Annotated in this window: 99 protein-coding genes and 6 pseudogenes (1 of these 105 running past the window's edge); 65 read left to right on the plus strand and 40 right to left on the minus strand. The window is 51.3% G+C overall.

Features of this window, described 5'->3' with window-relative positions; translation table 11 throughout:
• The 4 genes and pseudogenes from ACVKSX_RS20045 to ACVKSX_RS20060 all read left to right on the plus strand — a co-directional run.
• Window positions 1-1,698 (plus strand): annotated as a pseudogene (locus ACVKSX_RS20045) (hypothetical protein); the annotation flags it as partial.
• 394 nt (window positions 1,699-2,092) lie between these two features.
• Window positions 2,093-3,307 (plus strand): TolC family protein, encoded by a 1,215-nt coding sequence (locus tag ACVKSX_RS20050; RefSeq protein ID WP_354439395.1) that lies wholly within the window; start codon window positions 2,093-2,095, stop codon window positions 3,305-3,307.
• Window positions 3,308-3,448: 141 nt separating this feature from the next.
• Complete coding sequence (locus ACVKSX_RS20055; protein ID WP_256850032.1) at window positions 3,449-5,671, plus strand: type I secretion system permease/ATPase; 2,223 nt, start codon at window positions 3,449-3,451, stop codon at window positions 5,669-5,671.
• Window positions 5,668-6,912, plus strand: a complete 1,245-nt coding sequence (locus tag ACVKSX_RS20060) for an HlyD family type I secretion periplasmic adaptor subunit (RefSeq protein WP_346556409.1) — start codon at window positions 5,668-5,670, stop codon at window positions 6,910-6,912. The genes ACVKSX_RS20055 and ACVKSX_RS20060 overlap by 4 nt, the downstream gene beginning before the upstream one ends.
• A gap of 62 nt (window positions 6,913-6,974) precedes the next feature.
• Here the strand turns inward: ACVKSX_RS20060 and ACVKSX_RS20065 are convergent, their stop codons facing one another.
• Together ACVKSX_RS20065 and ACVKSX_RS20070 are read right to left on the minus strand one after the other, a co-directional pair.
• A complete protein-coding gene (locus tag ACVKSX_RS20065) occupies window positions 6,975-7,292 on the minus strand; it encodes a NirD/YgiW/YdeI family stress tolerance protein (RefSeq protein ID WP_354439393.1) in 318 nt (105 codons plus the stop codon).
• A 40-nt stretch (window positions 7,293-7,332) separates the two neighbouring features.
• Window positions 7,333-10,230 carry an autotransporter outer membrane beta-barrel domain-containing protein gene (locus ACVKSX_RS20070; RefSeq protein WP_354439391.1) on the minus strand — a complete coding sequence of 966 codons (2,898 nt, stop codon included), beginning with the start codon at window positions 10,228-10,230 and terminating at the stop codon, window positions 7,333-7,335.
• Window positions 10,231-10,949: 719 nt separating this feature from the next.
• Here ACVKSX_RS20070 and ACVKSX_RS20075 point away from each other — a divergent pair.
• Window positions 10,950-11,099, plus strand: coding sequence for a putative hemolysin (locus tag ACVKSX_RS20075; RefSeq protein ID WP_236571055.1), 150 nt, complete (start codon window positions 10,950-10,952; stop codon window positions 11,097-11,099).
• 536 nt (window positions 11,100-11,635) lie between these two features.
• On the opposite strand, the gene ACVKSX_RS20080 is transcribed toward ACVKSX_RS20075, so the two are convergent.
• The 3 genes from ACVKSX_RS20080 to ACVKSX_RS20090 form a co-directional block, all read right to left on the minus strand.
• Window positions 11,636-11,839 carry an Hha/YmoA family nucleoid-associated regulatory protein gene (locus ACVKSX_RS20080; protein ID WP_010257166.1) on the minus strand — a complete coding sequence of 68 codons (204 nt, stop codon included), beginning with the start codon at window positions 11,837-11,839 and terminating at the stop codon, window positions 11,636-11,638.
• 234 nt (window positions 11,840-12,073) lie between these two features.
• Window positions 12,074-12,517, minus strand: coding sequence for a PACE efflux transporter (locus ACVKSX_RS20085; RefSeq protein ID WP_033744181.1), 444 nt, complete (start codon window positions 12,515-12,517; stop codon window positions 12,074-12,076).
• 602 nt (window positions 12,518-13,119) lie between these two features.
• Entirely contained in the window at window positions 13,120-14,130 is a 1,011-nt protein-coding gene (locus ACVKSX_RS20090) for a LacI family DNA-binding transcriptional regulator (protein ID WP_249655151.1), read from the minus strand.
• Between the two features lie 108 nt (window positions 14,131-14,238).
• On the opposite strand from ACVKSX_RS20090, the gene ACVKSX_RS20095 reads away from it, so the two are divergent.
• The 4 genes from ACVKSX_RS20095 (at window position 14,239) to ACVKSX_RS20110 (ending at window position 17,251) form a co-directional block, all read left to right on the plus strand.
• The gene (locus tag ACVKSX_RS20095; protein ID WP_029519694.1) at window positions 14,239-15,252 is read left to right on the plus strand and encodes a Gfo/Idh/MocA family oxidoreductase; all 1,014 of its coding nucleotides are present in this window, start codon (window positions 14,239-14,241) and stop codon (window positions 15,250-15,252) included.
• Window positions 15,253-15,395: 143 nt separating this feature from the next.
• Window positions 15,396-15,932: a tetratricopeptide repeat protein gene (locus tag ACVKSX_RS20100; RefSeq protein ID WP_010257155.1), complete on the plus strand. Its 537-nt coding sequence runs from the start codon at window positions 15,396-15,398 to the stop codon at window positions 15,930-15,932.
• An 87-nt stretch (window positions 15,933-16,019) separates the two neighbouring features.
• The gene (locus ACVKSX_RS20105) at window positions 16,020-16,469 is read left to right on the plus strand and encodes a sigma-70 family RNA polymerase sigma factor (RefSeq protein ID WP_428983919.1); all 450 of its coding nucleotides are present in this window, start codon (window positions 16,020-16,022) and stop codon (window positions 16,467-16,469) included.
• Window positions 16,466-17,251, plus strand: coding sequence for an anti-sigma factor family protein (locus ACVKSX_RS20110; protein ID WP_354439388.1), 786 nt, complete (start codon window positions 16,466-16,468; stop codon window positions 17,249-17,251). The genes ACVKSX_RS20105 and ACVKSX_RS20110 overlap by 4 nt, the downstream gene beginning before the upstream one ends.
• Window positions 17,252-17,285: 34 nt before the next feature.
• Here the strand turns inward: ACVKSX_RS20110 and ACVKSX_RS20115 are convergent, their stop codons facing one another.
• Window positions 17,286-17,855, minus strand: a complete 570-nt coding sequence (locus tag ACVKSX_RS20115) for a YceI family protein (RefSeq protein ID WP_064689851.1) — start codon at window positions 17,853-17,855, stop codon at window positions 17,286-17,288.
• Between the two features lie 699 nt (window positions 17,856-18,554).
• Here ACVKSX_RS20115 and arnB point away from each other — a divergent pair.
• The 7 genes from arnB to arnF are packed head-to-tail and all read left to right on the plus strand — an operon-like array spanning window position 18,555 to window position 25,903.
• Window positions 18,555-19,691 (plus strand): UDP-4-amino-4-deoxy-L-arabinose aminotransferase, encoded by a 1,137-nt coding sequence (gene arnB, locus ACVKSX_RS20120; protein WP_064689850.1) that lies wholly within the window; start codon window positions 18,555-18,557, stop codon window positions 19,689-19,691.
• A 1-nt stretch (window position 19,692) separates the two neighbouring features.
• Window positions 19,693-20,676, plus strand: coding sequence for an undecaprenyl-phosphate 4-deoxy-4-formamido-L-arabinose transferase (gene arnC / locus ACVKSX_RS20125; protein WP_354439386.1), 984 nt, complete (start codon window positions 19,693-19,695; stop codon window positions 20,674-20,676).
• A complete protein-coding gene (gene arnA, locus ACVKSX_RS20130; protein ID WP_354439385.1) occupies window positions 20,673-22,652 on the plus strand; it encodes a bifunctional UDP-4-amino-4-deoxy-L-arabinose formyltransferase/UDP-glucuronic acid oxidase ArnA in 1,980 nt (659 codons plus the stop codon). Before arnC ends, arnA begins: the two co-directional genes overlap by 4 nt.
• Window positions 22,652-23,554, plus strand: a complete 903-nt coding sequence (arnD, locus tag ACVKSX_RS20135; RefSeq protein WP_354439384.1) for a 4-deoxy-4-formamido-L-arabinose-phosphoundecaprenol deformylase — start codon at window positions 22,652-22,654, stop codon at window positions 23,552-23,554. Before arnA ends, arnD begins: the two co-directional genes overlap by 1 nt.
• The gene (gene arnT, locus ACVKSX_RS20140; RefSeq protein ID WP_354439382.1) at window positions 23,554-25,221 is read left to right on the plus strand and encodes a lipid IV(A) 4-amino-4-deoxy-L-arabinosyltransferase; all 1,668 of its coding nucleotides are present in this window, start codon (window positions 23,554-23,556) and stop codon (window positions 25,219-25,221) included. Before arnD ends, arnT begins: the two co-directional genes overlap by 1 nt.
• Window positions 25,221-25,541 (plus strand): 4-amino-4-deoxy-L-arabinose-phosphoundecaprenol flippase subunit ArnE, encoded by a 321-nt coding sequence (gene arnE, locus ACVKSX_RS20145; RefSeq protein ID WP_010257131.1) that lies wholly within the window; start codon window positions 25,221-25,223, stop codon window positions 25,539-25,541. The genes arnT and arnE overlap by 1 nt, the downstream gene beginning before the upstream one ends.
• Window positions 25,538-25,903, plus strand: coding sequence for a 4-amino-4-deoxy-L-arabinose-phosphoundecaprenol flippase subunit ArnF (gene arnF / locus ACVKSX_RS20150; protein WP_010257128.1), 366 nt, complete (start codon window positions 25,538-25,540; stop codon window positions 25,901-25,903). The genes arnE and arnF overlap by 4 nt, the downstream gene beginning before the upstream one ends.
• A 104-nt stretch (window positions 25,904-26,007) precedes the next feature.
• On the opposite strand, the gene ACVKSX_RS20155 is transcribed toward arnF, so the two are convergent.
• Window positions 26,008-26,193 (minus strand): HAD family hydrolase, encoded by a 186-nt coding sequence (locus tag ACVKSX_RS20155; RefSeq protein WP_320503668.1) that lies wholly within the window; start codon window positions 26,191-26,193, stop codon window positions 26,008-26,010.
• A gap of 183 nt (window positions 26,194-26,376) precedes the next feature.
• Between ACVKSX_RS20155 and ACVKSX_RS20160 the strand changes: the two are divergent.
• From ACVKSX_RS20160 to ACVKSX_RS20170, 3 genes and pseudogenes are all read left to right on the plus strand, one after another.
• Window positions 26,377-26,652: pseudogene (locus tag ACVKSX_RS20160) on the plus strand (N-6 DNA methylase); the annotation flags it as partial.
• Between the two features lie 119 nt (window positions 26,653-26,771).
• A pseudogene (locus ACVKSX_RS20165) lies at window positions 26,772-27,103 on the plus strand (type II toxin-antitoxin system RelE/ParE family toxin).
• On the plus strand, window positions 27,100-27,390 hold the full coding sequence (locus tag ACVKSX_RS20170) for a helix-turn-helix domain-containing protein (protein WP_022624282.1): 291 nt from the start codon (window positions 27,100-27,102) through the stop codon (window positions 27,388-27,390). Before ACVKSX_RS20165 ends, ACVKSX_RS20170 begins: the two are co-directional and overlap by 4 nt.
• 367 nt (window positions 27,391-27,757) lie before the next feature.
• On the opposite strand, the pseudogene ACVKSX_RS20175 reads toward ACVKSX_RS20170, so the two are convergent.
• The 4 genes and pseudogenes from ACVKSX_RS20175 to ACVKSX_RS20190 form a co-directional block, all read right to left on the minus strand.
• A pseudogene (locus ACVKSX_RS20175) lies at window positions 27,758-27,976 on the minus strand (alpha/beta hydrolase); the annotation flags it as partial.
• A gap of 132 nt (window positions 27,977-28,108) precedes the next feature.
• A complete protein-coding gene (locus ACVKSX_RS20180) occupies window positions 28,109-29,296 on the minus strand; it encodes an arabinose transporter (protein WP_132499714.1) in 1,188 nt (395 codons plus the stop codon).
• 155 nt (window positions 29,297-29,451) lie between these two features.
• Entirely contained in the window at window positions 29,452-30,765 is a 1,314-nt protein-coding gene (locus ACVKSX_RS20185; protein ID WP_132499713.1) for an LLM class flavin-dependent oxidoreductase, read from the minus strand.
• A gap of 43 nt (window positions 30,766-30,808) precedes the next feature.
• The gene (locus tag ACVKSX_RS20190) at window positions 30,809-32,344 is read right to left on the minus strand and encodes a nucleotidyltransferase family protein (RefSeq protein WP_132499712.1); all 1,536 of its coding nucleotides are present in this window, start codon (window positions 32,342-32,344) and stop codon (window positions 30,809-30,811) included.
• A gap of 435 nt (window positions 32,345-32,779) precedes the next feature.
• Between ACVKSX_RS20190 and ACVKSX_RS20195 the strand changes: the two genes are divergently transcribed.
• From ACVKSX_RS20195 to ACVKSX_RS20250, 12 genes are all read left to right on the plus strand, one after another.
• Window positions 32,780-32,989, plus strand: a complete 210-nt coding sequence (locus ACVKSX_RS20195; RefSeq protein ID WP_132499711.1) for a hypothetical protein — start codon at window positions 32,780-32,782, stop codon at window positions 32,987-32,989.
• 178 nt (window positions 32,990-33,167) lie between these two features.
• On the plus strand, window positions 33,168-34,430 hold the full coding sequence (locus ACVKSX_RS20200) for a tRNA lysidine(34) synthetase (protein WP_132499710.1): 1,263 nt from the start codon (window positions 33,168-33,170) through the stop codon (window positions 34,428-34,430).
• Between the two features lie 44 nt (window positions 34,431-34,474).
• Window positions 34,475-35,131, plus strand: coding sequence for a dTMP kinase (locus tag ACVKSX_RS20205; RefSeq protein WP_132499709.1), 657 nt, complete (start codon window positions 34,475-34,477; stop codon window positions 35,129-35,131).
• A 35-nt stretch (window positions 35,132-35,166) separates the two neighbouring features.
• A complete protein-coding gene (locus ACVKSX_RS20210) occupies window positions 35,167-36,093 on the plus strand; it encodes a putative PEP-binding protein (protein ID WP_161973544.1) in 927 nt (308 codons plus the stop codon).
• Between the two features lie 10 nt (window positions 36,094-36,103).
• On the plus strand, window positions 36,104-38,278 hold the full coding sequence (locus tag ACVKSX_RS20215; protein WP_132499707.1) for an FAD/NAD(P)-binding protein: 2,175 nt from the start codon (window positions 36,104-36,106) through the stop codon (window positions 38,276-38,278).
• Window positions 38,275-39,327 (plus strand): alkaline phosphatase family protein, encoded by a 1,053-nt coding sequence (locus ACVKSX_RS20220; protein WP_132499706.1) that lies wholly within the window; start codon window positions 38,275-38,277, stop codon window positions 39,325-39,327. Before ACVKSX_RS20215 ends, ACVKSX_RS20220 begins: the two co-directional genes overlap by 4 nt.
• On the plus strand, window positions 39,321-40,397 hold the full coding sequence (locus ACVKSX_RS20225) for an aminotransferase class I/II-fold pyridoxal phosphate-dependent enzyme (RefSeq protein ID WP_161973543.1): 1,077 nt from the start codon (window positions 39,321-39,323) through the stop codon (window positions 40,395-40,397). Before ACVKSX_RS20220 ends, ACVKSX_RS20225 begins: the two co-directional genes overlap by 7 nt.
• Complete coding sequence (locus ACVKSX_RS20230) at window positions 40,387-42,000, plus strand: DUF4910 domain-containing protein (RefSeq protein WP_163763577.1); 1,614 nt, start codon at window positions 40,387-40,389, stop codon at window positions 41,998-42,000. Before ACVKSX_RS20225 ends, ACVKSX_RS20230 begins: the two co-directional genes overlap by 11 nt.
• Window positions 41,997-42,221, plus strand: coding sequence for a hypothetical protein (locus ACVKSX_RS20235; RefSeq protein WP_161973541.1), 225 nt, complete (start codon window positions 41,997-41,999; stop codon window positions 42,219-42,221). The genes ACVKSX_RS20230 and ACVKSX_RS20235 overlap by 4 nt, the downstream gene beginning before the upstream one ends.
• Window positions 42,214-43,641, plus strand: a complete 1,428-nt coding sequence (locus tag ACVKSX_RS20240) for an amidase (protein ID WP_161973540.1) — start codon at window positions 42,214-42,216, stop codon at window positions 43,639-43,641. Before ACVKSX_RS20235 ends, ACVKSX_RS20240 begins: the two co-directional genes overlap by 8 nt.
• Before the next feature lie 74 nt (window positions 43,642-43,715).
• Window positions 43,716-44,483: a 5'/3'-nucleotidase SurE gene (gene surE, locus ACVKSX_RS20245; RefSeq protein ID WP_132499702.1), complete on the plus strand. Its 768-nt coding sequence runs from the start codon at window positions 43,716-43,718 to the stop codon at window positions 44,481-44,483.
• A 904-nt stretch (window positions 44,484-45,387) separates the two neighbouring features.
• Complete coding sequence (locus ACVKSX_RS20250; protein WP_354439373.1) at window positions 45,388-46,308, plus strand: Rpn family recombination-promoting nuclease/putative transposase; 921 nt, start codon at window positions 45,388-45,390, stop codon at window positions 46,306-46,308.
• A 59-nt stretch (window positions 46,309-46,367) separates the two neighbouring features.
• Here the strand turns inward: ACVKSX_RS20250 and ACVKSX_RS20255 are convergent, their stop codons facing one another.
• The 3 genes and pseudogenes from ACVKSX_RS20255 to ACVKSX_RS20265 all read right to left on the minus strand — a co-directional run.
• Entirely contained in the window at window positions 46,368-46,970 is a 603-nt protein-coding gene (locus tag ACVKSX_RS20255; protein ID WP_354439401.1) for a DUF2913 family protein, read from the minus strand.
• A gap of 455 nt (window positions 46,971-47,425) precedes the next feature.
• Window positions 47,426-48,066: pseudogene (locus ACVKSX_RS20260) on the minus strand (integrase core domain-containing protein); the annotation flags it as partial.
• A gap of 16 nt (window positions 48,067-48,082) precedes the next feature.
• A pseudogene (locus ACVKSX_RS20265) lies at window positions 48,083-48,313 on the minus strand (helix-turn-helix domain-containing protein); the annotation flags it as partial.
• A 258-nt stretch (window positions 48,314-48,571) separates the two neighbouring features.
• On the opposite strand from ACVKSX_RS20265, the gene ACVKSX_RS20270 reads away from it, so the two are divergent.
• Window positions 48,572-49,390, plus strand: coding sequence for a DUF4225 domain-containing protein (locus ACVKSX_RS20270; protein ID WP_354439371.1), 819 nt, complete (start codon window positions 48,572-48,574; stop codon window positions 49,388-49,390).
• Here ACVKSX_RS20270 and ACVKSX_RS20275 read toward each other — a convergent pair.
• The 4 genes from ACVKSX_RS20275 to pqiB form a co-directional block, all read right to left on the minus strand.
• The gene (locus tag ACVKSX_RS20275) at window positions 49,387-49,701 is read right to left on the minus strand and encodes a hypothetical protein (RefSeq protein WP_033759977.1); all 315 of its coding nucleotides are present in this window, start codon (window positions 49,699-49,701) and stop codon (window positions 49,387-49,389) included. The two genes, ACVKSX_RS20270 and ACVKSX_RS20275, sit on opposite strands and share 4 nt — an antisense overlap.
• A gap of 362 nt (window positions 49,702-50,063) precedes the next feature.
• Window positions 50,064-50,351: a type II toxin-antitoxin system RelE family toxin gene (locus ACVKSX_RS20280; RefSeq protein WP_010257115.1), complete on the minus strand. Its 288-nt coding sequence runs from the start codon at window positions 50,349-50,351 to the stop codon at window positions 50,064-50,066.
• Entirely contained in the window at window positions 50,348-50,599 is a 252-nt protein-coding gene (locus tag ACVKSX_RS20285) for a type II toxin-antitoxin system Phd/YefM family antitoxin (RefSeq protein ID WP_039387444.1), read from the minus strand. Before ACVKSX_RS20285 ends, ACVKSX_RS20280 begins: the two co-directional genes overlap by 4 nt.
• Window positions 50,600-50,739: 140 nt before the next feature.
• Complete coding sequence (gene pqiB, locus ACVKSX_RS20290; RefSeq protein ID WP_354439369.1) at window positions 50,740-52,392, minus strand: intermembrane transport protein PqiB; 1,653 nt, start codon at window positions 52,390-52,392, stop codon at window positions 50,740-50,742.
• Between the two features lie 594 nt (window positions 52,393-52,986).
• On the opposite strand from pqiB, the gene ACVKSX_RS20295 reads away from it, so the two are divergent.
• The 3 genes from ACVKSX_RS20295 to yahO all read left to right on the plus strand — a co-directional run bounded on the left by ACVKSX_RS20295 (window position 52,987) and on the right by yahO (window position 54,996).
• Window positions 52,987-53,313, plus strand: a complete 327-nt coding sequence (locus ACVKSX_RS20295) for a DUF3302 domain-containing protein (RefSeq protein WP_010257107.1) — start codon at window positions 52,987-52,989, stop codon at window positions 53,311-53,313.
• 1 nt (window position 53,314) lies between these two features.
• Window positions 53,315-54,451 carry an HlyD family secretion protein gene (locus tag ACVKSX_RS20300; protein ID WP_307382239.1) on the plus strand — a complete coding sequence of 379 codons (1,137 nt, stop codon included), beginning with the start codon at window positions 53,315-53,317 and terminating at the stop codon, window positions 54,449-54,451.
• Window positions 54,452-54,726: 275 nt separating this feature from the next.
• Window positions 54,727-54,996 (plus strand): DUF1471 family periplasmic protein YahO, encoded by a 270-nt coding sequence (gene yahO / locus ACVKSX_RS20305; RefSeq protein ID WP_010257103.1) that lies wholly within the window; start codon window positions 54,727-54,729, stop codon window positions 54,994-54,996.
• A gap of 314 nt (window positions 54,997-55,310) precedes the next feature.
• On the opposite strand, the gene ACVKSX_RS20310 is transcribed toward yahO, so the two are convergent.
• Window positions 55,311-56,261, minus strand: coding sequence for a sulfonate ABC transporter substrate-binding protein (locus tag ACVKSX_RS20310; protein ID WP_064689841.1), 951 nt, complete (start codon window positions 56,259-56,261; stop codon window positions 55,311-55,313).
• 95 nt (window positions 56,262-56,356) lie between these two features.
• Window positions 56,357-58,246, minus strand: a complete 1,890-nt coding sequence (locus ACVKSX_RS20315; RefSeq protein ID WP_307382235.1) for a sigma-54-dependent Fis family transcriptional regulator — start codon at window positions 58,244-58,246, stop codon at window positions 56,357-56,359.
• A gap of 274 nt (window positions 58,247-58,520) precedes the next feature.
• Between ACVKSX_RS20315 and ssuD the strand changes: the two genes are divergently transcribed.
• The 6 genes from ssuD (at window position 58,521) to ACVKSX_RS20345 (ending at window position 65,632) form a co-directional block, all read left to right on the plus strand.
• Window positions 58,521-59,693, plus strand: coding sequence for an FMNH2-dependent alkanesulfonate monooxygenase (gene ssuD / locus ACVKSX_RS20320; protein WP_129063432.1), 1,173 nt, complete (start codon window positions 58,521-58,523; stop codon window positions 59,691-59,693).
• A gap of 19 nt (window positions 59,694-59,712) precedes the next feature.
• A complete protein-coding gene (locus tag ACVKSX_RS20325; protein WP_182500968.1) occupies window positions 59,713-61,125 on the plus strand; it encodes an FAD/NAD(P)-binding protein in 1,413 nt (470 codons plus the stop codon).
• Between the two features lie 68 nt (window positions 61,126-61,193).
• Window positions 61,194-62,603, plus strand: coding sequence for an LLM class flavin-dependent oxidoreductase (locus ACVKSX_RS20330; protein WP_022624274.1), 1,410 nt, complete (start codon window positions 61,194-61,196; stop codon window positions 62,601-62,603).
• A gap of 68 nt (window positions 62,604-62,671) precedes the next feature.
• Window positions 62,672-62,809 (plus strand): hypothetical protein, encoded by a 138-nt coding sequence (locus ACVKSX_RS20335; protein WP_163641609.1) that lies wholly within the window; start codon window positions 62,672-62,674, stop codon window positions 62,807-62,809.
• Window positions 62,810-62,961: 152 nt separating this feature from the next.
• Entirely contained in the window at window positions 62,962-64,422 is a 1,461-nt protein-coding gene (locus ACVKSX_RS20340; protein WP_354439364.1) for an MFS transporter, read from the plus strand.
• On the plus strand, window positions 64,415-65,632 hold the full coding sequence (locus tag ACVKSX_RS20345; protein WP_354439363.1) for an acyl-CoA dehydrogenase family protein: 1,218 nt from the start codon (window positions 64,415-64,417) through the stop codon (window positions 65,630-65,632). The genes ACVKSX_RS20340 and ACVKSX_RS20345 overlap by 8 nt, the downstream gene beginning before the upstream one ends.
• Window positions 65,633-65,929: 297 nt before the next feature.
• On the opposite strand, the gene ACVKSX_RS20350 is transcribed toward ACVKSX_RS20345, so the two are convergent.
• Window positions 65,930-66,400, minus strand: coding sequence for an SgcJ/EcaC family oxidoreductase (locus tag ACVKSX_RS20350; RefSeq protein WP_033770116.1), 471 nt, complete (start codon window positions 66,398-66,400; stop codon window positions 65,930-65,932).
• A gap of 933 nt (window positions 66,401-67,333) precedes the next feature.
• Here ACVKSX_RS20350 and ACVKSX_RS20355 point away from each other — a divergent pair.
• Window positions 67,334-68,371, plus strand: a complete 1,038-nt coding sequence (locus ACVKSX_RS20355) for a tyrosine-type recombinase/integrase (RefSeq protein WP_089415106.1) — start codon at window positions 67,334-67,336, stop codon at window positions 68,369-68,371.
• 436 nt (window positions 68,372-68,807) lie between these two features.
• Here ACVKSX_RS20355 and feoB read toward each other — a convergent pair whose 3' ends face one another.
• From feoB to ACVKSX_RS20370, 3 genes are all read right to left on the minus strand, one after another.
• Window positions 68,808-71,135, minus strand: coding sequence for a Fe(2+) transporter permease subunit FeoB (gene feoB / locus ACVKSX_RS20360; RefSeq protein ID WP_187515748.1), 2,328 nt, complete (start codon window positions 71,133-71,135; stop codon window positions 68,808-68,810).
• On the minus strand, window positions 71,135-71,359 hold the full coding sequence (locus ACVKSX_RS20365) for a FeoA domain-containing protein (protein ID WP_187512494.1): 225 nt from the start codon (window positions 71,357-71,359) through the stop codon (window positions 71,135-71,137). Before ACVKSX_RS20365 ends, feoB begins: the two co-directional genes overlap by 1 nt.
• A gap of 482 nt (window positions 71,360-71,841) precedes the next feature.
• The gene (locus tag ACVKSX_RS20370; protein ID WP_010257071.1) at window positions 71,842-72,222 is read right to left on the minus strand and encodes a YgiW/YdeI family stress tolerance OB fold protein; all 381 of its coding nucleotides are present in this window, start codon (window positions 72,220-72,222) and stop codon (window positions 71,842-71,844) included.
• Between the two features lie 970 nt (window positions 72,223-73,192).
• Here ACVKSX_RS20370 and ACVKSX_RS20375 point away from each other — a divergent pair.
• From ACVKSX_RS20375 to ACVKSX_RS20385, 3 genes are all read left to right on the plus strand, one after another.
• Complete coding sequence (locus tag ACVKSX_RS20375; protein WP_010257065.1) at window positions 73,193-73,429, plus strand: YgdI/YgdR family lipoprotein; 237 nt, start codon at window positions 73,193-73,195, stop codon at window positions 73,427-73,429.
• Between the two features lie 63 nt (window positions 73,430-73,492).
• Window positions 73,493-74,035, plus strand: coding sequence for a YfaZ family outer membrane protein (locus tag ACVKSX_RS20380; protein WP_033770122.1), 543 nt, complete (start codon window positions 73,493-73,495; stop codon window positions 74,033-74,035).
• A gap of 105 nt (window positions 74,036-74,140) precedes the next feature.
• On the plus strand, window positions 74,141-74,443 hold the full coding sequence (locus tag ACVKSX_RS20385) for a hypothetical protein (protein ID WP_029519489.1): 303 nt from the start codon (window positions 74,141-74,143) through the stop codon (window positions 74,441-74,443).
• A 52-nt stretch (window positions 74,444-74,495) separates the two neighbouring features.
• Here the strand turns inward: ACVKSX_RS20385 and ACVKSX_RS20390 are convergent, their stop codons facing one another.
• Window positions 74,496-74,681, minus strand: coding sequence for a DUF2256 domain-containing protein (locus tag ACVKSX_RS20390; RefSeq protein ID WP_010671932.1), 186 nt, complete (start codon window positions 74,679-74,681; stop codon window positions 74,496-74,498).
• A gap of 872 nt (window positions 74,682-75,553) precedes the next feature.
• Between ACVKSX_RS20390 and ACVKSX_RS20395 the strand changes: the two genes are divergently transcribed.
• Complete coding sequence (locus tag ACVKSX_RS20395; protein ID WP_010257055.1) at window positions 75,554-75,955, plus strand: H-NS family histone-like protein; 402 nt, start codon at window positions 75,554-75,556, stop codon at window positions 75,953-75,955.
• A gap of 229 nt (window positions 75,956-76,184) precedes the next feature.
• Here the strand turns inward: ACVKSX_RS20395 and ACVKSX_RS20400 are convergent, their stop codons facing one another.
• Together ACVKSX_RS20400 and ACVKSX_RS20405 are read right to left on the minus strand one after the other, a co-directional pair.
• Complete coding sequence (locus ACVKSX_RS20400; protein ID WP_159227255.1) at window positions 76,185-76,631, minus strand: VOC family protein; 447 nt, start codon at window positions 76,629-76,631, stop codon at window positions 76,185-76,187.
• A gap of 68 nt (window positions 76,632-76,699) precedes the next feature.
• Entirely contained in the window at window positions 76,700-78,262 is a 1,563-nt protein-coding gene (locus tag ACVKSX_RS20405; RefSeq protein ID WP_191919426.1) for a sensor domain-containing diguanylate cyclase, read from the minus strand.
• A gap of 275 nt (window positions 78,263-78,537) precedes the next feature.
• Between ACVKSX_RS20405 and ACVKSX_RS20410 the strand changes: the two genes are divergently transcribed.
• Window positions 78,538-78,939 (plus strand): H-NS family histone-like protein, encoded by a 402-nt coding sequence (locus tag ACVKSX_RS20410; RefSeq protein ID WP_010257048.1) that lies wholly within the window; start codon window positions 78,538-78,540, stop codon window positions 78,937-78,939.
• Between the two features lie 91 nt (window positions 78,940-79,030).
• On the opposite strand, the gene ACVKSX_RS20415 is transcribed toward ACVKSX_RS20410, so the two are convergent.
• The 4 genes from ACVKSX_RS20415 to ACVKSX_RS20430 all read right to left on the minus strand — a co-directional run bounded on the left by ACVKSX_RS20415 (window position 79,031) and on the right by ACVKSX_RS20430 (window position 84,193).
• Complete coding sequence (locus ACVKSX_RS20415; RefSeq protein WP_122459955.1) at window positions 79,031-80,023, minus strand: GlxA family transcriptional regulator; 993 nt, start codon at window positions 80,021-80,023, stop codon at window positions 79,031-79,033.
• A 75-nt stretch (window positions 80,024-80,098) separates the two neighbouring features.
• Window positions 80,099-80,878, minus strand: a complete 780-nt coding sequence (locus tag ACVKSX_RS20420) for an MBL fold metallo-hydrolase (RefSeq protein WP_263054636.1) — start codon at window positions 80,876-80,878, stop codon at window positions 80,099-80,101.
• A gap of 220 nt (window positions 80,879-81,098) precedes the next feature.
• Window positions 81,099-82,115, minus strand: coding sequence for an NADPH-dependent aldehyde reductase Ahr (gene ahr, locus ACVKSX_RS20425; protein WP_354439357.1), 1,017 nt, complete (start codon window positions 82,113-82,115; stop codon window positions 81,099-81,101).
• Window positions 82,116-82,219: 104 nt separating this feature from the next.
• On the minus strand, window positions 82,220-84,193 hold the full coding sequence (locus ACVKSX_RS20430) for a methyl-accepting chemotaxis protein (RefSeq protein ID WP_354439355.1): 1,974 nt from the start codon (window positions 84,191-84,193) through the stop codon (window positions 82,220-82,222).
• A 359-nt stretch (window positions 84,194-84,552) separates the two neighbouring features.
• On the opposite strand from ACVKSX_RS20430, the gene ACVKSX_RS20435 reads away from it, so the two are divergent.
• The 3 genes from ACVKSX_RS20435 (at window position 84,553) to ACVKSX_RS20445 (ending at window position 85,610) form a co-directional block, all read left to right on the plus strand.
• Complete coding sequence (locus tag ACVKSX_RS20435; RefSeq protein ID WP_010257033.1) at window positions 84,553-84,792, plus strand: type II toxin-antitoxin system RelB/DinJ family antitoxin; 240 nt, start codon at window positions 84,553-84,555, stop codon at window positions 84,790-84,792.
• Window positions 84,792-85,079 carry a type II toxin-antitoxin system RelE family toxin gene (locus tag ACVKSX_RS20440; RefSeq protein WP_033759930.1) on the plus strand — a complete coding sequence of 96 codons (288 nt, stop codon included), beginning with the start codon at window positions 84,792-84,794 and terminating at the stop codon, window positions 85,077-85,079. The genes ACVKSX_RS20435 and ACVKSX_RS20440 overlap by 1 nt, the downstream gene beginning before the upstream one ends.
• A gap of 354 nt (window positions 85,080-85,433) precedes the next feature.
• Complete coding sequence (locus ACVKSX_RS20445) at window positions 85,434-85,610, plus strand: con-10 family general stress protein (protein ID WP_010257023.1); 177 nt, start codon at window positions 85,434-85,436, stop codon at window positions 85,608-85,610.
• A 63-nt stretch (window positions 85,611-85,673) separates the two neighbouring features.
• Here ACVKSX_RS20445 and ACVKSX_RS20450 read toward each other — a convergent pair whose 3' ends face one another.
• On the minus strand, window positions 85,674-86,570 hold the full coding sequence (locus ACVKSX_RS20450) for a LysR family transcriptional regulator (protein ID WP_010257019.1): 897 nt from the start codon (window positions 86,568-86,570) through the stop codon (window positions 85,674-85,676).
• A gap of 202 nt (window positions 86,571-86,772) precedes the next feature.
• On the opposite strand from ACVKSX_RS20450, the gene ACVKSX_RS20455 reads away from it, so the two are divergent.
• Both ACVKSX_RS20455 and ACVKSX_RS20460 read left to right on the plus strand, forming a co-directional pair.
• Window positions 86,773-87,897 carry an MFS transporter gene (locus tag ACVKSX_RS20455; RefSeq protein WP_354439400.1) on the plus strand — a complete coding sequence of 375 codons (1,125 nt, stop codon included), beginning with the start codon at window positions 86,773-86,775 and terminating at the stop codon, window positions 87,895-87,897.
• 68 nt (window positions 87,898-87,965) lie between these two features.
• Entirely contained in the window at window positions 87,966-88,991 is a 1,026-nt protein-coding gene (locus tag ACVKSX_RS20460; RefSeq protein WP_191917633.1) for an alpha/beta hydrolase, read from the plus strand.
• Between the two features lie 59 nt (window positions 88,992-89,050).
• On the opposite strand, the gene ACVKSX_RS20465 is transcribed toward ACVKSX_RS20460, so the two are convergent.
• A complete protein-coding gene (locus ACVKSX_RS20465) occupies window positions 89,051-92,155 on the minus strand; it encodes an efflux RND transporter permease subunit (protein ID WP_354439352.1) in 3,105 nt (1,034 codons plus the stop codon).
• A 287-nt stretch (window positions 92,156-92,442) separates the two neighbouring features.
• On the opposite strand from ACVKSX_RS20465, the gene ACVKSX_RS20470 reads away from it, so the two are divergent.
• Both ACVKSX_RS20470 and yajD read left to right on the plus strand, forming a co-directional pair.
• Entirely contained in the window at window positions 92,443-92,610 is a 168-nt protein-coding gene (locus ACVKSX_RS20470; RefSeq protein WP_009093121.1) for a hypothetical protein, read from the plus strand.
• Window positions 92,611-92,944: 334 nt separating this feature from the next.
• A complete protein-coding gene (yajD, locus tag ACVKSX_RS20475) occupies window positions 92,945-93,292 on the plus strand; it encodes an HNH nuclease YajD (protein WP_003850685.1) in 348 nt (115 codons plus the stop codon).
• A gap of 173 nt (window positions 93,293-93,465) precedes the next feature.
• Here the strand turns inward: yajD and ACVKSX_RS20480 are convergent, their stop codons facing one another.
• Window positions 93,466-93,996, minus strand: a complete 531-nt coding sequence (locus ACVKSX_RS20480) for a cyclophilin-like fold protein (RefSeq protein WP_354439349.1) — start codon at window positions 93,994-93,996, stop codon at window positions 93,466-93,468.
• A gap of 267 nt (window positions 93,997-94,263) precedes the next feature.
• Between ACVKSX_RS20480 and ACVKSX_RS20485 the strand changes: the two genes are divergently transcribed.
• From ACVKSX_RS20485 to ACVKSX_RS20495, 3 genes are all read left to right on the plus strand, one after another.
• Window positions 94,264-96,591, plus strand: coding sequence for an FdhF/YdeP family oxidoreductase (locus tag ACVKSX_RS20485; RefSeq protein ID WP_033770142.1), 2,328 nt, complete (start codon window positions 94,264-94,266; stop codon window positions 96,589-96,591).
• Window positions 96,592-96,828: 237 nt separating this feature from the next.
• Window positions 96,829-97,944, plus strand: a complete 1,116-nt coding sequence (locus ACVKSX_RS20490) for a metallophosphoesterase (protein WP_022624245.1) — start codon at window positions 96,829-96,831, stop codon at window positions 97,942-97,944.
• 77 nt (window positions 97,945-98,021) lie between these two features.
• Window positions 98,022-98,822 carry an MBL fold metallo-hydrolase gene (locus ACVKSX_RS20495; RefSeq protein ID WP_010256989.1) on the plus strand — a complete coding sequence of 267 codons (801 nt, stop codon included), beginning with the start codon at window positions 98,022-98,024 and terminating at the stop codon, window positions 98,820-98,822.
• 55 nt (window positions 98,823-98,877) lie between these two features.
• On the opposite strand, the gene ACVKSX_RS20500 is transcribed toward ACVKSX_RS20495, so the two are convergent.
• Both ACVKSX_RS20500 and ACVKSX_RS20505 read right to left on the minus strand, forming a co-directional pair.
• A complete protein-coding gene (locus ACVKSX_RS20500) occupies window positions 98,878-100,803 on the minus strand; it encodes a methyl-accepting chemotaxis protein (protein ID WP_354439346.1) in 1,926 nt (641 codons plus the stop codon).
• A 602-nt stretch (window positions 100,804-101,405) separates the two neighbouring features.
• Window positions 101,406-103,064 carry a methyl-accepting chemotaxis protein gene (locus ACVKSX_RS20505; RefSeq protein ID WP_354439344.1) on the minus strand — a complete coding sequence of 553 codons (1,659 nt, stop codon included), beginning with the start codon at window positions 103,062-103,064 and terminating at the stop codon, window positions 101,406-101,408.
• A 643-nt stretch (window positions 103,065-103,707) separates the two neighbouring features.
• Between ACVKSX_RS20505 and ACVKSX_RS20510 the strand changes: the two genes are divergently transcribed.
• Window positions 103,708-104,037: a hypothetical protein gene (locus tag ACVKSX_RS20510; RefSeq protein ID WP_010256979.1), complete on the plus strand. Its 330-nt coding sequence runs from the start codon at window positions 103,708-103,710 to the stop codon at window positions 104,035-104,037.
• Window positions 104,038-104,112: 75 nt separating this feature from the next.
• Here ACVKSX_RS20510 and ACVKSX_RS20515 read toward each other — a convergent pair whose 3' ends face one another.
• Window positions 104,113-104,346, minus strand: coding sequence for a hypothetical protein (locus ACVKSX_RS20515; protein ID WP_022624240.1), 234 nt, complete (start codon window positions 104,344-104,346; stop codon window positions 104,113-104,115).
• Window positions 104,347-105,304: 958 nt separating this feature from the next.
• Here ACVKSX_RS20515 and ACVKSX_RS20520 point away from each other — a divergent pair.
• From ACVKSX_RS20520 to ACVKSX_RS20530, 3 genes are all read left to right on the plus strand, one after another.
• Window positions 105,305-106,522 (plus strand): diguanylate phosphodiesterase, encoded by a 1,218-nt coding sequence (locus ACVKSX_RS20520; RefSeq protein WP_010256973.1) that lies wholly within the window; start codon window positions 105,305-105,307, stop codon window positions 106,520-106,522.
• Window positions 106,523-106,693: 171 nt separating this feature from the next.
• Window positions 106,694-106,903 carry a CsbD family protein gene (locus tag ACVKSX_RS20525; RefSeq protein ID WP_010256969.1) on the plus strand — a complete coding sequence of 70 codons (210 nt, stop codon included), beginning with the start codon at window positions 106,694-106,696 and terminating at the stop codon, window positions 106,901-106,903.
• A 195-nt stretch (window positions 106,904-107,098) separates the two neighbouring features.
• Window positions 107,099-107,863 (plus strand): MerR family transcriptional regulator, encoded by a 765-nt coding sequence (locus ACVKSX_RS20530; RefSeq protein WP_010256962.1) that lies wholly within the window; start codon window positions 107,099-107,101, stop codon window positions 107,861-107,863.
• 73 nt (window positions 107,864-107,936) lie between these two features.
• Here the strand turns inward: ACVKSX_RS20530 and ACVKSX_RS20535 are convergent, their stop codons facing one another.
• Both ACVKSX_RS20535 and ACVKSX_RS20540 read right to left on the minus strand, forming a co-directional pair.
• On the minus strand, window positions 107,937-108,425 hold the full coding sequence (locus ACVKSX_RS20535) for an Hsp20 family protein (RefSeq protein ID WP_187511482.1): 489 nt from the start codon (window positions 108,423-108,425) through the stop codon (window positions 107,937-107,939).
• Window positions 108,426-108,600: 175 nt separating this feature from the next.
• The gene (locus ACVKSX_RS20540; RefSeq protein ID WP_022624236.1) at window positions 108,601-108,840 is read right to left on the minus strand and encodes a hypothetical protein; all 240 of its coding nucleotides are present in this window, start codon (window positions 108,838-108,840) and stop codon (window positions 108,601-108,603) included.
• A 368-nt stretch (window positions 108,841-109,208) separates the two neighbouring features.
• Here ACVKSX_RS20540 and ACVKSX_RS20545 point away from each other — a divergent pair, with 368 nt between their 5' ends.
• The 4 genes from ACVKSX_RS20545 to ACVKSX_RS20560 all read left to right on the plus strand — a co-directional run bounded on the left by ACVKSX_RS20545 (window position 109,209) and on the right by ACVKSX_RS20560 (window position 113,586).
• Window positions 109,209-109,433: a DUF3606 domain-containing protein gene (locus ACVKSX_RS20545; protein ID WP_033770153.1), complete on the plus strand. Its 225-nt coding sequence runs from the start codon at window positions 109,209-109,211 to the stop codon at window positions 109,431-109,433.
• 520 nt (window positions 109,434-109,953) lie between these two features.
• The gene (locus ACVKSX_RS20550) at window positions 109,954-111,738 is read left to right on the plus strand and encodes a GGDEF and EAL domain-containing protein (RefSeq protein WP_354439341.1); all 1,785 of its coding nucleotides are present in this window, start codon (window positions 109,954-109,956) and stop codon (window positions 111,736-111,738) included.
• Window positions 111,739-111,937: 199 nt separating this feature from the next.
• Window positions 111,938-112,147, plus strand: a complete 210-nt coding sequence (locus tag ACVKSX_RS20555) for a YdgH/BhsA/McbA-like domain containing protein (protein WP_022624235.1) — start codon at window positions 111,938-111,940, stop codon at window positions 112,145-112,147.
• 251 nt (window positions 112,148-112,398) lie between these two features.
• The gene (locus ACVKSX_RS20560; protein ID WP_354439339.1) at window positions 112,399-113,586 is read left to right on the plus strand and encodes a diguanylate phosphodiesterase; all 1,188 of its coding nucleotides are present in this window, start codon (window positions 112,399-112,401) and stop codon (window positions 113,584-113,586) included.
• 1,274 nt (window positions 113,587-114,860) lie between these two features.
• On the opposite strand, the gene ACVKSX_RS20565 is transcribed toward ACVKSX_RS20560, so the two are convergent.
• Window positions 114,861-115,343 carry the 3' portion of a RepB family plasmid replication initiator protein gene (locus ACVKSX_RS20565; RefSeq protein WP_010256943.1) on the minus strand. The gene runs 591 nt beyond the window's last position, so only the last 483 of its 1,074 coding nucleotides appear in the window; its start codon lies off the right edge, out of view; its stop codon occupies window positions 114,861-114,863.

Here is a 115,343-nt window from a genome sequence, read left to right on the forward strand (position 1 = left end):
CAGACGGTCTCGTCGGTAGCCAGCCTGCCGGACGGCGGCGCCATCGTGGTGTGGCAGTCGGCGAGCGGAGACGGCTCCGGCAGCTGCGTCAAGGGTCAGCTGCTGGATGCGAAAGGTCAGCCGGTCGGGGCGGAGTTCACGGTGAACACCACCACAGCGGGCGACCAGATCACGCCGCAGGTTACCGTGCTGTCAGATGGCACTTTCCAGGTGGTGTGGAGCACGGATTCCGGTGCGCATATCAAGGGTCAGGGCTATACCTACAGCTACGACGGTGCGGGTAACGTGAACGGCGTCGTGACTAATGGCGCAGAGTACAATGTAGACTCCAGCACCGCCGCCAGCAAAATGCGCGTTCCGGTGATCACTTCGCTGGAAGACGGCGGTTATCTGGTGGTTTGGGAAGCGAGCCTGAACGGCAACTGGACGGTCTATGGTCGTCAGTATGACGCAAACGGCACGCCGGTCACGGCGGAGACCGTGCTGGCAACCACGACCCTGAACGCAAATGCCATCATTCCTGAATGGGAGCCGTTGCCATCTGTTACAACGCTGGAAAATGGCCAGGTTGCGATTACTTATGCGATTAAAGCCACCGGATATGATGTTGGTGTGTCAGTTTATGATCCGTCAACGCATGCTGTAACAGGCAGCTTCGTAGCGAACCAGACCCTGACTAACAATCAGGCGTCATCCGCAGTCAGTGCGCTGCAAAACGGCAACTACGTGGTGACCTGGGACTCTAACGATACCAGCGGACCGGATCAGAATGGTTACAGCGTCTGGGGCCGCATCTACGCGGCAGACGGTACGGCGCTGACCAGCGAGTTCCTGATCAACACCACGACGGCTGGCGATCAGCACATGGCGAGGGTGGTCAGTCAGGCTGACGGCAGCTTTATTGCCGTTTTCCTGTCAACAACCGACATCGCACCGGGTGCAGGTACCAGCGGTATCTACGCACAGTACTTTGATGCAGCGGGTAATAAAGTGGGCCAGCAGATCCAGATCAACCAGCTGACCTATGGTGAGCAGGTTGAAGTCGATGCGACCTTCCTGGCGGGCGGTCAGCTCTACGTGACCTGGACCGATCAGGGCGTGGGCGACGGCGATGGCTCAGCAATCAAAGGCCGCTTAGTTGATCTGAACGAGACACTGGGACTGACGTCTGAAACGGGATCGACGCATATTGAGTATCAACCTGCTCAGTACGATCTTAATGGCACTTCAGGTAATGATGTACTGGATGCACGCGGCGCGAATTCCGTCGATGCAAAAGAGGGCGATGATACTATCGTCATTAACAGTACTCATTTTAGCAGTGTGAAAGGAGGAGAAGGTCACGATACGCTGGTCTGGGATTCTAATAACGATTTAGAACTCGGAACGGTATCAGGCAAAATTAGTGGAATTGAAGCTATCCATCTGGGTAATAACACGGCGCAGACATTATTTATCAGCGCCAGCGATGTGCTCGAAATTACTAAAGATAATGGTAGTGAAGCGAACACATTACATATTACGGGAGATGTGGGAAGTTCAAACAATAGTAATGCAACTGATACCGTTAATATTGGAAAGTCAGAATGGACGGCTTCAGCCGCACAAACTGAAAATGGCGTTAATTATGACGTCTATACCAATAATGATGACACCACTGTCAAGCTGTTAATCCAGCATGGCTTAAACGTTATCTGATAGAACTGGCGATGACTTCGGTCATCGCCAGCTTTTTTTCACATCAAACTCACCTGATGGGCCTGTTTAAGGCAGGCCCATCAGGTGAGCCCCAGATCTGATTGTGCAGATGAAAAAAATAAATAAAGGCATGTGAGCAGAATGTAAAACCTAAATATTTCTTTTTTGCAGAATTAACGTTGCCATATGACATGTCGGACGGTTAAAACAGTTCCGGTCGCAGGATTGAATTAGCGACAGAGAAAATTAGCCATCCCACTTTATTTGTTATTTTGAGTTAACTATGAAAAAAAACTTGTTTACTACAAAATCCAGATGTTCGCTGCATGGTTTAATTGCGGGATTGCTATTTTTTAATCCCCTGTTAAATGCCCATGCAACGGACTTTATTGAAATGATTCGTATGACAGCCGACCATCCGTCGGTAAAGTCTGCTTTATCAAACAGCACCGGTGCTATGTATGATATCGATCAGGCAAAAGCCGCTGATGGTTTTCAGGTCAGCACGGGTATCAGCGCATCAGGATATTCAGGTCAACCCGGTTATGAGAATAACCCGGTCTCCCCGCATATCACTGTAAGTAAATCACTTTACGATCACGGACGTACTGATGCGAGCGTTGCCGGAAAGCAGGCTGCTTATTCCATGCAGCAGGCTCAGGTAAATGTCACGCGCGAAAATCTCAACGAGCAGGTGCTCTCTCTTTTTACCTCTGCAGCCACTAATGCCACAGTTGTCGCTGTGCTGGATAAAGAAATTAACGCACTGCAGGATCTGCTTAATCGGGTAAAGAATATTGCCAGTATTGATAGCGGCAGAGCTTCTGAGATCAATCAGGTTGCGACTCGCCTCAATTCCGTGATTGCCAGTCGTGAAATGAGCTACACCACCTATATACAAGCGCAGCAGCAACTCAGCTCGCTGCTGAACCACGAGATTGTTATCACCAGAGGCCTGCCCGATCTGAAAAAAGCGGGTCTGTTGCCCGCGTCACTGGCACAGGCACAACAGGTACTGAAAGAAAATCCCAACTGGGCGGTCTCACGCGAGCGTAAAGAAGAAGCGAGAGCCGCAGTGGATCTGGCCTCTAAGTGGAACAGGCCGAAATGGAGTGTGCAACTGAGTATGGACAGTCCAAAGCGCAACGGTGAAATGGAACCGTTTAAAGCGGTGACGTTACAGGTGAGCAGCGATATCAATCTTTGGGATGGTGGGGCTGGCAGGGCAAATGCTAAAGCTGAAACTCAGCGACTCATTGCCGCAGAGGCGGATCAGGATGCAACACTCCGGACATTGAAACAGCAGCTGGATCAGCTGTGGGTCTCCTTACCGCTTCGTGAACGCCAGCTCAATGCATTACAGAGACAGTCAGAAACCGCGTTGAAAACCTGGAAAGCGGGGGAAGTGCAGTTCTTCGCGGGGCAGCGCCCGTTAACGGATTTAATCTCGTTTGCTACCGACTATTACACCAGTCTCGCAAGTTATCAGGAGCAGCAGATGCAGTATCTGGCTGCGCAATGGAACATCGTTGCGGCACTGGGTAAAACCAGCCAACTGGTGCAGAAGGTTAACGCTTTACCAGCGAATACCATCGAAGCGGTGCACTAATCACGCTGACGTAAAAACGAGTATTTCTGGCCGCTGTCATGCTTTGCCGCCAGACCAGAATGAATTAGTTGTCCAGGGGACGCCATTGTGACTGATATACAATTTGAGCCTGCTGGCTCTGAACTGAATGCTGAAAACAGAGTGTTATCCAGATCGCCATCAGATACGCAGGAGACTTTGCTGGTTGCACTGCAAAGCGCACTGCGCCTGTTTGACGTCCGGCTTACGCTAAATGCTTTACGTGTGGGTATGCCTGCATTTCCACCAGACGCTGATATCAGCGCCCAGAATGACTGGGCATTGCGCACGCTGCAGAGCCGCGGCATGAGTGCTGCCTGGCAGAAGATTGACCTGACGGATGTGAAAAGCTTTGTTCTCCCCGCCATCATGCGTCTGGAAACGGGCTACTGCGTGCTGACACAGTGTAGCGAAAAGAAGTGCGCCATTATCGATCCCGCACTGGGCAGCCAGCCTGTTGAGGTCGATTTCGCTCGCCTGGCTCAGCACTATAGCGGCGAGTTGCTGCTGCTGCGACCTAAGTCTTATCTTGATCATCGTGCCGATGACATTGTCCATGTCGGTAAAGGGCACTGGTTCTGGAATACTTTGTGGGGATTCAAACGTTATATCTTTGAAGCCGCCGCATTGTCAGTCGTTATTAACCTGCTCGTTCTGGCGATGTCCGTATTCACCATGACGGTTTATAACCGGGTACTGCCTAACCAGACCTACGTAACACTCTGGACGATGGCTATCGGCGTGAGTCTGGCGTTGTTGTTTGAACTGGCTGCACGGCTGGGTCGGGCCTGGATTACCGATCGCGCCGGTAAAAAGATCGATCTGGTGTTGGGCGCACAACTTTTTCGTCACGTGCTGAACGGCAAAATGTCGGGTCGAGCCCAATCCAGCGGTGCATTTGGCAATGTCATGCAAAGCTTTGACAGCGTCCGCGAGCTTACTACGTCAGCCGCTTTAACGACGGTTGCTGACTTACCCTTTGTTTTACTCTTCCTGGTTGTAATCCATCTGGTTGCCGGGCCACTGGTCTGGTGTGTGATCCTGATATTAGTGGTCATCGTGGCGATGGTGCTGCTGATGCAGATCCCTTTGAAACGCCACGCTGAAGAGTCAATGAAAATAGGCAGTAACCGTTACGGTCTGGTTATTGAATCACTGGATAATCTTGAAACCATCAAAGTTCTGCGTGCTGAAAACCTGGTCGCCTCTAAACACGATGTTGCCAGCGTAAAACTCTCTGCAGTGAATATGAAATCGCGGTTCCTTGCCACTATGGGCTCAAGCGTTATTCAGACGACCCAGCAGTTTGGTACCGTTATTCTGCTGGTCTGGGGTGCTTATCTGGTCGGTGATGGTGATATCTCAATGGGAGGCATCATTGCCACGATGACCCTGATGGGGCGCGCCATAATGCCCATAGCAACGCTTGCCGCGCTGGGATTGCGTATTCAGCAGGCAAAAACCTCGCTGGCCATCCTCAATAAAGTGATGCAGGCCCCTGCTGAACGCGATAATGAGAAGGTTTATGTGCAGCTTCCCCAGGGCAGCCAGACCGGGATTGTCTGTCAGGGCGTTTCATTACGTTATAAAGACGATTTACCGGCCATCGTTGAGCAGCTTGATGTCCGGTTCTGTCAGGGCGAGCGGGTTGCCATACTGGGCAAAATGGGCAGCGGTAAATCTTCGCTGCTGCGCATGCTGGTTGGGCTATATCCACCCACAACAGGCACGATCACCATTGCTGGCGTAGATATAGGCCAGGTCGAGCCGGTGGAATTACGGACGCGTATCGCGCTGGTCAATCAGGAACCACGTTTTATGTATGGTTCGCTGCGTGACAACCTGGTGATGGGAGCACCCTACGCCAGCGACGAAGAACTGATGGCCGCTGCAAAAATGACCGGGGTGAGTGATATTGTCGCGGCCCATCCCATGGGCTTTGGTATGCCTGTCAGTGAGCGTGGTGAAAACTTTTCCGGCGGACAAAAGCAGGCGATAGCCCTGGCTCGCGCCATTCTGTCGAATCCGGATGTTCTGCTACTGGACGAACCTACATCGGGGATGGATATGGGGTCGGAACGCACTATCCTGCAAGCGCTCATCCCGGCAATGGAAGGCCGAACCGTGATTATCGTGACCCACCGTCCGGCAGTGCTGAAATACGTTGATCGGGTGATTGTGATGGATGAAGGCATCAAAGTAGCTGATGGGCCGCGTGAAGAGATTATCGGTTTATTAAACAGCGGGAAGATCCCGGCCGCATCGGTGCTGCGTAACGCAGCGAAACATGCTGGCGTTGAGATAAGCACAGAGCGTCAGCCACAATCTGGCGAGGTAACAGTATGAGCAGCCTGTCCCCTGATAAAAACGTTGATCAAAAGCGCCTGACCGAACATACAGCCAGTGACATAGTGAGGGCCGCCCGTCAGGATCGCTGGGAAGGCTGGCTATTTATTGCCTGGGGCAGCGTGGCGTTAATGGTGCTAATAATCGTCTGGGCCGCCAATTTCAACATCGAAGAGGTGACAACCGGGTCAGCCAAAATTGTTCCCAGTTCCCGCGAACAGGTTTTGCAAAGCCTTGAGGGCGGTATTTTGCAGGAGTTAATGGTGCATGAAGGCGATACGGTTGAAAAAGGTCAGGTTGTGGCCAAAATCGATCCCACGCGCGCCGAAGCCTCCTTCCGCGAAAGCGCTAACCGCCTGCTGGCACTGAAAGCCCAGGCCGCGCGTCTTGAAGCAGAAGCGACCGGCAGCGAGCTTGTGTTCCCGCCAGAGGTCATGAAAGTACCTGAACTGGTTACCCGTGAAACCGATGCCTGGAAACTACGTAAAAGGGCGGTAAATGAGTCAATTGAAGGCTATCTGAAGTCAAAAACATTGCTGCAGAAAGAGCTTGAAATGGCGCGACAGCTCTCAGCCAGATCGCTGCTGTCAAAAACTGAGGTTCTGAAACTTGAGCGTCAGATGAATGATGCCGAATTGCAAATTACCGAGCGAAAAAACCGCTACCGTAACGAGGCTAACGATGAACTGTCCAAAGTCGATGTTGAGATGACAAGCCTGCAGGAAACTGCCCATGGCCGCCATGATACGCTTGAGCGTACTGAAGTCCGCACGCCAGTACGAGGCATTGTTAACAGTATTAAAATCAATACGCTTGGCGGTGTGATCCAGCCTGGTGCCGCAATAATGGAGGTGACACCATTGGATGACCAGCTGCTGGTGGAAACCCGTATCCGGCCCTCTGATGTGGCTTTTCTGGCGCCCGGTCAGGAAGCTGTGGTAAAAATTTCTGCCTATGACTATTCGATTTATGGCGGCCTGACCGGACATGTTCAAAGTATCAGTTCGGGCGCGCTAAAAGATGAGGAGAGTAAAGCTGCCCGCAGGCCAGGCGTCGATGATACTTATTACCGGGTGATGGTATTAACGGAAAATAATACGCTGACGAAAAGCGGCAGTCAGGAACTACGGGTGATTCCCGGTATGACGGCCACCGTTGATATTCGTACGGGCGAGAAGAGCCTGCTGCAATATCTGTTGCGTCCTCTGTTGCGCGTACAGGAAGCGTTTCGCGAAAAGTAAAACCTGCCCTGAATGTAAAAAAGCCAGCGCTATAGCTGGCTTTTTTACACAGAAGTCCGGAATTATTTCAGAATGAAGAGCCGATCAACATCGATTTCGCTATGGCCGTCATCGCGATCTACCTCACCCGTTATCCGTACCTTTTTACCAATAAGGAAGCCGTTGTCGTCTTCGTCATCCTCGTCGACATCAATACGGATACGACCCGTTGAGTCCTGTAACCAGTAGTGGTCATCGTCAGCCCGTCCACTAATCGTACCGGTAAGGGTAACATGACGTTCGTCTCGCATGTTTTTTGCTTCTGCGATGGTGGACTCCTGCCGTGCGAAAGCGGATCCTGAGCAGATCAAGGCCTGCAGCATCCATAATGTTTTTTTCATTAACACCTCCTGTTATACGAGCGCTTGCTGCACGTTGATTCTAAAAACTAAAACGGTAGCCAGCATTAACCTGACGTTGGTTAAAACGTTTTCCGTCTACCATATCGGCCTCCAGGAAGAGCGTATGGCTGCTGATTTGGGCACTCAGGCCGACGCCGTTATTCCAGCCATTTCCTTTAAAGGAAAGACGTTCATTTGATCCGTTCAGAGCATAAGCAGCATCCCCGGCATACTCGCGCATTACACCCGTTTTGACATAGGTGTTGAGTTTGTAATTGCTCTGATTGATTTCATACCCTGCCAGCACGCTTGCCCGGCTCATCAGTGATTTGTAGCTTGAAAGTGTGATATTGAGACCATTAGACGCACCTACGGAAGCACCATCCTGATGACCTGCTGTCAGCTGTAGTTGTGGTTCAAGATAAAAACCTGCCAGCCGATCAGAGAAGCTGAACTTTTTGCCCGCCTCAAGCGATCCGCTCAGACCTGAAGAGACACCGTTACCGGATACCTGGTTATTCTGTGTATCGTGAACATTGAACTGATTCCTTAGCCGGTTGACTTTCACAACGCCATCAACATAGAAACCGGCATCATTTACCCAGGTGGTGTAGAAGCCATAATGCTCAGAACGGATGTTGCCGTTACCATTTTGGTAATGAGGCAATCCTTCAGTTACCCCCATGAACAGGCCCAGATAGATCGGAAGTTCATCGGACAAACGTTTATCGACCCCAAACTGATAACCGGTGTAGTTCAGGCTGAAACGGCTCAGCTTGCCATTATCAAAGCCGCTGAACCGTCCATCTATAGCGCGCAGCCAGACATTCCCGGCTGTCTTACCCTGACGAACATCACCCATACGCTGCATCAGCGTCTGCATTTCGGCATAGTTCATCAGATAGCCAGTGTTGAGGAAGTTAGCCCCTGCGTTGGCCGTGCTGGTAATAGGGGAAGTTGCGTTGTCTTGCCCGGCAGGCGCCGTGCCACCGTTATCGGCTGGAGTCGCGGCAGGCTCATTGGCAGGAGTCGCGGCAGGCTCATTAGCAGGAGTCGCAGCAGGCTCATCCGCAGGGATAACGGCCGGATCATCTGCTTCAGGGGTTTCTGGTGCTTTAGGTGAGGAGAGTACCCAGTTGTTGCCTTGCTTATTGACCGAGTAAACATAGCCACCAAGTTCCACGTCGGCGTTACCTTTAAAGGTGGCGATGCCATCAGTCGTTTCAACCACAGTCAGTACTTCGTTGCCAGTGGTGACGGCACTGCCGCGGTTCTGTATGGTCAGACCGTAATCACCGGAACTACTCTCTGTCACCACAACTTTATCGCCAATGTTATTCACGCCAGCACCATCGCCTGCCAGATTGGTGCGCAAGGCGAAGTCGCCGCTGCCGCTGAGGTTGGCGATAGTCAATGTTGAATAGGTTGCGTCATCCGAGGCTGCAGAGAGGTCAACCAGCGAGTTACTCAATGTCAGATTATCGACATTGGATGTTCGCGATACGTTCCAGGTGCTGTCGGTCAGATTAACGTTCAGATGGCCATTATTGACGTTATCGCTGCTGGCGCTGCCAGACCAGAGTGAACCCGATGTCAGATTGAGGTCGATGAAACCGGCCCGGGATAAAACGCTACCAACGATCTGCGCTTTTCCGTCGGTGGTGATGACACCTGCTGCATAACCATCATCATATTGCGTAGCCATGGCTATCCCATCCGGGGAGCCCATATCAATGGTCAAATCACCCGTAAGATTCGCTTTACCACCAGCCATGGCGAAGACACCTGTGGCATTCTCCGGACCGGTAATGGTCACTGCATCACCGTTAACTGTGCCACCGCTTGTGGACCAAATACCCAGGGTCATGGTATCCACATTTTTCATCATAATATCGGTGTTCTGCAGATTAATGGTTGCGCCGGTTGACTGTGCGGATACGCCATAAAAACCTGCTGAATAGACCGTATTGCGTTCTTCTTCACTACCAATGAAGTTAACGATGGCATTGTCGCCCATAGCCACAATGACGCCAGTCTGATCAGAGGAGATCACGCTACCAGCACCAATGTTTGAGAGGCTGTTGTCACGGCCTGACAGACCTGCAGAGGTCTCACCCGCAGTACTGATTGTCAGATGATCGGCCTTCAGCTCACCCCAGCTCCAGATGCCAGCAGAAAGATCCCCAGTGGTAATAATGGTCGAGTTACTGCCCAGATCAACCGAACCATTATCCTGGATATTAATACCCTGCGAATTATTGCCAAGGGTGTTGATCGTCAATGCATTTGCTTTCAACGTGGCCACGCCATTAATCGACTCACCGGTCAGGTTATCAACCTGAACGGCATTACTGTTAAGGCCATTCGTCTGTAAATTACTGTCGTCGCCCAGACTGGCGTGACTTCCGTAACCACTGACGCGCAGAGCCGTTCCGCCAGTGCCCTGGGTGCTTATTTGCAGGTTATTTGCCTGCAGCGAGGAACTATTGCTGACAACGACGCCCTCGGCGAAAGAATCACCTGATGCTACCGTGGTGACCGAGGAACCGGATCCTAAACTGGCGGTTACATTTTTTCCGCCGAACTCAATGCCGACCGCTGTTTTACCGGAAACGTTGAGGGTTAACTTATCTGCAGTAAATTCACTGTTTGCCGCTTCAATAAAAATCCCTTTTGCATAACGTTCAGCATCTGACACGCGAACTGTGCTGCCGCTGCCGATGGTAACCGTTGCGGCGGTAGCGCCATTAACCAGGATGCCATAATAACCGTCGCCAGATGACTGGTCGGCAATCAGCGTGGTGCCATCAGTTAAGATGATCTCATTGCCTGTCTGGCTTCCGATGACTGCAGCATAGCTAACCAGAGGCACAACCCCCATCCCACTTGCCAGCATTAATGCTTTTGCGATTTTATTTCGCGGGAATTTATTATTCATCTCAGTCACTCTTCCTTAAGATTTTATTGATAGTCTGATCGTTAAATGGCACCTGAATCGTGAGTTGTTATTCAGGTGTTAAGCAGCAGCGATATTTAAGCGATACCAATAAGTTGTAGGTTTTATTGATCCCATTAATGGCAGTGCGCATACAAATGTTGCGGGATTATGCAGCGGGAAAAGGATTTATGTAAAGGCATCGCAAGTGTGCCTGTTTTAAGTAAACGTTAAAGGCGATGCCCTATTTGCGAGGAATTTCCATTAAAAATTAAGATAATGCATCGATTGTAATAATGGGTTTTTTGTTAATTATCGTCACATGCATTCTAATTTTGGCTTTATTCATTTTAATCACTGCATTAAAGGTCTATCTGCTTATGTGTCGCGTAAGGTTGTTAAGCGCGGGTTTAGTGGCAGCACGCTATAATTATGTATCGCTACCCGCAGAGGTGAGTGCAGAGTGGACGGCAGAATGGAAATATGATGATTGTCACCCCTGAGGTTAACATGTGGCCGGAGAAAGGAGGATTCCTGATAAAGTCGTTGTTGTGCTATCAGACTTAATCACACCACTGGAGGGTAAATGCTTAATTCACAAAAATAAGGTTAAGAGAGGTTTTATGTTCGTCACAAACAGGTTAGCAGGAGTTTCACTGATGTTACTGGCTTCACTACTTATCGCCTGCACACCGCACAGCAAGGAACCGCAGCGTTTAACAATGCGTAATCCAGCCAGTGAATATTGCGTTAATCGCGGTGGTCAGCAGGTCCAGGAAAAATCTTCGGCAGGTATAACATCCTATTGCCTGCTACCCTCTGGAGAAAGGATTGAGCAGTGGGCTCTGTATCATCGTGACCATCTGAAATGAATTCCCGTTTTGTTCGCCTGCATGCTCCCTGTTCGGGCGAACAACATTTAAAAGTAATGGTATTGCATCATCTGAATCAGCTTAATACACCCTTGCTTAACGACTGAGCAGCTTTTTTATCACCCTGACACGATTTGCCGTTCCGGGATCGGTGCTGGTGGATCATGAGCTATATTGGCAGCATATCGCCTGAACAGATAATCATTATTGTAGTCGTGTGAGTCCGGAAGGCATTATTTGTACGAGCTTTTCTGAATACAACAGATGAAGCCAGTTTTGGCGTCATATTTAAAACGGTTTACAGTGGTCTGGCAGGTTTGTCTTACTATTTCTTACAGCGCTTTATGTCGTGCGTTTGTTGAGAATGACAGAGCATCACAGCACTAAAGGTGATGCTCTGATTTATCTGTTCACCGATTCTGCCCGACGGAGATCAAAATGCATCGCGCCAGGATTATCAGGAATTGATGATCTGCAGGGTGATCAGCCCTCAGCAGATAATGGGTTATGAGTGATCATGCCCTCCTTTTTACGCCTCAGCACACCAGTCTCCATACTTCTGAAGGAACTTCACTGTAGGTTTCATTCATTATTAGTTCGGCTTTACGATGATCGTAAGCGCCTTCAAATGAAGAGAGATCGTCACCAGGCAGTTTTTTCCGCATATAGCTTGTTACGATATCCAGAATATCGGTTGACGGGCAGTTCCTTAACTTATTCAGATAGTAGACTTTGTCCATAATATTCTTGCTGATTTAACCTGTGAAATGAGCTTATACGCAGTCTGAACTTAATTTATGCAGACGCGCCGTTATATCAATGCTGCCAGGCGAGAGTAAGCTTCTCCTGACAACAGATATACTTGTTTCCTTACGCATCGGATACATTCGGGCGCGATCACTCGCACGCGAAGTTCCATTAGCCGGCTAAGCGAAAGGTTAATTTCTGAAAGTAAATTTTAATGGCATGATACATTAATTTAATATCTTCATTGATTTTGCTGATCTTCCCCAATCCCATAACAAATTGAACAGAAAAGCATAGGTCAGAAAAAATAGCACCAGTCCGGATTCAAGTCTCAATGCTGAGAATAGCGTAATATCCAGCCACCATGCTGCAAAGGGGATTAACACTAATAACAGACCCGCCTCAAACAGAACGGCATGGAGGCATCTCACTCGCAAGTTCTTTTTAAATCCTGTTTTTAGCTGAACACTGTCAAACATCAGGTTGAAAAGGTAGTTCCATCCCATAGCCAGAGTTGATGAAACCAATGTAAGCAACAACGACTGCGATGGTGCTGCGGAGGTAAAAATAATCAGGATAAAGAAAACCAGCACATTAGCGACAACTTCGAATACCACCGCGTGCAGCACTCTCTCAGTTCTGGTACGCACCGGATATAAACACTTTTCCAAATCATACGCTCATTAATTAGTCAGGCACCGAACTGGCGCAGGAAAAATTCAGGGTGGCCGTAATATCAGTGAAACGGTTCTTCATACTGCCCTGTTTTAAACCGACGAGAACTTAGCATCAACCTGGCAGAAAGTGAAACCCAATAGGAATATGACGATAAAAACCCATTAAGTTTTGATATTGATCAACTCTGCAAAGTACGCTTTTAATGGTTAACCGTTCAGGACAGCGAGTGTTATTCCTGCTCTGTTTCCGCACCTCTGTCGTACATTAATTCACCCGTTTCACTTCGCTGTTTGTTCAGTCGGATACGATATTAACGTCATCAGCCTGCATCTGAATATTAAAACCATAAAAAATGCATATATAGATTTATATTTTAATATTTAGATGATAGTTAGATTTTTTATCTGACATAAAGTGGCGGTTTCAGCTTGTCACTGCGATCAGATTATCTGTGGCAGGCTATTTTCTATGCACTTCTGAGCCAGTGAGCCACTTTCCCGGGCACTGCTTCGCGCGGGAAATAGTGCTGAATGCAATGATCGACGGCAGGTAAAGCATATTTCTTTACCGGTGGATATGACACAACGGGCAATCTTTACAGACAGTTTTCTGCCGTATAAATGATGAAATCCACTTTTCCGTTAATGTAGATATCGGGTTTCTCTCCCTGCTCCAGATAATTCAGCATCAGCTGCAGCGCGAGCTGGGCATGCTGCCGGGTGTTTTGATCCAGTGTCAGCGCAACGCTCTGCTGCGCCATCAGCGTGCGGGTGGTGGCGTAAAGCTCATGAGTGATCCAGATGCACTGATTCAGCCGACGATGTCGTGCCAGCGCCTGCCCGATCTCGGTATTCCCCAGCCCGGTGTTATAAATGCCCTGCAGATGACCGCTCTGAACCAGCTGCTTCTCCAGCAACTTACTGAGGGTGTCGCGATTTTCCTGGGCGGCCAGAACTTCACGTAACTGAAGATGGGGAAACCGACTGGTTATCAGGTCACGAAACCCTTCAATACGCTGACGATGTGCGCTGTAATCCTGGTGCCCACTGACCATCAACACCTCACCGGGTTGATGCAGCATTTTGCCCATCAGCTGAGCGGCTGTACGTCCTGCCTGCAACTGATTGATCCCCACATGACAGAGCCGGGCGGCACCGGGTAAATCGGTGACCAGTGAGAGCACCGGTACGCCACGTGCCTGGCAATGGTCCAGCGCCTCATAGATCGCCGGATGTTCATGGGCAAAAACGATCAGACCATCCCGCGTTTCACCGCCCTGCCTGATAAGCTTTGCCAGTCGTTCTGGCTGAGCCTCGGGGACAAAAGTGCGGCGCAGCGTTAACCGGCGATAGCCCAGATGCGAGGCAACCTCAGTAAAATCCTGTGCCAGCTGCTTAAAGAAAAACGAATCGTTGCTGCTCAGCAGCAGTTCTATCTGCCACGGATGACGATGCTCCTCCGGCAGGATCCGCTTCAGCCCGACTTCACGTGCTGCCTGCAGCACCCTGTGAACCGTCTCCGGCGCGACGCCGCCACGTTCATTGAGCACCCGATCCACGGTTGCCAGTCCCACACCTGCCCGTCGGGCGACCTCTTTCAGCGACATGCCGCTCTCCTGTGAGGTAAACACCTCAAAACACCGTGCCGCCAGTGTAAAACGCAGCGTTATCCTGCAGATGCATCTTTCTGCCGGACTATGATGGAGTTCAAAAAAATGAATAAAAAGCAACGTGTTGCCCTGCTGGGGTGTGGCTTTATTGGTGAAGTTCATGCCGCGAATCTTCAGGCGCACCCCGGAGTTGAGTTGGTATGGGTCGCGGATGCAGAACCCACTCGCGCCGCTGCCTTTGCGACCCGCTTTGGTGCCCGGGCCGCGTCTGTCACTGAGGCGATAAATGATGAGCAGATTGATATGGTGCTGATCGCCAGCGCGACGCCGACACATGCTGACTTACTGGAAGCAGCAGCCCGCGCCGGTAAAGCTATTTACTGTGAAAAACCGGTCGATCTCTCTCTTGAGCGGGCCCGCTCTGCCGTGGCTAATGTTCTTCCTTACAACGTGCCGGTTACAGTAGGGTTTAATCGCCGTTTTGATGTCAGCCATCAGCAGCTGAAGCAACAACTCCGCCAGGGGCGGATCGGCCCGGCGGAACTGATTCAGATGGTCTGCCGCTCCTCAGCCATGCCGCCGCTGGCCTATCTTCAGGCGTCCGGGGGACAGATGCGCGATCAGGCTATCCACTTTTTTGACCTGTTGCGCTGGCTGACTGAAGAGGAGGTGACCGAGGTGGCTGCGATGGGTGCAGCGCTGGCTCTGCCCTCGATCAGGGAATTTGACGACGTGGACACCAGCACGCTGCTATTGCGGCTGCAGGGCGGGGCGCTGGCACAGCTCGATAATGTCCGCCGCACCGGCTATGGCTACGATGAACGCATCAGTGTGATGGGACCGCACGGGATGCTGGAATCAGCCTCTCAGCCACAGCGCGGCGTCAGCTGCTATCAGGGTGCGCAGATTCAGCAGCCAGGCTTATTGCCCGACTGGTTCAGCCGGGTGCAGCCAACTTATTATGCTCATCTGGATGCGTTTATCCGATCGCTGAACGGTGAGCAGGTTGACGATCTTCCTGGCCTTGAGGATGGACTGAAAGCCCAGGCGATTGCGGAAGCTGCAGTGATCTCCCTGGCGGAACGGCGTTTCTGTGCGGTGGAAAAACTACCGTTCTGATTCAGCGTGGCACCCTGGCAAAAAATAATTTTATTTTTATCGAATAGAAACCGGCGCTGAGCTGTTTACCGTACAGCGCCGCGCTAGCGGACTGCATCCGGCGGGCTTTATCGCCTGTCTCACAGACCCGATAAGGATAAATTATGACAACGCGTTCTGGTTTTTCTCTGCTTGCCGTTCCGGCACTGCTGCTGATGCTGCACTCTCCGCTGAGTATGGCGATGGGCGACAATGACAGTGATAAAAAGACGCCTGACTGCCCCAAAGGTCAGGTCTATGACAGTCACACTAAAAGTTGTGTGCCTGAGAAGACCAGCAAGCTGAGTGACGACGATAAAACCCGCTATGCCTGGCATCTGGCGAAAAAGGGCGAATATCAGGCGGCGCTGAACCTGCTGGATACGCTGAAAAATCAGGATACCCGCGAAGCCTGGAACTATCGTGGTTACGCTACCCGTAAACTGGGCCGCACGGACGAGGGCATTGGCTATTATCAGCGCGCGATTGCACTTGATCCCCGTTACGCTAAAGTGCGTGAATATCTGGGCGAAGCCTGGATGATCAAAGGGCGTCCGGATCTGGCGCGCGAACAGTTAAAAACCATTGCCGGGATTTGTGGCACAGACTGCGAGGAATATCGCGATCTGCAGGCCGCGATCAATGGCCACCCCGAGGTCTGATGCGGCAGGGAGGAGCGAAAAATCACTCACAGTGACATCCGTCAGCACCTTGCGGAACATCTGACGCGGCTCTGGCGTTACGGCTATGTGCTGTCACACAACCGTGACATGGCAGAAGAGCTGGTGCAGTCAACCTGCGTACGCGCGCTGGAACGCAGCGCGCAGTTCACGCCGGGCACACGCATTGATCGATGGCTTTTTTCGATCCTTCACTCCATCTGGGCCAGTGATTTACGGGCGCGAAAGGTCCGGCAGGGACAGGGATTCGTGGATCCCGATGCGCTGCTGGCCGCAGATAACCACGCCACCAGCGACGACCACCGCCATTTCCAGCGCATTATGTTACAGGTTAACGCCTTACCCGAGGCCCAGCGTAATGCGCTGTTTCTGGTGTATGTCGAAGGTCTGACCTATCAGGAGGCGGCAGAGACGCTCTCCGTTCCGATTGGCACTATTATGAGCCGTCTGGCCGTCGCACGTGCCACGCTGGCCAGACAGCCGGCGACCTCGCCCGCACCGCAGGAGAAACGGAGATGAACAGGGAAACTTTTACGCCACCGTGGCGTGACGAGGCGATCGTTGCCTGGCTGGATGGTGAGATGACGCCACAGGAAGCCGTGCAGTTTGAGCAGGCGATGGCAGGGGATCCCGAACTGGCGGCACGGGTTGAGCATTTACAGCAAAGTAATCTCGATTTTGAACAGGCTTTTGCGCCGCTGCTGGAACAGGCACCGCAGGCCAGAATGGCACAGCAACTGGCAGCCATCACGGCACCAGAGTCAATGCCAGCCAAAGGCTACAGCCGACGGGCATTGATTGCGGCATCAGTCAGCTTTTTGCTGATAGGCAGCGGCATCGGTTTTCTGGCAAGGCCGTCAGAGGATGAGAAAGATGAAAGCCAGAATATTCGCGATCTGGAAGCACGTTATATGTCGCTTTACAGTGCTGAAACGCTGGCCGATACGCCCAATGATACCGCCATGCTGCAGAGAGGCCTGGAGCGTACCCGCCTCGATTTAGGATTACAGTTGCACCCCCAGCAACTTCACCTGCCGGGGGCTGAACTGAAAATGGTGCGGATCCTGCGCTATGAACGCACGTCGATTGCGCAGATAGCCTGGCTGCATGCTGATTATGGCCCGATGGCACTCTGTATTTCACCCGCGCCACAGGACACGAACCCGATTGCGCGGGAGCAGCGCCACGGCATGCAGCTGGCCTGGTGGAAGCGCAACGGCTATCAGTATGTGCTGATTGGCCGCAATCCATCGGCTCAGCTGGCTGCCACCGCTGAAACATTACAGACCGTGCTCAGTTAAACCGGCTTGCTCGCGGCGGAGAGTGCAGTAACGGCTATCTGGCCTGCGCGGCAATCGCCAGCGCAATGTTAACGCGATCATCAACCACCCCGACCAGTCGATCCATGCCGAAAGCGGAGCGGGAAATGGCTGTCGAGGCATGCAGCGCCAGCGAGCGTGCCGCCGGGTCAAGGGTCTTTCCGCTGTCCAGTGAGGCCAGCATTACCACTGGCCGGCTGACATTTTTAACCGTCAACACGCCAAAAATCCGGTAATTCCCGTCACCCAGTGAGGCCACGCGGCTGCTCACGAAGTGAATCTGCGGATAACGCTCTGCATCAAAAAAGAGATCGCTTTTCAGTTGCCAGGTCAACAGGCTGTTTGAGGCCACCAGCGTTCCAACCGGAATGCTGACTTCAATACGATCGTCACGATCTTCATCAGGATTGAGCGTCATCGTGCCGGTCACGCCCTGCAGTCTCGCCTGTGAAAAGTCGTGACCAAAGGCACGCCAGGAAAGGCCAATCGACGTTTTATCGGGGGCTATGGCATACGTTACCGGTGCGGCGTAAAGCATCGGACTGAGCAGGGCAAACAGAGTGCATAAACAGGCGGCGCGTATCATCACTATTTTTCTCTTTCTTAAACAGACCAAACGTTAACGCCTGAAACCGCGATCTTATTCACATTATTTAGCGCTGCTTTTACCCTGAAGGCACAGATGAACGGACAGATATTAACTGACTGTCACCTGAAATTCACCAAAGTGTAATGATTATTGTAAGGGCTGAACATTAATAACGAACAATATTAAGAATACATTAAGACCGTCTTATTAACCTGTGATTTTCCCGAAGTCATGGGGCACTTTTTATTGTCGATATCAGAAGGTAATGAACTGGTTGATTTTAGTCCAATTAAATCAGTGGGTTAAATATATCACCCTAATGTCTCTTTTACTGGGTGAGCTGATTTATGGCCTGATAACTGCCAGAGCTTACTGTTTTTAAACAAAATATCAATAAATCAAAAAGAGTTGAGGTCATAGAGGTTATTAGCAATTTAATAGTGAACTTTTTCGGAAACTCTTAACGCACTCCTCCTTGATTTTATTGTGATTCACGCTATTCATTTAATGTTCAGTTAACTTTCATACGTTAGTTTGTATTAGCAGGCCGGTAACCTCAATTCCAGAAAGGGAAAGTGTGGTGTTGAAAACGCCATTGCCGGGTGTCAATAGATCGCTATTTCAATTCTTTTTCCGGCGCTGTGCCTGATTAACAACGCCCGACAGCTTATGGGTTTGATCTGCAGGAGTTTTAGCATGGATTTTTTGCCATTTTCCCGCCCTTCATTCGGTGATGAAGAGCTGGCTGCCGTTAAAGCGGTATTTGACTCTGGCTGGATAACAACCGGCGCAAAGTGCGCCGAACTGGAGCAGTCTTTTGTTCAACTGACCGGCAACCAGCACGCCATTGCGGTGAGCTCTGCCACTGCGGGGATGCATGTCACGCTGATGGCGATGGGGATTGGGCCTGGCGATGAGGTGATCACACCGTCCATGACCTGGGTCTCTACCCTGAACCTGATCACGCTGCTGGGTGCTACGCCGGTTATGATTGATGTCGATCCTGACAACCTGATGGTGACGCCAGAACGAATAGCCCAGGCGATTACCTCACGGACCCGCGCCATTATCCCGGTGCATTACGCCGGTGCGTCCGCCGATCTCACGCCAATCTATCAGCTGGCTGAGCAGCATGGCATCGCCATCATTGAGGATGCGGCTCACGCCGTGGGCACCACGTATCACGAAAAGCCGGTCGGACATCGCGGTACAGCAATCTTCTCTTTCCACGCCATCAAAAATATCACCTGCGCAGAAGGGGGCCTGGTGGTGACCGATGATGCCGCTCTCGCCGATCGCATTCGCAGTCTGAAGTTTCATGGCCTGGCGGTGGATGCGTTTGATCGCCAGACCCAGGGGCGCCTGCCGCAGGCGGAAGTGATGATGCCGGGCTTTAAATATAATCTGCCCGATATCAGCGCAGCCATTGCGCTGGTGCAGTTACAGAAATTGCCGGGCTTTATTGCCCGCCGCCGTGCAATTGCTGAACGCTATCTGGAAGCACTGCGCGCACTGCCGTTCACGCCGCTGTCACTGCCCGCCTGGCCCCATCAGCATGCGTGGCATCTGTTTATTATTCGCATTGATGAACAGCGCTGTGGTCTGTCGCGTGATGCTTTTATGCAGGCACTGAAGACGCGAAATATCGGCAGCGGCCTGCATTTCCGTGCAGCGCATACCCACAAATATTATCGCGAGCGCTATCCCGACTTACGTCTGCCCGCCAGTGAACGTAACAGCCAGCAGATGTGTTCGATTCCGCTGTTTCCGTCAATGACGGATCAGGATGTCGAACGTGTGATTCAGGCTTTACATGACATTGCCGGAGCCTGAGATGCGCGATATTAAACCGATCAATATGCTCTCCGTGGTCATCCCGGTCTATAACGAGCAGGAGAGTCTGCCGGAGCTGCTTCAGCGCACCTGCGCCGCCTGTGACTCAATTAAGATTGAGTATGAAATTCTGCTGGTGGATGACGGCAGCAACGATCGTTCTGCCGAACTGATTGAACAGGCCGCCACCGTTCCCGGCAGCCGGATAACCGGCGTGCTGCTCAACCGCAACTACGGCCAGCATTCCGCCATCATGGCCGGATTCAGCCAGGTTCGTGGCGATCTGATTATTACGCTGGATGCCGATCTGCAGAACCCGCCGGAAGAGATCCCGCGGCTGGTTGACGCCGCACGTCAGGGTTATGACGTGGTGGGTACCGTCCGTCAGCAGCGCCAGGACAGCTGGTTCCGTCGGAAGGCCTCGCGCACGCTCAACCGGCTGATTCAGCGGGTCACCGGCAAGGCGATGGGCGATTACGGCTGCATGCTGCGCGCCTACCGTCGCCACATCGTCGAGGCGATGCTCAACTGTCACGAACGCAGCACCTTCATTCCCATTCTGGCCAACACCTTTGCCCGCAACACCATTGAGCTGCCGGTCATCCACGCCGAGCGGGCCTTTGGCGATTCGAAATACAGCTTTATGCGCCTGATCAACCTGATGTACGACCTGGTGACCTGCCTGACCACCACGCCGCTGCGACTGCTTAGCGTGGTCGGTAGCCTGATTGCGCTCTCCGGCTTCGCCTTCTCGCTGGTGCTGATCGTACTGCGACTCTTCTTTGGTGCGGCCTGGGCGGGTGACGGTGTCTTCGTATTGTTCGCCGTGCTGTTCATGTTTATTGGTGCCCAGTTTGTGGGCATGGGACTGCTCGGGGAGTACATCGGGCGCATTTATAACGACGTTCGGGCGCGTCCGCGCTATTTCGTTCAACGCATTGTTCAGGCTCCAGAAAAGCCTTCAGTACAGGATACTCAATCATGAAGACCGTTGTTTTCGCCTATCACGACATGGGCTGTGTCGGCATCAATGCCCTGCTGAGTGCAGGCTATGAAATTACCGCCATTTTTACTCACAACGATGTGGCGACCGAAAATGCCTTTTTCGGTTCAGTAGCCCGTCTGGCGGCCGAGCACGGTATTCCGGTCTATGCACCGGACGAGGCGAATCACCCGATCTGGCTTGACCGCATCCGTACTATGGCGCCAGAGATGATCTTCTCCTTCTACTATCGCAATCTGCTGAGCGATGAGATCCTGCAATGCGCCACAAAAGGGGCGTTTAACCTGCACGGCTCACTGCTGCCCAAATATCGCGGCCGCGCACCGCTGAACTGGGCGCTGGTCAACGGCGAGCGTGAAACGGGCGTCACCCTGCACCGCATGGTGAAGCGCGCGGATGCCGGTAATATTCTGGCACAGCAGACGGTGGCGATTGAGGATCTGGACAATGCGCTGACGCTGCATCGCAAACTGACCCAAGCCGCAGAGCAGTTGCTGAACGATGTGTTACCTCGTCTGCGTCAGGGTGAAGTCAGTGAATGGCCGCAGGATGAGAGCCAGGCAACCCGCGTGGGCCGTCGCACAGCCGAAGATGGCCGTATCGACTGGAATCAGCCTGCTGAGACGATTCACAATCTGGTCAGAGCGGTCACCGATCCCTGGCCGGGCGCTTTCGCCTTTGCCGGTTCGGTTAAATTTATCGTCTGGAAGAGCCGGGTTCATCCGCAGCAGCATCAGGCGAAGCCGGGTACTGTCATCTCTAAACAGCCGTTCCTGATCGCCTGTGGCGAGGGCGCGCTGGAAATCCAGACCGGACAGTCTGAGCATGGCGTCTACATGAACGGCAGCCAGCTGGCGCAGAGTCTGGGCATGGTGCCTGGCGCACTGCTCTATTCAAAACCGCAGTCGGCGCTGCAACGCCGTACCCGCGTGCTGATCCTCGGGGTTAACGGCTTCATCGGTAACCACCTTACCGAGCGTTTGTTGCAGGATGAGCATTTCGAGGTCTATGGACTCGATATCAGTTCAGACGCGATCAGCCGCTTCCTGGAGCATCCGCGTTTCCACTTCGTCGAAGGGGATATCGCCATTCACTCCGAATGGATTGAGTATCACATCAAAAAATGTGACGTCATCCTGCCGCTGGTGGCGATCGCCACACCGATTGAGTACACCCGCAATCCGCTGCGCGTGTTTGAACTCGATTTCGAAGAGAACCTGAAAATCATCCGCGACTGTGTGAAGTATCAGAAGCGCATCATTTTCCCCTCCACTTCAGAGGTCTACGGCATGTGTACTGATGCCAGCTTCGATGAGGATACCTCTAATCTGGTGGTCGGGCCGATCAATAAACAGCGCTGGATCTACTCCGTATCCAAGCAGTTGCTGGACCGGGTTATCTGGGCCTACGGCGAAAAAGAGGGGCTGCGTTTTACCCTGTTCCGTCCGTTTAACTGGATGGGACCGCGTCTGGATAACCTCAATGCAGCGCGCATCGGCAGTTCCCGCGCGATCACTCAGCTTATCCTCAACCTGGTTGAAGGTTCACCGATTAAGCTGATCGACGGCGGCAAACAGAAACGCTGCTTTACCGACATCAGCGATGGCGTTGAAGCGCTGTTCCGCATCATCGAAAACAAGCAGCAGAACTGCGATGGCCAGATCATCAATATCGGTAACCCGGACAACGAAGCCAGCATCAAAGAGCTGGCCGAGCAGCTGCTGGAAAGCTTCGAGCGTCACCCGCTGCGCAGCCAGTTCCCGCCGTTTGCCGGTTTCCGTGAAGTCGAAAGCAGCAGTTATTACGGCAAAGGCTATCAGGATGTGGAGCACCGCAAACCGGCTATCCGCAATGCGCGCCGCTTACTCGGCTGGACGCCGACCGTGACGATGGATGTCACTATCGACAACACACTCGATTTCTTCCTGCGCACCATTGAGCAACAGGCTGATCAGTGATGAAGAAGATCGGTCTGCGGATTGACGTAGATACCTGGCGCGGCACCAGGCAGGGCGTGCCGGCGCTGCTTGAGCTGTTCCGGCGTCATGCGGTGCGGGGCAGCTTTTTCTTCAGCGTGGGACCAGACAACATGGGCCGCCATCTCTGGCGGCTGGTGAAACCGGCGTTTCTTATGAAGATGCTGCGCTCCCGTGCCGCGTCGCTCTATGGCTGGGACATCCTGCTCGCCGGAACGGCCTGGCCGGGAAAGCAGATGGGACGGAGATTGCGGCACATCATGCAGGACGCCACTCGTCAGCACGAAGTCGGTCTGCACGCCTGGGACCATTTTGCCTGGCAGACCTGGGCCGGCGTCTGGCCGCAGGATAAGCTGGTTGAGCAGATAGCACGCGGCACCGAAACGCTGAGTGAGATACTCGGTCATCCTGTCAGCTGTTCGGCCGCCGCGGGCTGGCGAGCCGATGGCCGGGTGATCGCCGCCAAACAGGACTTTGGCTTTCACTACAACAGCGACTGTCGCGGCAGCGGCCCGTTCCGGCCCATGCTGCCGGATGGACAGATCGGTACCGTACAGATTCCGGTGACGTTGCCCACATGGGATGAAGTGGTTGGCCGCGAGGTCAGCGCAGAAGGCTATAACGACTACATTCTGGCGAAAATGCTCTCTTCTGATGATGGGGCGGTATACACCGTGCATGCCGAAGTCGAAGGGATTATCGGCTACCCGGACTTTGACCAGCTGCTTGCTGCTGCGGACCGTCACGGCATTCAGTTCTGCCCGTTAAGCGAGCTGCTGCCCGACGATCTAAGTACCTTGCCGGTGGGCAGGGTGGTCAGAGGCGAAATCCCCGGACGGGAAGGGTGGCTGGGCTGCCAGAAACTGACTGAAGAGGCGAACTAGTGCGGATACGTAACAACACGAAGTGGCTACTTTTTTTCAGCTTTTTTATTCTCTATTACCTGCTTCCGCCGATGTTCCGCGATCTCTGGCAGCCGGATGAGACCCGTTATGCGGAGATCAGCCGGGAGATGCTGGCAACCGGTAACTGGGTGACGCCACACTTCTTCGGTCTGCGCTATTTTGAAAAACCAATTGCGGGTTACTGGGTCAACTCGCTGGGTCAGTGGCTGTTTGGCCACAACAACTTTGGCGTGCGGGCGGGATCGATATTCTCCACGGCGATGACCGCCGTGCTGATCTACTGGCTCGGCAGGCGGTTGTTTGGTTCGGCACGCACGGCTGCCGTCGGCACGATTATTTTCCTCAGTTCGCTGCTGGTCTATGGCGTTGGCACCTATGCGGTGCTCGATCCGATGCTGATGCTCTGGCTGGCTGCCGCGATGTGCAGCTTCTGGCTGGCGACGGAGGCCAGCGGACGCGCCGGGCGGGCGGGCGGCTATCTGCTGCTGGGTCTCGCCTGCGGCATGGGGTTTATGACCAAAGGCTTTCTGGCGCTGGCAGTGCCTGTGCTGGCGATTCTGCCTTGGGCGATCTGGCGGCAGCGACTGCGCGAACTGCTCTGCTTCGGTCCGCTGGCTCTACTCTCAGCCGCGGCGATCAGCGCACCCTGGGCGCTGGCGATCTATCATCAGGCACCGGATTTCTGGCACTACTTCTTCTGGGTTGAGCATATTCAGCGCTTTGCTGAGGACAATGCCCAGCACAAAGCGCCTTTCTGGTATTACCTGCCGGTTCTGCTGCTGGGAACGCTGCCGTGGCTGGCGCTGTTACCGGGCGCATTGATGACCGGCTGGCGCGAGCGTCAGCAGCATCCCGGTGCGCTCTATCTGCTGAGCTGGACGGTGATGCCGCTGCTGTTTTTCAGCCTGGCAAAAGGCAAGCTGCCAACCTATATCCTGCCCTGTTTTGTGCCGCTGTCGCTGCTGATGGCGCACTATGGCCTGAACGCCGCACAGCGGGCAGGGCGCCCATTAACAGTCAATGGCTGGCTCAACCTGATTTTCGGCATCATTACCCTGGCAACGGTCGTGCTGGTGCTCGCTCCCTGGAGTGTGACGCATCATCCGCTGTTCACCACGCACGAGATGCTGAAGCTTGCGCTGGGGGCACTGGCATTTCTCATCTGGGGGCTGGTGGGCGCATATAGCTGCCGCTCTGCACAGCGCCGCTGGCTGGCGGCCGCGCTTTGCCCGCTGGGCGTCGCCCTGTTTATTGGCACGGCAATCCCGGATAAAATCCGCGACGCCAAACAGCCGCAGCGTTTTGTCTCGACGATCAGCCAGCGTCTGGCCTCAAGTCACTTTATCCTGGCGGACAATCCCGGCGTGGCATCTGCCGCAGCCTGGCATCTGCAACGTAGCGATATCGGCTTCTATGACACCAAAGGCGAGCTGGAATATGGGCTGAGTTACCCGGATGCGCAATCCCGCTTTGTCTCTCAGGCGGACTTCGGCGGCTGGCTTGCCGATCATCGCCATACGGGAAGCGTATCACTGCTGTTGCTGGTTGATTCAGTACACAGTGATATCGGCGAGGATGTTCCGGTGCCGGACGCCGTCTATCGCCAGGGCAGGCTGGTCTGCCTCTATTACAGTCAGATGAAGTGATGCTGCTGCTGATTGTACTGGTCAGTCTGCTCAGTTGCAGCGCGCAACTGTGCCAGAAACAGGCGACTCACGCGGCATCGCGCCGGGTCCGCTTAAGCTGGATTGGGGTGAGCGTGCTGTTGCTGGGTGTCGCGATGCTTCTCTGGCTGCTGGTCCTGCAGCGGGTGCCTGTCAGCCAGGCCTATCCGATGCTGAGCCTTAACTTCATTTTCGTTGCGCTGGCAGGACGCATCCTCTGGCGCGAGCGCCTGACGCTGCGCCAGATCTTCGGCACGCTACTGGTGGTGACGGGTGTGGCGCTGATGGCGAGCCAGCTATGAAAGGGTATGGATGGGTCGCATGCAGCGTGCTGCTGGTCTCAGCGGCACAGCTGATGATGCGCTGGGCGATGCCGCGTCTGCCCGATGTCAGCAGCATAACGTCGCTGCCTGCTGTTGCCCTGCTGCCCGCATTGCTGCTGCTGGCCGGGCTGGGCGCTTATGGTGTTTCAATGCTCTGCTGGATTAGGGCGCTGCGCTATTTTCCGCTGAACCGCGTCTATCCGCTGCTCAGCCTCAGTTATGTGCTGGTGTGGCTGGTGGCTGTCTGTCTGCCGGTATTCCATGAGGCGTTCAGCTGGCACAGCCTGGCGGGCGTAGTGATTATTGTCATCGGCCTGCTGTGTATTGTGGTTAAGCCCTGATTTAAGAATGACGTTAGCGTTTGCGCATCAACTGCGCCTTTTATTAGCCTTTTCGGGCAGCGAGTAACTCTCGCGGCATTAAAGTATTCGCGGTAAACGGCGGGTCAGCAAAGCGGTTTTATCTTTGCAGTCAGCTCGCCAATATCGCTGACGATCAGATCGGGTGCAGGTGCCAGCGGGTAGAGTGCCTGTCCTTGGCGGGTAATAAATGCAGTTTTCATGTCTGCACGTTTTGCTCCACCCACATCCCAGCCGTGCGCAGCCACCATCATGCACTCTGAGACGGGCATGCCCATCTCCTTCATCGCTTACTGATGCGCTGGGGAGACTCTATCCGCTGAAACAGGCATGCAATGAGAACGGGGACTGTGAAACGTTCATGTTTGCAGAAATGTACTGCGGCGGGATAACGGACATTTATGCCCGTATCGGTGTGCGTTACTTCCGCCTGCTTAATTACACCCACATGACCGATGCTACCTTATGCAGATTGCCTGATTGAAGCCGGATTTAATCCATCAGTTCAGATGTCCGTCAGTTGATTTGATATTGATCCTGTCACGGTGGATATGGCGTTTATACAGCTTTCCCTGCTGGGCATTGCAGCTGAGGTTGTCACCGGTAATACGCTGACGCTGGAGTTTAACCGGGTGCGCTATACACCGGCTTACTATCTCAACGATTTTGAAGAATGTCTCAAAAGCCAGCGCCGGATCAAGGCGATGCTGGATTTTATCAGGGCAATGTAGGCCATGGACAAAACAGCAGGAAACTACATGGTAGGGAAGCAGTGGTTACGGGTTTGTATGGGGTGCATGAGTAATGCAGAAATTGCACAATATACGAAATTTCGTATAATGAGGTGATGATGCGTAAGAAAATCAGTTTTATTGACAGCAGTCTTGAGGATCTACGGGCTTTCCCGGAAGAGGCCCGGACCGCATCAGGGTATCAGCTTGACCTGATCCAGCAGGGACTGGAGCCGGACGACTGGAAGCATTTTGCTACGGTAGGTCAGGGAGCACGTGAAATCCGAATCCGGGGTAATGACGGCATTTTCCGGATCATGTATGTTGCCAAATTTGAAGAAGCCGTGTATGTGTGCACTGTTTCCAGAAAAAGACACAAAAGACCAGCCAGAGTGACGTAGAACTTGCCCGAAATCGTTATCGCCGATTGGTTGAGGAGCGTAAAAAATGAATATTCAGACTTTTGATAATGTGTGGGACGCTCTTAGCGAAACGCCAGAGCAGGCGGAAAATATGAAACTCCGCGCCGAGTTAGTAGGCCGCCTGAATAGCTGGATTAAACGTAATGGCCTGAATCAGGCCACTGCTGCTGCTGCGCTGGGCGTTTCACAGCCCAGAGTGTCCGAGCTGGCAGGAGGTCGGATCAACTGCTTTTCAATTGATAAGCTGGTCAGCATGATGTCACATGCCGGACTGCACATAACCAGTATTGAGATAAGCGAACCAGAGGAAGCTTGAGCTGCCTTTTTGCATCGCGCGAACTGCCAGGACGGTAGCCCCTTCGGGGCAGGATAAACCCGGTGCTGATGCACCGGCTATACCCTTTCACCTGACCGTCTTCATCCCTTCCCATCTGAAGCTGATAGCTTGCCATTTCTGCTATCAAGTGACACTACCAAATTGGCCATCTGCAGAAGTGCGCATAATGTAATTTATGTTAAATGAGATATTAACAACGCACTTACTCGCATGGATACTGCTCCGTTCTTTCCTGGTGTTCCGGCAATCGCACTGCCCTGCGCTTTCGAACTGATTCCTTCAAACTTACTGCCTGATAAGAACCCGGACGACGATTCGGTCCGGGATTGGTTTTATGACCGGTCAGTTATTTGAGATGCGAACGCAATTCTTCACCCGCCTGATTAATGGCTGTACTGACCGTAGGTTCCTGACTTAACGCGTTCAGCAAACCGTAATCATGAACCATGCCATTGTAACGCGTCACGGTAACGGGCACGCCTGCTGCATCCAGCTTACGGCCGAACGCTTCACCTTCATCACGTAACACATCCAGCTCTGCAGTCTGAATCAGTGTTGGCGGCAGTTACAACAAAATGCACTTAACATCAGTTTTATATTTAAATACTGTCTGTATTGAAAATGAATTATCTAATGAGTTTTAAGTATGGCCACATCGAAGCGAGTATATAAGTACTGGTTACACTTTGTTGATAACTTAATCTTCATTCACACTCAGTCGCAACGATAAAAATGCCCCAATGAGCGATAGAATAGCACATAACCCATATACAGCAGAATATCCAGCATGGCCAGCGATAAGTCCACATATAGGGCCCGTAACCATATAAGCCATATCCTGGAAGGCGGAAAATCCTCCCGCGGCCATCCCTCTGGCCTCAACAGGCACACGCTTCATTGCTACTACGCCCATTGCCGGGAAAAAGAGTGAGCAACCTATGCCGGTGATCGCGCTGCCCAGCAATGCCATTGTCTCTGTACCTGATAAGCAAATGATGACTAAACCCAGAGCTTCCAGTAGCAGCGAAATTGCTGATACGCGGATCCAGCCATAGCGTTGTGGGAAATGGCCAAAAAAGATGCGCATCAGTAAGAACATCACACCGAACATTGTGATAGCGAAGCCTGGGTTGATCCACTGCCGGCTTTGAAACAGCAAGGAGATAAATGCGCCAATAGCAGCAAAACCACTCGACTGCAGTGAGAGAATAATCCCGGCGGGTAGAATCTTCGCTATTACGTACATCATTCGAGGACGGGCTTTGTTACTTTCTACGACAACGGTCGGTACTGGTGCGTTAATCAACAATGCAATAAAAGGCAACATCAGTGTGACTAGACTGAGTGTCAAAAAATTAGTGTGAGTATAGAGGAAGTAACCGATGGGGGCTCCGGCAGCAAGTGAACCAAAAGTACCTAATCCCTGCCAGGACATAACTCTTGAAAGGTGTTTATCGCCTAGCAGATGAAATCCCCAGGCCATATTGCCGGTCAACAGCAAACTCTCTCCATATCCCATGATGATACGGGCAATTAGTAATAGTACAAACTTAACCATGATGCTTGTAAATGCATATCCTGATAGCAAATATAGTAAACAAGCAATGGCACAAAACAACATGCCTCGCCGGGTGGTATAACGTCCACCATAAGTATCAGCAAGTTTACCTGCGTAGCCACGAGTAAGTATTGTGGATAAGAATTGTGCGCCTATGACCATTCCCACAGCGAAGTCGTCCATGTGCAATTCATTGTGAACATAAAGTGAAAGCGCAGGCAATGGTAGCGAGATCGTAAGATAAGAGAGGAACACAGCAAGGGTCAGTCGGAATAAATAACGTGTTCCTTTTGCCTCATAATCAATTCCTGCAGCAGAAGAATCCATAGAAAATCCTTAAAGGAAAAAGGGTTGATCTCGTAAAAAAGCGTAATTTAACTATGTGGTTGATCATCAGTTAAACATGGAACTGTAGGTAATGTTTATGGCAGTATGATGACATTATTACTACTAGGATTAAGGCTACAAGAGCAGTAATCGGTTTACATTTCCAGATATGATCTGAGCGTAGAGCCGATATAATTGCTGCGAATTAACCCGCGCCTTTTCAATTCTGGTATAACTAATTCAACGAAATCATCCATACCTCCTGGTAACCAAGGTGCCATGATGTTGAACCCATCTGCAGCGTGCTCACGAAACCAATGTTCCATGTGATCGGCAATTTTTCTGGGAGAGCCAATAAGCAGTTTATGTCCCCGCGATCCCGCAAGATGTCTATACAATTGGCGAATTGATAACTTCTGCTCCTGAGCCATTGAGACAATACGCTGTTGCTTACTCTGGCTTCCTTCAGTAAGAGGCAGCGAGGGTAGCGGGCCATCTAGATCATAATGTGAGAGATCAATCCCTCCCAGTTGCATTTCAAGAAACGATAGTCCGACGCTTTCGTCTATCAGGGACTGAAATTCTTCATATCTATCCTGAGCCTTTTTTTCAGTAGAACCGATAAAGGGTAAGATACCCGTCATAATGACAGGCTTACCTGCATCACGCGAAAAAGCCCTCGCCTGCTGTTTCAAGCCATGATATTCCTGTTGTGCAGCCAAAAAATCATATTGTGCACTGAAAATGACATCGCATGTCCTGGCAGCCAACCTGCGCCCGGCTTCAGAGGTGCCAGCCTGTACAATGATAGGTGGCCCGCCTGGGCAGGCAGGAATATTAAGGGGGCCCCTGACCTGAAAAAACAAGCCATTGTGGTTAAGCGGACGCATTTTCCTAACATCAAAGAATTCACCGCTTTGCTTATTATAACTGAAAGCGTCTGCATCCCAGCTTTGCCACAGGCCTTGTACTACGTCGACAAATTCTTCGGCACGTTTATAACGCTCGTCATGTGGGGGGAAAATTTCGTTGCCAAAATTTTTCGATTCAAATGGATTTTGTGAAGTAACCAGGTTCCATCCCACGCGCCCATTGCTAATATGGGCAAGAGAAGCAAACTGTCGGGCCAGATGATAAGGATGATGATAGGTCGTCGAAGCGGTAGCGATTAATCCGATATTTCGTGTAGCAGCGCTCAGTGCTGCAAGCAGTGTTATAGGCTCAAACTGGCCAACGTATCTGTGCGCACCGCGGCTGAGAACATGCCAGTCGTCTCCTTTTACTGCCAGGCTATCGGCAAAAAAAATAAAGTCGAAGCAGGCTTTTTCTGCGAGCTTTGCAAAATCAATGCATTGCTGAATATCCACACCCGCTCCTGGCATGACGTCGGGATGCCTCCAGGCCGCAATATGGTAGCCAGTCGGATACCAGAAAGCACCAAGCTTCATTATTCTTCGTTGTTTAGTCATATCAACTCTTATACAAGCTATAGAATATGTTTTTGAGAGGCGATCAGAACAGCAGTTTCACCGGTAACAATATGCCGCGGCGCAATGAGTAAGCATCTTCAAATTCGCCTGCAGCGATAATCAGTGAAACCGTCGACGTTTTATCAGGCAGAGGTATTGTTAGGTAACAGCTATATGCGGAATCCGTAACTTCGTAATCAAAGTGATGAGCGGGGAAATGGAGAGATTTTTTATAATAGCATCCATCAGCTTGCGCCTGAAATTCCAACGGCTGGTTAAAAATATCAATATACAATCTGCGCGAAATACAGTCGGATGGGGAAGTTATTACTAAACGTACAACCAGATGATTTTTCTTGAGAGAAAAATTAACGCAAACTTCGGGCCACCCCTCCGATCTGACATGCAGGACAGCACCTTGATGTGGCGCTGACGTTGAGACTTTCTTATGTTTAACATCAATAAATGCCTGTGCAGACTGCATATTAAGTGGTGTGAAACCCAGAGCATTTACGCTTTCTTCCGTTGTCAGGTGTCGGAAAAAAACAGCGTTGTTTTTTCGATCAAACACTTTCAAAAAACCACTCCAGACAAGTTGCTGATATAAAAAATCTGGCAGGTTCTTTTCATGGTTAAGCAAGAGACCTTCAGGCAACAGGTTAATACCGGTAGTTTTGCGCACCATCTCGCACATCCAGGATACACAGGTAATAGCGTTTGTCTTATTCACTATATTCAGGAATCGGGAGAAGTTAAAATCTTTAGAACGAAAATAATCTATAAGCTCCGCAATCTCGCTAAACCGAATCGGTGGTTTTTTTCGTGCTGTAACAGAGGATTTTGAAATAAAATCGCGATGAGCATGTGCACAAAGGATAATCGCGGCAGCAGCTGCGTCCGGATAAAACACATTTTCTTCACCGGTATATGTATCCTCCAGAGCATTGAAAATAATATCTTCAACCCTGAACTGCCCAACCTGTAACGCCCTGCCGTGCTTTATGAACGTGTTACCATCAATAATTTTCGGTATCTGTTGTGCATCGCCGTTCAGAAAATACCATACCGGGTAAAAAGCATGAAGATCCATTTCAATACCCATAACGGTCACATTCAGTAGCTCATGAGGTGATACTTTTCGAAATTCCTTAAGCTGTTGAGCTTTTATGGTACGTATCGTTTCGGTTGGGGAAAGCATAATAAAATCCACATCGTTACTTTCCCGAATGTGGTGAAGATCCCGGCTATGAGCATAGGCCGTCAGGCCTTTTAGAATAACAATAGGCTTTTTATCTGTATTAAAATCCCGAACAAATGCGGCGATAACATCGATATGTTTTGCAGCCTGATCAATAAGATGCTGATGTCTTTCCTCCAGGGCCTGCAAAAGCGCTACACTCGCCCATGCCGGTTTCTCCCGACGAAGAGTCTGCAATGCTCGTCCTGCTATACGATGCTGTCGAATAAGTGTCAAAAAGGCTTCATCTCCCAAGCTCATACAGCTTACCGGCACATCGCTGCACCCCGTTAGCCATAAAAGCAGCGACAACTGCTCATCTTCATCGTGCTTTTTAGTCACCTGTTCCTCCTGACACGCAGATCCAGTTTGGCTTGAAAATTTATGTTTCGATTTTATTAACAACTCTCATAAATGCATATTGTTCGTCAAGTTCCTGTTGGCAATAATGTCACTACCAATGGGTATGCTATTGAATAAAAGGATAAAATTATCATTTTTTGCGATTTTATATTTTTTTGGAGTGGGTCGATAAAACGTGTACATAATTCTTTCACAAAATATTCACAAAAAATCATTAGCAAAAGCACTCTGTTGGCGTGCTATTTTTTTCTGGCCGGGACCAGTTGCGGCACCTCTTTGATGTGGTGGCATGAGGAAATTCAATACTGGAGTCTGTTATCAGGGCTTTCAAGACGTTTTGCTCACGCTAGTCAATCTGACGGTTGTTACTGCGGGCCCCAGCATTCAAATTAACGGTTAATTGAGGATATAAGCATGAAAACAGCTCTCAAGCACAATCCAAGCAATAACTTCAATCTGAAAAACGAGCAAGTTAATTTAACCCATACATTTGCTAATGAGCAATACGCAGATTTATCCGTTGCTCAACTGGAAATTATGCGTTCCAAAAAAGAGTCTGTACCTGCTTCTAAATATGGTATTGAAACTATCTGCGGCGCGAGTTGCGAAACAGGTGCTCAATAATATTCATTCGTTAAAACAGCATTCTGGAGTTATGGTGACGCTCACTTATGACAGGTGATACTTCCCGCTTCGCGCTGTTCTGAATGCAATTATTCTTAATAATAACCCAACTTGCGGGGAAAAATAATTCTTCAAAGATGGGTTATTTCTATAATTTATTTATTGTTAAGGAGTTGCTATGTTTGAGAAAACAGCAGCAAAGGAAAGTAGCCCAACGATCTCTGTGGTTACAGCACATGGACGTCAGTCGCTGCTTTCAGAACCTAACGAGCGTTTGATTGATGTATTGAAAAGAAACAGCGTGCCTTGGTCTGCTGTTTCCATTTATCAGTACAGGGATGGTGATGAAAGCATGCAGTTATCATCCGGACTTGAAAAGACATTATCAGAATTTGACTCCGACCACCTGCTGCTTTATTTCAATCGTAATGTAAATCCATTCAAATTTTTGCCTGAAAATTTTAAGATTGTAAAAAGCGCTGACCAGGCTAATGAATCTACAGAATATTTGTACCAAGATTACAATAACGATCAGTCTACCGCTCAGTCCTTTCTTAAGAAACTCTCTCCTGAAGAATGCCAGTCTGTTATCGCTGCACGCGTCGCGGACACGATTAAGGATCACATCCCTGCCGGGGCTGATTTAGTCGTTGGGGTTAGTGGTGGGGGTGACAGTAATGCACTCCTGCATGGTTTAAGCCTTATTAAAGAATACATCAATGTTCATCCAGTTATTATTATGGGAATACCGGATTGGGACAAAGGAGTGCCCCGAGCAACACAGTTATGTGAAAAATATCAGCTTGAACTAAAAGTGATTGCCGAAGATGAGGTTAAAAGCTTGCTCGGCATTCCTGCTGATGGCGAGAGTCTGATTGATCGCTTTGAGCGAAACTTTCAGGGCGACGATTTTGAATTTTTAGGAACCCTGCTCATTCGGCTCGCACTCAGCAACCATGCCCGCCAGCTAGGAACCGACTGGATTAGCACAGGTTTGAATCTCGAAGATGTACTTTGTGAGAACATTTACAGGATTTCTAACGCCATGAAACCTGCTTCCTGTCCGGTGCGTGAAATTGGCGATATGAAGCTTATTATGCCGCTGTGGATGTGTCCTAAACGAATCATAGATGGATGTTTCCCAAAATTCTCTCTTGATAATTACGATGCTAGATATCCCTGTTTCTCACTGGGCCGAAATCTTTACTACAGCATTGTTTACAACCTGCAGTCTTCATTTCCGGGATTTACGGAACAGCTGGCGCAGGGCTTGTCCACATTAGCTTCCAGCGATCCTGTCAAGTATCACCTTGATGACCAGTTGGGATTTTACGTAGAGCGTATGGTGCCTCTCGCTTTGCGCCATAAGTTTCAACGAATGCTGAAAGACGCTATCGGTCCGAGCATTGACGAGCAAAGCAGCACGGTAGAGAAAACGTAAGCCAACTGCTATTCAGGTAATTCTGTGCATTATTAGAGGGGACTATGCTGATTAACTTATTGGGATGCGACGGTGCCGGAAAGTCAACGCAAATGCGTGAGCTGCTTCCATGGCTGGAAGCGCGAATCGGTAAAAAAGTGGCAACGATAACCAAAAAGGATGCACTTAATCGCGATGAGTATCCTGAGGCACGTTATATCAGCAGTAACTATCGAATGCTGATGTATGACATTTTGCCGGAAATGCGTGCCGAAAGTCGGGCTATGTTTATCTTCAATTTATTTGCCATCCAGATTTGCCAGCGCCCCCCACAGCAAGGGACAGTGCTTTTTCTGGACGGTGGCTGGCAGAAACACGTTGCCACTGAGGCGGCTCTTGGCTTGGATGAAACCTGGCTTAATAATCTTGTCTCTTTTTTCCCTCACGTCGACCTTACTTTATTTCTAGATGTCCGCCCAGACGTAATTCTTAGCTGGAGGAAAGAAAACGATGAAGTACATGCTCCTTATGAATGTGGAAATCAACCTGTTTGCAGTGATGATGCTTTTCTGAATCACATGAAAAAAGTGTATGGAATATTAAAGCGCCAGGCATCAAGTAATAATTGGATAATAATCAACGGTGAGAGAGATGCCGGGACTGTACTGGCCGATCTTAAGTCGGTCATACATGAATATTTACAACGTCATCCTTTATGTTAATGGCAGGTTTGCCCTGTGTACAACTGGAGAGAAATATGGAGCTTGAAGTTTCATTAAGCGGTGAATTACCAGATGAAAGAATTTATCAGGAGGTTTCTGCTGTCGGTTTATTACGCGGTGAATATATTTTCAGAAGAGCCGGTAAATACCTGACAGCAGATGAGGGACCACATTTACTCAGAGAATATATTAAAGAGACACTTCGTATTTTCCCTGATAAGGATGTCTGGTACCGCTTTGTCGATGCACCCGCTAACGAGATTAATATGCTCGAAGGTTATGATGAATACGTACTGGAAGAGTTTCCAACTATTGGGCTTCGTGGCATGCGACGGGCGATGGAACTTCCCCATAGTTTTGAAATTGAATTTAACGTGGTGAGTGAGTTGGCAAAAGAGCACAAAAACCTACACATAATGTTTCCCTATATTTGTGAGATGGATGAGATAGATTTTGGCCTTGAGTATGCACGAAAATATTCATTCCCCAATAAGATCTCATGCATGATGGAAACACCCGCGGCTTTGTGGCATGCACGCGAAATTGAAAAACGTGGTATTGAACATTTTCTGATAGGAATGAACGATCTTAGTAGTCTGGTCGTGGGAGCCAGTCGTGGCAGTGGATATGACCGTCACAATCACCCCGCGATTTTAGGTATGCTCAAAACGTTAAGGAGTGATTTAAAGAATAGTCGTCTGAGTATCGCAGGATATATGAAACCGGCGTTTTATGACCTCGCTAAAGAGACTGGAATGGATGCTATTTCTGTTCATTACTCCTCATTCCCCGCTTTTTTTGGCGAAAAATTCAAAGATTATCGCGATATGGATTTTATGCTGAATTTCAAAAAGTCAGATAACCGTAAGCGGCTGCGATTGTGGGCGCAATCATTGCTTGATGTTGCAAACGACAACGATTCAATGACTATCCAGGGACTCCACTGGCATAGAAAAGGATAAAGGAAAACCTATGACAACTGCGGTTGAGAAAACGGTTATTGCAATCGTTGGCGGAGGCCCACGCTCGGTCTATGCGCTTGAACGACTGCTTGCCCAGCTCAGAAGTGCTGAGCTACATGGGCGTGTTGAAATCCATGTTTTTGAAGCAAGTGGCCGCTTTGGGGCAGGCGTTGCACATAGTGACTGTCAGAACCCTGTAAGTTACCTCAACCGCACAGCTGACCAGATCGCATTTGCAGCAGATGAATCCGTAGCGGCTGCATCCACCAGTCTGCTTCCTACAGCACTCCGCATGCCTTTTCTTGAATGGTGCCAGATGCAATGGCGACATTCGGGCAATAACATCTTTAACCTGCAGGCTCAGGATGTGCCCCGTAGGTATTTGCATGGTATGGCATTGCGTGCATTTTTTGAGCGTTATGCATCTGAACTCCGGCTGATTAAAGGTGTATGTGTTATCGCTCATAACGAAGAGATAACAGGTATTGTTCATGAAGGCATCGGTTTTACTATGTCTACGCCGCAGCGGCAAGGTGGGCTCTTTGCTCACCATATTTTATTCATTACAGGACACACGCCTTGCCGACCGGTCGCTAAAAGTAATGAGTTTCGTTTTGCTCGGAACTTTAATTACATCTCTTGGGCTTACCCCCTGGAGAAGAAATTAACTGAATGTCAGGTTGCGGCACGAGACAGCATTGCATTAATTGGCATGGGCCTGACTGCGATTGATATCTGTCTTTTTCTTACCGAAGCTCGGGGTGGAACGTTCATTCGAAAAAAATCCGGAAAGTTGAATTATCAACCGAACGGTAAAGAACCACGCGCAATTTTCGCATTAAGTCGCAGTGGAAAAATCTATGCTACACGCCCCAAGAACGAAAAGCTTCATCCTGAACAGTTCCACCGTGCCGTATTTTTTACTGTCAGCGCCGTCTCTTTATTACGACAGAACTGCGGCAGATTGCGCCCTGCCCTGTACGGAAGGCTGCAGCAGCAGCTGGATTTTGAGCGGGATATATTTCCGCTTATCGTACTTGAGATGGCGTGGGTCTACTATCGTACGTTACTGGGTGAACAATGGATTTCGCGTCAATTTTCCGCTACCAATGCAGTTTATAACGCCTATTTATCCGCGCAAACACATCGGGGGAAACCAGATATTGCGTACTTACTCGCTCCTTTGCAGCGAGGTTTTGATGAGCTGGTTGAACGTCTTTGTGCAGTGCGTGGTGATGGTGACAATACCTCCGCGGAGGATGCAGACGCTGCCAGCCATATTTATCGTACGCTTACCGATGAGATTGTTGATAAATCGCTTGCCCCCTTTCGTCTTCGTGCACTGGGACGTGAAAAAGTAAAATGGCAGCACGCCTTACGTATAACTGCTCATAAGTTTGACTGGTATAGCATTTTTTATCCCTTTGCTAATGCGTTCCCAAACTCACCCCGTGAAAGAAAACAGCAAATTCAGATTTGGCTAAGCAGAGACCTTGATGCGGCGCGGCAGGGCAACATTCGCAATCCGCTTAAGGCATGTTGCGATAGTGTCTGGCGTGATTTACGCACCGTATTCTCAGCTGCCTGTGACTTTGGGGGGCTGACGCCAACATCGCAGAAAAACTTTATCCAGCAGTGGCTACCGCATTATAACCGCCTTTCAAATGGTGCCGGCATTGAGGCTATGGAAAAGCTGGAAGCGCTTGTGCGTCAGGGGATCGTCCGCTTGCCTGGGTCAGTCAGAATAAGCAGTCATGTTGCGGGTAAAACATTTACCTTGCGTTATAGGGGCAGGAAGCAGCGTATTGACCACTTGGTTTGTGCACGGGTACATCCTTTTGATGCGCGTTATCAGGTAAATCCGCTTTATCCCAATATGCTGGCAAACAAAATTATTACGTTGTGGGAAAACCGGCGTTCTGAAACTGACTATTATGTTCCCGGTGCCGTTAAGGTCACGTCCGGCTTTCATCCGTTGAAGCATGACGGGAGCGCAGATGATCGCCTAACTTTTTTAGGCTCACCTGCAGAAGGAGTCTGCTTTTTTCAGAATACGGCTGCACGTCCGTCAGCGAACAGCGCGGTGCTCAGCAATATGCACCATTGGGCAGTTGAAGTGGTTAATAAGCTACGGGCTGTTACGCACGCTGTACTGCCGGTTGCCACAGAAGAGGTGGAAAAATGAAGTTAGCGCTCCCTCCCACCTCAGGAAACATAACGCAGTTTCGTCACTGGATACAGCAACGTATGCTTCAGCGACAGGGCAAGAAGCGAAATCTGGTTATTTTTGCTGTCGATGGTATTCATTACAATCTGGCTGAACAGCTCTGGCCATCGGCGAAAATAGCCTGCTGGCAGGCCGTTTTTCCACCGACATCATCCACATGCTGGTTATCCAGCCTGACTGGCAGACGGGTTGACGAACATGGTGTTGCTGGGGTGGTATACAGGCCTCGCACTGATAATTCTGCATTGATAAATATATATGATTATCAGGGCGCAGGAGTTATACAACCTGAAGCGAATATTTTTACAGACGCTGCATATTTTGGCTACCTGCCTCAGGCCATAGCAGGCGATCTGCTTCCCGTCGCCGGGGCCTGGACGCGGGCTCTGCTGACGGGGGCGGTCAACGTTGATCATACTCCCTTCTTCACCCAATCTCCTCTTCCTTCATCCGCGATACTTATAGCCGCTGTGGAAAAGGCTATTGAGCGGGCGCTGAGCCAGAGTTTCCCTACTTTGATATGGTGTTTTATCGATCTCGATCAATATATACATCATTATGGATATGATGGCTTAGTTGCTGATTTTCTTATTAAACTTGAAAAGTTGGCTCATCGGCTAACCCTGCAGCAGGTGGATGTTATAGCGCATGCTGATCATGGTTTAGTCCCCACGCGTCATGATGAAAGCGTAGCAAGGATTCTGAACGACCTCAGCGAGAAATATTCTTGTCCCATGGGAGGGGCAGGCAGAACACGCTGGTTCTATACCGATCCGACGAATTTTACATCTTTAGAACAGGCGCTTCATTGCGCTTTGGGCAATATTGCTGACATCGTATCCGCTGAGACTATGCTTAAGCTGACTGGTTTTGATGCCATCGGTAATCTTCTGGTTATTGCAAGGGGGGAGACATTTATTACTCCGGAAGGCTATCGATACGATCACGGCTCATTATTGCCTCAGGAGCTCAACGTTCCCTGTGCGCTATGGGAGTCAGTATGTTAACCAGAGCTATCGAGACCTATCAAAATATCGCAAAGCTTGAAGATACATCCGATCATTTAAACCTTGCATGGACCCAAGATGAGCGAGACCTCATTGAACCGTCGATTGCTCTACTCCTTTCCTCATGTCTTACTCAGGAGCTAAGTAATCTCAGAGATATTTACCACTACCCTGTGAACGACCCATGGGGTGAGCAACGCTTGCGTTCAATATTACGACACTACTTCTCCCTGCCGGATACTGACTTTTCGCTGTCCTGCGGCGCGGGTGTCAACTCTCTACTTGCTTCGTTAGCTACCCTTCCGGAAGCGTGTAACGTGGCGGTATATGGCGATATTTATCCTGATTTTATATGGTGGTTAACACAAGCCAAAAGTAACATCTGCTGGTTACCTGATGGCCAGCTAGATGAAATGTGCCACACAGCCAGCCGCCAGCATGCCAGTATGGTTTATCTTGAACGGCCAGCATTGCTTGCTGGAATATTTGATGATCTAGCGTCTCTAAGGCTATTTTGCGGAATGCTGGAGCAAAGGGGCATTCTGCTGCTTATTGATGAGTCCAACGCTAACTACCATGCACCGAGCTTTAGTAGTGCTTCACTGCTGAATACATTCTCTAATCTGATTGTTCTTCGAGGCGTCTCAAAGGCATGGGGGCTGGGAGGACTTCGGGTCGGTTTTTGTATGAGCTCGTCTAATCTGGAAAAAAACATCCGCCGGGTCGTACCTCCAATGCTCAATCCGCCTTTAACGTTATCAATGGTTGCAGCGCTTTTGGGCTGTGGAGACACGACACGCCGTCTGCGGAGTCAGATTATGTTAAGTAAAACTCACGTCCTCGCAATGTTATCTGCCAAAGGGGTGACTCCTGCCAGTGCCGCTTTACCTTATTTTTTTATTGATGAGGAACTGAGAGAGCGGTTCGATAAGGCCGGTATACGTACTAAAAATCATCTCTTTTATCGATCACTGAATGAGCGAAGCACGCTGATTCGCATGAGCGTTCCTTTAGCGGAGGACCGCATGGTTGAGTTTTCACGTCGCCTGGGGGTGGATTTTGAAAATTGACCCCTTAATCCTTCAAACGTTCGATCAGTGTTCAGTCACTCATATGATGATGATAGTGGATAGGTTTTCTCTTTATGACCGTTACCAAGCATCAGCGGGAATTCAGAAAGCCGCAGAAGTCATTGCGAGTGCGGCACGCAAGGCAAACGTGCCGTTAGTAGAGATTCATCAATTCAAGGCGGACAACCAGCCGCAATGGTGGAGTTTTCGCGCGCCTCTTTCCTGGACTCCCCTGCGCGCCAGGATGACCATGCAGGGCAGCCCTGCATTCGTTATTGATCACGTAGCACTACCTTTTGCACTGGCGACATACTCACATGCGGCTTGTGGCAAACAATTTCGTTTATGCAGTCACGACAAAAATATTTTGACTGCCCGAGATGTGGTGGTGATTCCAGCAGCCGATTTTTTTTTACGAAATTGGGAACATGACCTGAGTACACGCGGTGCGGCAGGTTTTGTCACTGATGCATTTGCTCGTTATGACGAATATAAAGACTGTTTCTATCGGGGACGTATAGAGCTCGCACCGGGATCGCCCCTTTTTGCGTTCAGTTTGCTGCCGAATGAACAGTCACACTTACTGACGGCTATTTCATCCTCTGACATTGTAGAAATTGATATTGTTATTGATACGACAGAGGATATGCCCGTGTTCTCTGCCTGTTTGCCGGGAATAGAATCACAGCATGAAATATGGGTCACCGCTCACCTTTGCCATGCTCGTGCAGGTGCCAATGATAACGCTTCCGGGGTTAGCGTAATGATTGAAGCCGCCAGATTAATCAACCAATGGCAGGAAGCAAACCTTATTTCGCCGCTTCGTTATACACTCAGACTTGTCTCAGGTCCGGAATTTACCGGAGTTGCTGCATTGCAGCACGAGATGCGTCACAAACCTGCCCCTCTTGCGGTTATCAATCTTGATATGGTGGGCGAAGATCAGGAGCTTTGCGAATCGCCTTTTTGCATTGAACGTCCGCCAGTGTCATTTGACGAGACGCTGGTGAATATTTGTGAAGCATTAGCATCTGAGGTATTTGTCCATACATGTTCAGAAGGTGGAAACTGGATGTTTACGTCATTTCTAGGTTTTTCCGACCACGCCCTCTTTATGAATCATCATGATACTCACAGGAATGCCCCTGCAATTCAGATTGGGCACATTAACGATCGTTTCAACCATACTGCGGCAGATACAACTGACAAAGTTTCTCCATTGGAGCTTAAGCGCACCCTTGCCGTTGTAGTTCCTTTAATCCTTAAATTGCAGAACTATTCTCATGAACAACTCTCCCTTAGATCTGATTTTCCCTCAACAGGGGTTAGTACGGTACCAGAATGGTCTGGCCCCCTTAATTTGCGTGATTTTATCGAATCGCTGCCTAATAAGATTCGCATGCCTTTTCAGCATCGGGTGCGCCATAACAAATTTTATCTCGCCTTGTTACATAATTGTCTGATTGTCGGCTGCACTGGTCCCTGGGAGCTTGTTTTTAACGATATTTGCAATAATTTAGGTCTTCCTGAAGATGATGATCTAAAGGATCTATTTAAGGAAATGCTTTCTCACAATTACCTGGCATCAGAGGAAAATAAATGAAAGAATCTCTTTCTCTTTTTACAGATGAAAACTTTCGGGAGGAGATGCGACGTACTGGCCTTGAGATACCCAAAGAATATTTCAGTGGTGCTTTGGCTTGTACACGTGAAATACGAACCGCAGTAGCCTTATTAAATGCTCACAGACGCCCATGCGAGGAGCCCGCAAACGGATTTAACCTTAGCGCCAATCTTTCAAAATACAGGAAAGATCATGAATGAACCCTTGCACCTTCTGCCTGTATCCGAGTTGGGCCGCCGCTTGAGAAGCGGTATGATAAGCGCTTCACAGCTTACTGAATACTTCCTGAATCGAATCGCACGCTTCAATCCACATGTGCATGCCTTTATCCACTTCGATCCAATACAGGCACGTGTGGCAGCTGAACAAGCCGACCGGGAGCTCGCTTTGGGAGTGAGTCGGGGGCCGCTTCATGGTATTCCTTATGCGCTGAAAGATATTTTCGATGTGGCAGGTACGGCAACAACATGCCATTCGTATCTGATGCGAGATAATATCGCACTTACCAACGCATCTGTGCATCAGCTTATGAAGAATGGTGGCGCAATTTACTTGGGGAAACTAGCCACACACGAGTTTGCTCTTGGTGGACCTGGATTTGACCTTCCTTTTCCTCCCGCCCGTAATCCTTGGCATCTCGCTCATTTTACCGGAGCCTCATCATCTGGTGCGGGCGCTGCAATCGCAGCTGGGCTTTGCCCTGTCGCACTGGGGTCAGATACGAGTGGTTCTATCCGTGGTCCCGCTTGCCTTTGCGGCGTAGTGGGGTTTAAACCGACCTATGGGCTTGTTTCTCGGGCAGGCGTATACCCGCTGTCTTGGTCACTCGATCACTGTGGTCCATTAACACGATTTGCAGCAGATGCCGCTCTGGTAATGGACGTTATTGCCGGCCAAGATGATCGAGATCCAACCACGGTTTGTCAGGCTTTTACGTTTACCAGTGAAGAGCCTGCTGAGCTTTCAGGCGTTAGAATAGCTTGGCCGCGCCATATGTTGACTGAATCGTCATATACAGATTCAGATCTAATTGAATTAATGGACATGCATGTTGCAACGTTACGTGCTCGTGGGGCTATTGTTGAAGAAATTAACTTTGAACATTATGCGCTATTCAATGCCTGTGGGAGGGTGCTCATGAGCGCAGAGTCATTTACTATACACCAGGATATGTTAAGAGGCCGGGCCCGAGAATATGGCAGATACACATATCAGCGACTCATTGCTGGGGCCGCTGTTTCAGCAGCGGAACTGATAGTAGCTCAGCAGATCAGGGCAGAACTAACCGGCTGGATTAACAACAGAATCTTTTCAGATTATACATTGCTACTTTTCCCCTCTTCATTACGAGCTGCCCCAACGTTTACAGAATTCGGGGCGGATTGGCCCCCTGATCCTGGCGTAGTGCCCGGCCGAACAATACCTTTCAATGTCTGCGGGAACCCGGCTATTAATCTTCCCATTGGTCTTTCTGCTAAAGGCTTACCACTGGGCATACAGATGGTTGGCGCGCCGTTTGATGATAAAAATCTGCTTAATTTTGCACGTGCGTTTGAAGGACAGGTGATAATGCCTGCCGCTCAGGAAAGTCTTTTTACTCGTGAAGAATGTCCCAGCTGAGTCCTGTCTTCAGGGAGAGAACCGCAATACTAGGAATGTATAGGATGAGCAATAAACACAATTAAGGAATAACCATGGATGAAATACCCCTTATGTATGATCGTATTTTGCTGACAAATGACGATGGAATTAACGCACCGGGAATGGCAGTACTTAGACGCGTAGCGGAACAGTTAGCTCATGAAGTTTGGATCGTGGCACCCGCATATGACCAGAGCGGAACTTCACATTCGCTGAGTCTTCACGAACCTCTTCGGGTACACCAGACAGAAACGCGTTGTTATGCCATTTCCGGTACGCCCGGAGATTGTGTAGTATGGGCAACACGCTATCTGATGAGTAATAACCCGCCTGATCTGCTGCTTTCAGGCATAAACCGCGGGGCGAATATTGGAGCTGAATCGGTTTTGTCCGGTACTGTAGGTGCTGCGATGACTGGAATGCTGCTGAACATTCCCTCTATCGCATTGAGTCAGGTATTTAGCAAACGGGATGAAATTAAATGGGATACCGCGGAGGTCGCAGCCCTGAAAGCACTTCGGCAGGTACTCAGAAAACCCTGGGCTGGAAGTTGTCTGAACATAAACATTCCTGATGTGCCTCCTGAAAAACTAGGAGAGATAGTTTTTACAGAACAGGGAAAGGGAAATCTGGAAGATATCAGGATAACATCTCATACCGACCCCCGTGCAGAATGCTATTTCTGGATATCACTTTCTCGTTCAATATTGACAAGTGATTCAGGATCTGAAGCAGCTGCTATTATTAATGGAAATATAACTATCACTCCACTTCAGTTTGAACGAACGCAAAAAAATGTGCTTAGGAAGCTCCGAAATTAATAACATTGAAAATAGTTTTACCTGACTTGACATAAAAAAGCAAGCAAGGTCTATATATCTTTAAAAAATACCAACCATCTCAATCTGTTCATTAAAATTTTTGCGGGTGAAGTGAAGGGTTTTATGCTTAAATTTTAGAGGTTAACTTATTTTTATAGCAAAAAGGTTAATTAAAGGTTTTTTTTGGTATCTACTGCACCTGTCATGATTGGTTTTTTGTCGTTGGGGTTAATAAATTAAAAAAGAATAATGGTTGTCTTTTTTTTGAATTCTATAATGTCTTTGCAGTTAAAATAATGATGGCATATGGTAAAAGTTGACTATGAGCTACACTGCTTTTCCTTTCACGAAATAGTCTTTAATAGTATAAAACAGCGTGCGAAGGCTTCCTATCTTACTTCAAAATTGAAATTTATTACGCATAAACTATATAGACACAACTTATGAATAGACATAACTTCTGAGAGTTTTATGTACTTCGCGAAAAAGTACATACAGTGTTAAAATGAGAAGCGTAACAAAATCTCATTAGTTGCAATTGGCCCTGCGAATTATCGGCAGTATTTGAGGGGGCTCAATATCATCAGAGCAACAAGATACGCTAATCCACTTATCAAATCGGGCTCAAAATGTAGTTTATGGTAAATTGTAGCAGAAATAGCCACATCGGTTCCCAGCCGTATTGACGGTGTTTTATGATCCCATTACTCATCGGGCATTGCAAAGTGCGACGAAGAATGATTATGCTTCGATTATTAGAGATCGTACGATGAAGCAGTAAATCCGAAAAAATTAAAAATAATCCGAACGGCTACCTGCAGGCATTGCAGATCTGTTCACCATCAATACAGACGGTTTTTTGCCTGTGGTAACATACAGCGGTTATTTTTCAGAGCCGGGACTGATGAAGAAGAAGAAAAACCGCACACCAACTCCTCACGATGCCACGTTCCGGCAGTTTCTGACCCATCCGGATGTCGCCCGTGATTTTATGGAACTCCACTTGCCCGCAGAGCTGCGTGCTATCTGTGACCTCAGTACGCTAAAGCTGGAATCCGGCTCGTTCGTCGAGGATGACCTGAGGCAGTACTTTAGCGATGTGCTCTACAGTCTGAAAACCACAGCCGGTGAGGGTTATGTCCACGTGCTCATCGAGCACCAGTCTTCACCCGATAAACACATGGCTTTTCGCCTGATGCGTTATGCGGTGGCTGCCATGCAGCGCCACCTTGAGGCGGGCCATAAGAAGTTGCCACTGGTGATACCCGTGCTGTTCTATACGGGTAAACGCAGCCCGTATCCTTACTCAACCCGGTGGCTGAATGAGTTTGATGATGCGGCGCTGGCAGGCAAACTCTACAGCAGCGCTTTCCCACTGGTTGACGTTACCGTCATTCCTGATGATGAAATCGCCGGCCATCGCAGCATGGCCGCCCTGACCCTGCTGCAGAAACATATTCATCAGCGGGACCTGGCAGAACTGACTGACCGGCTGGCGCCCATTCTGCTGGCCGGCTATCTGTCTTCATCACAGGTGATATCGCTGGTACACTATATTGTACAGGCAGGCGAAACAGCCGACGCCGAAGGTTTTGTACGCGAACTGGCACAGCGTGTGCCGCAACACGGAGACGCACTTATGACCATCGCACAACAGCTCGAACAGAATGGCATCCAGAAGGGTATCCAGTTAGGCAGGCAGGAAGGCCGGAATGAAGGCAAGCTGGAAGTTGCCCGAACCATGCTGCAGAACGGTCTTGACCGTAGTACCGTCATGAAAATGACCGGACTGACTGAAGACGACCTGGCGCAGATCCGCCACTGACCTATTTAGCGGCCTCTCCGGCCGCACTGCTGATCCGCCAGGTACAGCCGCACAGGGGCTCACTGCCCCATCGTTACTTCATATTTTTCTGCCGTCAGCACATAAAGCCCGGAATGCCAATCAATAGCCATCTGCCATCCACAGCGATTAAGAAGAGTTTCCAGCCCCCGCACGGATCCGGTTAGTCGCGCTATCACCGGTGCGATCTGCTGGCCACCATCGTCAAATGCAGCATCCAGGCTGCTTCGGGACAGATAAATTCCGTTTACGGCAGCATTCAGGACCGAGGCATGCCTTCCCGACCATTCCCTGTCGCTGAACAGCCGGTAAGCCCAGCACATATCTTTCGCCATCTCCATGGCATATGTCAGACGGAAAAGGTCATTCTGCTTAGATAGCTCGCCAGTACAGGAGCGCCAGAGATAGTCGAGCTTGCCGGCAAGCTTTGCGGCAACGCCATACTGGCGCCCCTGCGTTAGCAGCCACTCAATGTCGGGAGCCACCTCACGGGAAAAGCGACGCTGCTTCAGGGCGGTTGCCAGCCAGCGTGTCAGAAAGAGATTTTCCTGAGCAGCAGAGCAAACGGTACCTTCCTGACGTGCTAGTGCAAGGGCTGCCAGAGCGCACCAGGCCAGATGACCAGATTTATGTGTCAGCGTCACTGTAGTCTGTCCTCCTAATAAATCATGTACGGAAAATTTACTTAATAATTGGTAGAACAATAAATATTGTGCTCTGTATGCCGCTTAGCGGCATGGAGGCGCCAGATGATGTCAGAGCAGGACATTGGTCATACGGCGCCGTACGCCCGGCGTAGGCGGTTACGGACTGATATGTAACGCGACCAAACCCCTTCCTGCTAAGCCAGACGGTCTCAAAGCGATGATAACGTTTATCTAACCCCGAAGCCCCGGTGAGCGGGCTGTACGGCGCAGAGCGACGTACAGGGCGTGATTTCCGTGGTCTTAGGTTTACTGTTCATTATGAACAGTAAAACTTAGAGGATTAGTTACACCATCCATTACAGCCACTCCTGTTCCGGGCCGGGGCGGGGGCGGCCTGTTAATGGGCACTCGGCGTTTCAGAACTGATTTGCCCCCAGTATTAGATACAACGATCAGTTACTAATGTCGGTTTGTTTACCTTCTGATTTTCCATTTCTCCAGCCTACTGCAAATTCAGCTGGAGTCTGGTAATTCAGCGATGAATGAGGTCTTGACTCTTTATAGTCCTGCCGCCAGTCATTAATAATTTTCCGGGCATGAAGAACATCGCTGAACCAGTGCTCATTCAGACATTCATCCCGAAAGCGGCGGTGATCGTCAGACACTCTTTTGTGAGATCATTCACGCAGATCAGGCACTTAATCCGGCGGCCGCTGGCAAGTGCATTCATGACAAAATCCATCGACCATGTCAGGTTCGGCGCATCCAGGTTAAGAATCGGAAGCCGCTCAGTCGCCAGCCCCTTACGGCGTCGCCTGCGCTTTACACCCAGGCCGTTAAGGTGATAGATGCGGTATACCCGCTTGTGGTTGACGTGAAGGCCTTTCCGGCGCAATAACAGCCAGATGCGCCGGTAAACAAAGCGACGGCGTTCAGGTGCCAGCGCTGTGATGCGTAAAGACAGCTGTGCGTCAGCAGCGGGACGCTGAACCGAATAACGGCAGGTTGAAAGAGATAGACCTGCCAGCCTGCAGGCACGCCGTTGCGACAGTCCCGCTTCATCACACATGACCTCCACGGCTTCCCGCTTCTGTCTGAACCTCGCGTTCAGCAAGGCTTGCAGGCAGCTGATAGTTGCCTTGCTTGCCACGGCGGCGGTCAGCCATACCCAGCGGACCGTCTGTATAATAGCGCTGAAGCAGGCGACGACAGTGCCTGTCTGAAATACCTGGACGCTCAGCAGCGAGATGGGTTGTCAGCCGCCGGTCGACGACGTCCTGAATAACTCTAAGCCGGTTAACTTCGTTCATCGTGAAAAACTCCGCACAAGAAGCCGTCATATCAGGATACTCAGCAGGTAGCCCGAAGCGGCCAGGTTAGCTTTGCCTGCATAAGCAATATGCGCATAATAATAAATATGTTAAATATTAATGATTTGCGATAGTGTGAAGGGTTGTTGCTCTCTCTTCTTTTCTTAAACAGCATCTGTATATACTCCATTATCACTTCTTCTCGTTCCCTCCCTGTCGTACGGTTTACACATTGAGAGAATAATTTATTATCTCTGGAACGGTAAAATCTACACAGGGAGAGTGAAAATGGATGCTGCACTACTTTCAATGATGCGTTCAGGTGGCCGCAACCGGGCATGGGCCGAAACAATGGTTAATCTGGAAGCGAGAAAGCTGGTAGAAGCCGCTAACGTAATTTCAGGCTTTCATCTGCGCGACAGCCTCACGCGACTTCAGTTTGTTCAGGAGATCAGGGATGTCGTTGAGAAACAGTTTGCCGCAGCACGTCAGGCCAGGACCGACGAAGACTGTATAGCCTGTATAAAAAACCTACGGGAAGAGACTGAGAACCTTCGTGAACAGGATCGCCTGCTACGGATGCAGACCGCAAAACTCATCGCTAAAGTGGAGTTTGTCCGGGACAATAACGAAATTGTCGGGTACGTCATATCTGCGGTACATATCGTTTTATCCGGGGTTGCCATGTTTGGCGGGATGATCATGATCTCTTCCATGATCCCCATCGGTATGCTAGCCGGTGCCACGCTGTTCATTGACGGCGTAAATGGCATATCGAAGGAAGTCAGTCATCTCCATTACGGCAAAGAGTCGCACTCTGAAGGAATTTTTGCAGATGGGGTAATAGAGGCTGCGCAGTTCATGGGATTCAGCCCGAACACAGGACTGGCACTTTACAATGCGGCTACACTGAGCGCCAGCGTTTACAGTGTTTTTGGTCTGGCAAGAAAACCCGGCGCGTGGCGTCTGTTCCGGTGGTTGCCCCGTGATTATTACCGGAAAGTTGACACCATGAGCAGACCAAAATTAACGATGAAAATCGTGGACTATGGCGTCAAAGCGAAAGTGGTTTTTGACCTTCTCACGACCGATCAGCAGAGTCGCTAATTTCTGTTCGCTCTCTGGTATCGCCAGGACTTATAAGACAACACAGGCGGTTGTACAAAAATGGCAACCGCACAACCGCAGAGCAGCGCAATCCCACCGGAAAAAACGGTCTCGCTGGAGCCAGCAAAGAGCAAAAAAATAAAGATAGCAAGACAACACAGCACAACGGTCAGCGCTATTGTGAAGCGTCTGGACAGATCCTGAATGGCATCCCCCAGGGAACCGCCATAACTTTCCAGGTTGTTTTTGACTTTTCGCAGGTCTGCGGAGCTAAAGCCTGAGCGCAGCAGGGCATCTTCACTTACTATCATTGCTTTTCATCCTTAAAATGCTCCAGGGAACACCACAAGATATAACAAAAAGTGGTCCGGTTATCGATCCCGGTTTTCCCCACATTGACCCGACTACTATTAGATGTCATACGTGAGATTCCCCTACAAATTATTGATAATATTACACCTAAGTCATCGCACAGCCAGGAAGGAATTTGTCATGTGTTCCAGCTTTTTCGGGTTTTACGGCGTATCAAAACAGACCGTAGCTAACGTTTTCATCTCTGCCAACACAATATACGTTTTTGATGCCAACATCCTCCTGACCCTTATTAGTAGTAAATCCTGATAAGATTTGTAGCCCTGTCAAAAATAGGTGTGTACGGCCAAATCCGCCCTCCCTACCGCATCCTTTCACTGGCAAGATGATAAACATCGCTGCGCTCGCGTTTACCCACAGCAACAACGGCAATCACCAGCTGGTCGTCTATTACCTGATAAACCAGGCGAAACCCGGACGCTCTGAGTTTGATTTTATAGCAGTCTTTAATCCCACGTAGTCTGGCAGAAGGAATATGGGGATTGTCACAACATTTCTTCAGTTTTTTGGCAAACTGCTGCTGGAGAGATTTGTCCAGCTTCTGCCACTCTTTAAAAGCCTCTTCCCTGAATTTGACGGTATAACTCACAAAAGCGCATCCAAATCGACATCAAGCAGACGCTGGCCGCTGCGTTCACTGACCAGCTTAACCAGTTCCTGATCGTCAAGGGCATCAAGCATCTGTTCATAAAGCTCAGCCGGGACGCAATAGAATGCAGGCTGGTTGCGGTTAAGAATGGCGACAGGATAACCGTCACCTGCATTAACCGTGGCCATCGGGTTTTTCTTCAGTTCGCTTACGCTGGCGCTGGTATCGCTTAAAATAATGTTTGGCATAGAGCCTCCAGGACTGCTTAACAGGTCTTTATAGTAGCAGCCTGAAGACCTGGTAACCAGTCTCTTTCGGTAGATACAAATGGCTATTTTTGATGAACTGCAAAGGCTGAATGAGCTATTTGAAATGCCGGAAGATGGGGTTATTTTTCATTTCTCTTTTTCGCGCCGACAGGAACAGGATCGTCAGTTGCAGCATCCTGAATAATCAGCGCGTTGCTTTTATTATCTAAGGTCTTGAGAAGCGGCTGCAATTCTCTGAGCACAAGGTCCAGGCGCTGCATATCCCCCGTCAATTTTTGATATACGGGCGATCCAGGCTGAATACCTTTTATGCTGCGGCTGAGCTGTTGCAGGCTTTGCTGCATATCCTCAGACAGTGTTTTCATTGCAGGGCTGCTGATAAATCCATCAATATGCCTGAGCGATTTTTGTATTTCTGTCATGGTGCGCTGACTTTGTTTTAGCGTACCGGTCGCAACTGAAATCAGTGGCCGAAGCGGAAGGCTGTTCATCTTATCCACTATAGCCACAATCTTTTGCTGTATCTGGTTTAAACCACCAGGCGTTGTGGGGATGACTTTGTAACCCGCGACGATATCCGGTCCTTTGTCGGGTGCAACATTTGCATAATAGTCTAAGTCGATAAACAGCGAACCGGAAAGCAGACTGCCTGTTTTCAGGGAGCCTCTTAACCCCTGTTTTTTACCCAGCTGTAGCTTTTTCTCCAGGTCAAAGTCTTCCCTCATACCGCTCATGAATCTCTGGGGTTCAATGTGAATCAGTACGGGAACCTCATAATGGCTGCGAAAATTCTGGGTTATCTCTGGCGAGTTAAAAGGAACCTGAGCAACCGTCCCCAGGCGTATTCCACGAAACTCGACAGGCGCGCCTGCCTGAAGTCCGCGAACAGAATCGGAAAAGAACATCACGAAGTCGAGGTGTTCGGTATAACGAGAATTCGCGATGCTTCGCAGATCGTCATAAAGAGTATAAGTTGCTACGCCCTTAACCGGCTGGCCCAGGGCCACGCCTTCAGGCAGGTCAAAACTGACCCCGCCACTTAATAATGTGGTGATGGAGCCCATCTCCACGCGCATCCCGGATGAGGATAAATCCACAGCAATCCCACTATTCTTCCAGAAACGAACGTTTGAGGTGACAAGCTGATCAAAGGGCGAAGCGATAAAAACCTGATAACGCATCATCCTTTTTTCCATATCAAACCGGCTGTTCTCGACTGACCCGACACGCAGGCCGCGAAACAGTACCGGGTAGCCCGGCATGAGTTGCCCCGCTTCACGACTATTAAGCGTGATTCTGATCCCCTTTGCATTCGGTGAGGCCTGGGGAGGCGCATCTGACAGCCGATAGTGTTCCGGCGCTGGCCCCGGAGAACCTGGCTGTAAAGCTATATAGGCGCCTGAGAACAAGGTACTTAAGCCCGTTATCCCTTCGAATCCAATTTCAGGCCTGACCACCCAAAAAGCGCTATTGCCGTGCAATAGTTTTTGCATACCAGTGTGCATGCGAACCTTGATCTCGACGTGCTTAAGATCGTCAGTAAGCTCGATACTTTCAACGACACCCACATCAATGTTGCGGTTTTTTATTACGGTTTTACCTGCCTTAATCCCCTGTGCGTTTTCGGTCATCAGAATCACCAGAGGTCCCTGCTGGCTTTTATGGTAATACAATAAAAAGGCACCGATGAGCAGCGTGACAAAGGGAATGATCCAGACAGAAGACCATCTTTTGTTGGGGTTTACTTGAGCACTATCCGGCTTATCCGACAAAGTATGGACTCGTGTAAGAACAGAGTAACCTGAACTTTTCAGGGCGTTCTGTTGAAGCAGGATTCGATCCCGGGGCTATGTATTCGCTCGTCTTTCCTGAAGCCATGATAGTTAATCTCATCATTAAGCGTTAAATTTCGATAAGTCAGGATCATAAAATCTGCTATCAAACGGAGATCCATTATTTTCCAGTAAATAATGGATCGGATAATTCGCAACAACGTCGGGACAGGATAGTTAATAAGTATAAAGATATTTTTTTAAATAAAGCTTTAGAAATACAAATCTGTGATCAACGTTTCATGTTATTTTAATAAAATCAAATCAATCAGTTACCAACATCATGGAGGTTAGCGACTCAAAATAAAGTGGAATAATCCTGCGTTTAAAGTGTAATAAATCCACTAAAATCATCACCAATGAACAGTATTGCCCAACTACGTCATTGCTGAAGTGCCTCAAATCCCTGAGCGCTGCATGACTTTATGGTATTGCGTCTGTCAACGAGGTGTGTCAGGTTAACTCTTTTACGAATTGAAATATTCTTGCAGCCGATCTATTTTTACTTCGCATTCCAATTTAGCAGAGGCACCTATGTTCCTTAACTATTTTGCTTTGGGTATGCTGATCTTCGTTTTCATAATTATTTTTTATGGAATTATCGTTCTTCATGATATTCCTTATTTAATCGCAAAGTCCCGTAATCATCCTCATGCCGATGCCATTCACGTCGCAGGTTGGGTAAGTTTGTTTACACTGCATGTCATATGGCCTTTCCTGTGGATCTGGGCCACTCTTTATCGTCCTGAGCGCGGCTGGGGGATGCAGAGTCAATACACTTCATTACTGGAACTGCAGCAGCGCGTAGCAGAACTGGAGCGTTTACAGGCTGATTCGAAACCGCTGCGACCGGAGCGATGATATGGATCTGCTCATTATTTTAAGCTACGTTGCGATAGCCTGGGCTGTTTTTAAAATATTTCGCATACCCGTCAATAAATGGACAGTGCCAACAGCGGCCCTTGGTGGCGTTTTTCTGGTCAGCGCGCTAATTCTGCTAATGAATTATAACCATCCCTATACGTCACTGGCACAAAAAGCGGTTGTCGCGATTCCTGTTACCCCACAAGTGACCGGCGTCGTAAATGAAGTTACTGATAAAAAAGAAGTGCTTATTAAAAAGGGAGAAATGCTCTTCACCCTGGATCAGACACGTTATAAGGTCCGCGTCGAAAGATTACAAGCCGACCTGAGCACCGCTATTAACAATATTGAAGCGATGAAAGGACAATTAAGCGAAGCCGTTGCCTACACAACCCATGTATCTGCTGAGCGGGATAGATTATTTCTGGACTATCAACGCTATCTCAAAGGCAGTAAGGCAAAAGTCAATCCATTCTCCGAACGTGATATTGATAATGCCAGACAGGTATTTCTGGCGCAGGATGCCCTGGTAAAAGGTTCTCTGGCGGAACAGGAGCAGCTCAGAAGCCAGTTGAACAGTGTATCGGGAGGAGAACAATCCCAGATAGCCAGTCTGCGCGCGCAATTAGCAGAAGCCCGGTATAACCTGGATCAGACGGTTGTTCGCGCACCCAGTGATGGTTATGTCACTCAGGTCTTAATCCGTCCCGGAAGCTACGCAGCCGCCCTGCCGCTGCGCCCGGTCATGATATTCATTCCTGTACAAAAACGTCAGATCATTGCTCAGTTCAGACAAAATTCCCTGCTTCGCCTGACGGCGGGAGATGAAACAGAGGTCGTTTTTAACGCCCTTCCGGGACAGGTATTCTCAGGAAAACTGCTCAGAGTTTTGCCAGTGGTTCCAGGCGGAGCTTATCAGGCACAGGGAACGGTGCAGTCACTGAGCCTTGCTTCAGGTTCTGATGGCGTATTAGCCATAATTGAATTAAACCCAAATCAGGACGTTGATGCATTGCCAGACGGCATATTTGCGCAGGTTGCGGTCTATTCTGACCACTTCACGCATGTTTCGGTCATGCGTAAAATTTTGCTGAGAATGACCAGCTGGGTGCATTACCTCTACCTGGATCACTGATGATGATAAATATATCCTTAACTTTCCATCGATTAACCGTTGGCCCCCTTTCAGAAGATGTTAATCAGAACAGCTATGAGCGGCCTGGCTTTGTAATAAATCCTGATTTTAAATTACCCTGAAAACACGACGGGTGGTTAATTAAATTACTGATCGGTTATCACAAAACATGATCGTAAATAAGCTTTTTAAATAGCTGTTTGCATTGAATATGCTATGTTTTAAATGTAGTTACGAATTCTAATCGTCTTTTATAACATTCCGAGGATACGCATATGAAAAAATTAATTTTTGGTGTGGTTATTTGCTCTTTATCGTTTGGCTCATTTGCTGCCGAAATGATGTCAAAGAATGATTTTATGAAAGTGAAGGATCAGTATGAAAAGATAGGCGATATCTCAACATCAGGTGAGACCAGCCCTTCAGATGCAAAAGCGGAGCTATCAGAAATGGCCGATAAAAAAGGCGGCGATGTGTTCGTGCTGACCTCAGCCAATACGAATAACAAAATTAAAGGTACCGCTGATGTATACAAGAAAAAATAGCGAAATAACGAAGCTATCTGTCTGAAATACAGACTGAAATAGATGATTTTTTTCGGAGCCTCAGGAAATATGTTCTTAATACAGGTTAATCGATGCCCTTTACTAACGTAAAGGGCATCTTTCTTACAGCACCATCAGGACTTTAAACCGTTTTCAGCGAGGATGAGCTGAACGTCGGTGACAGGACCTTATCTGCCCAGGCTGATGCGCGGATAACACGTCACGCTAATCCGCCTGCACTTGATTAACTCCAGGCGATGACGTTATCAGCCGTCAGGCGAAGGTTCCGCTAATCAGCCGCCGCCCGCCTCCCCCTATTTCTTATCCAGCGACCAGGTTGCACTGCGGATATCGACCTTCACTGGTAACAGACCAATCTGGGTAAACTTATCGGCCAGAGCCTGCTGCTGCGTGAAGATTTCAGGTGTCATCCGCTCAGCCCCGAACGGCATCCTTGCCAGCGCCCGTTGCCAGATCGGCTGCGGCAGACCGGTTGAGGTGGACATGATTTTTGCCGCCTCTTCCTGATGTTGATTGGCCCAGGTACTTAGCGACCCAAGCTCATCCACCACCTGGCTGGCGATTTGCGGCCAGGTTTCCGCAAACTTACGGCTGGCAAGATAGAAGGTGTAGTGTGGCACCAGGCCTTCGGCATTTTTAATCAGCCGCGCGTGGGCGTTGGTTTCAACTTCTGCGTAGTAAGGATCCCAGATTACCCAGGCATCCACTGCACCGCGCTGGAAAGCGGCACGCGCATCCGCGGGTGGCAGATAGACCGGTGTAATGTCTTTATAGCTCAGCCCCGCCTGTTCCAGCGCAGTGACCAGCAGATAGTTAACGTCAGAGCCTTTATTCAGCGCCACGCGTTTGCCTTTGAGATCCGCCACGCTTTTAATGGGGGAGTCGGCGGGCACCACAATCGCCTCAGTTTTGGGGTTGGCGGGAGAATGTGCCAGATAAACCAGATCGGCCTGTGCGGCCTGAGCAAAAGTCGGTGGCGCGTCGCCGGTTGCGGCCAGATCGATACTGCCGATGTTCAGGCCTTCCAGCATCTGCGGCCCGGCCGGGAACTCAATCCAGTGAACCGCAATCCCCTGTTTTTTAAATTCCTGATCCAGCGTGCCGCGATACTTCAGCAGGGCGAAGATATTGGCTTTCTGAAAACCAATATTAACTGTTTCGGGCTTCTCTGCTGCTGCCTGGGTGTTGAACGCTAATCCCGCCTGGGCGGCAATAATCAATGCGCTGAGTAAAACTCTTTTCATCTCTCATTCCTGAGTCTGGTTGTTGTCAGCGCAACATAACAAACGCGGGTTGAAGCACTTAGCGATCAAATGTTCGATGCTTAGCGAAAAAAACGCTATGGATGCCAGACCGACTCACGGACCCGAATAGCGCGACTTAATAACCCAAGAGCATAGAAGCGGTCAGCGATGGTCTGCTGTTCCCGGATGATGGCTAAGTTCATGCGCTGGGTCTGGTGGCTGCGCCGCGCTAAGGCATGCATCAGTGAAGGCGCTGATATCCCGAGTTCGGTGGAGAGCAACGCAGCGGCTTCAGCACGGTGTGCATCGATGTAGCGGCCAGTCTGCTCCAGCTCGGTGAGCAGAACCTGCAGTAGATCGCCCGACTGCGCGGCGAAGCCGCGTTCGGCAAGGTAAAACTGATGATTATTGACCCGGCCGGTGCCATCAGCGATCACCCTGAACTGTCCGCTGTTCTCTGCATCGCTGAGCAGCGGATCCCACATCATCCAGGCATCCACTGCGTTGAGATCGCTGGGCGTCAGCGGATATTTTGGTGGTGCATAGACGATGCGCACATCGTCCAGCCCTAAACCCGCTTCATCCAGGATCTGCAGCAGCAGATAGTGAACGTTGGAACCACGATTTACGGCGATGCGTTTTCCTCTGAGATCGCCAATCTGCTGAACCGGGCTGCTGTTCGGTACCAGCAGTGCCACGCTCTGCGGCGCGGCGGGTTCCCAGGCCACATAAACCATCGGGCTGTTGCTGGCCTGCGCAAACAAGGGAGGAACTTCACCGGTCGTGCCGAAATCGATCTCCTGTTGGCTCAGCGCATGCAGAAGCTGCGGACCCGCAGGAAACTCACTCCACAGCACGCTGACGCCCCGATCGGCCAGCTGCTGTTCAAGTGACTGGCGCGCTTTCAGGATGCCGAGGTTGCCAAATTTCTGATAACCGATGCGCAGTTCCCGCTCCCGTTCGGGCTGCTGATTCAGAGAAGTGTCGCGCTGACTCAGTGAAGTGCGGCGCGGTTTAATCACCCCCAGATGGCCCAGTTGGGTGCGCAGCGTATGACGACTGATGCCAAGCAGCGCGGCGGCCTGCAGTTGATTGCCCTGAGTGAGTTCCAGCGCATTCTTTATCAGCGCCTCAATCACCCGGGGATAGAGCGGTGTTTCGCTCTGCTGCATCTGCTGCCGTAAAAACTGATCCAGCGCCTCCTCTCCCGGTGGCAGCTCGCTCCCCGTCAGATTATTCAGCCGGAGCTGCTGCGGTGTGACCAGCGAGGTTTTGCTGAGCAGGACGGCATTATGCAGGGTGTTCTCCAGCTCGCGGATGTTGCCCGGCCAGCTGTAGTCCATCAGCGTGGCGACAGCATCTTCACTGAGACGTAACTGAGGTCGGCCCAGACGGCGCGCATAGAGCTGCAGGAAGTGAGTAGCCAAGACCGGGATATCTTCGCATCGCTGGCGCAGCGGCGGCAGCGTGACGCTGGCCACATTCAGTCGGTAGTAGAGGTCTTCCCGGAAGCGCCGTTCACGAATCGCCACCGCCAGGTCGCGGTTGGTGGCCGCAATGACCCGCACATTGACCTTTACAGCCCTGGAGGAACCCACACGGGTAATCTCACGCTCCTGCAGCACGCGCAGCAGCTTTACCTGCAGCGACGCACTCAGTTCACCGACTTCATCCAGCAGTAGCGTCCCGCCCTCTGCCGCCTCAAACCAGCCGCGATGCCGATCCTGTGCGCCGGTAAATGCCCCTTTCTCATGACCAAAGAGCTCCGACTCCGCCAGACTCTCGGTAAGGGCACCACAGTTGACCGCCAGAAAGGGCTGTCTGCTGCGGGCGCTGTGATGATGCAGATAGCGCGCCATCACCTCTTTGCCGGTGCCGGTCTCACCAATGATCAGCACCGTCGCGTCGGTAGGCGCAAGCTGATCCAGCACGCTTTTAAAGGCGCGCGATGCGGGGTCAATCAACTCAGGGCTGGCAATCTGCATCTCATTTACCGGGTTAACAGGAAAGCCATGACCATACCGCGTGGGTAACGCGGAAACGAGAGGCTAATCGGACCGGATTGTTGCCAATGCAGCAGGCTGTAACTTTACCTGTCGCAAACGCAGCAATATGCAGCAAGAGAAAATAGAAATATGTTATTGAATTGATGAGATAAATTTTAATAAACAGACTGGCATGCATCATGCAAACAGCTATATAACTAAAGGATTTATGCCTATGTATTAAATTCAAATATCGTTATAAAGGAATCTGCTAATGAGTCATGCGACACAGGAAAACCTCAACCTCTTCTGGTTTCTGCCCACCCATGGCGATGGGCGCTATCTTGGCACCACCGAAGGTGGCAGAGCAGTCGATTTACCCTATTTACAGCAGGTTGCGCTGGCGGCAGATAATCTGGGCTACTACGGTGTATTAATCCCGACCGGTAAGAGCTGCGAGGATTCCTGGCTGGTCGCCTCTGCGCTGGCACCGATCACCAAAAAGCTGCGCTATTTAGTGGCCGTGCGTCCTGGCCTGCAACCGCCAAGCCTGGCGGCGCGTATGGCGGCTACGCTGGATCGGCTTTCTGGCGGACGTTTATTGATTAACGTGGTCACGGGTGGCGATCCGGTGGAGAACAAAGGTGACGGCATCTTTCTGAGTCATGAAGAGCGCTATCAGGTGACCAGAGAGTTTCTTGAGGTCTACTCGCGCCTGCTGAAAGGCGAGAAGGTCGATTTTTCGGGTGATCACATCCGCGTGGAAGGCGCTGAGATCCTCTTTCCGCCGGTGCAGGAAAATGGCCCACCGCTCTATTTTGGTGGCTCGTCTGATGCCGCTATCGACGTTGCGGCGAATCAGATCGACACTTATCTGACGTGGGGCGAGCCGGTTGAACAGGTGGCGGAAAAACTGGCGGTGGTTCGTCAGCGGGCACAGGAGAGTGGCCGTAGCCTCTCCTACGGCATCCGGCTGCATGTCATTGTCCGTGAAACCGAAGAGGAAGCCTGGGCGGCGGCCGATCGGCTGATTTCTCATCTGGATGAAGAGACTATTGCCGCCGCGCAGAAGATCTTTGCCCGCATGGACTCAGCCGGACAGGCGCGGATGAGCGCGCTGCATCAGGGCTCGCGAGACAGCCTGCGCATTGGCCCCAATCTCTGGGCAGGCGTCGGCCTGGTGCGCGGCGGTGCGGGTACTGCGCTGGTGGGGAGTCCGCAGCAGGTAGCCGATCGCATCCGGGAGTATCAGGCGCTGGGGATCGAGAACTTTATTTTCTCCGGCTATCCGCACCTTGAAGAGGCGCACCGCTTCGCTGAACTGGTGATGCCGCTGTTACCGCTGGCTGCCAACGCCGAAAAGAAACAGCGCAGCGTGAACACCGGTCCTTTTGGTGAAACCATTGGCGGCGACCGTCGTCCTGATAAACAGGCCAGCGCCAGTTAACAGAAGAGAAGGTTCGCTTATGTCACAGCAGCAGATAGTCATTATCGGCGGTGGTTTTACCGGCACCGCGCTGGCGATCCATCTGGCCCGGGCTGGCCAGGCAGGGTGGCACGTGACGGTGATTGAACCACGAGCGCAGCTTGCTCAGGGTGTGGCATACGGCACCACCGATCCGGCCCACCGCATCAATGTGCCAGCCGCCAGAATGCAGCTTGCAGGGGATGAGGAGGGCATATTTGACCGCGACTATCGCGCATCGCCCGCCTTTCAGGCCGACCCGGACGCGTTGTGGCGTGACGGCAATGTCTACCCGCAACGCGGTGAGTTTGGTCGCTGGGTCAATACGCAGTTTGTGCATCAGCAGCAGCATTCGCCGGTAAAACTTAGTCATCTGCGTGACAGCGCGGTTGCGCTGCAGGATGGCGTAGTCACAACAGCCTCAGGGCAGAAGATCCGGGCCGATCAGGTGGTGCTGGCCATCAGCCATCCACCGCCGGACCTGCCTGCGCTGCTGAAGCCCTTACAGGGGCATCCGGGGTTGATTGCCAATCCCTGGCAGAATGGCGCGCTGGCACAGGTCGCACCTGACGATCGGGTAGCGATTATAGGTTCAGGCCTGACCATGTCCGATGTGGTGGCATCGCTGCATCGCCAGCAGCATCGCGGAGAGATTACCGCCTTCTCACGCCGTGGACAGCTGCCGCGAGCCAACCTGAGCGGCAGCGATGAGAGCTACACCCTGGATTACAGTCAGCCACAGCCCGCCAGCGCACGTGGCTGGTTACATCGGGTGCGTCAGGAGGTAAAACAGGCAGCCGCGTTAAATCTCCCCTGGCAGCTGGTGCTGGATGATATCCGCCGTAACGGCCAGCGTATCTGGCAGAGCCTTTCACTGCATGAGCAGCAGCGTTTTCTGCACCATCTACGCCCCTGGTGGGATGTTCACCGCTACCGGATTGCCCCGCAGGTAAGCCAGATACTCAACCAGCAGCAGGCGAGCGGTCAGTTGTCACTGCTGGCGGCGCGTCTGATGGGCGCGGAAGCGGTGGGAAACAATCTTCAGCTGACGCTGCGCCGGCGTGGAGCGCAATCAGAAATCCGGGTGGTGGAAAAAGTGATTGTCACCACCGGGCCAGCGCACAACGCACTGCTTAAAAGTAACGCGCTGCTGCGCCAGCTCCACGGCGACGGCGTGATTCAGCCCGACCCGCTGGCGCTGGGCATCCAGGTTAACGCGCTGTCACAGACGCTGAATGCGCAGGGTGATGCCAATCCTCATCTCTATGTAGCCGGGCCTGCCGCGCGTGGTCGCTTTGGCGAACTCATGGGATTACCGCAGGTTGCAGAACATGCTGAGTCCGTAGCACGGCAGCTACTCTCCACTACGCCGCTGCCCCTCAGCGAGCGATGTCCCGGCTCACTCATCTACTGAATCACCCTTCCGGAACAATCACTAAAAGGTGGGCGGCAAGCGATTGCCGCATCCGCCCAGGAGTCGCTATGTCATCGCAACGTGAAATTCGCCTGAATGCTTTCGATATGAACTGTGTCGGTCATCAATCGCCCGGCTTATGGGCGCATCCCCGGGATCGTTCCTGGCAGTACAAAGATCTGGAGTACTGGACCGACTTAGCACGCCTGCTGGAGCGCGGCAGGTTTGATGGACTGTTTATTGCTGATGTGCTTGGGGTCTACGACGTGCTCAATGGCAATAACCAGGCCGCGATTCGGCACGCCACGCAGGTGCCGGTAAACGATCCGCTGGCGTTAATCACGCCGATGGCGCTGGTGACGGAACATCTGGGCTTTGGCCTGACCGCCTCACTGTCGTTTGAACACCCCTACCCGTTTGCGCGGCGGATCTCGACGCTGGATCATCTGACCAAAGGCCGCATTGGCTGGAATATTGTAACCTCCTATCTGGAAAGCGGTGCGCGTAATATCGGACATCAGGCTCAGACCGACCATGATGCGCGCTACGACTATGCCGATGAATATCTGCAGGTTATCTATAAGCTGCTGGAGGGAAGCTGGGAAGATGGCGCGGTCCTGCGCGATCGTGAACGTCATATTTTCAGCGACCCGAATAAAATCCATCCGATAAATCATCAGGGTAAATTCTTCCAGGTGCCCGGCATCCATCTGTGTGAACCTTCGCCGCAGCGCACGCCGGTACTATATCAGGCGGGCGCCTCCAGCCGCGGTAAAGCGTTTGCGGCGGAGCATGCCGAATGCGTGTTCGTGGCGGCACCTTCGAAAGTTCTGCTGAAGAAAACCGTGACGGATATTCGCCGGAGAGCCGCTGAAGCGGGACGCGATCCCCGCTCCATACTGATCTTCAACCTGCAGACAGTCATTGTGGGTGAAACCGACCTGGCGGCGCAGGCCAAATGGCAGGAGTACAAACGCTATGTCAGTTACGAAGGCGCGCTGGCGCTGATCTCAGGCTGGACCGGCATTGATTTCGGGCAGTATCAGCCGGATCAGGTACTGAAACATCTGCACACCAATGCGATTCAATCGGCGGTTGAGACATTCTCCACTGCCGATCCCAACCGCCAATGGACGGTACAGGGCCTGGCAGACTGGGTGGGCATTGGCGGATTTGGTCCGCTGCTGGTGGGCAGCGCTGAAACGGTGGCCGATGAGCTGCAAAGCTGGGTCGAAGAGACAGACGTCGATGGTTTTAACCTCGCCTACGCCGTAACGCACGAAACCTTTACTGACGTGGTGGAACTGCTGGTGCCGGAACTGCAAAAGCGTGGCGTCTACAAGCAGCAGTATCAGCCCGGTACGCTGCGTGAAAAGTTATTTGGCCAGGGGCCGCGGCTGGCGTTGCCGCATCCGGGTGCCGGTTATCGCCGGGGTGCGGATGTGGAACAGCGAGCAGCAAGGGTGGAAGTTTCATAACAGAGACGGCTGGCTGCCCGGCATGAATAACCGGCGCATAGCAAAGTGCAAAGAAACAAGAGTACGTCTTGTCGCCGGTAGATGGACAGGCATTACCGGACCGGTCATTGCTGTTAACCGTTGCTGAACCGGTCTGCCATGTGCTGCTGAAACCTCACCCGTTTCAGCAGTATAAAAACAACATTTCGCTGAATGCTACCGGATGAATTTTATATTTCATGCGGGGTCTGGTGTGGGCGAAATATAAATCTATCTTATTGAATTAATTATAATAGTTATCTGATTTTGTTGGTTGTTAACTATGCCAGTAATTCATATAAAACCCTCGTTACCTGCTGAATATAATAACGAGGATACGATGAGTACATTAGACATTGACAACACCTTAACTGCGCCACCGCCTCACTCTCAACCGGTTCGATCGGTGAGTGATGTGGCCCGGCTGATCAACAGTAACACCGAGAAAAACAGCTATGCGCGCTGGATTGTTTTCCTGGCGCTGGGCGGCGTGTTTCTTGATGCCTACGATCTCACTACCCTCTCCTACGGCATCGATGATGTGGTGAAGGAGTTTGGTTTAACCCCGGTACTCACGGGCCTGGTGACGTCGTCAATCATGATCGGCACCATTGTGGGTAATCTGGTCGGCGGCTGGCTGACCGATAAATATGGCCGTTACTCAGTGTTTATGGCGGACATGTTGTTTTTTGTCGTCTCCGCCATTGCGGCAGGTCTGGCCCCCAACGTCTGGGTGTTGATTGGTGCCCGTTTTCTGATGGGCATCGGCGTCGGGATCGATCTGCCGGTTGCCATGGCCTATCTGGCAGAATTCTCTAAGTTCTCCGGCAAGGGCAATAAAGCATCGCGCCTCGCAGCCTGGTGCCCGATGTGGTATGCCGCTTCGTCTGCCTGCTTCTTTATTATTTTTGCACTCTATTTCCTGCTGCCCGCCGAACATATCGACTGGCTGTGGCGCGCCTCGCTGCTGTTTGGCGCCGTACCGGCGCTACTGATTATTGCGGTGCGCAGTAAGTTTATGAATGAGTCACCGCTGTGGGCGGCGAATCAGGGCGACCTGAGCGGTGCGGTGCGTATTCTGCGTGACTCTTACGGCATTGTTGCGCATGAGGAGCCGCCCGCTAAAACCGATGCGGTGAAAGCGAAGCCGAAAGTGCGTTTCCGCGTACTGTTTCAGAAACCTTATCTGGAGCGCACGGTCGTCAGTGCGGTGATGAACGTCTGTATTTCATTTGAATACACCGCCATCGCTTTCTTCCTGCCCTCTATCCTGGCGCAATTTCTCGGCGCCGGCGTATTTGAAACTATCTCTGCCTCGCTGGGACTGAATGCGTTGTTCGCCTTTACCGGCGGGCTGTTGGGGATGCGACTGGCGTGGAAATTTCCCTCACGGCATGTCGCAATCGCCGGATTTGCGCTGCAGTTTATCGCGCTGATTTCGCTGGCATTGATTGGTCATCCCCAGGCGACAGCTGGCGTGGTGTTTGCGGTGCTGATGCTGGGTTTGTGGCTCTTCGCAGAGGGATTCGGACCCGGCGCGCAGTTGATGATCTATCCGGCGCTCTCCTACCCGACCCACATACGCGCCACCGGTGTCGGCTTTAGTCGTTCGCTCTCCGGTGTGGGCAGCGCGCTGGCGCTGTTTATTCTGCCAATTTTGCAGGCGCGTTACGGCACCAATATGTTCTGGATTGTCTCACTGGCCGCCCTTATCCCGATTATTTTCCTGTTAATCATTCGTTTTGAACCGACACGACAGGACATCGATGAACAACCCGACTCAGGAGAGGATCATGTCTGAATTAAATCGTACCGAATTTGCCGAACTGGTTCAGCATTTCAGGCCGCTGTTCGCCCGCATCGCTGAGGGGGCATGTGCCCGTGAAACCGAACGCACACTGTTGCATGAACCGATTCGCTGGCTGAAAGCGGCGCGCTTCGGCACCCTGCGTATCCCTAAAGAAGAAGGCGGCTTTGGGGTTTCGCTGCCGCAGTTATTTGCTCTGCTGACCGAACTGGCTGAGGCAGATTCGAACCTGCCACAGGCGCTGCGTGCGCACTTCGCATTTATTGAGGATCGCCTGAACCAGCCAGCCAGTGAGGATCGGCGTCGCTGGTTCCGCCGCTTTGTGGACGGTGAGCTGGTAGGCAGCGGCTGGAGCGAGATCGGCGCGGTGAAGCTGGGTGAGGTCAATACTCAGGTTTCTCCCGATGAGGGGGGATGGCGGATCAGCGGTGAGAAGTTCTATAGCACCGGCACGCTCTATGCAGACTGGATTGATGTCTATGCTCAGCGCGCGGATAACGGTCGTGACGTGATTGCCCTGGTGAACACCCACCAGAATGAGGTGGAGCGCGATGATGACTGGGATGGCTTCGGGCAGCGACTGACCGGCAGTGGTACTACGCGCTTTCATCAGGCCCGGGTTGAACTGCCACATGTCTATGATTTCAGTGAGCGTTTCCGCTATCAGACGGCATTCTATCAGCATGTCTTACTGGCCACGCTGGCGGGCATCGGGCGAGCGGTGGTGCGCGATGCTGCTCAGGGCGTGGCGCAGCGTAAGCGTATTTACAGCCACGGTAATGCGCCGCAGGTGAAGCAGGATGTGCAGGTGTTGCAGGTGATTGGTCAGATAAGTAGCTGGGCATGGGCAGCCGAAGCCGCCGTCGACCGGGCGACCCATTCGTTGCAGCGGGCATTTGAGCTGCAACTGAGTGGCGCAGATGAGGCACAGCTTCATGCGGCAAATGTGCTGGCCGAAGTAGAGTCCGCTCAGGCACAGGCGGTGGCCGTTGAGCTGGTGACGCGTGCGGCAACAGAATTCTTCAATGCGCTGGGTGCATCTGATACCCGAGTCAGCAAGGCACTCGACCGGCACTGGCGTAATGCACGAACGGTGTCGTCGCACAATCCGGTGATCTACAAGCTACGTAACGTGGGTGACTGGGAGGTGAACGGCACCGATCCGACCTTCATCTGGCAGATAGGCAATGGAAATGGCGTATAAAATCGCTATTTTATGGGCAGATATTTGCGTTTGGGAAATGATCAGCCTGCAATGGAAGCACCAAACCGACAGGTTTCATTTTATTCGGATGGGAAACTGACGCTGGCCATTTAATAGTACTTATACTGTCCGTGATACAGGAAAGAGAAACGCTAAATGCGAAGATTATTAATTGCCATTTCTTAAGTATGAGCCAGGCGTTATTATCTTCAAGCCCGAGCGTTTATTTTCGCGCAAAGGGAAAAAGAGCCAGCATCACACCATGACGCTGGCTCTTTTTTCATCAGTGCGTCTGTTTTAAGGCTTGCTTACAGGCTCTGGCATAGCTGAAGAGTGATGGGTTGAGATTTTCCAGCCCTTACCATCCCAGACATAAGTGAAAGTGTAACGTGCTGTGACGTGCGTGTTATCTTTAAAAGTAAATGTATAAACGCCGGTATCAATCGCTTTATTACAACCGATTCTGATAGTCCGGGAATCGATTTTACCGCTCGGCCCTTTTTTCAGGAAATCTTTAAAATAATCGATACGTTCCTGATCGGTCAGACGTACCTGATTTGAAATGGTCGGCAGCAAAACGGCATCGCTGACATATAATTCAGAGACTTTTGTTGCATCACCGGTTGCCAGAGAGTCATTCCAGGCGTCAAACAGGTTGGCCACATCCTGCTCTGAGGCTCTGACACAGGTCACAGACTGTTGTGCCTGCGTAACAACTGGGGCGCAGGAGAGACCTAAAAGGCACAGCGATAATAACGTTTTTTTCATGAAAACATCCTCATATTTACCCTGGGTGAAGCCGACGTTCTGTGCGTTCTTCCAGACGCCGCCATAAAATGTGTATAACTCGTTAATACGTTTTAATCCGGCTGATCAGCCAGAATAAGACTGCTGCGACAAATACATTAGCCGCTTTATTCGATTAAAAAGCTGATGCATATACTTATCGACGCTTTTGATATGCAGGGGAACAAGATAGATGAAAGGAAGTGCTGTCTGGTATTTAAATCGGCGATAAGCTGGTATTTAGTTTTTTGTTCTGAGGGTTGATGCCTGGGTCTCTTTTGGTAGCGTAAATGACATGTCGCCTGTTCAGAACTATGAACGTAATATCGGGAAGTTGTGTTTAATTTATGTACTCTATAAAAATTTTAAAAGGATATTGCCTGTGAGCAGTGTTATATGGAACCTTTTTATGAGTTATTAATTTAACTGACTAACTAATTAACGTAGTCTGCCATTTTTCAACATCTCTATTTTGATGCTCCTGCTCATTATTGCGCTGGGAAAATAAAGCATCGTGATGTGCTGATTTAATTAAATAATGATTAAACCGTTCATACCCTGGTTTAAACGCGCCTTAGTTTGAGACATTTTTTTGCGTCGTGGTTTCACTTGAACAACTCGCAGTGAGTTACGTTCAGCTATTGATAAAGCGTGTGACCTGTACCTGCCCTGACTGACTGCGATGAGCGTCAATCCGTTAAAAGCCAGACGGGATCGGTTACGCCATAATGACTTCGTATAATTGTTCTTATACGAAGTCATGACATAGGGAAGGTGCCGGGTTAAGATGGATAGCAGTAGAGTTCGTCCTGAAAATGACAACGCTACGTAAATTCTGCCCGGTTATCCCCCTGCTTAGTTCTCAGAATTAACGTAGCGCGATCATCGGCATCTTTGGTTGATAAGTGAGCAAATATGAGTGAGTTAGTGCCGTTAACCCCTCTGACGGTTGACCGGAATAGCGATATCACCGAGCGGCTCCGGCAGTTCGTTCAGGATAAAGAGGCTTTCTCACCTAACACCTGGCGACAGCTGCTTAGCGTAATGCGAATCTGCAATCGCTGGTCGGAAGATAACCAGCGCAGCTTCCTGCCGATGAGTGCAGACGATTTGCGTGACTATCTTTCTTTTCTGGCTGAAAGCGGCCGGGCCTCCTCAACCGTCACTTCACACGCGGCGTTAATTTCGATGTTACACCGTAACGCCGGATTGCCGGTGCCCAATGTCTCTCCGCTGGTTTTCCGGACGATGAAGAAGATAAACCGTGTGGCGGTGATCAACGGAGAGCGGGCAGGCCAGGCCGTGCCCTTCAGGCTGAGTGACCTGCTGGCGCTGGATGAAGAATGGTCAGGTTCTGATAACCTTCAGGCGCTTCGCGATCTGGCTTTTTTACATGTGGCTTATGCAACACTACTGCGTATCAGTGAACTGTCGCGTTTGCGGGTGCGGGATGTGATGCGTGCCGGTGATGGTCGCATCATTCTGGATGTGGCATGGACAAAAACTATTGTGCAGACCGGCGGATTGATTAAGGCGCTCAGCGCCCGTTCAACTCAGCGACTGGAAGAGTGGATTGAAGCGTCCGGGCTATCCAGCCAGCCTGATGCCTGGCTGTTTACTGCAGTACATCGGTCTGGCCGGCCACTGATTGCCGAAAAGCCGATGAGCACAAGGGCACTGGAACAGATTTTTAGCCGGGCATGGCGCACTGCCGGAAAAGAGGGCGCAGTAAAGGCCAACAAAAATCGCTACACCGGCTGGAGTGGCCACAGCGCCAGGGTAGGAGCTGCGCAGGATATGGCAGATAAAGGTTATCCGATTGCCAGGATCATGCAGGAAGGCACGTGGAAAAAACCAGAAACACTGATGCGCTATATCCGCCATGTGGATGCACACAAAGGTGCCATGGTGGAGTTTATGGAACAATATGGTGACCCTGATTATCCTGGCTGATGGCTCCTGAAATGAGAATAAAGCCCCTTTTCGGGCTGAAGTTATCCACAGAAAAAGTGGACAGCCTGTGTGTAAGCCGGTACGGATTATCACTGTGTTGGCCATCCACAGAGCTCATCCGGCTGATTTAGTTGATTTATTCTTACTGTCATACCGCATGCTGCAAATCTGTCTGCAAAACAGGAGCCGCTATCCCTAATAAGGGCATGCTGCAGTGCATGGTCAGAGTTGCTTTGGTAAACATCTGCCTTCAGAGGGAAGGATAATGCTTCTGGCCGGGTTAATTGTCATGCTGCCTTTGTCACTGCTCATACGCTAATCATCCCACCATTCTGGCTTCAAATTCGTAAGAACAATCAACAGGACAATCCTCACCTGTCCGCTGCGGCCAGAAATCGCCGGCAGCGGAAAGAGTGAATGTCATCAGTACTTATTTTTACCGGGCAAAGCCTTTCTGCTTATCACAGCCGCCGTGGCAGCCGCTGCAGCTCCCCTTTTCCTCCCTGAGCATGACCGGTATTGACTGCACCCGGCTTCCCGCTTTTCGCAATGCCAGCAGGATGATTCCGTTCAGCACCAGCACAATTATCAGGCAGGTCGCACTAAATGCAGGATGGTCGGCAAAAGTGACGGTCTGGTAAAACAGCGTGGCGGTGGCGTAGGCAATATTGAGTCCCCAGAAGAAGGAGAACATCATCCATTTTTTACCGGCTTCCCGCGCAATAGCCCCCATGACCGAGACGCAGGGAACATAAAGCAGGACAAAAATTAAGTAACTGTAAGCGGCAAAGCCACTGCCAAATTTGGCTGACATCACGCCCATCGAACCAGTCGCCATCTCACCATCGCCTTTACTGGCATCGATGGGATGGGCCAGCGCATCAATTCTGAAGGCAGCCGTTAACCCCGCCCAGGTCTCTGTCAGCGCCTCTTTAAGCTCACCAGGCAGGTCAAAAGCCTGCGGATCAAATTGACTGCTCTGGATTGCCTCTGTGGTGTAAAGGCTGTTGAGCGTGCCAACCACGACCTCTTTCGCCATGATGCCGCTCACCAGCCCCACTGTTGCCTGCCAGTTATCCTGAGTGACCCCAATCGGCAACAGCACGGGGGTGATCGCTTTGCTGGTCGCCGCCAGCGCAGAGTGGTTAATGTCATTAACCATCTGACCATTAAAGGCAAAACTGCTCAGTACGCCAATCAGCATGCTCACCAGGATAATCACCTGTCCGGCTCGCACCACAAACATTTTCAGCCGTTGCCAGGTCTGCAACAGCAGGCTTTTGAGGTGAGGCCGGTGATAGACCGGCAACTCCATGATAAACGGCGAGGCTTCTCCGCCCAGCAGGGTATGCTTAAGCACCAGCCCGGTCGCGATGGCCACCACAATGCCAAGCAGGTAGAGGGAGAAAACCAGGCTGGAACTGTGGGTGTTAAAGAATGCCGCAGCGAAAACCGCAAAAATCGCCAGCCGTGCGCCACATGACATAAAAGGCGCAATCAACACCGTCAGCAGACGCTCACGCGGTGTATCCAGCGTCCGTGTCCCCATGACCGACGGGACATTACAGCCAAAGCCGACAATCAGCGGCACAAAGGATTTTCCCGGCAGGCCCAGTGACTGCATCAGACGATCCATCACAAAAGCGGCGCGCGCCATGTAGCCGGAGTCTTCAAGAAAAGCGAGGAACAGGAACATCAGGCCAATCTGCGGAATGATCGGCAGCACGGTATTGATACCGGCACCGATACCCTGCGCCAGGAAAACCGTCAGCCAGTCAGGGAAGTGGCAGACATAGCCCAGCCATTGCGCACCATGAATGAATATCGCCACCGAACTGCTGTCGAACAGTGGCTGTAGCGCGGCACCAATGTTAATTGAAAGAACAAACATCACATACATCACTGCCAGGAATATCGGAATGCCCAGCCAGCGGTTCAGCACAATTTTATCGATCCTGCGGGTCAGACCGGCGGGCATTGCGTGATGAATGTTACTCACTGCCGCGCAAAGCGCATTGATGGTGCGATAGCGGTAATCGGCAATCTGTACGCCGGTCTCTCCTCCGGCCTGCTGCATAATCTCGGGCAAATGCGGAACCAGCGCCGGACAAAGTTTCTGACTGTTGATATCCCCTTCCAGCAGTTGCAAGGCCAGCCAGTAGCGTTTTTGTGGGGCTATGGCGGCGGGCATCTGTTGGCAGAGCTGCTCAATGGCCGTTTCAATCGCGGCCGGATAACGTACCCGTTCAGGTGCGCGGTAAATATGGGGCTGGTCAATCAGCGCTTTGAGCAGGGCAATGCCATCACCTTTGGTTGAGGTCAGTGAAACGACCGGACATCCGAGATGAGCTGACAGTGCTGCGACATCAATAGTGATGTTCTGGCTGGCGGCAATATCCTGCATGTTCAAAACGACAATGCAGGGCACGCCCAGTTCCAGCAGCTGAAAGGTCAGGAACAGATTACTTTCCAGACTGGAGGCATCGACGACGTTAATCACCACATCGGCGTGATCCTGATAGAGATACTGGCAGGCGATGCTCTCATCTATCGAGCTTTCAGCAGATAGCGTTGTCAGCGATCGGGTGCCTGGCAGATCAATAAGCCTGACATCTGACTGCGCGGTAAAAAATTGACCCTCTTTGCGCTCAACCGTGACGCCAGCCCAGTTCCCGACCCGCTGTCGGGCACCGGTGAGCTGGTTAAACAGCGTGGTTTTGCCGGTATTAGGGTTACCAATCAGCCCGATGGTTATCTTCTTCATCAGACGATTTCCTCCAGGATGATGTCATCCAGGTCACGCTGCCGCACCGCCAGGCTGACACGGCGGGTAGAGATCTGCACCGGATCGCCCATTGGCGCCACGCGAATGATCTCAATAACTGCGCCGGGAAGCATACCCATTGTCAGTAATTTCTGGCGCCAGGCGGAATTTACCGATGGCTGATAGCCAAGGATCCGGTAGGTGCTGCCCATATTCATTGCCATATCACGCCCTGCCTAAAAGTAAGAAGCACTCATTCTATAAATGATACTCGTTTCGGTTTTTGATCTGGCATCGGGCAGGCAGAAGAAAACTGCCGTCAGGGTCAACGGCAGGTCAACAGCGCATTAAATGGGGGTTCTTCGAGGCGCGCGTTCAACAGTTAAAGGCGGATGTGGAGAATGTTGAATCATTCCCGCACTCTACATTTAGTTACATCATTCAATGTACCGTAAATAACTATTACGGCCCTTCGGGCCGTGCGGGGCGGCTGGTCAATGAGCACTCGGATTCACAGAACGGCTCCGTTCAGGTTTAATCAAAAAAACCAATCTGGCAGGATATTGCCGGTAACGTAATCTGCTCAAATAGGGTGTTGTAACTAAATTGCGGCCGCTGTAATGAAAGAAAGGCGTCCTGGAAGGATCATTTCACAATGGCAGTGCCCTGATTTTCAGGCCACCACCAGGTGATGAGCGAATAAGGATTACTTAAGAACCCGAACCGTTTTTACATCAATCTCAACACTGTTCCAGTCTTTATCAACTTCACCTTCAAGACGGACTTTATCACTCGGTGATAACGATTGTCCCATCCAGCGCTTGTCATCAATATCGACATTAATCGTTCCGGTAGCATCTTTGAACTCATAAAGTTCATGCCCCACTTGTCTGATGATGTTACCTTCCAGAACGACCCATGCGTCATCACGCAGCGTCTTAACCTGAGCGACAGAAGATACGCCGGGTGTCGGACCTTTAAATCCGCCCTGAGAATACCCCTGCCCTGCTGGATTAACAAAACCTTCCTGTGCAGCAACTCCAAAACTCATACCGGCAAACAATGCTGCTAAAAGAAACTTTTTCATATTTATCTCCGTTAAAATTGTCGGGCTAATTTACGATGCAGATCTTAACGGGATCTTAAGAAAATTGATTACCTCCATGTGTTTTAAAAATGTAATGAGCATGATGCGCACGATAAATCTGCATCAGAAAAACAATCAAAGTTAAATCCATGTTGTTAACAAAATAAATTGATAGATAAACAGTTACGTGAGAGCTGAACTTTTAACATTCACTGTATTATGGTCATTGTTACGCTTTCACTTTGCATCATTTCTTATAAATCCCATAGCTAACATGTCTGTTAACAGATATTATTTCCTGGCATAGATATATCCCAGTATTAAAACATTATGTATCGCAGTTTTGCTCATTAACTATTTTTTCTTTTTACAACCACTCAACTGAGTGGTTTTTTTCTATGCCTGGTTCCCGATGATAGTAACAAAACCCGGTAACGCTGAGTATGCAGTGTATCGACAACGGCTCCCATTCGGAATGCAGCCCTTTCTGACATTAAAAGGGGAGAATGTTGCCTGATACTGTCTGAACATGCATAAACAGAAGAGGAGAGTGGTGATAGCCTGATGCCTACCCAAACTGACAAGAGATAAAGGAACATGCGGAATTTACCGAAGTTCGGAGATTCGCCAGCGTGAGCCTACGAGTAAATGCGTTTAGTTCAGTCTTTGAACATCAGCCTGCGCTTCTTTCAGATTCATTTTTGCGGATTCGAGCTTAAGTTTCTTTTCCTCTACCTTGCTGGTTTTCTTCCTGATTCTCTCAGTACAAACTTCTGCCTTTGCTTCCGCAAGTACTGGTCGCAAAACAATCAATACCCGCCATGGTTGCTTACTCCTGAGCAACCCATGATATTGATCCAGATCATTATCATCCTGATAAAGAGGCAAACAGCCGGATTGTTAGCATGTCGTTTAACAATCACAGCGAATAATGCCGCATCTTCTTAAAAAGAAACGACAGGAAAGTAAAATGACATCTTTTAATTCTGGCAAGAAATTCGCTTTTGCTATTGCGATGATAACTTCTGTTATGTCCCTTTCCGCCTGCTCAAGCAATTATGTGATCTCCACCAACGATGGGCACATGATTACGACTCATGGCAAACCCGCAAAAGATAAAGAAACAGGCATGATCTCTTATAAAGACACGGATGGAAACATGCATCAGTTACAACAGCACGATGTTAAAGAGATTGTGCAAAAGTAATCCTGCTTTAATAGCAATCTTAATCATTATCCTGAAAATCTGATTCTGTGGAAAAACTGAGCAATGAAAATTTCTGTAATTGGCTTTGGCTTATTATTGTGTGCATCCTCCTCAGCCATGGCCATTGGCCTGAATGCCGAACAAAGTAAAAACACCTCGGTACTGGACGCAGAAATCGGCCGTTCATCCGGCGGGCTTTATGTTGATGGTCAGTGGATCAAAAATACGGCGGATGGTGTTCAGATTGGTCAGGCGGGTACCGGTTATAACCTTGAAATTGGACCTGTGATGCTGACGGCTGGCGTTAAAGCCGCTTACATCGGCGGCAAAAAAGGAGATAACGGCGTTGCGTTTCCTGTTGGCGGCGGTGTGAAAATCAATCTGCCCGCTAATTTTGCGTTGTATGGAGAAGGTTATTCCGCCCCGGAACAGCTGACCAACAGCGTTAAGAATTTCGTTGAGGCCAATGGCGGTGTCAGCTGGTCACCTGTGGATCCACTGGTGTTAAAAGTGGGCTATCGCTATGCGGGTGTTGATGGCAAAGATGGACGTCCGGGTCATACCCTGATCGATGGTCCCTATATCGGTGGCGGCCTGACATTTTAACGTCGGATGACTCTTCCCTTTTTTTGTGGTGAGGAAACCCTGCCGATCGGTTTCCTTACTCAATCACTCGTCTCAACTCAGGCGGGGAGCACTGAGAAACAGATTATGAAACCTCTTATGCTGATGTTATTTACTCTCTGTCTGACCGGATGTGTGCAGTATAAATGGGTCAAGCCAGATGCATCTGAACAGCAGGAAACAATAACGGAAACAGCCTGTCGGGCCCAGGCACTGCGGGATTTACCCCCTGACAATGTCGTTAGCGGTAAATACACCTCAAAAGACAGTAAATATAAAACCACTGACACCGATTACTCCACCAGCGACGCCAATGAAAGCCAGCGAGAGATACTGGTTAAAGATTGTATGTTTAAAAGAGGCTGGCAACAGATCGAGGTACAGCAATAGCCCCATTCCCCTGACTGAGGCCAGGTTAATCCCTGGCCAGCTCTAGTCAGCGTCAGAGGTCAGGTTCAGGTTTTATTTCTGTATCATCCTCTTGCCGATCAGTACGCTGCCGCCGGCACCGTTCCGAGCAATACAACACCTCGTCCCAGCATCGTTCCCACTTTTTTCGCCATGACATCGGTTTATTACACGTTTTACAGTAGCGAACCGGTAATGACTTTTTATTGCCTTTGAACACGCCAGTCTCTCCCGAGAACCCCTTATAACGCTGACAATAGCGTCTCTTATACAGTTTAGCTTGCTTGTGAGTAAGTATTGGGGGCAATTGAGATCGCACTGTTTACCGCTTCATCGGCGCATAAGGCAATATGGTACCCGGATGATGTGGCTCAGGTTTCCTTGATTAGCGGACAGCCTCTCTGGCCCCATACGGCGGCTAAAAAGTCATTACGCCCGTAAATAATCAATCCAGGGTCATACAGGTCACGCGTGATTCTGACTGTTTTATCCCCCTTTACTGGGGTTTGTCTCTCCAGGCTTTTAAAACAAAGCCATAACCCGTCTGGTGATGATCGCCTTAACCAGAACGTTAATTAAGTGATAAATTAATCTGATTTCATGACCTTACATATAGTCTGAATAAATCAGCCGCCTGATGGTTATTTTTTAGTAATTTTGCTATGCGTCCTTTACAACCCTATTATGGTGGCCTCATGGACATATCCAGCTTTATCTGGAGAAGTATGCACGGTGACTGCCTCTCGGAACAAAGCAGCTCCGTGATTAGCGAAGCGATTCCGCTGGAAAAGCGGCGTGAAAGCCTGGTTTATCCATAACGTAACTAAATTATTGAGCATCATCAGATGAGGCACCTTTTTGACATTTTGAGCGAAGAGTGTAAAAAAAAGAGTAACTTTACTTTTGTTTAAGGGTCTTACGTTAATTACAGTTTAAACTCTTTGAGAAAGCGATTAATATGTTGGCGTTGAACTATCGGTTCTGTATTTTGATTCTTCGAAGGCAAGCATCTTAAAAAAGCAGGTCTGACGAAAAGCATCAGCGTGAACCCGCTCTGTATTTTATTATCTGAACATGACTATGGTGACTTTGATGAGTGACACTCTCAACAGCTTGAATAATATCCGTACCCTTCGCGCAAACGCTCGCGAGCTTGACCTTGCTGCCCTGGAAGAAATGCTGGAAAAACTGTCGGTTGTGGTGAGTGAGCGACGTGAAGAAGCACAGGCTTCTGAAGCAGCTAATCGTGAAAAAGCTGAGAAACTGGCAAAATACCGTGAATTACTGTTGCAGGAAGGTATCGATCCTAACGAACTGTTAAATGGTATGCCGACTGCACCAGCCGTGAAGAAAAAACGCGCTCCTCGTCCGGCTAAATATCAGTACACCGACGAAAATGGTGAGGTTAAGCAGTGGACTGGCCAGGGCCGTACCCCATCTGCTATTAAATCTGCCATTGATGCAGGTAAATCGCTGGATGATTTCCTGATTTAATTCAGTATGCATAATGAAACACCGCCTGCATCAGGCAGGCGGTTTTTTCGCCATAAATCGTCAGACTCAGGCATCTCAATTACCGGCCAGCCTGTACCCTTTCCTTTCTCATCTTGTCATTGTCTCTCCATCCATAATCCTGCTCAGGCGTTACCCTGAACTCAATAACTGAAAAGCTTTACGCAGTCACGCAACAAGTAATGGGATTCATTCTGTTCTCTCAACCGCTTTATTTATTCAGCGATTGCGTGTTGCGGGCTGTGATAATTTCCAGTCCGATCTGCTGACCATAAGAGAGCTCAAGCGTATTGCCATCAGGATCGGCAAAAAATGCCCAGTAGCCGACTGGCACACCAGATTGCTGCGCGTCGCGTCGCAACACACCTTCGAGCCGAGCGAGTGCCACTTTTTCATCTATCTCTTCACGGCTGCTACAGGCCACGCCTATATGACCAAATGGACCCAGCGGCGTATCTTCATTGTTGTCAGATTGCACCAGCACCAGCGCAAAAGGTCGGGTTAAATCCGACAGCCATGCCACTTTCTGTGCTTCAGGAATGCCAGGTTCACGCTGATGTATCACCTGCATCCCGGCATAACGCTGATAAAAATCTACGCTCTTCTCTAAATCCCGTACCTGTAAAGCAAGATGAGTGAAACCGGTATCGTTTGACATGGCCGCTCCCTGTTTAAGTTGAGCTGTCACCATGCCACAGGCAGGATTCAGGATTTGATCACGGATGCTCAGCCGCTACGTTCTTCACACATGGCCTGGTTACGCCCTGCCCGTTTCGCGTGATACAAAGCCTCATCCGCGCGCGCTATCAGCGATTCTTTTTCCTTTTGTGAGCCTGAAGCAAGATAGACGGCGCAGCCTGCACTCAGGGTGACGTGCTTTTGCGGCAGTTCCGTGGTGAGATGCGGAATATCGAGCCTGTTAACGGCATCGATGATCGATTCAGCGAAGTTCAACGCGGCTGACAACGGCTGTCCGGGCAGAATAATGGCAAACTCTTCGCCGCCATATCGGGCCGTAAGTTCGTTTTTGCGGCGGGCGGCGTTCTTCAGAACAGTAGCCACTTTTTTCAGACAGTCGTCACCCGACACATGGCCGTAGGTATCGTTGAAACGTTTAAAATAATCGATATCGAGCAGGATTAATGACACCGGCTGGCCACTGCGCTCCGCGTTCTGCAGGCATTCAGTCAGGATGTGATCAAAATGGCGCCGGTTGGCAACACCCGTCAGCCCGTCACTCTGTGCCAGATTTTCCAGTGCGCGATTAGCCGCGGTCAGATCATCGCGTAATCGGGTCAGCTCAAGCTGATAACGCAGCGTATGCCGTGCCTGACGCAGTACAAATGCACCCAGTAAAAGAATAACAATCAGCAGCGCCAGGCTCAGAATCAGATCATGTACCCAGCTCTTGAGCCAGTGGTTAAACAGCGCGCGCTTGTCATATCCCGCGGCCACCACCAGCGGGTATCGCTGTGAGCGGACAAAGCCAAAGATGCGTTTTTTACCATCAAGCGCAGCGGTCCACTGACCGCTGCCTTTATCCGCATGGGCAAGCATCCTGAGGAAAAGCGGACTCACTGAGAGGTTTTTGCCGATGTAGCTATCCGGCATCGGACGGGCGTAAAGCACGGTACTGTCTGCCAGCATCAGTACCAGTACATCGCCTTCGCTAAGTTCATAATAGCTGTAGAAACGGCGGAAATAGTCCACTTTGACGGTGGCGAGTAAGACGCCCCGAAAGCCGTTAAAGGCATCGTTCACACGCAGCGTAACCGGGATCACCAGCTCGTGAGTGGTGCGGCTGCGAAGCACCGGGCCGACGTGCAGGGTATCGCGCGGGCTGGTGCGGTGATAATCGAAATATTCACGATCGGAATTATTGATGTCAGGCGGTATCCGGCTCATAGAAGTGGCTATCCATTTCCCCTGCGCATCATAGTAGAACAAGCCGTGTAGTTGTGGCAGGTGGCTCTGCAACAGGCGCATCGTCTGGCTCAGCGCCTCACCATCTACACCGGTTGTGGCAATCTGCTTTTCGAGCTCGCGTTGCACCTCGCGCAAAGAGAGCTCGGTCTGCAAAAATGTATCGTCCGCCTGGCGCGCCTGTGACAGCGACAGATTAACCGCCGTATCTTCAGCTTTATCGACGGTTTCGTTCCAGTCTTCCCGCAGCGTCCACACATTTAAGCCAATCACCGCCACGCTGAGCAATACGCCTGAAAGGATAATACTTCTTAGCAGCGGCGAGATTTTTGGCGCTGAACCCTCATTTTTTTGGCGAAACTTCATGCCTGTCCTTAATAAACCCTGTTGACTGATTTAAGCACAGTTAATCAAAAGCAAAAATGCAAATCCCACAATCCTGTTTCAACAATGATAATCCGCAATTAACCAGCAGATTTCGCTTAAAATTTCTTCTTTGTTGGTTCAACCAGCACCCTTAATAGAGGATTAATAGCGAATAAGGCTACACTAGCGCTTCAAATATCACGTGGGTAAATGTTACCCTTGCCAGCTGAATAATTTGCACTTCATTGATTAAGTTGAGTATTTGAGGATTTGTTATGAGTAAGAACCTGAGCAGCCTGAACAATATCCGCACGCTTCGTGCAGAGGCGCGCAATATGGCTTTAGATATGCTGGAAGAGTTACGCCAGAAATTAGAGACCGTGGTAAATGAACGTCGTGAAGAGGAAAACGCGCGGGCAGCGGAAGCCCGTGAGAAAGCAGAAAAACTGGCGTTCTACCAGGAGCTGTTAATGGAAGAAGGGATTAACCCGGCGGAGCTGGTGAATAGCGCATCCCCCTCGGTAACCGGCAAAAAGAAACGCGCAAAGCGTCCGGCGAAATACCGTTACAATGACGAAAATGGTCAGGTTCGTTACTGGACGGGTCAGGGCCGAACGCCCTCCGTAATTAAGGCGGCCATTGAAAACGGCCAGTCGCTGGATGATTTCCTGCTGTAGTCGCATTTATTTCTGCCGGAATAGTGACCGTCATTACGCGGGAATATTCCGGCAGGCAAAGTCACAGGCGCAGAAATTCATCCGGGCCTGGTCACTCATCGTCCTGTCGTAATGTCTCATCACTCATCACCGGATGCGGCCCCCGAAATGTCCGGCGCCACTCGCTGGGAGAGACGCCAAACCGGGATTTAAAACGCTGACGAAATGACACGGGCGAATCAAAACCCGCCTTTTCTGCCACACATTCAATGCTGATGCCGGTGGTTTCGAGTAATAGCTGGCTGCGTTGCAGACGCTCTGCTGTCAGCCACTCTCCCAGGGACATGCCTGTCGCCTTGTGAAAATGACGCGTCAGCGTTCGCCTGCTCATGCCAAGCGTCCGCGAAAGTGAGTCAAGATCCTGCGGCTGATGCAGATTCTGTCGCAGCGACGCCAGCAACGCGTTGATCTTACTGTCACGCGTTGTTTCCGGAACCGGCCGCTCAATGAACTGCGCCTGACCGCCTTCACGGTAAGGCGGCACCACCATGCGTCTGGCTACCCGATTAGCCATGGCGCTGCCATAGTGGTGACGGATGATATCCAGACAGCAGTCGATGCCCGCCGCGGTGCCGGCAGAAGTGATCAGACGAGTGTCCCGGGTATAAAGAGCATTACTGTCGAGGTGAACCTGTGGAAAGCGCTCGCTGAAGTCACGCTCAAATTCCCAGTGAGTGGCAGCACGATGCTTATCGAGCAAACCTGCATAAGCCAGTACGTAAGTGCCCAGACATAGTCCAACGATCTCTGCGCCGCGCTGCCAGGCTGCCACCAGCTTATCAAGCAGCGCCTGCGCAGGTTTTTCAGCCGGATTATGCCAGTAGGGCACGATAATAATGTCCGCCTGATCAAGCGGGTCAAGACCCTGTTCCACCGTAATTGACAACCCCATCTCTGAGATGACCGGGCCTGGTTTCAGTGCGCAGATATCGACATGAAACAGATCCGGCTGCGGCAGGGCTGAGCCGAACAGAATACAGGGAACTGAAAAATGAAACGGACTAAAACCGGCCGTTGCCAGCACCGCGACTCTCAGAGCAGCCATCCTCTCCCCCTTATTGTGTGACAGCGTAGTGTTGAGAACTCACGGCACAATTGTGCCGGTTTAGTGCCACGACGCTCAGAACGTCATTGTGTCACCATCTTCCGGGATCAGCACCTGGTCAGCAATACCCTGTTCGGTAGTCCATGCACGTAGCTCACCGCGCGTCAGCAAACAGTGGTTTATCGCCTCCATGTGTGAGGCAACCAGCGTTGCGTCAGGCAGGATATTCAGCGTGCGCTGGGTATCCTCTTTTCCCATGATAATCGGGCCATAGAGATCGTTGGTTGCATTGCCGATATTCATTACCACCACCTGTGGTTGAAAGCGTTGCAGCGCTCTGACATAAGGTTTAACCCACACGGTATCGCCAGCTATATAGAGGGTTTTTTCTGCCGGATGGGTAAAGACCAGACCACAGGCGTCACCCAGAATATCGCCCATCACTTTGTCGGCATATAAGGCATTGCTGCCGTGCTGACCGTCGGTTTTATAGATTGTCAGGCCATCAACAAACGGATTCTCATCCTGCAGCACGCGAACATTTTCAAAACCCTGCGAACGAATCAGCGCTGCATCCGTTTCGTTCTGGCTGTAGATCATCATCGTCTTCGGCACTAGATGCTGCGCAGCCTCATCCCAGTGATCCATATGCGTGTGAGTGATAATAACCGCATCGACTGCCAGCAGTGCAGCGACCGGGACAGGCAGCTCAACCATCGGATTTCTAAGATGCGGACGGGCATTTCCGGCAAACCCGGGCCAGGCCTCTTTTTCGGCCAGCATCGGGTCGATCAGGAATTTTTTGCCTGCATAGTCCAGTAGCAGGGTGGCATTACGAATCTGGGTCAGCTTCATTTTGGCTCCGTGAACAGTTTCAGTGAAATCAGCCAGGCTTACTGGCTACCATGAGGTCACTTTACGGCACTGTTTACCTGCGCGTAACAGGCTCAGAGGACAGTGTTCGATGGAATCGGGCCAAACTGCGATTTTTTTTGTGGCAGGATTAAGGGACTGCTGACAAATTGAGGATAAAAAAATGCCGCAGCAGGCTGCGGCATTTCATTTCAGATTCGCATCAGAAATCGGCTTTCAGAACCACACGGTAATTGGCTTTACCGGCGCGAACGTGATCCAGCGCTTTATTGATGTCAGACATCGGGAAGAACTCAACCTGTGGCGCAATATCCGCACGCGAGGCGAGTCGCAGCAGCGAACGCAACTGGCCTGGTGAGCCGGTTGATGAACCGGTCACCGCTTTGTCGCCAAGGATCAGATCAAAAGCACTCACTTCAATCGGCTTCATCACGGCACCCACGGTGTGGAATTTACCCTGAGATGCCAGCGCAGCGAAATAAGGTTTCCAGTCCAGGTCGACCGCCACAGTACTCAGGATCAGGTCAAAACGGCCTGCCTGCTTTTTCAGAGCTTCTGGATCACGGCTGTTAACCACTTCATCCGCGCCCATATCCAGGATCGACTGCTTCTTATCTGGCGTTGAGCTGAATGCCACCACTTCGGCACCCATCGCGTGCAGGATCTTGATTGCGATATGGCCCAGTCCGCCGATACCAATCACACCCACACGGCTGGTCGCCGTGATGTTGCTCATCAGCAGCGGTTTAAACACGGTGATACCGCCACACAGCAGCGGACCGGCGCTCGCCACATCCAGTTTTTCTGGCAGCGGAATAACCCATTGCCAGTCAGCACGCAGCTTCTCGGCAAAACCACCTTTGTTCATGATGGTCGGGATGCTGCCCTGCTGACAGTTAACCTGCTCGCCGTTAATACAGGCATCGCAGTGCTGACAGCTTTTTGCTGTCCAGCCGATTCCTACACGCTGGCCGACTGAAAGACCTTTGTTCTTAGCCGCTTCGCCCAGGGCTGAAACCCGGCCAATCACTTCATGTCCTGCAATCACCGGGAACTGAGAGATGCCCCACTCGTTGTCGATCATCGACAGATCTGAGTGGCAGACGCCACAATATTCGACCTGGACTTCGACTTCTTCGGCTGCCAGTTCGGCGGCATCGTACTCATAGAGTTCAAGGGCCTGGCCAGCCTGCATGGCTGCATAACTTTTAATTTTCATTCATACCTCTGCGTGGTTAATCACCGACAAGTGTAACAACTGAAAGCCCGCCCTGCCTGGTCGTTACGCTTACACCGCACTTTTTTGTCTTTTATGCTGATAAATCAGCCCTTAACCTGCGCACCGGAAAGAGTTTGTAACACCTTGAGCTGCGCGACGGCCTCCTGCATTGCATCCATCCCCTGCGTCAGTTCACGCAGGCTGCCGAGATGCTTCGCAATATCAGCGCGCTCATGTCGCGTCTGTTGATTCATGGCCGCCAGCGTATCGGCTGCGCTGATACTGCGCTCTGCCATCTGGGCGGCGGTCTGCGCCGAATCACTGGCCACCAGCCGGATACGTGAGATGGTGCTGACTGCCTCACCGATGTTACTGGCCGTAGCTTCAGCCTGCTCTTTTGAGGAGTGCGCCAGACGACGAACTTCGCCCGCGACCACAGCAAATCCCCGCCCAGCCTCGCCTGCACGAGCCGCTTCTACTGCGGCATTCAGCGCCAGGATATTGGTCTGGAAAGCAATATTGCTGATGCCATGCGTAATCTCATTGATGCCGTTGGAAATTTTCTCCAGATCGTCCAGACCATCATCCAGCCGGCCCTGCGCCTGCTGACTCTCGGTGGCGATGTTACTGATGTTACGGATACTGCTCTCTGCCAGGCTCAGGGTTTCTCCCTGGCTCTGAGTGGCTGTTTCCAGCACCGGCAGCGCCTCCATCAGCGGCGTCAGCGCCTGCTGATAAGTGATAACCCGATCCAGCACCCGCGTCTGGATGCTGTTCAGCGCTTCCCAGCGGCGCAACGCTCGCTGCGCGTAGTGTGCCGCGTAGCCGGCGTACTCTACCGGGAACTGGCTCATCGCTTTGACGTCATGATTAAAGAACACCAGCGCGGAGAGCGTCTGATTGATGGGCACACCCAGGATTTCGCCGAAGCTGGAAAAACCGGCGGCGGCAATGCCTTTGAAGAAATGGGCATTATGCAGCTTATCGGCATTACCGACACGGCGCAGGATACAGTCGTTCATCAGGATCGCCGCGGGTTTGCCATGCTGAGCGGTAAATGCCTGCCACTCCTGCTGCGTCGTCTGTTTAAAGTCTTTCTCTTCCATCAGGAACAGTCGATCGCCAAACTCAAGATCGCAGAAAAAGTGTACGCCGCCCCATTCAATTTTGGCGATTGAGCGAATAAAGTACTCGCCGCCAACTTTAACGCCGAAAGTGAGTCCCTTCAGCCGTTCGCTCAGTTGCGCTTCGTTGCAGTTGAGATGTTCACACAGCGCCGCAACAAACGGCTGCTGCTGCCCCTGACGGTTAAATACTGACGTCACAGTACGCGCTATCGGATCGGCTTCAGCAATCAGCCAGCTCTGATCGCGTGGCGTAAAGTTCTGGCTTTTAAAAGGAGCAAATGATTTTCCTGGCGCCATCTGGCAGAACACAATCACCGCCTTGCCCTGCAACACCTTGCCACCTGTACCAATCCAGGTGCCATCAAAGGTGATTTTGCCTCCCGCCGAACCACCAATCGCCAGGCAGGGAAAGCGCCCGCTGTTATACCAGGCCTGCATCAGAAAGCCTTCGGATGCCGACAATCCGTCACAGTAAATCATGGCGAAAGTACGATCGGCCGAGAGCGGCATCCGCACCTGCAAGCGCGCCAGCTCCTGCTGGATGGCGGTGATGCGCTGGCTGGCCGTCTGCGTGTCGGCGACATGCAGATCAACAATATGCGTCTCATGGCGTGCGATCAGTGTGTCCGGCAGCCAGAGGTAGCTTCCCTCCGGGCCATTGCCATCACAGTAGGTGCTTTGCGATCTGCTGCTGCTCAGCGCGCCGTTGGAAGAGAGCGTCAATACCGTCAGGTCGGCGGAATTGAATCGCTGCCAGGCCTGACTGACCCGCTGAAAATCGGCTTCAGGCGGAACGAAGGTCATCAGGATGCCGCCCGCCCGCGAGCTTAAACCCACGGAGGCCAGTGAATCTGGCAACGCACGACAATCGTAGGTGCCATTGGCAGGCTGACTGCTACGCCTAAGACGGGCAACAGGCAGGTGTCTTTTGATCGTCTTAATGATCGACATATTATTATTTTCGCTTTTATTTGAGTAATTTGCGCTTAAATTAGCGCTTTCTGGTGTGTATAAAAGGAGGGCTAAAAGCAGGTCCGTTCGCGTTCAGAACTCGTCGCGGAGTGCCGGGTTCATCAATGATCGGCGCACTCAACGCCTGTTGGTTATCGCCAGTAGCGGGAAAACCTTTAACGATTGCTGCAGTTGGTTTAATGGATGAAGATGTTATATTTTCGTAGCATAAAATAAGCTTTAGCGTGATTTTACCGGGAAGATATAAGGCTGTGCGGGTGACTGATGTTTACTGTTTGCGATACAGACTCATCAGTGCGACAATTGTAATGTCAAGTGTAAATACAAAGGAACTCGCTATGGGCACAATTAACATTCGAATCGATGATGACCTGAAGACACGATCCTATGCTGCGCTCGAAAAAATGGGTGTGACTCCTTCTGATGCGCTGCGCCTGATGCTTGAATATATTGCAGATAATGAACGTCTTCCCTTTAAGCAAACGTTACTCAGTGACGAAGATGCGGCGTTAGTAGACATAGTTAAAGAACGCCTGCGAAACCCTGAGCCTGTCCGGGTCACACTGGATGACCTTTAATGACCTGGCAACTGGAGTTCGATCAGAGGGCACTGAAAGAGTGGCGCAAGCTGGGCCCGACAGTACGTGAACAGCTTAAAAAGAAGCTGGCTGAGTGTCTTGAGTCACCCAGAATTGAGGCGAACAAACTCAGCGGGATGCCTGACTGCTATAAGATCAAGCTAAAGTCATCCGGTTATCGACTTGTATACCAGGTTATTGATGACCGGGTGGTGGTTTTTGTGGTGGCTGTCGGGAAAAGAGAGCGCTCAGAGGTTTATTCTGCCGCTTCCAGGCGTCTCTCTTAAACAGGAGACTTCACCGCTAACAAACAAAGCGGCGCTATTTCTGTTTATCTGTCACTCTGCTGGTTCCAGTGCTGTTCGCAGCGCTCCCGAGCTTCGGCAGGCAGGTCGCGTAAATCTGGCAGCGTGTCGCCGGAACCGTAGCCCATTGATCCCCTCGCTTCCTGCTGTTCATCCTGCGCGGCGAACGTGATTTTCTCATCCAGCTGCTGCCAGCTATCCCTCTGCGAAAAATTAAAATCAGACCTATCAATAATTTAAGTCTGTGCATTTGCATAAACGAAGCGGGCGACTATGCTTGCAGGTGTGACTAGCTAGTCCTTTTTATCTAATGGAACATTGATATGAGGTCTTCCTATGACACAACAGAAATACAGAGGTGGTGCCGGCAATTTTGCCAACGATCCAGAACGGGCGAGTGAAGCTGGCAGTGCAGGAGGCAAGGCCAGTGGGGGCAATTTCAAAAACGATCCTGAAAAAGCCAGGGAAGCCGGTCGGAAAGGAGGCAAAATTAGTCGCCGTCCTTCTAAGTAATTCTGAATAAAGCGCTTTAGGACGTATTACGCCATGGAATGGCATCTATTCCAATAAGGTTCATCATGCCCCCTCTTTTAGCCTTAATGCCTCTCTGACCAGGGTAAAAGCGGGTGAATGTTGCTTGCGGCTGGGATAGTAGAGGTAATAGCCGGGAAACGGCTCGCACCAGCGCTCCAGCACGCGGATCAAGGTGCCCTGCTCCAGCCCTTCTGCGACTTCCTGCTCAGGCAGGAAAGCGATCCCCAGCCCGGCGAGAGCCGCTTCTGCAATGTGTGCCGAAGTGTTGAACGTCAGTTGTCCATCTACCCGCACATTTAACGGCCCCTCTTCACCGTCAAACTCCCAGACGTACAACCCACCCGCTGTGGCCTGCCGCATATTAATGCAGTTGTGATGCAGCAGATCCTGCGGAACCTGCGGCGCAGCATGACGACGAAAGTAGTCGGGCGTGGCCACCGCAGCCATCCGTAATGGCGGGCTTATCGGCATCGCTACCATGTCTTTATCAATGGTGTCCCCCATCCTGACCCCTGCATCAAATCGGTCGGCCACGATATTGCGTAAGCCATGATTAGCATCGAACTCAAGCCGGATATCAGGATAAGCCGCCAGCAATGGCGTCAGCTTTGGCATCAGGAGTGAGCTCAGAATATGCGGCCCGCAGGTGATCCGTACCGTGCCGGCTGGCTTGTCCCGCATCGCGGTCAGCATATCCAGTTCCGCCTCAATTTCATCGAATCGGTTGCCAATCGCCTGGATTAACCGTTCACCCGCCGCGGTCGGTGAAACGTTACGGGTCGTGCGGGTAAGCAGCCGAATCTCCATCCGGTTTTCCAGCGCGGTAATGGTCTGACTTAACGCGGGCTGCGTCACGCCCAGCAGCGCTGCCGCGCGGGTAAAGCTGCCCTCACGCGCCACGGTAATAAAAGCCTGCAGGTCATTCATGTTGCGCTTCATACTGCACTCCCGCCGATAGATTTATAAGTTCTGGTTATAACCCCATTAAGGATTAATTAGCTAGTCAATATAAAGCGAAACAGTAAAATTTCCTGAGTTCATCAGCACCGCAAACAATGAAACAGGACACAACATGACTTCCACGGAAACAACTGACTGTTCCCCCCGGCATAAAGAAGCGCACTGGGGTGGTGTATGGGCAATGACGCTGTGTGTATTCGCGCTTATCGCCTCTGAATTCATGCCGGTCAGCCTGTTATCGCCGTTATCACAAGATCTGGCGGTCAGCGAAGGTCTGGTCGGACAGGGCATCGCTATCTCCGGCGCACTGGCAGTGATCACCAGCCTCTCAATAACCCGCATCGCAGGGAACCTCGACCGCAAAATTCTGTTGCTGGCGCTCACGCTGGTAATGGCACTATCCGGATTGATGGTGGCGATGGCACCCAACTATCTGACTTACATGACTGGCCGGGCATTGATTGGCGTGGTGATTGGCGGTTTCTGGTCGATGTCAGCGGCGGTCGCTATCCGGCTGGTCCCCTCCGGGCAGGTGCCGCGCGCGCTGGCCATTTTCAACGGCGGCAATGCGCTGGCGACGGTTATCGCTGCACCGCTGGGCAGCTATCTCGGTTCTGTCATTGGCTGGCGCGGGGCTTTTTTCAGCCTGGTGCCGGTAGCCTTGATCGCCCTGATCTGGCAGGCGTTCACGCTGCCATCGATGCCGGTCAACTCGGCCCGGCAGCACAGCGGAAAAATTCTGCAGCTGCTGCGTTCGCCGCTGGTTACGGTGGGTATGACCGCCTGCGGCCTGCTCTTTATGGGCCAGTTCACCCTGTTTACCTATCTCCGCCCGTTTCTGGAAACCGTGACACAGGTTGACGTTTCTGCGCTGTCGCTGGTGCTGCTGACCATTGGCGTCGCCGGCTTTATCGGCACGCTGATTATCGGTGCTGTTTTGCAGCGCGGATTCTATCTGACCCTGATGATTATCCCGTTGATTATGGCGCTGGTTGCGATGCTGCTCATGGTGTTCGGTCATCACCTGTGGCTGGTGGCGCCACTGCTTGGCATCTGGGGACTGGTGGCAACAGCGGCACCAACCGGATGGTGGGCCTGGATCGCCAGAACCTTTCCGGAAAATGCCGAGACCGGCGGCGGATTAATGGTGGCCATCGTACAGCTGTCGATTGCTTTGGGGTCGACGCTGGGTGGCCTGGCCTTTGACCACGCAGGCTGGCAGACCACCTTTGCCATCAGCGCCACATTACTGGTCACTGCCGCCGGACTGGCGATGATCACCGCCCGTAAGGAAAGCGCTGCCTGATAGCAGATGTGTTGTTTAACCGGGCAACCCGTTGCCCTCATGTCGTCAACCCCGATAAGGATCTTCTTATGAGAGCATTAACCCTGATGTTTGGACTGTTGATCAGTTCATTTGCGGCCAGCGCTGCCGATATGTCACGCGGCGCCGATAACTTTTATCAAAGCGATAAAGTCACCCGCGAGAAAGTCACCTTTAAAAACCAGTATCAGATGGGTGTGACCGGCACGCTGTACAGACCAAAAGAGGCCGGTAAAACGGCGCGCCTTCCGGCGATTGTGGTAGGTCATCCGATGGGCGCAGTCAAAGAGCAGAGCGCCAGCCTCTATGCGCAGAAAATGGCTGAGCAGGGATTTGTTACCCTGGCAATTGATCTTTCATTCTGGGGCGAAAGTGAAGGTCAGCCACGCAACGCGGTCTCTCCGGATATCTATTCCGAAGACTTCAGCGCCGCCGTGGATTACCTGGGTACACGCCAATTTGTCGATCGCGACAGGATTGGTGTGCTGGGCATCTGTGGCAGTGGCAGTTTTGTCATCAGCGCAGCGAAGATTGATCCCCGCATGAAAGCCATTGCTACCGTCAGCATGTATGACATGGGGTCAGCCAACCGTAATGCGCTGAATAAAAGCCAGACACTGGCGCAGCGTAAGCAAATCATTGAAGCGGCGGCACAGCAACGCTATGTAGAGTTCACCGGGGGTAAAACTGAGTACACCAGTGGTACACCACATAAAATCGATGCTGATTCGCCTCCGATAGCCAAAGAGTTCTATGATTTTTACCGGACGCCTCGCGGTGAGTTCACACCGAAAAACAGTTCAGCTGCGCTCACCACGCACCCGACGCTCACCAGCAACGTGAAATTCATGAACTTCTATCCGTTTAATGACATTGAGACCATCTCACCGCGCCCGATGCTCTTCATCACGGGTGATAAAGCGCATTCACGCGAGTTCAGCGAAGATGCGTTCCAGCGTGCGGCACAGCCCAAAGAGCTCTATATCGTGCCTGATGCAGGCCATGTGGACCTTTATGACCGCACTGACCTGATCCCGTTTGCGAAGCTGACCGCCTTCTTTAAACAGCATTTGTAATCTTCCGCTAATCATTGATCCCAGCCCGTCTGCAGCCGCCTGCAGACGGGCTTTCTGCGTTATTGGCCTTTGCGATGGCGGGTCAGGTAGTGCTTCACCAGCACAAAGAAGAGCGGAACAAAGAACAGCGCCAGTACCGTACCTGCCAGCGTACCGCCGATGATACCGGTACCGATGGCGATGCGGCTGTTAGCACCGGCACCCGTCGCCACCGCCAGCGGGATCACCCCGGCGATAAAGGCCAGCGACGTCATCATAATCGGCCGCAGACGGGTTCGCGCTGCCTGCAACGCAGCCGCGCTCAGCGAACTTCCCCGACGAACCGCATCCTCCGCAAATTCGATGATCAGTATCGCGTTTTTGGAGGTGAGTCCGACCGTGGTCAGCAACGCCACCTGGAAGTAGATATCGTTGCTTAATCCGCGCAGTGCCACCGCCAGCACGGTACCCAGCACGCCGAGCGGCACCGCTAACAGCACGGAGAAAGGCACCGACCAGCTCTCATACAGCGCAGCAAGACAGAGGAACACCACCAGAATCGAGATCGCATACAGCGTGGTTGACTGCCCGCCCGCCTGCTTCTCCTGCAGCGAAAGACCGCTCCATGCCCCTGTAGTCCCTGCCGGGAGTTCATTGGCCAGTCGCTCAATGGTGTTCATAGCATCGCCGGAGCTGAACCCTTCGGCGTTCTGCCCCTGTATTTCGTAGGAGGCAGAGCCGTTGTAGCGGTTAAGGCTTTCGGGTCCCATGGTCCATCGGGTCGAGGCAAACGCCGAGAATGGCGTCATGGTGCCCTCACTGTTACGGATGTACCATTTATCCAGATCAGAAGGTGATGAACGATACTGACCGTCGCCCTGCACATAGACCCGCTTTACCCGACCCCGGTCGATGAAGTCATTGATATAGGCACCGCCCCAGGCGCTGGTCAGCGTATCGGTCACGTCATCCAGCTGCAGTCCCAGTGCCACCGCTTTGCTGGTATCAATATCGACCTGCAACTGCGGCGTTTGCGGCAGGATATTGGCCCGCACGCCGAGCAGTTCCGGACTTTGCGCTGCACTTTGTAGCAGCTGATCGCGCAGGTTGCCCAGTTGCTCACGCGTGGTGCCACCACTGGCCAGCAGCTCATAAGTAAAGCCGTTGTTCTGTCCCAGACCCGGCACCGACGGCGGCGTCAGCGCAAAGATCTGCGCATCCCGAATCGACGCCAGCCCGTAGGTGGCGCGCCCGGCAATCGCTTCGGCAGAGTTTTCACTACCCGGTCGCTGATCCCAGTTCTTAAGCTTGATAAACGCCATACCGGCATTCTGCGCAGCACCGCTGAAGTTAAAACCATTGATGGTGAAGACCACATCAATATTCTGTTTCTCTTCAGTCAGGAACCAGTCAACAATCTGCTGATTGACTGCCTCAGTGCGGCTGGCCGTGGCACCCGCTGGCAATGTCGCCTGAAGCATGATGCTGCCCTGATCTTCGGTCGGCAGGAAGCTGCCCGGCAAGCGGGTAAACATCACAAACAGCACCACGCCCATAGCCGCATAAAGCGATACCATGATCAGCGGACGGCGCAGAGTGCTCACCACTTTGTGACGATACTGGCGCTCGGTGGCGGCATAAAAGCGGTTAAAACCGCCAAAGAAGCCTTTACGATGGGGTGAGGTCGGCCGCAGCAACATGCCACACAGTGCCGGCGTCAGGGTCAGTGCCACCACCACGGAGAAGGTCATGGCGGCGATGATGGTGATGGAGAACTGCCGGTAAATCACACCGGTCGACCCGGCGAAAAAGGCCATGGGCAGAAATACCGCGGAGAGCACCAGCGCGATAGCCACCAGCGCGCCGGAGATCTCTTTCATCGACTTTTCTGTTGCCTCACGCGCCGGCAGACCTTCGTCATGCATAATGCGTTCGACGTTTTCGACGACCACGATGGCATCATCCACCAGCAGCCCGATGGCCAGCACCATAGCAAACAGCGTCAGGGTATTGATGGTGTAGCCGCACAGCGCCAGTACGCCAAAGGTGCCGAGCAGTACCACCGGCACCGCCAGCGCAGGGATCAGCGTCGCACGGATATTCTGCAGGAACAGGTACATCACCACCACTACCAGCGCGATCGCTTCGATCAGGGTGATCACCACATCCTCAACGGAGATTTTGATGAAGTCAGTGCTGTCGAGCGCATAGGCCACCTCATAACCTTCCGGCATTGAGTGGCGATACTCTTCAACTTTGTTTTTCACCAGCGTCGCGGTGGCCAGCGCATTTGCGCCCGGCGCCAGCATCACACCGACACCCGCCGCAGGATGCCCGTTGAGTCGGGTGGTCATGTCATAGGATTCGCCGCCCAGCTCCACCCGCGCCACATCACCCACGCGTACGATGGCACCGCTTTTGTCGCTTTTGACGATGATGTTTCGGAACTGATCCGGCGTCTGCAGTCGCGACTGCGCTCTGACCGTGGCGGTGAGCTGCTGATTGTCGGGCGATGGCAGGCCGCCGATTTTACCGGCTGAAACCTGAATGTTCTGCGAGCGTATCGCCGCCGACACATCGGAGGGCTGCAACGCAAAGGAGTTTAGTTTGAAGGGATCGAGCCAGATGCGCATCGCGTACTGACCGCCGAACACCTGGATGTCACCGACGCCTTCGGTCCTGGCCAGCGGCTCCTGCATATTACTGACCAGCCAGTCACCGATATCCGTGCTGTTGCTTTTGCCCGTGGTGTCATACAACCCCATCACCAGCAGGAAGTTTGACTGCGATTTGGTGACGGTAACACCAAGCTGCTGCACTTCGCTGGGCAAACGGGAGAGCGCCTGCTGCACCTTGTTCTGCACCTGTACCTGAGCCGTGTCCGGATCGGTGCCCTGACTGAAGGTGACGGTAACCGACACATTCCCCTGTGAACTGCTGCTGGAGGTAAAATAGAGCAGATTATCCAGCCCGGTAAGCTGCTGCTCGATCACCTGCGTGACGCTGTTCTCCAGCGTCTCTGCAGAAGCACCGGTGTACGTTGCGCTGATATTCACCGAAGGTGGCGCAACATCGGGATATTGTTCAACCGGCAACAGGGTAATAGAGAGCGCGCCAAGCAGCATGATTAAAATGGCAACAACCCATGCGAAAACGGGACGATAAATAAAAAAACGAGAAAACATCAGCGGGATCTCTTCCTTTTGGGCGGGTGCAAAACCTGCATTCCTGCAGGCTAACAAACAGCGTTGATTATAGGGTGTAACCTCAGGCTGAACATCCTGACGTGATCTTTTCTTAAAGCTGAGGGATCCCGGGACGCTGCATTTTCGATTTATCGCGGATTTAACTGTGCTGACATCCGATGTGGGCATCAAAGAGAAAGCCTATCCATAACGAATCTGATGATGCATTAAGCAAAATGGTGAGCCCTGACTATTCTCAAATAAAGGATATTGATCAGGAGAAAACCATGAAATTTTTCTACTTCGTTTCGCTTATCGCCTCTGCCCTCTATTTACTGGCCTTCCTGCCTAAACTCCGCACCCGTCGTGAACCCATAGCCTACTGGGGATGCTGGACTTATCTGGGTGCTAACGCCATTTTCTGGGCCGTTTATGGTGTCATGCATTACATTTGATGTCATTTTTTAAGCAAAGCGGTAAACAGGGATGTTTTGGGCGCTATCCTGCTGATTAATTGGGTTAGCGTGAGCGGGAACGTAGAGATATATCATTTTTGAGTTTTCATCACAGCGACATGATTTTGTGCCTTCTCACAGGCCCGGCAGTTATTCAGGATTGCGAGACGTGCTGGAAAAATCATATAAGGCGGCTACGCTGATTTTCAGCTAACCCTCTGGATTTTAAAGCCTCCCGTCCCGAGGAACACGATGATTTCTTCTTCTGTTCCGTTATGGGATATATTGGCATCACTATCGTGAAATTTTCTCTTCATAACAGGTTATCCCGGCAATGGCTTTGATCCCTAAAAACTACACGCGGCTGGAAAGCGGCTACCGTGAGAAAGCACTTAAAATCTATCCGTGGGTGTGTGGACGCTGCTCACGCGAGTTTGTTTATTCAAACCTGCGCGAACTGACGGTCCACCATATCGATCACGACCACACCAACAACCCGGAAGATGGCAGTAACTGGGAGTTGTTGTGTCTCTATTGTCATGACCACGAGCACTCAAAGTACACCGAGGCTGACCAGTATGGCACCCGTGTAGTGGCTGGCGAGGACGCACAAAAAGATGTCGGTGAGGCAACCTACAATCCCTTTGCTGACCTGAAGTCGATGCTGAATAAGAAGAAGTAATGACTGAACTGTCAGGCTGGCCGACCGGCGTGACAGTCTCGCTTCCCGAAGAGCATCACAACGTCTGGCCGCGGCCAGAACGCAGTGTAGTCCGTCGTGCCAGATGCCACCCTGGCCAGACTCAGCGCGATATGAATCTTTTACCAGCCGGTTATTTCAGATTTTGATATCAGTTATGGCCGGGAGAACCGTACGTCAATCCCCCCCTCACCGACACGCTTTTTGAGGCTATCTGTCGACAGCACCTTTCCTATTGGCGTGTAGCTATAGGAGCTCTGGAATGTCTCGTAAAAAAGAACCAGCGTCTTATTGCCATACAGCATCACATCGCCCTGCTGGATCGTGCCGGGTTTATGCGGATCGCTATTAAGAGCAGCAGGCAGGTCTGCAAACTTCTCATTGCCGTTCAGCTCCTCCATCGTCATAGTCAGCGGGAGTTGCTGTACAAATGCTTTCGCGGTGGCGTTATCAGCCAGCGCAATCTCATACGACTGATGGTTGATCGTCATAATAATCTTCATGGGACGCAGCTCTCCTGCCCGAACCGGGCCACTGGCTTTAACGGGCATCAGACTATAGGTGGAAAGTAAAACCAGCAAAAGTAAGGCTCTTTTCATAAGGTCGCGTTCCGGATTAGGGTGCATCTGTTCAGACATGGAGTGCGTTGCTGCGATCGCAGTCCAGCCCTGAATAAACTGGCTCACTTACCCGCCGTTATCTGATGGTAAAGATTTATCCTTCACCCTTTCCCTGCATCATCACCCTGTCGGCGGAACTCGCGCGCCGCTTATTCTGCAACAGCCTGGATGCGCTGCGCTTCATCTGATGTGCTGAACTGATTTGCGGCTTACGTTTCGGACTGTCGAAACATTTTGAGAAATATTTTCCCTGAATAACAGCCGGTTTCCACGTTGTTGCAACTATTTCTGTACCAGGCTTAACAAATAACAACAGAGACAATGTGGAGCATTATGAAAGAGCAAAATCGCACAAATGGCATCGCTCCTTATGGGGGTGCCGCCGGAGGCTGGGGCGCACTGAAGGCGGTTGCCGATGCTATCCGCGGCCAGATGTCTGTGAAGCAGGATGTGATCGCCCTGTTTAAAGTCAACCAGCCGCAGGGCTTTGACTGTCCGGGCTGCGCCTGGCCCGACCCGCAACATGCCTCATCCTTTGAGTTCTGCGAAAACGGCGCAAAAGCCGTCTCCTGGGAAGCCACCAGCAAACGCACTACACCGGAATTTTTTGCCGCTCATACCGTGACTGAACTGTGGGAGCGCAGCGCACTGCATCTGGAGGGCGAAGGCCGCCTGACCCATCCGATGAAGTACGATGCCGCTACAGATACCTATCAGCCCATCGAATGGGAGACGGCGTTCCGGGAGATTGGAGAGCATCTGCGCAGCTACGACGATCCGGACAGCGTAGAGTTTTATACCTCGGGACGCGCCTCCAATGAAGCGGCGTTTCTGTGGCAACTTTTCGCCCGCGAATATGGCACCAATAACTTCCCCGACTGCTCAAACATGTGCCATGAACCGACCAGTGTCGGGCTGCCGGAGTCAATTGGCGTCGGCAAAGGAACGGTAGAGCTGGAAGATTTTGATCACTGCGACCTGGTGCTTTGTATCGGTCACAATCCAGGTACCAACCATCCGCGCATGCTGGGCACGCTACGGGAAGTGTCGAAACGCGGTGCCACTATTGTGGCGATCAATCCGCTGCGTGAACGTGGGCTGGAGCGCTTTACTTCGCCGCAGAGCCCGATTGAGATGCTGTCAATGAGCTCCACTGAGCTGGCCTCGACCTACTACAAGGTCAGGGTTGGCGGTGACGCAGCGATGTTGAAAGGGGTGATGAAGATCCTGCTCACTATGCACGAGGAGGCGCTGAGCAAAGGCGAACCCGGCGTGATTGATGAAGCATTTATTACTGAGCACACTGAAGGCTTTGACGCCCTGAAAGCCGACCTGGAAAGCACAGACTGGGAGCATATCCTGAAAGTCTCGGGCATGGCGCGTGAGGAGATCCAGCATATCGCCCGGCTGTACGCCAGCGCTGAACGTACCATCATCTGTTATGGCATGGGAATTACCCAGCACCAGTACGGCACTCAGAACGTGCAGCAAATCGCTAACCTGCTGCTGATGCGCGGCAATATCGGCAAGCCGGGTGCAGGTATCTGTCCGTTACGCGGTCACTCCAATGTGCAGGGCGATCGCACAGTGGGCATCACAGAGATCCCGCCGCAGTCGCTGCTGGATGGCATAGAGAGGGTGTTTGGTTTCCGCCCGCCGCAGAAGCATGGTCACGGCGCCATTGAGGCAATAAAGGCGATGCGCGACGGCAAAGCCAAAGCGTTGCTGTGTCTGGGCGGCAACCTGGCGGAAGCGATTTCCGATCCCCAGGTCACATTCCCGGCGATGCGCAATCTTGATCTGGTGGTGCATATGGCGACCAAACTGAACCGCTCGCACCTGTTACTGGGTAAACATAATTATCTGCTGCCGGTGCTGGGCCGAACAGAGACCGATGTTCAGGCAACCGGCGCGCAGAGCGTCACCGTGGAAGATTCGATGTCGATGGTGCATGCCTCACGCGGTTCGCTGGATCCCGCCTCACCCCATCTTAAGTCTGAACCGGCGCTGGTCGCCTCACTGGCGAAGGCAACGCTGCCGGACAGCGTGGTTGACTGGTCGGCCATGGCAGCCGATTACAGCCGCATCCGCGATGCCATTGAAGCGGTGTTCCCGGCGTTTGAAAACTTCAATGAGAGGATTAAGCATCCGGGTGGATTCCGGCTCTATAACGCCGCATCAGAACGGGTCTGGCTTACACCGTCTGGCCGTGCCCAGTTTAAGGTGATGCAGGGCATCAATGAAGATCCCCGCTCGCTGAAGTGCCATGATCTGGTGCTCACTACCCTGCGCAGTCACGATCAGTACAACACCACGCTTTACGGGCTGAATGACCGCTATCGTGGCGTGACAGGCCGCCGCGATGTGCTGTTTATCAATGCAGAAGAGGCGGAGAAGCGACAGTTACGGGTCGGTGACCGTGTCGATCTGATGGCGCTGGACCCGGATGGCAATCCCACTTCGCGCCAGATGAAAAACCTGACCATCGTGATTATTGATATGGCTCCAGGTTCGGTCGGCGCTTACTACCCGGAGGCCAATGTGATGGTTCCGCTTGACAGCCACGATACCAAAAGCGGCATTCCCGCCTATAAAAGCATTCCGATATCCATGACTCGTGTAACTGACGAGACCCGGACGACCTCAGGCGTTTTACGCTAGTCAGGCGTCTCAATACGTGAATGTTGCCAGCGTGGCCGGTGCTCCGGTCACGCTGTTTTCATTGTTGCGCCCTGAAGTTTTATCGATCCTCTCTGCCTGCTTTACCGCCTGTAAAGCACCCGACGTGAAGCAAGCCTGACGGTAACATCATATACACTACAGTCCTGAAAACGGCTCTATAAACGATCGACTCTTTTTTGCCTGCGCAGATGTTCAGCGCCCTACCGGAAAACTGCCATGTTTCACCTGATTTTCAGCTTACCCAGCTGGTATGTAATTGCGCGCGTCATTATTCCTTTGTCCCTGCCACTGGCTATAAAGATCCTGCTCTCCGCTCTGGTGCTGCTGGCTTCACAATATCTTCTGGTGAGCCGTTTTACCTCGGGCGGGATCTTCTCCGCTGAAATGCCCCGCATCATCATCATTCTGTTTAACTGGGCGTACAGCACCGTGCTGCTGCTGGCGCTGCTTCAGATGCTGATGGATGCGGTCATGCTGATTGCCCTGCTGTTGCGTCATCCGCTGGAGCTGGTTCCCGGTGTTCGCTATCTGGCCGTTGTGCTGGCGATGGGACTGGCTGCCTTTGGCGTTCAGCAGGCGATACGCGTGCCGCCGGTCAAAGAGGTGACTCTTGCGCTGCCCAACCTGCCCGCTGAATTCGATGGCTATCAGCTGCTGCAGCTGACCGACCTGCATATCACCCGGTTGTTTAATGCGGCCTGGACCGCCGCAATGGTTGAACGGGCAATGTCTCTCAAAGCCGATCTGATTGTGGTCACGGGCGATGTGATCGATGGCAACCTGGCGCATCGGCGGCAGGACGTTGCGCCGCTGCGCGGGCTCGCAGCGCCTGACGGCGTATGGGCTATCACCGGCAACCATGAATATTTCTTCCATCAGGCAATCTGGACGGCGCATCTGGCCTCACTGGGTCTGCAACCTCTGCTCAACAGCCATACCGTGATCCAGCGCGGAACCGCAAAGCTGGTGATTGCCGGCCTGCCGGACGCCTCCGCACCCGGCAGAAACGCGGTCGGCCCGGATCTGGCCCGCGCGCTGGAACAGGCACCTGAAAACGCGCCGGTAATCCTGCTGGATCACCAGCCACGCAATGCACGCCAGAACGCAGCGCAGGGCGTGGATGTGCAGCTCTCAGGACATACGCATGGCGGACTGATTATCGGGCTGGACAGGCTGTTTGCTAAACCCAACGCCGGGTTTGTTTCCGGACTTTATCAGGTCGGTGGAATGCAGCTCTATGTGAATAACGGCACGGCACTCTGGCCAGGCATGGCGGTGAGGCTGGGTCGTCCCTCAGAACTCACCCGGATTACCCTTCGCCGCCAGCCGTAATCGCGTAACAAAATGGCGTCAGGAAAGTGCGGTTTTCGCAGGTGTGCATAAGATTGAGTGAGACAAAGGAGATCACCATGACGATGTTATGTACCGCCTGCGGAACGGCTTATCCCGCTCATTCCACTCATCAGCACTGTAAAATCTGTGATGATGAACGCCAGTACGTTCCAGCCGCCGGTCAGCGCTGGCTCGCGTTTGATGAACTGCGCGCCAGCCACGCCAATAAGTGGACGGCTCACAGCGATGCGCTGTTAAGTCTTAAAACCGTGCCTGAGTTTGCCATTAACCAGCGCGCTTTTCTGCTGCGCACGCCGCATGGCAACGTACTGTGGGACTGCATTGCCAACCTTGATGATGCCACCTACACGTTGATCGCGGCGCTGGGCGGCATTGATGCTATCGCGATTTCACATCCGCACTACTACACCACCATGCAGGAGTGGGCTGAAGCGTTTAATGCGCCCATTCATCTGCACGCCCGCGATCGTCAATGGATTGTGCGGAAGAGTCCGCATATCCAGTTATGGCAGGGCGAGTCGCTGACGCTGATGCCCTCTGTGACGCTGTTACGGCTGGGCGGTCATTTTCCCGGCGGCAGCGTGCTGCACTGGGACGAAGGTGATGGGATGATTCTGGCGGGTGATATTATCCAGGTCACGCCGGGTGCGCATGGCGTGTCGTTTATGTGGAGCTACCCGAATATGCTGCCGCTGTCAGCCGCTACGGTAGGCGACATACTGCATCGGCTCTCCGGCGTGACATTCGGGCAACTGTATGGCGCGTTTGAAGGGCAGGATATCCATCAGCAGGCAAAAGAGAAGGTGATGCGGTCGGGAGAGAAGTATCTGGCCTGTCTGCAGGATCATCAGGCATAGCGCGGAATAAATGCTGAGAAGAGAACAGCCGCCCAAAGGCGGCTGTTTAACACCATTATGCAGTCTGGAACACCGCAACCATCGTACGTAACTGCCCTGCGCGCGCGGCGAGCTCATCAGCTGAGGAGGCCGACTCTTCAACCAGCACGGCGTTCTGCTGCGTCACCTGATCCATCTGGTTCACCGCAATATTGACCTGCGAGATACCACTGCTCTGCTCTTCGGATGAAGAAGTGATGTCGCGCATCAGCTGAGAGGTCTGTTCAATGGCGCTGACGCTCTGTTTCACCTTATCGCCTGCGTTCTGCGCCATGGCGATCCCTTCCTGCGCGTGGCCGACTGACTGCTCAATCAGACCCTTGATCTCTTTAGCTGCACTGGCTGAACGTTGTGCCAGTGCCCGCACTTCCGACGCGACGACCGCAAAACCTTTACCCTGCTCACCGGTGCGTGCCGCTTCAACGGCCGCATTCAGTGCCAGAATGTTGGTCTGGAAGGCGATACTGTCGATCACCGAGGTAATCTCTTCAATTTTACCTGAGCTGCCACGAATTTTGTGCATGGTCTCCATCACCGAATCCATTGCTGCACCACTGGAGAGTGCAGCCTGCGTGGCAGATTCTGCACGGGCAGAGGCAAAGCGCGTGTTATCCGCGTTCTGCTGAATGATTGCCGCCAGCTGCTCCATGCTGGCAGCCGTTTCAGCCAGTGAAGCCGCCTGTTGCTCGGTGCGCGACGACAGATCGCCATTGCCACGGGCAATCTCTTCTGAGGAGTTGGCGATGGTAGCCGCGTTACCTTTGATATCCGACACCAGTTGAGCAAGACGCTGCTGCATCCGCATCAGTGCATTCAGCAGCTCAGCCATCTCATTGCTGCCGGAAACGTTCAGCTGTGCCGTCAGATCGCCCGCCGCGACGCGGCTGGCAACTTCGACCGCTTCTTTAACCGGCCGGGTAACAGAACGGGTGATCATCACGGCCAGCAGAATGGCCAGCAGCGCGACGGCAAACAGACCTGCCAGTAACAGATATTGCGCATAGCGGCGTTCCTGGATCTGCGTCTGCATCATTCCTTCCAGACGATGGCTGGTTTGTTCACCCAGCTCGCCGTAACGGTTAATCGCCTGGGTAAAGATCCGTACATAGTCAACCGGCGTCACGCTGGCGTGACCGCTGACAAAGACACTATCAGCCAGATTCAGCGCACTCAGCGCCTGCTGGTTCGCATCCTGTGCCAGATTGCCAAAGGTGGTTTTAAGATCTGGCTCAATGGAAAATACTTTATCCATGTTGCCGCTAAACTGTCTCAGCGCCGTTTTGCCATAATCAAGCTGAAATGCCATGCGGCTGCGATCGGCATCCGACACATTCCCACCCGCAATCAGCGACGTGCCGCTAGCACGAATCTGTCCCAGCGTTTCAGTCAGTTGCGGCAGGCGACTAAAGATACTGACAATCAGCTGGTAGGTATTCAGATCGGCATCCAGCGATAGCTGATAAAAATCAAGTACATCCTGGTTCGTATCGAGTAGCACCTGAATCAGCTGAGCATGTCGCGTCAGGCTGGTTGCCAGGGTCAGTTTGCCCGCGTTAATATCGTTCTGCAGCTGGCTCCACTCCTGATTAACCCGCTCCAGCCGCTTCAGCGGCTGCGCCTGCTCATTATTCTGACGTAATTCGTCAGCAATCGTCTGAGATAAGCGATTAACCTCACTGACCAACGCCATACGTGGCGCGTTATCTGGTTTGTTCAGCGAGATAGCGATCGCACTTTCCGCACGGTGCCGCTGCAGCAGGTTCAGCAACTTGAGCACCTTTCTTTCGACCGGTATACCGGTCAGTTCCACATTCTTTGTATCAATAAGCTGGTTGCCCGTCTGAATAAACAGAAAGGTGGGTAAAATAAACAGCACCAGCGCAAAGGATCCGAGTAACAGGAATTTCGCTGGCAAATTAATCCGGTCGAGTATTTTTTTCATTCTTTTCCGCTCTGATGTGTGAGACGTGCAGGTGTGTAGCGCACGAAATAGCTTTCGTAATATTATTTTTACCGTTTCTTTGACATAGCCAGAGATGCCTCATGCAGCACAATGTCGCTATGAAGAAAGGAGTTTCGTAAAAAAATCAGAAGTACATATAACACGGAAGGGAGTATAGATTGCGCTGCGTTATTTTACAGTGAATAAAATGACAATATTTACTTCAATATCTGCCTAAGCCAAACTTAAAAAAATACCTTACAAATCATAAAATTGAAATAAAAACACCTGGCAAAAAGCATTAAGCAACGAGCCTGACTTCAGCGTTATTGTTTTGAAGATAAATAAATTCAAGTTACATCATGAATAGCCGATAACTGACATCCTGCCTGTATCTGACTCATTATCACCAGACTATCAAAACAAATATCTACGCCCGGCAAATTCCAATTTAAACCTTATAACCCTAAAGAGTTATTTGCGATTTTAAAATGAAATCGATTTCATATTATATTTATTTCAGGAAAAGCCGCTTTATTTATTTTGATTTAAGATAAAAAAAGCCCCCACATTGTGGAGGCCCTTAAGTTACTGCTCAACTATTAAAAACTTTCCCAGTTCGCCTTAGTCAGGTCGATGGTCTGGTGCTCAGGCTGCTTTGTGTGTAATACCGGACGCCGTACTGCAGCGGTCTGCTGCGACTGTACTGCACGGTTATCGCTTTCCAGCTTAAAGGTCGCCACCAGCCCCGACAGCGTTTCTGCCTGCTCCTGCAGCGACTTAGAGGCGGATGAGGCCTCTTCCACCAGCGAGGCGTTCTGTTGCGTCACTTCATCCATCTGGCCAATGGCCTGATGAACCTGTTCAATGCCTTTACTCTGCTCAGAGGTAGCCGCCGCAATCTCATTGACCAGATCGGCCACCTGCTGAATCGCCTGACGGACATTTTCACTGTTAGATCCAACGCCGCTGGCCTGCTCTAAACCGTGCTCGACCTGTGAAACCGATGTTGAGATAAGATCCTTAATTTCACGGGCGGCAGAAGAGGAGCGCTGCGCCAGATTGCGCACTTCAGAGGCAACAACGGCGAAGCCGCGACCATGCTCGCCTGCACGCGCTGCCTCGACTGCCGCATTCAGCGCCAGAATATTGGTCTGAAACGCGATGCCTTCAATCAGTCCGGTAATTTCAGAGATTTTGGCAGAGCTGGCGCGGATTTCATCCATGGTGCTGAGCATCTGCTTCACCGCCGTCCCATTCTGGATTGACATGTGATTCGCGTTATTTGCCAGGCTGCTGGCCTGTTGCGCACCTTCTGAGTTCTGTCGCACCGTTTCGCTCAGTGTCGCCATGCTGGCTGAGGTTTGCTCCAGTGAAGCCGCCTGTTCTTCCGTGCGTGCAGAGAGATCTTCGTTGCCCGCCGCTATCTGCGTTGATCCGGTACTCACCGATTGCGCGGCGTGACTGACGGAGAGCAGCGTGCCGGAAACGCGCGCCAGCAGCTGATTAAATGCCATCGCCGTTTTGCCGATCTCATCCTTACTGCGGACCTCCGCGGTATGAGTCAGGTCGAGGGTATGACTCACCTGCGTCATGGTATTGACCATGCCTGAGAGGCTCTTTTTGATGCCGAGAATCACCTTAGTGGAGAAACCGGCCAGTATCAGAATAAGCAGCAGCGATCCGCCAGACATCGCCCACAGGGTCTGGCTATAAACGCGCTTGTTCTCCGCCCTGAGCTGTTCGCCAATATCGATATTCAGCTGAATCTGACGAGTGAAATCCGCTTCCATCTTACGGGATGCGGCACCAATACCGCCCTCACTCTGCAATAACGGCAGCGTGACCGCATCATTATGGGCGCGTGACGCGGCAAGAAATGCCGGCAATGCGCTGCGGACCGCATCCAGATTTTTATAGGCCTGTTCCGTCATCGCTTTGTCTTCATCGTTCGAGATGTCGTTAGCCATGTAGTAATCATTGAGCGACTTAATCTGCGTAAGCAGATTCTCAATGCGCTCTTCCGCAGCAGGGAATTTTGCCGCATCGCTGGTGCTGTGGTGGCGATAAAGCGCAATACCCAACTGATTGGTCACGCTGATCGATTTATTGAGATCGCGAATGCTGGGTATTGCGTTCATCTGTACATATTCAAAGCGGGATTGAAAGCCCGAAATTACTGATAAAGAGATAATCACCAGCGCAATCAGTGACATTGCAAGCAGTGATAAAATCAATACCAGACGTTGTGTAATAGTCATACTTGCCCCCGGCAAAAAAAGAATAATCTGGACATAATTTAAAGTTGGATCGTTCTTATCGGCTCTTGTCTGCAGGGCTTTAATTAAGCATGGCGAATATATTTTTTTATTTTTCCTTGCGAATGGTACAGAGTGAACTAGCCAGAACACTACTCTGCCATTTATTCATTTTTATTTTGACACACCTTTTTACATCTCATCATCTGAGATAAATTTGCCACATCTCCTGTCAGAAGATTTTCCACTGCCGGATGGTCACAATGAAGCGGAAGCAGCCATTCATTTGGATCTGATAATTAGCCCGCTAATTCAACAGCGATGCTGACGATAATTGTTAAGGAGAAGGCGATTTAAATTCGTGGGATACCGTCGCAGACGCAGCAAAGGCAGGGCTTGTAAAGCTGAAGAGCTGAAGGGGTGAAAAACCAGCATGACAGTCTGTCATCAGATTTTCTGATAAGAGCATGACTGGCTACCTGTCAGATAACAGGCGACGGTGGGAGATTTTAGCCTTTTGTGTCAGGGCCAGATTAAATCAGTGAAATCGCTGGCGGAATGCTGAATCTGGTCTATGCTCACTGGCCCGACCAGGCTTTAGTCTGTTGGGTAGCAATAACGCTTAAAATAAAAAAAGGTAGTCGTCATGGATTTAGCCACATTTGAAACCAGAACCGGTCTTTGGCCACACATGCAGTTTACGGATGTTGAATATGAAGTGTGCAGCGCAGGTGTAGAGATCTATGCCATTGATGTCAGTCGTCAGACCAAGAGCAAGCTATTTATCTGTCGTGTCACCAACGAGCAGCAGGCAGCGTCGCTAACGGCACAGTTCAAAGAGTGGTTGCCGAAGTTAAAGCTTAAAAAACGCAAAGTCGCATTGAATCTGGCGCGCATGGCGTGCGAGAAGAGCTTCCCCGCGAATCCTAAATTCCAGGATCGGTCTGACATGCGTCGGAACACATCCAGGCTCTGATGCCTGCTTCAGCCTGTATCTGTTACAGCAGTCAGGCTGAAACCCTTTCTTATCCTGTCTGCGCTGCGGCACGTTTTAATCACGCGCCGCAGGCACACGGAACAGTCGACATTCTCCGGGCTCAATTGAGATATCACTGAAAGTCGTGATATGCATCTCGATCCAGGTATTCGCGGCCCGAAGCGTGTGAGGTGATTTGCGTTGTTCCAGTTCAGCCACAAAATCCCGGGTACTCACTGTGCACTGACCGGTATCATCCCGCCTCATCGCTTCTCTGAATGCTGACCAGACCTCATCATCCTGTGACATCTCTACCCCACACCGGCTCTCAATCGATAATATGCTGTATATATAAACAGTACAATTATTCGCTTTAAGGGTCAAGTCTGCTCTGTTTACCAGTCTCAGATCGCTAAGCAATGGCTTAATTGTGGCCATTTATAGCAGAAGCAGCAGGCGAAACAGGACTTTAATCCTAATCTTAGAAATCGTTTTCATATCTGATTAAACTATTGATTTAAATAGCCATTAAATATTGTTAGTTTTTTAATTGTTTGATATCTAATTAAAAAAAGAGTTAACCGTAGCGGCATAAACATCGTTTTTGCCCTATCTTTGAATGGCTCTGTAATGAAATCCACTTCTTTTGCAGAGTGATCTGACTCCTACCCTTGCCCCCTTTTACAGGGGGCACTTTTTTAAGATAACGCAGATATCAACATCTGATTGTCTCTGCAGACCGGCAACGTTCAAGCGTTGCGGACTAATCTGCTGATGACGTTAAGGGAGTGTCTGAAAAGTGGTTGATTTGTAACCTGATAATTCATTGACCGAGCTGTCATCAGCAGAAGCCTGAAACAGTGGGTTGAATCTGAAAACAATTTTCCGAAATAGCAAATAAACGGATTTTTTACCCGCTTAAAAGCCTCGCCAGAATGACGTGGTAAGGAGAGTAAAAAGTGCGTAATAATCTGGCAATATCAGATTGACCAGCGCCTCACCAGGGATGCTGTAACGTTATAATAATGCGCTATATCTGCTGTTCGCCCCCGATTTTATGGGGGTTTTTCTTTTCCCTTCATTTCTATTCCCGGTTATTGCCGCACTGCGATCTGATGTCCTGATTGTCGAATCCTTTAGTACTACCTGAATCTACGATTAAATTAATGCTGCAAATATAACGGCATAATGGTCGTAGTTGTGCCCTTAACCAGCAATATTTCTGTGATATGTTTAATCAGTAACTTTCTGCCACGTGAGTCTGATTATGCTCTCCACCCTTATTTACCGTAGCCAGCTTGCGGGTTCTGTCTCGCCAGAGAGATTGAAAGCGCTGGTGGAGCGCGCCAGTATCAAAAATGCTGAGGCTGAAGTCACCGGGATACTGCTCTATGACGGACAGCACTTTTTTCAGGTGCTGGAGGGTAGCGTCGACAACGTTCACACGGTTTTCCAGCGTATCAGTCAGGATGAGCGGCATTTTAACCTGATTGAGCTGATGCGGGATTACGCCCCTGCGCGTCGCTTCGGTCATGCCGGTATGGCCTTATTTGATTTACGTGATTATCAGAAACACACCGTAGTGGATGCCCTGCTTAAGCGGGTTACCCTGAGTGATGAACGGATCAGAGATGACCGGGTGGTGAAGTTCCTGCGTTCTTTCGTCGAGGGGCGGGATAAAGAGACGTTTATCAAAATTGATCCTGCCAGTCAGTGGACGCTGACAACACCCGTCACCTCTGAATCTCAGCCAGCCTGGCAACCGGCACCGGGTCAGCGTTGTGAATTTGCGCTACAGCCTATTGTGGATACAGCGAATCGCCGGATTGTCTCTTGTGAAGCCTTGATACGTGGCCAGCACGGCGCATCGCCCGCTGATTACTTTTCGCAATTGCCAGAAAGCGAGCGCTATCAGGGCGATCTGCACTCTAAAACCTACGCTTTCCAGCTGGCCAGGCATCTGGGGTTGCGCGAGCAAACGCTCTCCGTCAATCTGCTGCCCATGTCGCTGGTGGTAATCGATGATGCTGTTGAACATCTTATCCAGCAGATCAGGCAGCAGGGATTGCGACCAGAGCAGGTGGTGGTTGAGGTGACCGAAGATGAGATCATCTCGCGCTTCGACGCATTCCAGTTTGCTGTCCAGCAGTTGAAAGCGGCCGGGATCAGCCTGGCGCTCGATGATTTTGGCGCCGGCTTCGCTGGCCTGTCGCTGTTAGCCGATTTCCAGCCCGACAAAGTGAAAATCGATCGCAAGCTGATCACCGATATCCACCGCAGTGGCCCGCGTCAGGCGATAGTGATGGCCATCATTAAATGCTGTCAGGCACTGGAAATTACGGTCATTGCGGAAGGGGTTGAAAAAATTGAAGAGTGGCTCTGGCTGGAAGGTGCCGGGGTACGCTATTACCAGGGCTTTCTGTTTGCCCGTCCAGCCCTCAATGCCCTGCCTGCAGTAAGCTGGCCAGCACGACGCCCCGAATAGACCCCGCCGTGATAATCCCCTTTCCTTCCCTTTTGCCCATAATTTGATGCGGCTCACACCGCTTCGCTGCAAAAGGCAAAAGCTGTGCCATGCTTGATTCATCTGACAGCCTTCAGGCAATACAGATATTCATCAGGTCACTGGACAACAACCGGAAATGGGAGAGTCACCATGAACGAAGATCGCATTGGCGGTAACTGGAAGCAGTTCAAAGGTAAAGTTAAGGAAAAATGGGGTGATCTTACGGATGATGATATGACCGTTGTAGAAGGGAAGCGCGATCAGCTGGTCGGTAAAATTCAGGAACGCTACGGCTACGAGAAAGATCGTGCCGAAAAAGAAGTGAAAGAGTGGGAAGATTCCAACAAGTACCACTGGTAACGTGTGCTTAATCGCCGGGCGTCTCTGCGTCCGGCATCTGCCCTGTACCCCTGTTTAATCCCCCTCACCCACTGCCATCTCAGCACACGATAAACCGGCAGATTTTGGAAATGATTGTTTCTTTATTTATTCCTGACGCGCATACTGCGTCATCTTCCCTGTTCATGGGATCTCAATGCCTTTCGGATATCAATTATGCCCCAGCACTCTACCGACACCGTATGTGGTCTCGTCGGTGTTCTTCCTGAAACTCTGCGCCGCTGGCGCCGTGCCGGGCTGATAACGCCGCCTGGCCCTGCTGGTTACTCAGATAATCAGCTTACGCGTGCGCTCTGTGTGCGTGAAATGACCTCAGGGGGTCATACGCTTTTTGATATCCATACTGCATTTAACTGGCCCAGCGTTGCGCTGCCTGGCGGCTGGGCCTGTCGGGAAGAGGATATGTTGCATCTGCTGGCGCACAATACGGACGCAGATGTTGATCGCGAACTACAGATGATGAATACCGACTATTGTGGTGATGATTATGTTAATCGCTACCTGCGGCCGCTCAACCTCTGGCTGCGCACTGACCTCAGCGAAGGTGCGGCGCGGCGCCAGCAGCGCTTTCATTCAGCGGTAGTCAGTCAGTGGGAGCGCCTGGCGCTAGCCTCACAAAGACGCAGCACCGTACCGCTGTTTCTTGAAGCAGTCAGCGTCACAGATGAAACCGAGATCTGGATGGAAGCGATACGGCTTAACGGACAGGGCTTTCGGGTTGAAGTTGCAGCAGATGCGTCAGGTATCCCCGCCGTGGCGCAACGCCGCTTTGAGCATCATCTGATGTGGTGTGGTGATGGTATCAGTGCATCGATGAAGGCTGCATTTCACTCCAGTCTTGAGGCGGGTGAACCGATCATGCTGACCGGAACGAATACCGGCTTACCGTCGCAAATCAGCCTTATGGCAGCCAGCGCCTGAACTCTTTTGACTTTCTTACCTGCCAGTGAATAAAAAGGCGGAAACAGCCTGTGCCGTTTCCGCCCTGTTCATGTTACTGATGTTCAAGAGTACGCTGACCGCCGATCGCAATCGGGATACGGCGCGGTTTCTCGCTCTCCGGTATTTCCTGGATCAGATCAATGCTAAGCAGACCTTCCGCCAGGCTGGCTCCGGTGACCTTCATGTGCTCTGGAATGGAAAAGCTCAGCTGGAAATCGTGTCGGGAAATGCCGCGGTGGATCCAGCTGGTGTTCTCTTCCCGGGCCTCGCCAGACGCTTCCTGTGACGGTTTCTCTCTGTGACCGGCCACTGAAAGCCGTCCGCCTCGTAACTCGATCTCCAGTTCATGCTCTTTCCAGCCAGGTACACTGACGGTCAACACATAGCGATTATCCTCTACCCGCTGCAGATCGTAAGCGGGAACCGACGTTACCGGGCTGTCGCCAGTAAGCTGACTGAACAATTTATCGATGCGATTAAAGCGGTCTGAAAAGACTGAATCAGACAGCGAAGGGAACACTGAAAATTGTTGTACTGACATGGTGATAATCTCCTGAACAGGTTCATCCAAAAGTTCATCTGATCGGGCTCATATTTCCGATCATCTCCATAAATAGGGATCAGTAGTCAGTTTTCAAGTTGGTAAATATAATTTTTTTACCGTTATCAGACAGCCGGTTACCACAGAAATAAATTTCAGGGTATTAACGCAGCCGTTACTTTTTGCTCTGAGGTGCAAGAGCAAAATGGGGATGACAGCCAGCCAGTAATAACAGCAACTCATATTCTCCCTGACTTAATAGTGTCGGGTTACCTGCGGCTTCTTTGGTTTGCCAGACGCGCAGGCTAAGGTCAAAACGCTCAGCAGCGCTCTGCTGTGAGAGCCCGGCGGCAAGACGAAGTTCACGCACATTACTCTGGACGACCACAGGCGGCCTGGGGGGACGATTCACCAAACAAAGACTCCTTCAACATGATTAAACCGCAAAGGCACAGCGCTTCACCATCAATAAAAGCGAAGCAACCTGAGAGCGGCCATAACGAAAAGACCACAGAATAATTGACTATTTTAAATAAATGTCAAATTTCAGGTTTAAAAATTATGCATGATTTTTTATAAGCGAAGCGGCATATTTCGCCCTGACGGAGACTTTTCTATTTCCATAGAGTGCTTTATTCCTCCTGCCAGGAATTATCCTGTTATTTGCCTTAAGGGCCATTCAGGGATTATTCCGCTACCTCAAGCGCCCTTTCTTCATCAGGATAGAGGTATAGCCTGAGGGTCATGTTCAGGCAGAATCATTGAAAAAGAGGAGGATAATGAATGAAAAATCCTATCCAGCGTCGCTCGCCCGACGATCTGTCGCAGGTGGAAATTCGTGAACAGTGGCAAATCACCTACTGGACCCAGGAACTGAGGACAACTCAGGAAAGGCTGACACGCGCGATCCGCGAGCGAGGGCCGCGGACCGAACAGGTTCGTGACTGGCTGGAGCAAAACCCGCCGCCACGTCGTCCGACACAATTCATACACGGCATGAAAGGTTAAATTGATTACTGTCTGAAGCGACGCGTTACTGGCGGTCTTGCGGTGGATTGACCTATAGCAGTCAGGAGTACACTGACAGGTCATATCTGCCGGTCTTCATTTTTTCAGGCTTTTACCTGTATTTTTAATAGGTTATCTTCCTGAGCAACCAGCGGATAGCGATCCGTCTCTGGCTGCAGACCTGTTTAATTGTAAAACTGACTTAGAAATAACATTAACCACCCTGAATGCTTATTCATCTCCTGACGGAAAATAAACATTAACAACCGTAAAAACCCTCTCCTGGCTATATAAAATGTACAAATGTAAATAATCAGGCGCATCTTCGATTAAATTTTCGAATCGTAACAACCCCTTTAATGCGTTAAAGAAAATATTAAGAGACACCCGCTGCATAGTCCCTTATTATCAAGTTGAAAATAAAAAATCACGCCATAATTCCTGCCGCCCGAATCACATTTCGCTCCGGACAGTTTTCTTTTTTCGCTCCGTAATCAGCCGGTGCGGGGGTTCTACACACATGTTAAACAATTTAAACGGCAACAATGAGCGCCGCAGCCGCGCCTTACAGGCGTTGCGCGACCCTGATGAAAGCCGCGATGAAGTTCTCCGGAAGTTTGTCCGGTTAGCCAGTCAGGCCCTGGGTATCCCGGGCAGCTTTATATCGGTGCTGGATGATGAGTTCCAGACCGTTCGGGCATCACACAATTTTGAACTGCAACGCTCAACGCGTGCGGATTCACTTTGTCGTCACGTGGTTGATAGCGACAGTGCGGTGATCGTCCCTGATACTTATTACGATGCGCGTTTTGTCACGCATCCCCTGATCACTGGCTCACCCTTTATCCGCTTTTATGTCGGTGTGCCACTGAAAACACGCGATGGCATTATTCTGGGCACACTATGTGTGACCGACACCGAACCGCATGCGTTTCCCAGTGACCAGGTGACGACCTTAACGCTGCTCTCTACGCTGGTAATGTCTTTTCTTGAAGCCTGGCACTCGGCGGGTTTTACCGATCCGGTGACCGGGCTACCTAACCGTCAGCGCCTGATACGTGATTTGCAATATCTTGCCGTTGCCGGCGATACCACGCCACGCCGTCTGGTTCTGATTGATTGCATCGATATGTCGCGTGCTTATGAACTGGCCCGCACCATGGGAATGAGCCCGGTTGAGAGCCTGCTGAAAGATATGGCCACTCTGCTGCCGCTGCGCCTGCGGCCGGCGGTTGGGGAGATGATCTATACGGTGGCCACCGGCCGCTTTGCTATCCTGACCCGAGCGGATAGCCGACTCAGTGCCGCGTGGGTAGCCGGTCGTCTGGAAGGTATCAGTGCGGACATGGATGAAGGTCTGTCGGTCGCGCTGACTCCCCATACCGGTGAGGCTGACTTTGTCGCTGGCAGCATGCCAGCATCTGAAATATTAGGCCGTGCGGTCAGTGCGCTGCATGAAGCGGTTGGCCGCGGCCTGCCCTCTCTGCGCTTTGACGCTGAGGCTGAAACGCAGCGTTCAGAAGATTTCCTGCTGATGACCGATCTTAAAACGGCATTACGCGAGAACACCGGGCTGTATATGGTCTATCAGCCGAAAATTTGCCTGCAAAGTGGTAAACCCGTGGGTCTGGAAGCGCTTATCCGCTGGCAACATCCCAGCCGGGGCGAACTTTCACCTGCCGCCTTTATCCCGCTGGCTGAGCAGACCGATCTGCTCTCTGTGCTGACAGCCTGGATTATCGATCGGGCGGTTGAGCGCCTTAGCCGGCTGAGGAACAACTGCATCCAGCTGCCGCTAACGATAAACGTCAGCGTACGTGACTTTGCGCGCGAGGGGTTCGCTTCAGCGCTGGAAAGTAAGATGGTCAAATCTAAGCTCCCGACCTCTCTGCTGGGAATCGAATGTCTGGAAACCGAACGTATCCTTGAAAGCCCGACCGCCCTGCGCGGGCTGGAGATGCTCAGAGCACGAGGATTCACTATTTCACTCGATGATTTCGGCTCCGGCTACAGCAATATCAGTTATCTGCGTAGCATGCCGCTTGATGTGATTAAGCTGGATCGTTCCCTGATCAGTGAGCTTTCCTCTGACACGGCTTCACGCATCATTGCACGCAGCATCATCGCCATGCTTAAAGAGCTGGATTATACCGTGGTGGCAGAAGGGGTTGAGTGTCCGGATGCAGTAACATCCCTGACCGAGTATGGCTGCGATCAGGCTCAGGGCTATTTCTATTCGAAGCCGTTGAACGAAGAAGCATTGGATCACTGGCTGCACTGGAAGCTGCGTGGCGAGTGTCATTAATCTGGAGCTGGCGCAATCTGATATCAGATTGCATTTTCAGCTATCAGATCGAGCTCTGATATTCCCTGTGAGTCACATTCAAAATATTTGATCAATATCAGCAAAAGTTAGCTATATCAGTCTGGCGAGATCGCGCCTATCATTCATTCCATCGAGGCAAAACGCCTCTCCCTGACTGAAATACGCTAAGGAATTGACCATGAACTCCATCAAAACTTTCGTTGCTGTTACTGCACTCTCTCTGATTTCATTCGGTAGTTTTGCCCAGACTATTACCGCTACCGCGTCTACCCTGGATGCTGCTGAAGCTAAAGTCGCGGCACAGGCCAAAGATGCAGGTGCATCCTATAAAATTACCGGCGCACGCGTTGATAATCGAGCTTATGTCTCTGCTGAACTGATCAAATAACATTTACTCCTTCAATACGATGAGGCTGCCATTACGGCGGCCTTTTTTATTATGCAGGAAGCATAAGTTCGTCTGCTCAGGTTCAGCGTCTCTGATCCCATTACGATTGTTGAAACCGTGCCCCACAATTTGCCGTTTCGCTTACTGCCACCTGCGGTGGTGCAGTCTGTGCGACAGTGAATAAGTAGAGATGAAACATTTTTTGAACAATGCTAGCGTGTGCGCAACAATCTTATAAAACGGAGCTGCACATGCTGACTACCATAATATATCGCAGCCATATTTCAGATGACTTTCCCATCAGAACCCTGCCCGCAATGGTCGACAACGCCAGCAAAATAAATGCGGCTCACGACGTGACCGGCATCTTATTATTTAACGGTACCCATTTTTTTCAATTACTTGAGGGGCCGGAAGCGGGCATTCAGGCAGTCTATCAGAGAATTTGTGCAGATCGACGGCACCATAATGTGGTGGAACTGATGCGCGACTATGCGCCTTACCGCCGCTTTGGTAATGCGGGCATGGCACTCTTCGACCTGCGTGAACACGATCGCTCGTCGCTGCTGCAGGCCGTGCTGGATAAAGGGACGTCAAAATATCGTCTGACCTATGATGATCGGGCACTGCAATTCCTGCGCACGTTTGTAGAGTCTCGTGAGAAAGAGAACTACTACGAGGTCCTCCCCCCGGGTTACTGGGAGTTTATTTCTGAGCACAATGATGTGCCGGACTCCCGTCCGGAGACAGAAGGCGTCAGCTTTCGCCCGGTGGTGGATCCCCTCGCTCGTCAGGTCACAGCGATTGAAGCGACCACTCTGCGACCTGCTCCCGCCGACGACATCTCAGGCGATCAGCTTTATGTTAACGATCTGGAAACCGTGAAAAAGACGTTTGCCCATGCTGGCCTGGTCTGCCCGGACGGTATGACACTGTACGTCAGCCTGCTGCCTATGACGCTGGTGGTGATACCCAATGCGGTCGATCATATTATGGCCGCTATTCAGCAGGCGGGACTGGTTCCTGAGCAGGTTGTAGTTGGCGTAAGCGAAACCGCAGTGATCTCGCAGCTGGAAGCGTTCTCTGAAGCCGTACGCGCACTAAAAGCGGTCGGAATCAGTCTGTCGATCGACAATTTTGGTGACGGCTCCGCGGGATTGTCCTTGCTGACTCACATTCAGCCCGACCGCATTCGTATTGATGCCGGTATCACCCGCGATGTTCATCGCAGTGGGCCAAAGCAGGCGGTGGTTCAGGCGATTATTAAATGCTGTTACGCGCTGGAAATTACCGTCATCGCGGCAGGGATCGTACAGGCAGAAGAGTGGATGTGGCTGGAGGCTGCAGGTGTGATCAACTTCCAGGGCACGCTGTTCGCAGCCGCAGGGCGCTATGAAGCACAATCCGTTGCCTGGCCGGAATACCGGGAGGCGATGTAACACTCTCTGTCCCAACGGTGATAAAGCGGTACGTCAGCGCGAGGCCGCTTTCTTCACCGATGTCCTGCAGAGCAGTATCATAGCCGCAGCGGCCCCGCTAAACACCTCCCCTCCCCCTCGCCCCCATCGGACCCGTTCTTGTGACAGGGATAACGGCAGCGCCTTCCTGATGGTTCCGGCCATACCTTAATCTCTGTACTCATTCTGGCTCAGCTCTATTTGATAACCACTGTAGCGAGTAAAGTAACGATATTCAGGGTTCGGAAACCACTGTAGCGAGTAAGCAGAGCAAGTAAATCGTCATCCGTCCTTCTAAATTGCAGCGCGAAGGCGCATTACCCTTTGTTTCAGGTACTCCAGGTACGGTTTCATTCAGTCATAACCACTATAGCGAGTAAAAAACCGATCTCCCTCTCAACAATGAATTTTGACCCTTGATTGCAGAATCCGCCCTGTGTGGGGCCTCGCAAAGGTGCTTTTATGAATGCAGCTAAGCTCTAAAACTGCAAAAATCTGAAGCACGGCACACCGTTTAACGGCTGTGGCGAGTAACCATTTTTAAGTGTGGGCATTTGGCAATTTAACAGGAAGTCTTTTACTGACAGTGCAATAAATGATAGTGAGTGCTTACTATATTTAAGGTAACCACTATATCGAGCATAGGCCAGTGACAATAACAACCACTATAGCGAGTATGCTCCCCATTTCTGCTCCCAATTAACAACCACTGTAGCGAGAATATCGCATTCATCAGCGCCAGTATCCGATCATTAACTGAACGCTTTAGCGATAAAACAACCTGATAACCACTGTAGCGAGTAGTTTACCCACCCTGGATGGACAAAAGGGAGATGAAAAAGCGCGGTAACGGAGGAGATAACCACTATAGCGAGTAGAGTAATGACACCAATTCCCCTGCACAGCCTGCTTGAATACTTCATGACGGCCGTACTTTCTGTGCTGTGATCAGGTAAGTAACCACTATAGCGAGTGAACATTGGGTCTCATTCTGGCTATTACGCTTTTGAGACCGCTCTTCCGGGAGAGACTAACCACTATAGAGAGTAAACACAGCACCGGGCTCAATTCAGGTCCTGCCGATGGAGAGTGATGAATAGCGCGATTAGCCCTGTTCAGACAGGCGTTACGTATGTTGCTGTCGTGCTGGTAACCACTATAGTGAGTAACGTTACTCGCTACAGTGGTTATTGTCTTTCAGCCCGGCGTTCCCGATAAGAGATTGAAAGCGGAGTAGCATGCTAGCAGAAAGCGTGTCATTGCTTCTTTTGCTTCCTGATTTTGTTCAGTAGCTCTTTTTCTTCACGCGAGACCATCACCAGCTCACTGCTATCCTCTTCAATCACCGGTTCAGGCAGGCTGACGTCAATTACGTCGGAATCGATATCAAGATCGTCAAACTCATCCATCTCATCATCGATCAGGCCTGACTTACTGAGCGGCAGTTCGGCCGGGCGCAGCTTAGGATGACGATAATGAACCCAGAAGTAGACTGATGAGCCACGTCGGGTTTCGGTGTAGTCGAGATAGCCGATCTCTTTTAACTGCTCCATGGCCTTTCTGACGGTGGCATTCTGGGTAATCACACGCGATGTCAGGTTAAGTCTTGCGCGCAGACGCGCCATAGATATCGGCGCAGGCTTCGGCGGAAGGCTTTCAATGAAGGTGTAGAGCGCCTGAGCAGACTCTTTGCGTGCCAGCTCATTGATGGCTTTAAGCTGCAGCAGAACCTTTCTGTC

The sequence above is a fragment of the Pantoea sp. PvP021 genome (genome assembly GCF_054056055.1).

What these genes read in the sequence shown, in the direction of transcription:
- ACVKSX_RS20050 (WP_354439395.1), top strand. Translation starts at nt 2,093, where the DNA reads ATGATTCGTATGACAGCCGACCATCCGTCGGTAAAGTCTGCTTTATCA.
- ACVKSX_RS20060 (WP_346556409.1), top strand. Translation starts at nt 5,668, where the DNA reads ATGAGCAGCCTGTCCCCTGATAAAAACGTTGATCAAAAGCGCCTGACC.
- ACVKSX_RS20065 (WP_354439393.1), bottom strand. Translation starts at nt 7,292, where the DNA reads ATGAAAAAAACATTATGGATGCTGCAGGCCTTGATCTGCTCAGGATCC.
- ACVKSX_RS20070 (WP_354439391.1), bottom strand. Translation starts at nt 10,230, where the DNA reads ATGAATAATAAATTCCCGCGAAATAAAATCGCAAAAGCATTAATGCTG.
- ACVKSX_RS20075 (WP_236571055.1), top strand. Translation starts at nt 10,950, where the DNA reads ATGCGTAATCCAGCCAGTGAATATTGCGTTAATCGCGGTGGTCAGCAG.
- ACVKSX_RS20080 (WP_010257166.1), bottom strand. Translation starts at nt 11,839, where the DNA reads ATGGACAAAGTCTACTATCTGAATAAGTTAAGGAACTGCCCGTCAACC.
- ACVKSX_RS20090 (WP_249655151.1), bottom strand. Translation starts at nt 14,130, where the DNA reads ATGTCGCTGAAAGAGGTCGCCCGACGGGCAGGTGTGGGACTGGCAACC.
- ACVKSX_RS20095 (WP_029519694.1), top strand. Translation starts at nt 14,239, where the DNA reads ATGAATAAAAAGCAACGTGTTGCCCTGCTGGGGTGTGGCTTTATTGGT.
- ACVKSX_RS20100 (WP_010257155.1), top strand. Translation starts at nt 15,396, where the DNA reads ATGACAACGCGTTCTGGTTTTTCTCTGCTTGCCGTTCCGGCACTGCTG.
- ACVKSX_RS20110 (WP_354439388.1), top strand. Translation starts at nt 16,466, where the DNA reads ATGAACAGGGAAACTTTTACGCCACCGTGGCGTGACGAGGCGATCGTT.
- ACVKSX_RS20115 (WP_064689851.1), bottom strand. Translation starts at nt 17,855, where the DNA reads ATGATACGCGCCGCCTGTTTATGCACTCTGTTTGCCCTGCTCAGTCCG.
- arnB (WP_064689850.1), top strand. Translation starts at nt 18,555, where the DNA reads ATGGATTTTTTGCCATTTTCCCGCCCTTCATTCGGTGATGAAGAGCTG.
- arnC (WP_354439386.1), top strand. Translation starts at nt 19,693, where the DNA reads ATGCGCGATATTAAACCGATCAATATGCTCTCCGTGGTCATCCCGGTC.
- arnA (WP_354439385.1), top strand. Translation starts at nt 20,673, where the DNA reads ATGAAGACCGTTGTTTTCGCCTATCACGACATGGGCTGTGTCGGCATC.
- arnD (WP_354439384.1), top strand. Translation starts at nt 22,652, where the DNA reads ATGAAGAAGATCGGTCTGCGGATTGACGTAGATACCTGGCGCGGCACC.
- arnE (WP_010257131.1), top strand. Translation starts at nt 25,221, where the DNA reads ATGCTGCTGCTGATTGTACTGGTCAGTCTGCTCAGTTGCAGCGCGCAA.
- arnF (WP_010257128.1), top strand. Translation starts at nt 25,538, where the DNA reads ATGAAAGGGTATGGATGGGTCGCATGCAGCGTGCTGCTGGTCTCAGCG.
- ACVKSX_RS20155 (WP_320503668.1), bottom strand. Translation starts at nt 26,193, where the DNA reads ATGCCCGTCTCAGAGTGCATGATGGTGGCTGCGCACGGCTGGGATGTG.
- ACVKSX_RS20170 (WP_022624282.1), top strand. Translation starts at nt 27,100, where the DNA reads ATGAATATTCAGACTTTTGATAATGTGTGGGACGCTCTTAGCGAAACG.
- ACVKSX_RS20180 (WP_132499714.1), bottom strand. Translation starts at nt 29,296, where the DNA reads ATGGATTCTTCTGCTGCAGGAATTGATTATGAGGCAAAAGGAACACGT.
- ACVKSX_RS20185 (WP_132499713.1), bottom strand. Translation starts at nt 30,765, where the DNA reads ATGACTAAACAACGAAGAATAATGAAGCTTGGTGCTTTCTGGTATCCG.
- ACVKSX_RS20195 (WP_132499711.1), top strand. Translation starts at nt 32,780, where the DNA reads ATGAAAACAGCTCTCAAGCACAATCCAAGCAATAACTTCAATCTGAAA.
- ACVKSX_RS20200 (WP_132499710.1), top strand. Translation starts at nt 33,168, where the DNA reads ATGTTTGAGAAAACAGCAGCAAAGGAAAGTAGCCCAACGATCTCTGTG.
- ACVKSX_RS20205 (WP_132499709.1), top strand. Translation starts at nt 34,475, where the DNA reads ATGCTGATTAACTTATTGGGATGCGACGGTGCCGGAAAGTCAACGCAA.
- ACVKSX_RS20210 (WP_161973544.1), top strand. Translation starts at nt 35,167, where the DNA reads ATGGAGCTTGAAGTTTCATTAAGCGGTGAATTACCAGATGAAAGAATT.
- ACVKSX_RS20215 (WP_132499707.1), top strand. Translation starts at nt 36,104, where the DNA reads ATGACAACTGCGGTTGAGAAAACGGTTATTGCAATCGTTGGCGGAGGC.
- ACVKSX_RS20220 (WP_132499706.1), top strand. Translation starts at nt 38,275, where the DNA reads ATGAAGTTAGCGCTCCCTCCCACCTCAGGAAACATAACGCAGTTTCGT.
- ACVKSX_RS20225 (WP_161973543.1), top strand. Translation starts at nt 39,321, where the DNA reads ATGTTAACCAGAGCTATCGAGACCTATCAAAATATCGCAAAGCTTGAA.
- ACVKSX_RS20235 (WP_161973541.1), top strand. Translation starts at nt 41,997, where the DNA reads ATGAAAGAATCTCTTTCTCTTTTTACAGATGAAAACTTTCGGGAGGAG.
- ACVKSX_RS20240 (WP_161973540.1), top strand. Translation starts at nt 42,214, where the DNA reads ATGAATGAACCCTTGCACCTTCTGCCTGTATCCGAGTTGGGCCGCCGC.
- surE (WP_132499702.1), top strand. Translation starts at nt 43,716, where the DNA reads ATGGATGAAATACCCCTTATGTATGATCGTATTTTGCTGACAAATGAC.
- ACVKSX_RS20250 (WP_354439373.1), top strand. Translation starts at nt 45,388, where the DNA reads ATGAAGAAGAAGAAAAACCGCACACCAACTCCTCACGATGCCACGTTC.
- ACVKSX_RS20270 (WP_354439371.1), top strand. Translation starts at nt 48,572, where the DNA reads ATGGATGCTGCACTACTTTCAATGATGCGTTCAGGTGGCCGCAACCGG.
- ACVKSX_RS20275 (WP_033759977.1), bottom strand. Translation starts at nt 49,701, where the DNA reads ATGATAGTAAGTGAAGATGCCCTGCTGCGCTCAGGCTTTAGCTCCGCA.
- ACVKSX_RS20285 (WP_039387444.1), bottom strand. Translation starts at nt 50,599, where the DNA reads ATGCCAAACATTATTTTAAGCGATACCAGCGCCAGCGTAAGCGAACTG.
- ACVKSX_RS20295 (WP_010257107.1), top strand. Translation starts at nt 52,987, where the DNA reads ATGTTCCTTAACTATTTTGCTTTGGGTATGCTGATCTTCGTTTTCATA.
- ACVKSX_RS20300 (WP_307382239.1), top strand. Translation starts at nt 53,315, where the DNA reads ATGGATCTGCTCATTATTTTAAGCTACGTTGCGATAGCCTGGGCTGTT.
- yahO (WP_010257103.1), top strand. Translation starts at nt 54,727, where the DNA reads ATGAAAAAATTAATTTTTGGTGTGGTTATTTGCTCTTTATCGTTTGGC.
- ACVKSX_RS20310 (WP_064689841.1), bottom strand. Translation starts at nt 56,261, where the DNA reads ATGAAAAGAGTTTTACTCAGCGCATTGATTATTGCCGCCCAGGCGGGA.
- ACVKSX_RS20315 (WP_307382235.1), bottom strand. Translation starts at nt 58,246, where the DNA reads ATGCAGATTGCCAGCCCTGAGTTGATTGACCCCGCATCGCGCGCCTTT.
- ssuD (WP_129063432.1), top strand. Translation starts at nt 58,521, where the DNA reads ATGAGTCATGCGACACAGGAAAACCTCAACCTCTTCTGGTTTCTGCCC.
- ACVKSX_RS20325 (WP_182500968.1), top strand. Translation starts at nt 59,713, where the DNA reads ATGTCACAGCAGCAGATAGTCATTATCGGCGGTGGTTTTACCGGCACC.
- ACVKSX_RS20330 (WP_022624274.1), top strand. Translation starts at nt 61,194, where the DNA reads ATGTCATCGCAACGTGAAATTCGCCTGAATGCTTTCGATATGAACTGT.
- ACVKSX_RS20340 (WP_354439364.1), top strand. Translation starts at nt 62,962, where the DNA reads ATGAGTACATTAGACATTGACAACACCTTAACTGCGCCACCGCCTCAC.
- ACVKSX_RS20345 (WP_354439363.1), top strand. Translation starts at nt 64,415, where the DNA reads ATGTCTGAATTAAATCGTACCGAATTTGCCGAACTGGTTCAGCATTTC.
- ACVKSX_RS20350 (WP_033770116.1), bottom strand. Translation starts at nt 66,400, where the DNA reads ATGAAAAAAACGTTATTATCGCTGTGCCTTTTAGGTCTCTCCTGCGCC.
- ACVKSX_RS20355 (WP_089415106.1), top strand. Translation starts at nt 67,334, where the DNA reads ATGAGTGAGTTAGTGCCGTTAACCCCTCTGACGGTTGACCGGAATAGC.
- feoB (WP_187515748.1), bottom strand. Translation starts at nt 71,135, where the DNA reads ATGAAGAAGATAACCATCGGGCTGATTGGTAACCCTAATACCGGCAAA.
- ACVKSX_RS20365 (WP_187512494.1), bottom strand. Translation starts at nt 71,359, where the DNA reads ATGGCAATGAATATGGGCAGCACCTACCGGATCCTTGGCTATCAGCCA.
- ACVKSX_RS20370 (WP_010257071.1), bottom strand. Translation starts at nt 72,222, where the DNA reads ATGAAAAAGTTTCTTTTAGCAGCATTGTTTGCCGGTATGAGTTTTGGA.
- ACVKSX_RS20375 (WP_010257065.1), top strand. Translation starts at nt 73,193, where the DNA reads ATGACATCTTTTAATTCTGGCAAGAAATTCGCTTTTGCTATTGCGATG.
- ACVKSX_RS20380 (WP_033770122.1), top strand. Translation starts at nt 73,493, where the DNA reads ATGAAAATTTCTGTAATTGGCTTTGGCTTATTATTGTGTGCATCCTCC.
- ACVKSX_RS20385 (WP_029519489.1), top strand. Translation starts at nt 74,141, where the DNA reads ATGAAACCTCTTATGCTGATGTTATTTACTCTCTGTCTGACCGGATGT.
- ACVKSX_RS20395 (WP_010257055.1), top strand. Translation starts at nt 75,554, where the DNA reads ATGAGTGACACTCTCAACAGCTTGAATAATATCCGTACCCTTCGCGCA.
- ACVKSX_RS20400 (WP_159227255.1), bottom strand. Translation starts at nt 76,631, where the DNA reads ATGTCAAACGATACCGGTTTCACTCATCTTGCTTTACAGGTACGGGAT.
- ACVKSX_RS20405 (WP_191919426.1), bottom strand. Translation starts at nt 78,262, where the DNA reads ATGAAGTTTCGCCAAAAAAATGAGGGTTCAGCGCCAAAAATCTCGCCG.
- ACVKSX_RS20410 (WP_010257048.1), top strand. Translation starts at nt 78,538, where the DNA reads ATGAGTAAGAACCTGAGCAGCCTGAACAATATCCGCACGCTTCGTGCA.
- ACVKSX_RS20415 (WP_122459955.1), bottom strand. Translation starts at nt 80,023, where the DNA reads ATGGCTGCTCTGAGAGTCGCGGTGCTGGCAACGGCCGGTTTTAGTCCG.
- ACVKSX_RS20420 (WP_263054636.1), bottom strand. Translation starts at nt 80,878, where the DNA reads ATGAAGCTGACCCAGATTCGTAATGCCACCCTGCTACTGGACTATGCA.
- ahr (WP_354439357.1), bottom strand. Translation starts at nt 82,115, where the DNA reads ATGAAAATTAAAAGTTATGCAGCCATGCAGGCTGGCCAGGCCCTTGAA.
- ACVKSX_RS20430 (WP_354439355.1), bottom strand. Translation starts at nt 84,193, where the DNA reads ATGTCGATCATTAAGACGATCAAAAGACACCTGCCTGTTGCCCGTCTT.
- ACVKSX_RS20435 (WP_010257033.1), top strand. Translation starts at nt 84,553, where the DNA reads ATGGGCACAATTAACATTCGAATCGATGATGACCTGAAGACACGATCC.
- ACVKSX_RS20440 (WP_033759930.1), top strand. Translation starts at nt 84,792, where the DNA reads ATGACCTGGCAACTGGAGTTCGATCAGAGGGCACTGAAAGAGTGGCGC.
- ACVKSX_RS20445 (WP_010257023.1), top strand. Translation starts at nt 85,434, where the DNA reads ATGACACAACAGAAATACAGAGGTGGTGCCGGCAATTTTGCCAACGAT.
- ACVKSX_RS20450 (WP_010257019.1), bottom strand. Translation starts at nt 86,570, where the DNA reads ATGAAGCGCAACATGAATGACCTGCAGGCTTTTATTACCGTGGCGCGT.
- ACVKSX_RS20455 (WP_354439400.1), top strand. Translation starts at nt 86,773, where the DNA reads ATGACGCTGTGTGTATTCGCGCTTATCGCCTCTGAATTCATGCCGGTC.
- ACVKSX_RS20460 (WP_191917633.1), top strand. Translation starts at nt 87,966, where the DNA reads ATGAGAGCATTAACCCTGATGTTTGGACTGTTGATCAGTTCATTTGCG.
- ACVKSX_RS20465 (WP_354439352.1), bottom strand. Translation starts at nt 92,155, where the DNA reads ATGTTTTCTCGTTTTTTTATTTATCGTCCCGTTTTCGCATGGGTTGTT.
- ACVKSX_RS20470 (WP_009093121.1), top strand. Translation starts at nt 92,443, where the DNA reads ATGAAATTTTTCTACTTCGTTTCGCTTATCGCCTCTGCCCTCTATTTA.
- yajD (WP_003850685.1), top strand. Translation starts at nt 92,945, where the DNA reads ATGGCTTTGATCCCTAAAAACTACACGCGGCTGGAAAGCGGCTACCGT.
- ACVKSX_RS20485 (WP_033770142.1), top strand. Translation starts at nt 94,264, where the DNA reads ATGAAAGAGCAAAATCGCACAAATGGCATCGCTCCTTATGGGGGTGCC.
- ACVKSX_RS20490 (WP_022624245.1), top strand. Translation starts at nt 96,829, where the DNA reads ATGTTTCACCTGATTTTCAGCTTACCCAGCTGGTATGTAATTGCGCGC.
- ACVKSX_RS20495 (WP_010256989.1), top strand. Translation starts at nt 98,022, where the DNA reads ATGACGATGTTATGTACCGCCTGCGGAACGGCTTATCCCGCTCATTCC.
- ACVKSX_RS20500 (WP_354439346.1), bottom strand. Translation starts at nt 100,803, where the DNA reads ATGAAAAAAATACTCGACCGGATTAATTTGCCAGCGAAATTCCTGTTA.
- ACVKSX_RS20505 (WP_354439344.1), bottom strand. Translation starts at nt 103,064, where the DNA reads ATGACTATTACACAACGTCTGGTATTGATTTTATCACTGCTTGCAATG.
- ACVKSX_RS20510 (WP_010256979.1), top strand. Translation starts at nt 103,708, where the DNA reads ATGGATTTAGCCACATTTGAAACCAGAACCGGTCTTTGGCCACACATG.
- ACVKSX_RS20515 (WP_022624240.1), bottom strand. Translation starts at nt 104,346, where the DNA reads ATGTCACAGGATGATGAGGTCTGGTCAGCATTCAGAGAAGCGATGAGG.
- ACVKSX_RS20520 (WP_010256973.1), top strand. Translation starts at nt 105,305, where the DNA reads ATGCTCTCCACCCTTATTTACCGTAGCCAGCTTGCGGGTTCTGTCTCG.
- ACVKSX_RS20525 (WP_010256969.1), top strand. Translation starts at nt 106,694, where the DNA reads ATGAACGAAGATCGCATTGGCGGTAACTGGAAGCAGTTCAAAGGTAAA.
- ACVKSX_RS20530 (WP_010256962.1), top strand. Translation starts at nt 107,099, where the DNA reads ATGCCCCAGCACTCTACCGACACCGTATGTGGTCTCGTCGGTGTTCTT.
- ACVKSX_RS20535 (WP_187511482.1), bottom strand. Translation starts at nt 108,425, where the DNA reads ATGTCAGTACAACAATTTTCAGTGTTCCCTTCGCTGTCTGATTCAGTC.
- ACVKSX_RS20545 (WP_033770153.1), top strand. Translation starts at nt 109,209, where the DNA reads ATGAAAAATCCTATCCAGCGTCGCTCGCCCGACGATCTGTCGCAGGTG.
- ACVKSX_RS20550 (WP_354439341.1), top strand. Translation starts at nt 109,954, where the DNA reads ATGTTAAACAATTTAAACGGCAACAATGAGCGCCGCAGCCGCGCCTTA.
- ACVKSX_RS20555 (WP_022624235.1), top strand. Translation starts at nt 111,938, where the DNA reads ATGAACTCCATCAAAACTTTCGTTGCTGTTACTGCACTCTCTCTGATT.
- ACVKSX_RS20560 (WP_354439339.1), top strand. Translation starts at nt 112,399, where the DNA reads ATGCTGACTACCATAATATATCGCAGCCATATTTCAGATGACTTTCCC.